The sequence below is a fragment of the Pseudomonas sp. KBN12P06040 genome (genome assembly GCF_037574965.1).
GTDB lineage: Bacteria > Pseudomonadota > Gammaproteobacteria > Pseudomonadales > Pseudomonadaceae > Pseudomonas > Pseudomonas aeruginosa.
In genome coordinates, this window is sequence record NZ_JBBELS010000001.1 from 842,935 (window position 1) to 956,767 (window position 113,833).

General features: G+C 68.2%; 97 protein-coding genes (2 of these 97 running past the window's edge). 29 read left to right on the plus strand and 68 right to left on the minus strand.

The annotated features are described in order from the left end of the window. On the plus strand, positions 1-769 hold the 3' portion of the coding sequence (locus VQ067_RS03985; RefSeq protein WP_023096430.1) for a D-alanine--D-alanine ligase. It extends 272 nt beyond the left edge of the window; only the last 769 of its 1,041 coding nucleotides appear in the window; its start codon lies off the left edge, out of view; it ends in the stop codon at positions 767-769. A gap of 39 nt (positions 770-808) precedes the next feature. On the opposite strand, the gene VQ067_RS03990 is transcribed toward VQ067_RS03985, so the two are convergent. The 3 genes from VQ067_RS03990 to VQ067_RS04000 form a co-directional block, all read right to left on the minus strand. After that, positions 809-1,675 (minus strand): MBL fold metallo-hydrolase, encoded by an 867-nt coding sequence (locus VQ067_RS03990; RefSeq protein ID WP_029610661.1) that lies wholly within the window; start codon positions 1,673-1,675, stop codon positions 809-811. Positions 1,676-1,882: 207 nt separating this feature from the next. Further along, complete coding sequence (locus VQ067_RS03995; RefSeq protein ID WP_023108258.1) at positions 1,883-3,664, minus strand: acyl-CoA dehydrogenase C-terminal domain-containing protein; 1,782 nt, start codon at positions 3,662-3,664, stop codon at positions 1,883-1,885. A gap of 117 nt (positions 3,665-3,781) precedes the next feature. Next, entirely contained in the window at positions 3,782-5,404 is a 1,623-nt protein-coding gene (locus VQ067_RS04000) for an acyl-CoA synthetase (protein ID WP_003137504.1), read from the minus strand. A gap of 245 nt (positions 5,405-5,649) precedes the next feature. Here VQ067_RS04000 and bfiS point away from each other — a divergent pair, with 245 nt between their 5' ends. Continuing rightward, positions 5,650-7,926: a two-component system sensor histidine kinase BfiS gene (gene bfiS, locus VQ067_RS04005; RefSeq protein ID WP_033937675.1), complete on the plus strand. Its 2,277-nt coding sequence runs from the start codon at positions 5,650-5,652 to the stop codon at positions 7,924-7,926. A 2-nt stretch (positions 7,927-7,928) separates the two neighbouring features. Next, the gene (gene bfiR / locus VQ067_RS04010) at positions 7,929-8,573 is read left to right on the plus strand and encodes a two-component system response regulator BfiR (protein ID WP_074241335.1); all 645 of its coding nucleotides are present in this window, start codon (positions 7,929-7,931) and stop codon (positions 8,571-8,573) included. Between the two features lie 4 nt (positions 8,574-8,577). On the opposite strand, the gene pqsL is transcribed toward bfiR, so the two are convergent. The 6 genes from pqsL to VQ067_RS04040 all read right to left on the minus strand — a co-directional run bounded on the left by pqsL (position 8,578) and on the right by VQ067_RS04040 (position 16,015). Further along, the gene (gene pqsL / locus VQ067_RS04015) at positions 8,578-9,783 is read right to left on the minus strand and encodes an FAD-dependent monooxygenase PqsL (RefSeq protein ID WP_033990650.1); all 1,206 of its coding nucleotides are present in this window, start codon (positions 9,781-9,783) and stop codon (positions 8,578-8,580) included. Positions 9,784-9,950: 167 nt separating this feature from the next. Then, positions 9,951-11,441, minus strand: coding sequence for an aldehyde dehydrogenase (locus VQ067_RS04020; RefSeq protein ID WP_003101377.1), 1,491 nt, complete (start codon positions 11,439-11,441; stop codon positions 9,951-9,953). Next, positions 11,434-12,345 (minus strand): dihydrodipicolinate synthase family protein, encoded by a 912-nt coding sequence (locus VQ067_RS04025; RefSeq protein ID WP_003093588.1) that lies wholly within the window; start codon positions 12,343-12,345, stop codon positions 11,434-11,436. Before VQ067_RS04025 ends, VQ067_RS04020 begins: the two co-directional genes overlap by 8 nt. Positions 12,346-12,409: 64 nt before the next feature. Continuing rightward, a complete protein-coding gene (locus VQ067_RS04030; RefSeq protein WP_033990649.1) occupies positions 12,410-13,738 on the minus strand; it encodes an MFS transporter in 1,329 nt (442 codons plus the stop codon). Positions 13,739-13,873: 135 nt separating this feature from the next. After that, positions 13,874-15,193, minus strand: a complete 1,320-nt coding sequence (locus VQ067_RS04035) for an NAD(P)/FAD-dependent oxidoreductase (protein WP_033990648.1) — start codon at positions 15,191-15,193, stop codon at positions 13,874-13,876. Between the two features lie 93 nt (positions 15,194-15,286). Further along, the gene (locus VQ067_RS04040; protein WP_003101372.1) at positions 15,287-16,015 is read right to left on the minus strand and encodes a GntR family transcriptional regulator; all 729 of its coding nucleotides are present in this window, start codon (positions 16,013-16,015) and stop codon (positions 15,287-15,289) included. A 307-nt stretch (positions 16,016-16,322) separates the two neighbouring features. Here VQ067_RS04040 and VQ067_RS04045 point away from each other — a divergent pair, with 307 nt between their 5' ends. Then, positions 16,323-17,345 carry a GlxA family transcriptional regulator gene (locus VQ067_RS04045; RefSeq protein WP_003129343.1) on the plus strand — a complete coding sequence of 341 codons (1,023 nt, stop codon included), beginning with the start codon at positions 16,323-16,325 and terminating at the stop codon, positions 17,343-17,345. A 25-nt stretch (positions 17,346-17,370) separates the two neighbouring features. Next, positions 17,371-17,838, plus strand: coding sequence for a VOC family protein (locus VQ067_RS04050; RefSeq protein ID WP_025921192.1), 468 nt, complete (start codon positions 17,371-17,373; stop codon positions 17,836-17,838). Positions 17,839-17,841: 3 nt separating this feature from the next. On the opposite strand, the gene VQ067_RS04055 is transcribed toward VQ067_RS04050, so the two are convergent. After that, positions 17,842-18,480, minus strand: a complete 639-nt coding sequence (locus tag VQ067_RS04055) for an FMN-binding negative transcriptional regulator (protein WP_003112977.1) — start codon at positions 18,478-18,480, stop codon at positions 17,842-17,844. A gap of 27 nt (positions 18,481-18,507) precedes the next feature. Beyond that, a complete protein-coding gene (locus VQ067_RS04060) occupies positions 18,508-19,227 on the minus strand; it encodes a B3/B4 domain-containing protein (protein ID WP_023096439.1) in 720 nt (239 codons plus the stop codon). A 283-nt stretch (positions 19,228-19,510) separates the two neighbouring features. On the opposite strand from VQ067_RS04060, the gene VQ067_RS04065 reads away from it, so the two are divergent. Further along, positions 19,511-21,154: an acetolactate synthase large subunit gene (locus VQ067_RS04065; RefSeq protein ID WP_003093568.1), complete on the plus strand. Its 1,644-nt coding sequence runs from the start codon at positions 19,511-19,513 to the stop codon at positions 21,152-21,154. A 42-nt stretch (positions 21,155-21,196) separates the two neighbouring features. Here the strand turns inward: VQ067_RS04065 and VQ067_RS04070 are convergent, their stop codons facing one another. The 3 genes from VQ067_RS04070 to VQ067_RS04080 form a co-directional block, all read right to left on the minus strand. Then, complete coding sequence (locus tag VQ067_RS04070; RefSeq protein WP_033990647.1) at positions 21,197-22,492, minus strand: OprD family porin; 1,296 nt, start codon at positions 22,490-22,492, stop codon at positions 21,197-21,199. A gap of 237 nt (positions 22,493-22,729) precedes the next feature. Continuing rightward, a complete protein-coding gene (gene eftM / locus VQ067_RS04075) occupies positions 22,730-23,473 on the minus strand; it encodes a class I SAM-dependent methyltransferase EftM (RefSeq protein WP_003093564.1) in 744 nt (247 codons plus the stop codon). Positions 23,474-23,572: 99 nt separating this feature from the next. Next, entirely contained in the window at positions 23,573-23,974 is a 402-nt protein-coding gene (locus tag VQ067_RS04080) for a GFA family protein (RefSeq protein WP_003129347.1), read from the minus strand. Positions 23,975-24,116: 142 nt separating this feature from the next. Here VQ067_RS04080 and VQ067_RS04085 point away from each other — a divergent pair, with 142 nt between their 5' ends. Next, complete coding sequence (locus VQ067_RS04085; protein ID WP_003093561.1) at positions 24,117-24,398, plus strand: peptidylprolyl isomerase; 282 nt, start codon at positions 24,117-24,119, stop codon at positions 24,396-24,398. Positions 24,399-24,718: 320 nt separating this feature from the next. On the opposite strand, the gene piv is transcribed toward VQ067_RS04085, so the two are convergent. Together piv and VQ067_RS04095 are read right to left on the minus strand one after the other, a co-directional pair. Continuing rightward, on the minus strand, positions 24,719-26,107 hold the full coding sequence (piv, locus tag VQ067_RS04090) for a protease IV (protein ID WP_003110541.1): 1,389 nt from the start codon (positions 26,105-26,107) through the stop codon (positions 24,719-24,721). Positions 26,108-26,639: 532 nt separating this feature from the next. Beyond that, the gene (locus tag VQ067_RS04095; protein WP_003137516.1) at positions 26,640-27,563 is read right to left on the minus strand and encodes a LysR family transcriptional regulator; all 924 of its coding nucleotides are present in this window, start codon (positions 27,561-27,563) and stop codon (positions 26,640-26,642) included. Positions 27,564-27,703: 140 nt separating this feature from the next. On the opposite strand from VQ067_RS04095, the gene VQ067_RS04100 reads away from it, so the two are divergent. Further along, the gene (locus tag VQ067_RS04100; RefSeq protein ID WP_003101334.1) at positions 27,704-28,102 is read left to right on the plus strand and encodes a RidA family protein; all 399 of its coding nucleotides are present in this window, start codon (positions 27,704-27,706) and stop codon (positions 28,100-28,102) included. Between the two features lie 31 nt (positions 28,103-28,133). Here the strand turns inward: VQ067_RS04100 and xth are convergent, their stop codons facing one another. The 3 genes from xth to VQ067_RS04115 form a co-directional block, all read right to left on the minus strand. Then, complete coding sequence (gene xth, locus VQ067_RS04105) at positions 28,134-28,934, minus strand: exodeoxyribonuclease III (protein ID WP_003137518.1); 801 nt, start codon at positions 28,932-28,934, stop codon at positions 28,134-28,136. 22 nt (positions 28,935-28,956) lie between these two features. After that, positions 28,957-29,520, minus strand: a complete 564-nt coding sequence (locus VQ067_RS04110) for a DJ-1/PfpI/YhbO family deglycase/protease (RefSeq protein ID WP_003110539.1) — start codon at positions 29,518-29,520, stop codon at positions 28,957-28,959. A gap of 135 nt (positions 29,521-29,655) precedes the next feature. After that, entirely contained in the window at positions 29,656-30,588 is a 933-nt protein-coding gene (locus tag VQ067_RS04115; protein WP_023443503.1) for an NAD(P)/FAD-dependent oxidoreductase, read from the minus strand. Positions 30,589-30,668: 80 nt separating this feature from the next. Here VQ067_RS04115 and VQ067_RS04120 point away from each other — a divergent pair, with 80 nt between their 5' ends. Continuing rightward, the gene (locus VQ067_RS04120; RefSeq protein ID WP_003101327.1) at positions 30,669-31,097 is read left to right on the plus strand and encodes an Rrf2 family transcriptional regulator; all 429 of its coding nucleotides are present in this window, start codon (positions 30,669-30,671) and stop codon (positions 31,095-31,097) included. Between the two features lie 64 nt (positions 31,098-31,161). Here the strand turns inward: VQ067_RS04120 and VQ067_RS04125 are convergent, their stop codons facing one another. After that, a complete protein-coding gene (locus tag VQ067_RS04125; RefSeq protein WP_003110536.1) occupies positions 31,162-33,570 on the minus strand; it encodes a TonB-dependent siderophore receptor in 2,409 nt (802 codons plus the stop codon). Between the two features lie 342 nt (positions 33,571-33,912). On the opposite strand from VQ067_RS04125, the gene dkgB reads away from it, so the two are divergent. Continuing rightward, a complete protein-coding gene (dkgB, locus tag VQ067_RS04130; protein WP_003137520.1) occupies positions 33,913-34,731 on the plus strand; it encodes a 2,5-didehydrogluconate reductase DkgB in 819 nt (272 codons plus the stop codon). Positions 34,732-34,780: 49 nt separating this feature from the next. On the opposite strand, the gene VQ067_RS04135 is transcribed toward dkgB, so the two are convergent. Then, positions 34,781-35,239 carry a GNAT family N-acetyltransferase gene (locus VQ067_RS04135; RefSeq protein WP_003110534.1) on the minus strand — a complete coding sequence of 153 codons (459 nt, stop codon included), beginning with the start codon at positions 35,237-35,239 and terminating at the stop codon, positions 34,781-34,783. 131 nt (positions 35,240-35,370) lie between these two features. On the opposite strand from VQ067_RS04135, the gene pdxR reads away from it, so the two are divergent. Then, positions 35,371-36,861: a MocR-like pyridoxine biosynthesis transcription factor PdxR gene (gene pdxR / locus VQ067_RS04140; RefSeq protein WP_003129375.1), complete on the plus strand. Its 1,491-nt coding sequence runs from the start codon at positions 35,371-35,373 to the stop codon at positions 36,859-36,861. Between the two features lie 15 nt (positions 36,862-36,876). Here pdxR and VQ067_RS04145 read toward each other — a convergent pair whose 3' ends face one another. The 5 genes from VQ067_RS04145 to fepB all read right to left on the minus strand — a co-directional run bounded on the left by VQ067_RS04145 (position 36,877) and on the right by fepB (position 42,161). Next, positions 36,877-37,203 (minus strand): gamma-glutamylcyclotransferase family protein, encoded by a 327-nt coding sequence (locus tag VQ067_RS04145; RefSeq protein ID WP_003093540.1) that lies wholly within the window; start codon positions 37,201-37,203, stop codon positions 36,877-36,879. A gap of 61 nt (positions 37,204-37,264) precedes the next feature. After that, the gene (locus tag VQ067_RS04150) at positions 37,265-38,974 is read right to left on the minus strand and encodes an amidase (RefSeq protein WP_003101313.1); all 1,710 of its coding nucleotides are present in this window, start codon (positions 38,972-38,974) and stop codon (positions 37,265-37,267) included. Positions 38,975-39,174: 200 nt separating this feature from the next. Continuing rightward, positions 39,175-40,206 carry a FecCD family ABC transporter permease gene (locus VQ067_RS04155; protein WP_003129378.1) on the minus strand — a complete coding sequence of 344 codons (1,032 nt, stop codon included), beginning with the start codon at positions 40,204-40,206 and terminating at the stop codon, positions 39,175-39,177. Further along, positions 40,203-41,225 carry a FecCD family ABC transporter permease gene (locus VQ067_RS04160; RefSeq protein ID WP_023094405.1) on the minus strand — a complete coding sequence of 341 codons (1,023 nt, stop codon included), beginning with the start codon at positions 41,223-41,225 and terminating at the stop codon, positions 40,203-40,205. The genes VQ067_RS04155 and VQ067_RS04160 overlap by 4 nt, the downstream gene beginning before the upstream one ends. Positions 41,226-41,255: 30 nt before the next feature. Further along, positions 41,256-42,161 (minus strand): Fe2+-enterobactin ABC transporter substrate-binding protein, encoded by a 906-nt coding sequence (gene fepB, locus VQ067_RS04165; protein ID WP_003093531.1) that lies wholly within the window; start codon positions 42,159-42,161, stop codon positions 41,256-41,258. Between the two features lie 126 nt (positions 42,162-42,287). Here fepB and VQ067_RS04170 point away from each other — a divergent pair, with 126 nt between their 5' ends. Then, entirely contained in the window at positions 42,288-43,085 is a 798-nt protein-coding gene (locus VQ067_RS04170) for an ABC transporter ATP-binding protein (RefSeq protein WP_003093530.1), read from the plus strand. A gap of 6 nt (positions 43,086-43,091) precedes the next feature. On the opposite strand, the gene VQ067_RS04175 is transcribed toward VQ067_RS04170, so the two are convergent. Beyond that, positions 43,092-43,880 carry an IclR family transcriptional regulator gene (locus tag VQ067_RS04175; protein WP_023657005.1) on the minus strand — a complete coding sequence of 263 codons (789 nt, stop codon included), beginning with the start codon at positions 43,878-43,880 and terminating at the stop codon, positions 43,092-43,094. A gap of 255 nt (positions 43,881-44,135) precedes the next feature. Between VQ067_RS04175 and VQ067_RS04180 the strand changes: the two genes are divergently transcribed. The 3 genes from VQ067_RS04180 to VQ067_RS04190 all read left to right on the plus strand — a co-directional run bounded on the left by VQ067_RS04180 (position 44,136) and on the right by VQ067_RS04190 (position 48,700). Next, positions 44,136-46,220, plus strand: coding sequence for a TonB-dependent receptor (locus VQ067_RS04180; RefSeq protein WP_021265300.1), 2,085 nt, complete (start codon positions 44,136-44,138; stop codon positions 46,218-46,220). Positions 46,221-46,287: 67 nt separating this feature from the next. Next, positions 46,288-47,595, plus strand: coding sequence for an NtaA/DmoA family FMN-dependent monooxygenase (locus tag VQ067_RS04185; protein ID WP_317951671.1), 1,308 nt, complete (start codon positions 46,288-46,290; stop codon positions 47,593-47,595). Between the two features lie 436 nt (positions 47,596-48,031). Beyond that, the gene (locus VQ067_RS04190; RefSeq protein WP_003104779.1) at positions 48,032-48,700 is read left to right on the plus strand and encodes a TIGR04211 family SH3 domain-containing protein; all 669 of its coding nucleotides are present in this window, start codon (positions 48,032-48,034) and stop codon (positions 48,698-48,700) included. A gap of 83 nt (positions 48,701-48,783) precedes the next feature. Here VQ067_RS04190 and VQ067_RS04195 read toward each other — a convergent pair whose 3' ends face one another. Genes VQ067_RS04195 through VQ067_RS04220 form a run of 6 tightly spaced genes read right to left on the minus strand, consistent with a single transcriptional unit; the run spans position 48,784 to position 54,884 of the window. Further along, positions 48,784-49,845 carry a 2,3-butanediol dehydrogenase gene (locus VQ067_RS04195; protein ID WP_003111357.1) on the minus strand — a complete coding sequence of 354 codons (1,062 nt, stop codon included), beginning with the start codon at positions 49,843-49,845 and terminating at the stop codon, positions 48,784-48,786. 43 nt (positions 49,846-49,888) lie between these two features. Then, positions 49,889-51,001 carry an acetoin dehydrogenase dihydrolipoyllysine-residue acetyltransferase subunit gene (locus VQ067_RS04200; RefSeq protein ID WP_003093511.1) on the minus strand — a complete coding sequence of 371 codons (1,113 nt, stop codon included), beginning with the start codon at positions 50,999-51,001 and terminating at the stop codon, positions 49,889-49,891. Continuing rightward, complete coding sequence (locus VQ067_RS04205; protein ID WP_003104786.1) at positions 50,998-52,017, minus strand: alpha-ketoacid dehydrogenase subunit beta; 1,020 nt, start codon at positions 52,015-52,017, stop codon at positions 50,998-51,000. Before VQ067_RS04205 ends, VQ067_RS04200 begins: the two co-directional genes overlap by 4 nt. Before the next feature lie 32 nt (positions 52,018-52,049). Beyond that, on the minus strand, positions 52,050-53,024 hold the full coding sequence (locus tag VQ067_RS04210; RefSeq protein WP_003093507.1) for a thiamine pyrophosphate-dependent dehydrogenase E1 component subunit alpha: 975 nt from the start codon (positions 53,022-53,024) through the stop codon (positions 52,050-52,052). A 22-nt stretch (positions 53,025-53,046) separates the two neighbouring features. Then, complete coding sequence (locus VQ067_RS04215; protein ID WP_003112999.1) at positions 53,047-54,087, minus strand: ATP-NAD kinase family protein; 1,041 nt, start codon at positions 54,085-54,087, stop codon at positions 53,047-53,049. Continuing rightward, positions 54,084-54,884, minus strand: coding sequence for an SDR family NAD(P)-dependent oxidoreductase (locus VQ067_RS04220; protein WP_003104791.1), 801 nt, complete (start codon positions 54,882-54,884; stop codon positions 54,084-54,086). Before VQ067_RS04220 ends, VQ067_RS04215 begins: the two co-directional genes overlap by 4 nt. Positions 54,885-55,215: 331 nt before the next feature. On the opposite strand from VQ067_RS04220, the gene VQ067_RS04225 reads away from it, so the two are divergent. Both VQ067_RS04225 and VQ067_RS04230 read left to right on the plus strand, forming a co-directional pair. Continuing rightward, positions 55,216-57,093: a sigma-54-dependent Fis family transcriptional regulator gene (locus VQ067_RS04225; protein ID WP_003104795.1), complete on the plus strand. Its 1,878-nt coding sequence runs from the start codon at positions 55,216-55,218 to the stop codon at positions 57,091-57,093. Between the two features lie 204 nt (positions 57,094-57,297). Next, entirely contained in the window at positions 57,298-57,909 is a 612-nt protein-coding gene (locus VQ067_RS04230) for a LysE family translocator (protein WP_033990646.1), read from the plus strand. Here VQ067_RS04230 and VQ067_RS04235 read toward each other — a convergent pair. The 7 genes from VQ067_RS04235 to VQ067_RS04265 form a co-directional block, all read right to left on the minus strand. Then, positions 57,896-58,786, minus strand: coding sequence for a LysR family transcriptional regulator (locus VQ067_RS04235; protein WP_003093500.1), 891 nt, complete (start codon positions 58,784-58,786; stop codon positions 57,896-57,898). The genes VQ067_RS04230 and VQ067_RS04235 overlap by 14 nt on opposite strands. 95 nt (positions 58,787-58,881) lie before the next feature. After that, positions 58,882-60,297 carry a TolC family protein gene (locus tag VQ067_RS04240; RefSeq protein WP_003118187.1) on the minus strand — a complete coding sequence of 472 codons (1,416 nt, stop codon included), beginning with the start codon at positions 60,295-60,297 and terminating at the stop codon, positions 58,882-58,884. Then, on the minus strand, positions 60,297-62,456 hold the full coding sequence (locus VQ067_RS04245; protein WP_003105688.1) for a peptidase domain-containing ABC transporter: 2,160 nt from the start codon (positions 62,454-62,456) through the stop codon (positions 60,297-60,299). Before VQ067_RS04245 ends, VQ067_RS04240 begins: the two co-directional genes overlap by 1 nt. A gap of 9 nt (positions 62,457-62,465) precedes the next feature. Continuing rightward, positions 62,466-63,722, minus strand: a complete 1,257-nt coding sequence (locus VQ067_RS04250) for an HlyD family secretion protein (protein WP_003093492.1) — start codon at positions 63,720-63,722, stop codon at positions 62,466-62,468. A 96-nt stretch (positions 63,723-63,818) separates the two neighbouring features. Beyond that, the gene (locus VQ067_RS04255) at positions 63,819-64,118 is read right to left on the minus strand and encodes a DUF5862 family protein (protein WP_003111247.1); all 300 of its coding nucleotides are present in this window, start codon (positions 64,116-64,118) and stop codon (positions 63,819-63,821) included. Positions 64,119-64,426: 308 nt separating this feature from the next. Then, entirely contained in the window at positions 64,427-66,220 is a 1,794-nt protein-coding gene (locus VQ067_RS04260; protein WP_003137548.1) for a cholesterol oxidase substrate-binding domain-containing protein, read from the minus strand. A gap of 131 nt (positions 66,221-66,351) precedes the next feature. Then, positions 66,352-66,651, minus strand: a complete 300-nt coding sequence (locus VQ067_RS04265) for a hypothetical protein (protein WP_003093477.1) — start codon at positions 66,649-66,651, stop codon at positions 66,352-66,354. Between the two features lie 758 nt (positions 66,652-67,409). On the opposite strand from VQ067_RS04265, the gene tyrS reads away from it, so the two are divergent. Further along, entirely contained in the window at positions 67,410-68,648 is a 1,239-nt protein-coding gene (tyrS, locus tag VQ067_RS04270) for a tyrosine--tRNA ligase (RefSeq protein WP_022580960.1), read from the plus strand. 28 nt (positions 68,649-68,676) lie between these two features. On the opposite strand, the gene VQ067_RS04275 is transcribed toward tyrS, so the two are convergent. Next, positions 68,677-69,933 (minus strand): OprD family porin, encoded by a 1,257-nt coding sequence (locus VQ067_RS04275; protein ID WP_033990643.1) that lies wholly within the window; start codon positions 69,931-69,933, stop codon positions 68,677-68,679. Positions 69,934-70,297: 364 nt separating this feature from the next. Between VQ067_RS04275 and VQ067_RS04280 the strand changes: the two genes are divergently transcribed. Beyond that, positions 70,298-71,506 carry a Bcr/CflA family multidrug efflux MFS transporter gene (locus VQ067_RS04280; RefSeq protein WP_023518034.1) on the plus strand — a complete coding sequence of 403 codons (1,209 nt, stop codon included), beginning with the start codon at positions 70,298-70,300 and terminating at the stop codon, positions 71,504-71,506. Between the two features lie 85 nt (positions 71,507-71,591). Further along, a complete protein-coding gene (gene hpaR, locus VQ067_RS04285) occupies positions 71,592-72,014 on the plus strand; it encodes a homoprotocatechuate degradation operon regulator HpaR (RefSeq protein WP_003093470.1) in 423 nt (140 codons plus the stop codon). Between the two features lie 15 nt (positions 72,015-72,029). On the opposite strand, the gene VQ067_RS04290 is transcribed toward hpaR, so the two are convergent. The 4 genes from VQ067_RS04290 to ccoG all read right to left on the minus strand — a co-directional run bounded on the left by VQ067_RS04290 (position 72,030) and on the right by ccoG (position 77,281). Beyond that, on the minus strand, positions 72,030-72,272 hold the full coding sequence (locus VQ067_RS04290) for a hypothetical protein (protein ID WP_003093468.1): 243 nt from the start codon (positions 72,270-72,272) through the stop codon (positions 72,030-72,032). Positions 72,273-72,355: 83 nt separating this feature from the next. Beyond that, the gene (gene ccoN / locus VQ067_RS04295) at positions 72,356-73,783 is read right to left on the minus strand and encodes a cytochrome-c oxidase, cbb3-type subunit I (protein ID WP_003093467.1); all 1,428 of its coding nucleotides are present in this window, start codon (positions 73,781-73,783) and stop codon (positions 72,356-72,358) included. A gap of 263 nt (positions 73,784-74,046) precedes the next feature. Then, positions 74,047-75,462 (minus strand): GntR family transcriptional regulator MpaR, encoded by a 1,416-nt coding sequence (gene mapR, locus VQ067_RS04300; RefSeq protein WP_003101248.1) that lies wholly within the window; start codon positions 75,460-75,462, stop codon positions 74,047-74,049. Between the two features lie 97 nt (positions 75,463-75,559). After that, positions 75,560-77,281 (minus strand): cytochrome c oxidase accessory protein CcoG, encoded by a 1,722-nt coding sequence (ccoG, locus tag VQ067_RS04305; RefSeq protein WP_074241042.1) that lies wholly within the window; start codon positions 77,279-77,281, stop codon positions 75,560-75,562. 105 nt (positions 77,282-77,386) lie between these two features. Between ccoG and VQ067_RS04310 the strand changes: the two genes are divergently transcribed. Both VQ067_RS04310 and VQ067_RS04315 read left to right on the plus strand, forming a co-directional pair. After that, positions 77,387-79,060: a nitrite/sulfite reductase gene (locus tag VQ067_RS04310; protein ID WP_003110124.1), complete on the plus strand. Its 1,674-nt coding sequence runs from the start codon at positions 77,387-77,389 to the stop codon at positions 79,058-79,060. Then, the gene (locus tag VQ067_RS04315; RefSeq protein ID WP_003093457.1) at positions 79,057-79,545 is read left to right on the plus strand and encodes a DUF934 domain-containing protein; all 489 of its coding nucleotides are present in this window, start codon (positions 79,057-79,059) and stop codon (positions 79,543-79,545) included. Before VQ067_RS04310 ends, VQ067_RS04315 begins: the two co-directional genes overlap by 4 nt. 81 nt (positions 79,546-79,626) lie before the next feature. Here the strand turns inward: VQ067_RS04315 and hpaI are convergent, their stop codons facing one another. From hpaI to VQ067_RS04355, 8 genes are all read right to left on the minus strand, one after another. Next, complete coding sequence (gene hpaI / locus VQ067_RS04320) at positions 79,627-80,433, minus strand: 4-hydroxy-2-oxoheptanedioate aldolase (protein ID WP_003110125.1); 807 nt, start codon at positions 80,431-80,433, stop codon at positions 79,627-79,629. A 12-nt stretch (positions 80,434-80,445) separates the two neighbouring features. Further along, a complete protein-coding gene (gene hpaH / locus VQ067_RS04325) occupies positions 80,446-81,249 on the minus strand; it encodes a 2-oxo-hept-4-ene-1,7-dioate hydratase (RefSeq protein WP_009313325.1) in 804 nt (267 codons plus the stop codon). A 17-nt stretch (positions 81,250-81,266) separates the two neighbouring features. Next, complete coding sequence (locus VQ067_RS04330) at positions 81,267-82,571, minus strand: MFS transporter (RefSeq protein WP_317951672.1); 1,305 nt, start codon at positions 82,569-82,571, stop codon at positions 81,267-81,269. A gap of 92 nt (positions 82,572-82,663) precedes the next feature. Continuing rightward, positions 82,664-83,056, minus strand: a complete 393-nt coding sequence (locus tag VQ067_RS04335) for a 5-carboxymethyl-2-hydroxymuconate Delta-isomerase (protein ID WP_003093450.1) — start codon at positions 83,054-83,056, stop codon at positions 82,664-82,666. Between the two features lie 10 nt (positions 83,057-83,066). Then, the gene (gene hpaD, locus VQ067_RS04340; RefSeq protein ID WP_003093449.1) at positions 83,067-83,990 is read right to left on the minus strand and encodes a 3,4-dihydroxyphenylacetate 2,3-dioxygenase; all 924 of its coding nucleotides are present in this window, start codon (positions 83,988-83,990) and stop codon (positions 83,067-83,069) included. A gap of 131 nt (positions 83,991-84,121) precedes the next feature. Next, a complete protein-coding gene (gene hpaE / locus VQ067_RS04345; RefSeq protein ID WP_003093448.1) occupies positions 84,122-85,582 on the minus strand; it encodes a 5-carboxymethyl-2-hydroxymuconate semialdehyde dehydrogenase in 1,461 nt (486 codons plus the stop codon). Then, positions 85,579-86,358 (minus strand): fumarylacetoacetate hydrolase family protein, encoded by a 780-nt coding sequence (locus VQ067_RS04350; protein WP_003110132.1) that lies wholly within the window; start codon positions 86,356-86,358, stop codon positions 85,579-85,581. Before VQ067_RS04350 ends, hpaE begins: the two co-directional genes overlap by 4 nt. 10 nt (positions 86,359-86,368) lie before the next feature. Continuing rightward, entirely contained in the window at positions 86,369-87,028 is a 660-nt protein-coding gene (locus VQ067_RS04355) for a fumarylacetoacetate hydrolase family protein (protein WP_033957069.1), read from the minus strand. A 219-nt stretch (positions 87,029-87,247) separates the two neighbouring features. Here VQ067_RS04355 and hpaA point away from each other — a divergent pair, with 219 nt between their 5' ends. Both hpaA and VQ067_RS04365 read left to right on the plus strand, forming a co-directional pair. After that, positions 87,248-88,159, plus strand: a complete 912-nt coding sequence (gene hpaA, locus VQ067_RS04360) for a 4-hydroxyphenylacetate catabolism regulatory protein HpaA (RefSeq protein WP_003093443.1) — start codon at positions 87,248-87,250, stop codon at positions 88,157-88,159. Between the two features lie 51 nt (positions 88,160-88,210). Next, positions 88,211-89,017: an aminoglycoside O-phosphotransferase APH(3')-IIb gene (locus tag VQ067_RS04365; protein ID WP_003113011.1), complete on the plus strand. Its 807-nt coding sequence runs from the start codon at positions 88,211-88,213 to the stop codon at positions 89,015-89,017. A 110-nt stretch (positions 89,018-89,127) separates the two neighbouring features. Here VQ067_RS04365 and VQ067_RS04370 read toward each other — a convergent pair whose 3' ends face one another. The 4 genes from VQ067_RS04370 to ppnN all read right to left on the minus strand — a co-directional run bounded on the left by VQ067_RS04370 (position 89,128) and on the right by ppnN (position 94,079). Beyond that, a complete protein-coding gene (locus VQ067_RS04370) occupies positions 89,128-89,697 on the minus strand; it encodes a COG3904 family protein (protein WP_003093439.1) in 570 nt (189 codons plus the stop codon). A 77-nt stretch (positions 89,698-89,774) separates the two neighbouring features. Next, positions 89,775-91,961 carry a bacteriophytochrome BphP gene (gene bphP / locus VQ067_RS04375; protein WP_033990642.1) on the minus strand — a complete coding sequence of 729 codons (2,187 nt, stop codon included), beginning with the start codon at positions 91,959-91,961 and terminating at the stop codon, positions 89,775-89,777. Between the two features lie 27 nt (positions 91,962-91,988). After that, on the minus strand, positions 91,989-92,576 hold the full coding sequence (locus tag VQ067_RS04380; protein ID WP_003132314.1) for a biliverdin-producing heme oxygenase: 588 nt from the start codon (positions 92,574-92,576) through the stop codon (positions 91,989-91,991). A 117-nt stretch (positions 92,577-92,693) separates the two neighbouring features. Next, positions 92,694-94,079 (minus strand): nucleotide 5'-monophosphate nucleosidase PpnN, encoded by a 1,386-nt coding sequence (gene ppnN, locus VQ067_RS04385; protein WP_003093432.1) that lies wholly within the window; start codon positions 94,077-94,079, stop codon positions 92,694-92,696. 419 nt (positions 94,080-94,498) lie between these two features. Here ppnN and VQ067_RS04390 point away from each other — a divergent pair, with 419 nt between their 5' ends. The 3 genes from VQ067_RS04390 (at position 94,499) to VQ067_RS04400 (ending at position 100,733) form a co-directional block, all read left to right on the plus strand. Next, a complete protein-coding gene (locus VQ067_RS04390; RefSeq protein WP_003118200.1) occupies positions 94,499-95,008 on the plus strand; it encodes a GNAT family N-acetyltransferase in 510 nt (169 codons plus the stop codon). A gap of 153 nt (positions 95,009-95,161) precedes the next feature. Beyond that, positions 95,162-96,352, plus strand: a complete 1,191-nt coding sequence (locus VQ067_RS04395) for a sugar transporter (RefSeq protein WP_033990641.1) — start codon at positions 95,162-95,164, stop codon at positions 96,350-96,352. A 127-nt stretch (positions 96,353-96,479) separates the two neighbouring features. Then, a complete protein-coding gene (locus VQ067_RS04400) occupies positions 96,480-100,733 on the plus strand; it encodes a PAS domain-containing hybrid sensor histidine kinase/response regulator (protein WP_033990639.1) in 4,254 nt (1,417 codons plus the stop codon). A gap of 163 nt (positions 100,734-100,896) precedes the next feature. Here the strand turns inward: VQ067_RS04400 and VQ067_RS04405 are convergent, their stop codons facing one another. Beyond that, positions 100,897-101,295, minus strand: a complete 399-nt coding sequence (locus VQ067_RS04405; RefSeq protein ID WP_003093424.1) for a hypothetical protein — start codon at positions 101,293-101,295, stop codon at positions 100,897-100,899. Positions 101,296-101,359: 64 nt separating this feature from the next. After that, a complete protein-coding gene (locus VQ067_RS04410; protein WP_033990638.1) occupies positions 101,360-102,553 on the minus strand; it encodes a class C beta-lactamase PDC-11 in 1,194 nt (397 codons plus the stop codon). A gap of 148 nt (positions 102,554-102,701) precedes the next feature. On the opposite strand from VQ067_RS04410, the gene ampR reads away from it, so the two are divergent. Further along, positions 102,702-103,592, plus strand: a complete 891-nt coding sequence (gene ampR, locus VQ067_RS04415) for a LysR family transcriptional regulator AmpR (RefSeq protein WP_033990637.1) — start codon at positions 102,702-102,704, stop codon at positions 103,590-103,592. Here ampR and VQ067_RS04420 read toward each other — a convergent pair. The 3 genes from VQ067_RS04420 to VQ067_RS04430 form a co-directional block, all read right to left on the minus strand. Further along, positions 103,543-103,995, minus strand: a complete 453-nt coding sequence (locus tag VQ067_RS04420) for a hypothetical protein (protein ID WP_169311252.1) — start codon at positions 103,993-103,995, stop codon at positions 103,543-103,545. The genes ampR and VQ067_RS04420 overlap by 50 nt on opposite strands. A gap of 155 nt (positions 103,996-104,150) precedes the next feature. Then, positions 104,151-105,395, minus strand: a complete 1,245-nt coding sequence (locus VQ067_RS04425) for a cyclic di-GMP phosphodiesterase (protein WP_033990636.1) — start codon at positions 105,393-105,395, stop codon at positions 104,151-104,153. Positions 105,396-105,677: 282 nt separating this feature from the next. Beyond that, complete coding sequence (locus tag VQ067_RS04430; RefSeq protein ID WP_003093413.1) at positions 105,678-106,553, minus strand: LysR family transcriptional regulator; 876 nt, start codon at positions 106,551-106,553, stop codon at positions 105,678-105,680. A gap of 158 nt (positions 106,554-106,711) precedes the next feature. On the opposite strand from VQ067_RS04430, the gene VQ067_RS04435 reads away from it, so the two are divergent. Continuing rightward, on the plus strand, positions 106,712-107,464 hold the full coding sequence (locus VQ067_RS04435) for an SDR family NAD(P)-dependent oxidoreductase (RefSeq protein WP_023874924.1): 753 nt from the start codon (positions 106,712-106,714) through the stop codon (positions 107,462-107,464). A gap of 16 nt (positions 107,465-107,480) precedes the next feature. Here VQ067_RS04435 and VQ067_RS04440 read toward each other — a convergent pair whose 3' ends face one another. The 6 genes from VQ067_RS04440 to VQ067_RS04465 form a co-directional block, all read right to left on the minus strand. Beyond that, positions 107,481-109,160, minus strand: a complete 1,680-nt coding sequence (locus VQ067_RS04440; protein ID WP_033989915.1) for a GMC family oxidoreductase — start codon at positions 109,158-109,160, stop codon at positions 107,481-107,483. Between the two features lie 154 nt (positions 109,161-109,314). Then, on the minus strand, positions 109,315-110,619 hold the full coding sequence (locus VQ067_RS04445) for a carbohydrate porin (protein WP_003093407.1): 1,305 nt from the start codon (positions 110,617-110,619) through the stop codon (positions 109,315-109,317). Positions 110,620-110,703: 84 nt separating this feature from the next. Further along, a complete protein-coding gene (locus VQ067_RS04450) occupies positions 110,704-111,429 on the minus strand; it encodes an SDR family NAD(P)-dependent oxidoreductase (protein WP_003093405.1) in 726 nt (241 codons plus the stop codon). Positions 111,430-111,443: 14 nt separating this feature from the next. Beyond that, on the minus strand, positions 111,444-112,502 hold the full coding sequence (locus tag VQ067_RS04455; protein ID WP_023105797.1) for a 2,3-butanediol dehydrogenase: 1,059 nt from the start codon (positions 112,500-112,502) through the stop codon (positions 111,444-111,446). Next, the gene (locus VQ067_RS04460) at positions 112,499-113,758 is read right to left on the minus strand and encodes an MFS transporter (protein WP_003132328.1); all 1,260 of its coding nucleotides are present in this window, start codon (positions 113,756-113,758) and stop codon (positions 112,499-112,501) included. Before VQ067_RS04460 ends, VQ067_RS04455 begins: the two co-directional genes overlap by 4 nt. 70 nt (positions 113,759-113,828) lie before the next feature. Then, positions 113,829-113,833 carry the final stretch of a 2,4'-dihydroxyacetophenone dioxygenase family protein gene (locus VQ067_RS04465; RefSeq protein WP_003093399.1) on the minus strand. The gene runs 529 nt beyond the window's last position, so 5 of the gene's 534 nt are visible here — the last part of the coding sequence; its start codon lies off the right edge, out of view; it ends in the stop codon at positions 113,829-113,831.

Consider the following 113,833-nt stretch of genomic DNA (forward strand, 5'->3'; position numbering starts at 1 on the left):
GGTCGACGTGTTCTTCCTCGCCCTGCACGGCGGCACCGGCGAGGACGGCACCCTGCAGGCGCTGCTGGATGCCGGTGGTTTCGCCTATACCGGCAGCGGCCACCTGGCCAGCGCCATGGCGATGGACAAGGACGTGGCCAAGCGCCTGTTCCTCGCCGCCGGGGTGGAGACCGCCAGTTGGCTGATGGCGCCGGCCTCGGAAGAGGCGGTGCGCGAGCAACTGGGCTTCCCCCTGGTGGTCAAGCCGAACAGCCAGGGCTCCACCGTGGGGCTGTCCATCGTGCATTCCCAGGCCGAATTGCAGCCGGCCATCGAGCTGGCCGGGCGCTATGGCGACCAGGTGATGCTGGAGCGCTTCGTCGCCGGCCGCGAGGTCACCGTCGGGGTGCTCGACGACCAGGCGCTGCCGGTGGGCGAGATTCTCCTCGGCGGCCAGGAGGTCTTCGACTACGAGCACAAGTACCAGGCCGGCGCGGTGCGCGAGGTGTTTCCCGCCGACCTGCCGCCGGCGATCGCCGCCGAGGCCCAGCGTCTGGCGCTGAAGGTACACCGGGCGCTGAAGCTGAGCGGCTACAGCCGCACCGACTTCCGCCTCGACGAACAGGGCCGGCTCTGGTGCCTGGAGGTCAATACCCTGCCGGGCATGACCGCCACCAGCCTGCTGCCGCAGGCCGCGGCGGCGGCCGGGATCGGTTTCGCCGAACTCTGCGAGCGGATCTGCCGGCTCGGCATCGAGCGCTGCAAGGGCGCGCGCAAGGCGCGTTCCTGATTCCCGCGGCCCGCCGCCGGGGCGGGCCGCGCCTTTCGCTCAGGCCTCGAGGTTCTCGACCCGCTCGAGGATGTCGTAGAGGCTGTAGCGCTCCTGTTCGTCGCGTCGCACCCGGCCCATGGCGACGCACGGATCATGGGTGAAGACCAGTCGGCCGTTGCGGGCGATGAGGCTGTCCAGCAGGCGTTCCTTTTCCTCGATCAGGCCTTCCGGGAAGCGGTCGTAGCCCATGGTCAGCGGTAGGTGTACCCAGGGTGCGCCGGGGATCAGGTCGCCGCTGAATACCACCGGGCCGTCGGGCATGGCGATCTCCGGGAGCATCTGGCCCGGGGTATGGCCTTCGCTGAAATGGAAACGCCAGCCCTCGCCCAGGTGCGCCGAGCGCTCGCCGTCGTCGAGCAGCTCCAGGCGTCCGCTGGCCTGCAGCAGGTCGAGCAGTTCCGGCACGAACGAGGCTCGGTCGCGCGGGTGCGGCTGGCGCGCGCGCTGCCAGTGGCGGCGGCCGCTGACGAAATGCGCGTTGGGGAACAGCAGGCGCGCCGGCTGGCCTTCTTCCCAGGCGGCGAGCAGGCCGCCGGCGTGGTCGAAGTGCAGGTGGGTGAGCAGCACCACGTCGATGTCGGCGTCGTCCAGGCCGACCGCGGCGAGGCTGTCGAGCAGTACGTGGCGCTCTTCCTGGACGCCGTAGCGCTGGCGCAGGGCGGGCGGGAAGAACGCGCCGATGCCGGCCTCCACCAGTACGTTGCGCTCGCCGTCGCGCACCAGCAGGGCACGGCAGCCGAGGTCGATGCGGTTCTCCGCATCGGGCTGCATCCAGCGTGACCAGAGCGCGCGCGGGGCATTGCCGAACATGGCGCCGCCGTCGAGTTTCTGGCTGTTGCCGAGGAGGGTGGTGAGGGTTCGCATGGATATGTCCTTGTTCCTGGTCTAGCGAATAACCGGCGGTTGCGTCGTTTTTCAGGAATGCCTGGCCGGCTTCCCGGGCGTCGTAGGGCGAATGACCGCTTCGCGGTTATCCGCCGTTATCGCGGGCTGTCGGCGGACAGCGCGTTGCATGCTGTCCTGGAAAAAACACGCGGCCCACGGGCCGCGCGACAACGCTCGACGGAAGCTTCAGAACTGTTCCGCCTCCAGGCCGTACAGGCTTTCGCTGCCGGCTTCGACGGCGGCGGCGAGGGAGTGCACGCGGGGCAGGAGGCGGGCGAAGTAGAAGCGCGCGGTGGCCAGCTTGCCGTCGTGGAACGCCGGGTCGGCCTCGCGCTGGCGCAGCGCGGCGGCGGCCATGCGCGCCCAGAGGTAGGCGTAGGCGGTATAGCCGAACAGATGCAGGTATTCCACCGAGGCTGCGCCGATCTCGCGCGGGTCGTTGCCGGCGCGGGCGACGATGCCCTGGGTGAGGTTGTCCAGCAGGTCCAGGGCGGTCAGCAGCGGGGTGACGAATTCCGCCAGTTCGGCGTTGGCGCCGGCGGCGAAGGCTCGCACCTCGCGGCTGAAGATGGAGAGGAACAGCCCGCCGTTGGCGACCACCTTGCGGCCCATCAGGTCGAGCGCCTGGATGCCGTTGGTGCCTTCGTAGATCTGCGCGATGCGTACGTCGCGCACCAGTTGCTCCTGGCCCCATTCGCGGATGTAGCCGTGGCCGCCGAACACCTGCTGGCCGAGCACGCAGCTCTCCAGGCCGGTATCGGTGAAGAAGGCCTTGGCCACCGGGGTCAACAGGGCCACCAGGGCTTCGGCCTGGCTGCGTTCTTCCTGGTCCTCGGCGTACTTGGCCAGGTCGAGCTGCTGCCCGACATAGGTGGAAAAGGCGCGGCCGCCCTCGGTCAGCGCCTTCATGGTGAGCAGCATGCGGCGCACGTCGGGGTGCACGATGATCGGGTCGGCGGCCTTGTCCCTGGCCACCGGGCCGGTCGGCGCGCGGCTTTGCAGGCGCTCGCGGGCGTAGGCGACGGCGCTCTGGTAGGACATCTCGGCGCAGCCGATGCCCTGGATGCCGATGGACAGGCGCTCGTAGTTCATCATGGTGAACATCGCCGCCAGGCCCTTGTTGACTTCGCCGACCAGCCAGCCACTGGCGCCGTCGAAGTTCATCACGCAGGTGGCCGAGGCCTTGATCCCCATCTTGTGCTCGATGGAGCCGCAGTGCACCGCGTTGCGTGCGCCGAGCGCGCCGTCGTCGCCGACCAGGAACTTCGGCACCAGGAACAGCGAGATGCCGCGCGAACCGGCCGGCGCGTCGGGCAGCTTGGCCAGCACCAGGTGAATGATGTTCTCGGTGAGGTCCTGTTCGCCGCCGGTGATGAAGATCTTCGTCCCGCTGATCCTGTAGGAACCGTCGGCCTGCGGCTCGGCCTTGGTGCGGATGATGCCCAGGTCGGTGCCGGCATGCGGTTCGGTCAGACACATGGAGCCGGCCCAGGTGCCGGCGTACATGTTCGGCAGGTACCTGTTCTTCAGTTCCTCGCTGCCGTGCGCATCGAGGGCCAGGCAGGCGCCGGCGGAAAGGGTCGAGTAGAGGCTGAAGCTGGCGTTGGCCGCGTACATCATCTCCTCGAACTGCACCGCCAGCATCTTCGGCATGCCCATGCCGCCATGGGCCGGATTGCCGGTGAGGCCGACCCAGCCGCCCTCGGCGTAGGTCGCGTAGGCCTCGCGGAAGCCGGCCGGGGTGCGCACGGCGCCGTCCTGCCACTGCGCGCCTTCTTCGTCGCCGCTGCGGTTGAGCGGCGCGAGCAGGCCGCCGGTGACCTTGGCCGCTTCCTCGAGGATGGCGTCGGCGGTGTCGGCGTCGATCCGCTCGGCCAGTCGCGGCAGGCGCTGCCACAGGGCGGGGGCGTCGAACACGTCGTTGAGCAGGAAGCGCATGTCGCGCAGCGGGGCGTTGTATTCAGGCATTGCACACCTCGTCGGTGAACGGCCGGCGGGACGGCCGCAGGTACAGGGTTGCCCGTGCGCATCCTGCCTACGGCCGCCGTGGCACGGCCGCTGCACGGGCAATTCGGCTGGCGGCGCTCAGAGGGCGGCGGCCCACTCGCGCAGCACGTATTTCTGGATCTTGCCGGTGGAGGTCTTCGGCAGTTCCGAGAACACCACGGTACGCGGAATCTTGAACGCGGCCAGGTGTTCGCGACAGAACGCGACGATCTCGCTCTCGGCGAGCCCCTGATGATCGCTCTTCAGGGTAATGAACGCACAGGGCGTTTCCCCCCACTTTTCGTCGGGCCGTGCCACCACCGCCGCCTCCAGCACCGCCGGGTGGCGGTAGAGCACGCCCTCCAGTTCGATGGTGGAGATGTTTTCGCCGCCGGAGATGATGATGTCCTTGAGCCGGTCGCGGATCTCGATGTAGCCGTCCGGATGGCAGACCGCCAGGTCGCCGGTATGGAACCAGCCGCCGGCGAAGGCTTCCTCGGTGGCGCTGGGGTTCTTCAGGTAGCCCTTCATCACGGTGTTGCCGCGCATGAAGATCTCGCCGATGGACTGGCCGTCGCGCGGCACCGGCTCGAGGGTCTTCGGGTCGGCCACCATCACCCCTTCGAGGGTCGGGTAGCGCACGCCCTGGCGCGACTTGATCGCGGCGCGCCGCTCCAGCGGCAGTTCGTCCCACTCGCCGTGCCAGGCGCAGACCGTGACCGGGCCGTAGACCTCGGTGAGGCCGTAGACATGGGTGACGCGGATGCCCATCTCTTCCACCGCGCCGATCACCTTGGCCGGTGGCGCGGCGCCGGCGACCATGGCATGCACCGGGTGGTCGATGGCGGCCTTGGCCGAGTCGGGCATGTTGATCAGGGCGTTGAGCACGATGGGTGCGCCGCACAGGTGGCTGACCTGGTGCTCGCGGATCAGGGTGAGGACCTTCTGCGGATCGACCCGCCGCAGGCAGACGTGGACGCCGGCCAGCGCGGTCACCGTCCACGGATAGCACCAGCCGTTGCAGTGGAACATCGGCAGGGTCCAGAGGTACACCGGGTGCTGGCCCATGGACCAGGTCATCTGGTTGCCCAGCGCGTTCAGGTAGGCGCCGCGGTGATGGTAGACCACGCCCTTGGGGTTGCCGGTGGTGCCCGAGGTGTAGTTCAGCGAGATCGCCTGCCACTCGTCCCGGGGCCATTCCCAGGCGAACTGCGGGTCGCCCTCGGCGAGCAGCGCCTCGTAGTCCAGTTCGCCAACCGGGCGGCCTTCGCCATACTCGGGGTCGTTGACGTCGACCACCAGCGGCGGGTGGTCGAGCATGCCGATGGCGGCATGGATCACCTCGTGGAATTCGTAGTCGGTGATCAGCACCTTGGCTTCGCCGTGTTGCAGCATGAAGGCGATGGCTTCGGCGTCGAGGCGTACGTTGAGGGTGTTCAGCACCGCGCCGATCATCGGCACGCCATAGTGCGCCTCGAGCATCTCGGGGATGTTCGGCAGCATCACCGCCACCGTGTCGCCCTGGCCGATGCCGCGCCCGGCCAGGGCCGAGGCCAGGCGTCGGCAGCGTTGGTAGGTCTGCGCCCAGTCGCGGCGGATGTTGCCGTGGATCACCGCGGGGTAGTGCGGATAGACGCTGGCGGTGCGCTCGATGAAGCTCAGCGGCGTCAGGGCGATGTGGTTGACGGCGGCGGGCGCGAGACCCTGTTCGAAGATCGACATGAAGAGTACCCCGTGGCTGATTGTTAGCTCTGTTCTGGGTAAGGGTCACGATCTGCCGCGCGCGGAGAGACTGCGTCGAAAACGGCTGGTTTCTCTGGCTCGGCAGATCGTGAACAGCTTCCAAGGACCAGGCGAAGCGCTCCTTGGGTTGGGGCGATTTATAGCAACGATGAAAAATATATGGAAGTTAAACCATAAGCTTATAGTATAAATACCATATAAGTTCCCAGGATCATCTTCCGCCCATGAGTCCGCTTCCCGCTTCGCCTGCCCTCAACAGCCTCCTGCGCCTGCTGCGCGAGGGCGCGCCGCTGGTCGAGCGGGTCGGTGCACTGCGCCGCTTGCTGCTCGAACATCCGGGCACGCGCCAGGCCTGGTACCTGGCCTGGCAGCCGCAGGCGCAGACCTATACCCCGGTGCCGCCGTCGCCGGCGCTGCCGCCGGGCGCCGGCGAGCCGAACCGGGCCAGCGACCTGGCGTTGCGCGAGCGCCTGGCGCGCGACGGCCGGCTGGCGCTGGACGAATTGCGGCGTTCCGCGTCCTGGCTCGGCGCGCGCTTGCGGCGTGCCGGCGTGGAGCATGGCATGGCCTTCGCCCTCGACCTGCAGGCCGGCGACGAAGGCCTGTTGCTGGTGGCCAGCGATACGCCGCAGAGCGCTGCGCTGGACTGGCTCGGCCTGCTCCTCGCACCGTTGCTCGCCGCCGCCCGTGGCGTCACCCGCGCTGCGCCGTTCCTCGCCGCCGACCCGCAGCCGGCGCTGCTGCTCGACGGCGAGGCGCAGGCGGTGGAATTCAACCAGGCCTTCCTTGCCTTGCTTGGCGAGCGGCCGCGCGAGGCCTGGCGCGCTTACCTCCCGGCCAACCATGGGCAACTGGTGCGCGCCAGCCTGGGGCAGGCGCGGGCCCTCGGCGAGGTGGAGGCGGAGTGCGACGGGCGCATCCTGCTCTGGCAGTTCATTCCCGACAGCGCCGAGGCCCGGGTGCTGGCGCGCTGCCGCGACGCCACCGCCAGCCTGCGCGGCGAGCGCGAGGCGGCGCGGGCCAGCCGGCTGTACCGGCTGATCACCGAGAACACCACCGACCTGATTTCCCGGCATACCCTCGACGGCATTTTCCTCGACGCCTCGCCGGCCTCCTGGACCCTGCTCGGCTACTGGCCGGAGGAACTGCGCGGGCGACCGGCGCAGGCGCTGTTCCACCCCCAGGACCGCGGCCAGGTGGCGCTGCGCGCGCGCGAAGCGCTGGAGCAGGACGGCTACCTGACCATCACCTACCGTATCCGCCACCGCGACGGCCGCTACCGCTGGTTCGAGACCGCCAGCCGGGCGATCCGCGAGACCTACACCGGGGCGGTGGTGGAGGTGGTCAGCGTGTCCCGCGATGTCACCCGGCGGGTCGAGGCGGAGGAGAACCGCCGGCGCCTGGCCGAAGTGGTCGAGGCGAACACCGACCTGGTGCTGTTCGTCGAGCATGGCGGCCGCGTCACCTACCTCAATCCTTCGGCACGCGCCGCCCTCGGCATCGCCGACGGGCAGGAGGCGCCGGCGCTGGAACACCTGCTGGCCGGCGACACTCCGGCGCGGCTGGCCGAAGAGGGTTGGCGACAGGCGCGCGATGGCGGCGTTTGGAGCCGCGAGGGGCGCCTGCAACCGCAGGACGGGCGTCCGTCGCTGCCAGTCTCGCTGGTGTTGCTGGCCCATCGCGGTCGCGGCGAGGAGCGCTATTACTCGCTGGTGGCCCGCGACATGACCGAACGCGAACTGCGCGAGGCCCAGCAGCGCCGTCACCAGGACGAACTGGCGCACACTGCGCGGCTGGTCACTCTCGGCGAACTGGCCTCGGGCATCGCCCACGAGATCAACCAGCCGCTGGCGGCGGTGATGAACTACGCCAGCGCCAGCCAGCGTTACCTGGCTGTCCTCGGCAGCCAGCCCGAGGCCGCCGGGCGGGTGGCCGAGGGGCTGGCGCGGATCGGCGAGCACGCCGGCCACGCGGCGGAGGTGATCAAGCGCCTGCGCGCCTTCCTGCGCAAGGGCCAGCGGCGCCTGCAGGCGCTCGACCTCAACCAGGTGGCACGCGAGGCCATCGGCCTCTGCGCGTGGGAAGCCGGGCACTGGCAAGTGGCGGTGGAAGAAGCGATGACCGACAATCCGCCGCCGCTGTATGCCGACCGCGTGCTGCTCGAACAGGTGTTCCTCAATCTGCTGCGCAACGCCATCGAAGCCAACCGCGAGGCGCATCCCGGCTCGCCGTCGCGGGTCGTCATCGGTAGCCGCGTCGAGCCCGGCGGGCTGCTCTGCCTGTGGGTTCGCGACCAGGGACCGGGAGTGCCGGCGGATCAGCTGGAACACATTTTCACGCCGTTCCACACCAGCAAGCCGGAAGGGCTGGGCCTGGGCCTGTCGATGAGCCGCAGCATCGTCGAGGGCTTCGGCGGCACCCTCGAAGCCGAGCTGCCGGCGGATGGCGGGTTGCTCATGAACTGCCGGCTGCCGCTCGCCGCCGGCGCCACGGGAGGTTAACGATGGCTATGCCTGACGAAGCGCTGGTCTACGTGGTCGACGACGACCAGGGCATGCTCGAATCGACGGTCTGGCTGCTGGAATCGGTCGGCCTCAAGGCACGGCCCTTCACCCAGGGCCGGGACTTCCTCGAAGCCTGCGAGGGCGGCCGCCATGCCTGCGTCCTGCTCGACGTGCGGATGCCCGGCATGGGCGGGCTGAACGTGCAGGACGAACTGCTGGCGCGCGGCATCGACCTGCCGGTGATCTTCGTCAGCGGCCATGCCGACGTGCCCATCGTGGTGCGCGCCTTCAAGGCCGGGGCGGTGGATTTCATCGAGAAACCCTACAACGAACAATTGCTGCTCGACAGCGTGCAGCAGGCCCTCGATCGCCACGCCCGTCGGCGCCGCCACCGCGATCTCGACGCCGGGTTGCGCGAACGCCTGGACAGCCTCACCCCGCGCGAGCGCGACGTGCTCTTGCCGCTGGTGCGCGGCTATACCAGCCGCGAGGTGGCCGAGCAACTGGAAGTCAGCGTGAAGACCGTCGACCTCTACCGCGCGCGGGTGATGAAGCGCATGCAGGCCCAGACCCTGCCGGAGCTGGTGGGCATGGCCATCGCCGCCGGGCTGGTGGACCCGCTGCGCTTGCGCGAGGACGCCTGAGGGCTCAGCCGCGCGGAGCCTCCAGGGACGGCGACCGCACCGGCTGATAGGAACGCTCGCCGCCCAGGGCTTCCGGCGTACGGCTGCTGCCCTGCAGGGCGGTGTCGAAGACCCCGGCGAAGCGCTGGCGATCCTCCAGGCTGGTGGCCAGCGCATGGCCATAGGAGACGATCGCCTGGTTCACCGGGAAGCGTTCGGCCTGGTAGCCGGCCAGGGCATCCTCCAGCGCGCAGGCGTCGCGCAAGGCCAGGTCGAGGGCGTCGGCCAGGGCGCTGGCGTCCTCGATGGCCAGGTTCATGCCCTGGCCGGTGATCGGATGCACGTTGTGGATGGCGTCGCCGAGCATCGCCACGTTGTCCGCCCAGTAACGATCCAGGTTCAGGTAGCCGATGGGGATGCCCTTGAAGCGCGAAGTGCCGGTGACGGCGGCGATCGCCTCGGCGCTCTCGTCGCCGACGAAGCGTTGCAAGCGCCGGCGCAGCGACTCGCCGCGGGTGTCGGCCATCAGCTCGCGCGACTCTTCCCTGGGGAAGCTCACCACCAGTCGCGCGCGGTCGAGACCGATCGGGTAGAAATAGGCCAGCCCGCCCTGCGCGTCCACGTACAGGCGGTTGCGCTCGGCCACGCAGGGCGCCAGGGCGAAGGTGCCGACCAGCATCGGCGACGGGTAGGGGCGGCGTTCCACCTCGATATCGAGCAGCCGGCGGCGCACGTAGGAGGCGATACCGTCGGCGCCCACCACCACCCGCGGACGCAGCACGCGGCCGTCGTTCAGGCGCACCTGGTCGATCGCGTGGCGCTCGTCGCGCTGCACCGCTTCGATGCGGGTCTCGAACAGCATCTCGACGGTCGCTTCGCCGTCGATCTTTTCCAGTACCAGGCGGCGCAGCGACTCGCAGGGCATGAGGATGAAATAGCCGCGCGCGTCGACGCTGGAATAGTTGAAATAGCGAAGCAGCTCGCCGTCGTGATAGACCTCCAGCTCATGGCGGACCCGCCCGCCGCGACGGGTCACCTCGGCCAACAACCCGGCCGCCTCGACCACCCGGATGCCGGCCGGCTTGAGCAGGTCGGCGCCGTTGATCGCGCGTTCGCGCCGTGCCTGCTCCACTACCACCACGCGGTGGCCCTGGCGGCCGAGCAGGTAGGCGAGCATCGCCCCGCCGATGCCGCAGCCGTTGATCAGTACATCGATATGGTTGTCCGTCATGGATGAGTCTCCGTGTCGTTCCTGGCGGAAAAGGGAAGGGTGGAGGCAGCAGCATAGCGACGGAACGTTATGCAGAATGGGTGTTGTCTGCACTTGGTCGCCTGTCCGGCCCGGTTGTCCGGTCTCGCCGCCAGGCGGGAGTGCCGGCCCTTGCGGGCCGGACAGCTTCAGGAAGCGTCGATCCAGATGGTCTTCAACTCTGTGTACTGGTCGTGTGCCCAGACCGACTTGTCGCGACCGCCGAAGCCTGACTCCTTGTAGCCGCCGAAGGGCGTCGAGGCGTCGCCCTCGCCGAAGCAGTTGACGGTGACGATCCCCGCGCGGATCTCCCGCGACAGGCGCAGTGCGTGGCGCAGGCTGCCGGTGTAGGCCGAGGCGGCGAGGCCGTAGACGGTGTCGTTGGCCAGGGCGATGGCTTCGTCGATGTCGTCGAAAGAGGTGACCGAGAGCAGCGGGCCGAAGATTTCCTCGCGGAACAGCCGGCTGTGCGGCGAGACGCCATCGACCACGGTCGGCTCGACGAAGATGCCAGCCTCGGTGGCGCCGCCGAAGCGCACCGCCAACCGCTCCGTCCTGGCCTGGTCGAGGTACGCGCGGACCTTCTCGAAGTGCGCCGGGCTGACCAGCGCGCCGAGGCGATTACGCGGATCCAGCGGGTCGCCCATGCGCCACTCGCGGAGCTGCGCGCCGATGCGTTCGAGCAGTGCCTCGCGGACCTCGGCGTGGACGATCAGCCGCGAGGACGCCGAGCAGTTCTCGCCCATGTTCCAGAACGCGCCGTTGACCACGTGTTGCGCCACCAGGTCGAGGTCCTCGACATCGTTCATCACCACCGCCGGGTTCTTGCCGCCGCACTCCAGTACCACCCGCTTGAGGTTGGACTCGGCGGCGTACTTGAGGAACAGGCGGCCGGTCGCGGTGGAGCCGGTGAAGCTGACCATCGCCACGTCCGGGTGGCGGCCCAGCGGTTCGCCGGCCTCGCGGCCGCCGCCGGGGACCACGTTGAACACCCCGGCGGGGATCCCCGCCTGGCTGGCCAGTTCGGCGACGCGCAGGGCGGTCAGGCTGGTCTCGGGGGCCGGCTTGACCACTACGGAGCAGCCTGCCGCCAGCGCCGGGCCGATCTTCCAGGCGAGCATCAGCAGCGGGAAGTTCCACGGCAGCACCAGGCCGACCACGCCGATCGGCTCGCGCACCACCATGGCCAGCGCCGCCGAACCGACCGGGGCGGTGCTGTCGTAGATCTTGTCGATCAGTTCGGCATGCCAGCGCAGGGTATTGATGGTTTCCGGCAGGTCGGTGTGCTGGCATTCGCGGATCGGCTTGCCGCTGTCGAGGCTCTCCATCACCGCCAGTTCCAGCAGGTGCTCTTCCAGCAGCTCGGCCAGGCGCAGCAGCGCCGCCTTGCGCTCGGCGGGCGTGCGCGAGCGCCAGCGGCCGTCCTCGAACGCCCGCCGCGCGCTGGCCACGGCGTGCCCGACGTCCTCCGCGTCGCAGGCGGCGACCTGCGCCAGCAGCTCGCCGGTGGCCGGGTTGGTCGAGGCGAAGGTGCGGCCGCCGCAGGCATCGCGGAACCCTCCGTCGATGAAGGCGCGCTGGGGAAGGTCCAGCGTCGCGGCGATGGCCGCGTATTCCTCCCGGCTCAGCAGCTCAGTCATGGCGGCCACCCTCGACGATCCGCGCGACCTCGCCCTTGAGCCTGGCGACGATCTCCGCCAGTGCCGCCTTGCCGGCCTCGTCCAGCGCCTTCAGCGGCGCACGTACGCCGCCGGCGCGCAGGCCGGCCAGCTCGCAGCCGTGCTTGATCGACTGGACGAAGTGACCGCTTTCGAGAAAGTCCATCAGCGGCATCATCGCCGCCATGATGCGCCGGCCCTTGGCGAAGTCGTTCTCGACCACGCAGGCCTGGTACAGGGCGAGGTGTTCGCCAGGGATGAAGTTGGAGCCGGCGCAGACCCAACTGCGCGCGCCCCAGGCGAAGAACTCCAGGGCCTGGTCGTCCCAGCCGCAGGACAAGGCGATCCGCGGGTGGCGGCAGGCCAGGCGGTGCAATTGCGCGGTGGAGCCGGAGCTTTCCTTGATCGCGACGATGTTGCGGCAGCCGGCGACGGCGGCGAAGAACGCCTCGTCCATCTCCACGCCCATCCGCGCCGGATAGTTGTAGAGCATGATCGGCAGGCCGGCGGCGCGGTCCACCGCCAGCACGTGCTCGGCGATCTCCCGCGAGGTCGGCAGCGCGTAGGGCGGCGAGCCGACCAGGATGGCGTCGGCGCCGATGGCGCGGGCGGCTTCGGCGTAGGCCAGCGAGTCCTCGGTGCGGATCGCGCCGGTTCCCACCACCAGCGGCAGGCGCCCGGCGATGACTTCGCTGGCGTGGGCGGCGAGGGCCAGGCGTTCCTCGGCGGTGTGCGCGTAGTACTCGCCGGTGGAGCCGCCGATCACGATGCCGTGCACCTTCGACTCGACGAGAAACTCCAGGACCTCGGCGAAGGCTTGGGTGTCGATGCTGCCGTCGGCGCTCAGCGGGGTGATGGCGGGGGTATAGATACCTTCGAATTTCACGGGGTTTCCTCCTGTGGGATGCTGGGCCGCGGCGCACCCGGCGGACGCTGCCGCGGCGGGTGGTTCAGGTGAGCGAAGCCGCCTGCTGCAGGTTCAGCGAACGGGTTTCCGGCGCCAGGGCCCAGGTCACGAGCAGCCCGAGCAGGGTCACCAGCGCGGCGGCGTACATGGTCTGGGCGGTACCCAGGGTTTCCAGGGAAAGCGGCACCAGGTAGGTGCCCACCGCGGCGCCGACGCGCGATAACGAGGTGCCGACGCCGACCGCGAAGGCGCGGATCTCGGTGGGGAACAGTTCGTTCGGGTAGACCAGTTGCAGCACCTGGGCGCCGCCGATGAACAGCGCGTAGGCACCGAACAGGCCGAGGATGGTCGCCTCCGAGCCGGCGTGGAAGACGCCCAGCCCGAGCAGCGCCAGGCCGGACCAGAGGAAGCTGTGCAGCAGCATGCAGCGCCGGCCGATGCGGTTGATCAGGCGGGTGGCGATGATGCAGCCGATGACGAACAGCAGGGTGATCGCCACCGAACCGTAGGAGGCCCAGTCGCCCTTCAGGTTCAGCGCCAGCAGCACCTTGGGCGCGAAGGCGTAGACGGCGAACACGGGGATCACCGAGCAGGTCCAGAACAGGGTGACGAAGAGCATGCGCTTGCCGTAGCCGGCGTAGAGCAGGTGCCAGATGGTGACCTTCCGTTCCAGCGCCTGTTCGGGCAGGTTCGCCAGCGAGAAGGCTTCGCCGTAGACCTGGCGGATGACCCGTTCTGCGTCCGCGTCGCGGCCCTTGCTCAGCAGCCAGCGCGGCGACTCGGGGGTGCCGATGCGTAGCAGGAACAGCACGGCGCCGATCGCCGCGGTGCTGGCCAGTACCAGGCGCCAGGCGTCCTCGCCGCCGCTGCGCAGGATCAGGTCGCCGACCAGGTAGGCGAAGGCGGCGCCGGCGAACCAGAGGATGGTCAGGGTGGCCAGGCGCGGTCCGCGATACTTCTTCGGCAGGAACTCCACCAGCAAGGCGGTGGCGACCGGGTACTCGATGCCCACCGCCACGCCGATCAGGAAGCGCAGGACGAACAGCGTCGCCGCCGAGTCGACCCCGTACTGCGCCAGGGAAGCGAGGACGAACAGGCTGGGGCCGACGAAGAACAGCCTGCGGCGGCCCAGGCGGTCGGTCAGCCAGCCGCCGAGGAAACCGCCGAAGAAGATGCCGACCAGCGCCGAGGCGGCGATCATGCCCTGCCAGAAACTGCTCAGTTGCAATGCCGCGGTCATCTGCAGCATCGCCACGCCGATGATGCTCAGCACGTAGCCGTCGACGAAGGAGCCGCCGCCGGAGCGCAGGGTCAACAGCCGGTGGAAGGCGTTGAGGGGTACGTCTTCGATCGAGGTCGTAGGATTTGTCATTATTGTCTCCTGGTTCTAACCGCTGCCGGTGAATTCGGGCCGAGCGAATCCGCGAGGCTGGAACGCTCTCCAGCTCCGGTCTTCAATGGCCGTCTGAATCGAAGTCGGCGCCCGTGGGCGCGTTACTAGGGATGCCTAGCTTTCTCTACCTGCTCGATACTGCCCCCACCTCAGGTTGAGGTTCACGCCAAGGGAAAGGAGTGGTTCGGGTGGATTGCCGCTGGGACCGGGCGCGCGCAGCAGGAAGTCGATCAGCTCGTTGCGTTCGCCCGCCAGCCAGTCGGCCAGCAGCTTCCCGGTGACGGTCCCGCGGGTTACCCCCAGGCCGTTGCAGCACAGGGCGCCATAGACGTTGGGCGCCAGCTCGCCGAAGTGCCCCATGTGATTCCTCGACAGCGCCAGCGAGCCGCCCCAGGTGTAGTCGAAGCCGACTTCCGGGAGCATCGGGAAGCGCTGGCGGAACGAGGCGCGATGGCGTACGGCGAAGCGCTCAAGGTACTTCCCGGCGCTGCGTCCGTCAGGGTTGAAACTGAAGCTGTTGCGGATCAGCAGGCGGTTGTCCGGGGTACGCCTCACCGTGGTGCCGTAAGGGTCGGCCGGGATCAGGCCCCAGTAGGGGCGCCCGCCGAGGCTGGCCTGCTCCTCGGCATCGAGCGGCCGGGTCAGGCTGGCGTAGGTGAAGATCGGCAGCATCCGCCCCTGGAGGAAGCCGAAGCTCATGCCGAAGGCGTTGTTGGCGAGGACCAGGCGGTCGGCCAGGATGCTGCCGTGGGGATGGCTCAGCAGGGACCTGTCGCCATATTCCACGGCGGTGATCGGTGTGTGTTCGTAGAGGCTGACGTTGCCCGGCAGGCTGTCGGCCAGGCCCTTGACCAGGGCCGAGGGCTGCACCAGCAGGGTACCGGGGGTGAACAGGGCCTTGCGATAGAAGGCGGTGCCGATGTGTCCCGGGAGGTCGTCCGCCTCGATCACCTCGTAGGCCTGGCCGAGCCGATCGAGGCCGCGCCGGTAGGCGTCGAGCACAGCCACGCCGCGCGCCTCGACGGCCGCCTGGTACTTGCCGCAGGCCTTCATCTGGCAGTCGATGGCATGGCGCTGCACCTGTTCGCGGAGCAGCGACTGGCCGGCGAGATTGAGCTTCAGGCCGATCCGGGCTGTCGCTATGTCGCCGATGTAGTCGTCGGCGCCGATGTCGTGGGGCAGGTCGATGGCGAAGCCGGCGTTGCGCCCGGCGGTACCGAAGCCGACTTCCTGGGCCTCGACCAGGACGATCTCCTCGTCCGGAAAATGCAGCGCCAGCTGGCGCGCGGCGGCGAGGCCGGTGAAGCCGGCGCCGACCACCACCCAGCGGGCGGCGCTCCTGCCGTAGTGGGCCGGCTTCGGCCGCCGCGGCGGGCTGAGGTGGTACCAGCCGCAGGAACGGTCGTCGGCCGGGAGGTGGGTTACTTTCGTCATCGCAGGGACCTGACTCTTGTTATTGGAACCCGGTAACCATCCCCTGCGTGACCGCCTCCGCTTCTCGGGCGGGGCCGTGGCGCGGGGGGCTCGCTAACCCTCGTAGACCAGCGCCACCTCCACTCCGGCCGGCGCCGCGTACTCGGCCATGCGCCGGCGCGACAGCTCGAAATGCGCACGGACGATGTCCGCCGCCGCATCCGGATCGCGCCGCTGGATGGCATCGACGATCTGGTCGTGCTGGTCGCAGGCGAGTTCCAGGTCGCGTTGCATGTCGTCGGTGGTCGGATGGCGGTAGAAGATCTTGCCCAGCCGCGCATGGTCGATCAGCAAGCGGCGCAGGCTGGGCATGAGGTAGTCGTTGTGGGCCATCCTGCCGATCTCCAGGTGGAAGGCGTCGTTGTGGATGACGCGGTTTTCCACATGCTTCTCTTCGATGGCCTTGCGGAAATCTTCCTGGATCGCCTTGAGCGTCTCGATCTCCGCTTCGCTGGCATGGGTGGCCGCCAGTTGCGTGGTGGCGATGTAGATCAGCGGCGCGGCGAGAAAGAAGGCGTGCAGCGAGTCGTGGCTCATGGCCGCGACGCGCGGCGCACGATTGGCTTCCAGTTCGATGTAGCCCTCGGCGGCGATCTGCCGCAGCAGTTCGCGCACCGGCGGGCGCGAGAGGCCGAACTCGTCGCACAGGGCGAGTTCGTCGACGACCGCGCCGGGCGCCAGTTCCATGCTCAGGATCCGCCGGCGCAGCGCATCGCCCAGCACCGCCTTGCGGTCGAAGGGGGCATCGGCGCTGTTCGAGTCGACGTCGGGTTGGGCTTTCATGGAGGCCTTTCTACTTGTCATGGGCTGTGTCTACAGTTTGTATAATGACTATAGGATTCTGTTAGACAATATGTCTACAGGTTTTTCGGGGCGTTTCCGTACCGTTCGTCCGCGCTGTTTCCGCTGACGCCGTGGCGTGCGAAAGGGGCAGCCCCCCGAGGGCGTATTTGAGCATATTCCCCCGGCGCGCCAGGAAGGCGCCAAGTCACATGGCTTGCGCATATGATGGAGCGCCCGGGGTTTTCGCCGCGACGGCAGGCGTCGCGGCCCGCTGGCCGGGAACAAGAAGAACAAGAGGCACGAATCGATGGAAAGAAGGCGTTTCAGCGCCGCCCTGCAAGGGCAGAACCTCAGGTTCACCGGGGCCGGGGAGGGGGGCTCGGCACGGGCACGGGTGGGCTTCCTGCTGCTCGAACACTTTTCCCTGCCGGCCTTCACCCAGGCGCTGGACACCCTGGTGACCGCCAACCTGATCCGCAGCGAGTCCTTCGCGGTGAGCAACTTCAGCCTGAGCGGCGAGCCGGTGACCAGCGACCTCGGGTTGCTGATCTGCCCGGACCTGGCGCTCGCCTCGGCGGCGCGGCAAGGACTCGACCTGCTGGTGGTCTGCGGCGGTTTGCGCACGCCCCTGCGCTCGTCCGCCGCGCTGCGGGAAGCGTTGCAGGACGTGGCGTCGCGCGGCGTCGCCCTGGCCGGGCTGTGGAACGGTGCCTGGTTCCTCGGCGACGCCGGCCTGCTGGATGGCTACCGCTGCTGCATCCATCCCGAGCACCGCGCCGCCCTCGCCGAGATCGCCCGCAACAGCCAGGTGACCAGCGACAGCTACATGGTCGACCGCGACCGCCTGACCGCGGCCAGCCCCACCGGCGCCTTCAACCTGGCGCTGGAGTGGATCGCCCGGCGCCACGGGCGCGACCTGGTGGAGGCGGTGGTGGATATCCTCGCCTTCGAGGAGTCGCGCTACCGACGGGTGCGCCCGGCCCTGCACGAGAAGATGAGCGAGCCGCTGCGCGAAGTGATCAACCTGATGGCGGCGAATATCGAGGAACCGCTCAGCCAGGAGCAGCTCGCCCACTACGTGGGGCGCTCGCGGCGGCAGATCGAGCGGCTGTTCCAGCAGCAGCTCGGAACCACGCCGGTGCGCTACTACCTGGAGTTGCGGATCACCGAGTGCCGGCGCCTGCTGCAACATTCCGACCTGACCATGCTGGAGGTCCTGGTCGCCTGCGGCTTCGTCTCGCCCAGCCACTTCAGCAAGTGCTACACCGCCTTCTACGGCTACCCGCCGTCGAAAGAAGTGCGCTACGGCAACGTCCGCTCGACGAAATGAGGGCGTTTCGCCGGACGCGGCCGGCATGCTAGAACGGACCTTTCGCCCTGACCTGCGGAGGTCCTGCGCCATGTCCCAGCCTTTTCTCTGGCGTCGCGTCAACGACTCGTCCGGTTTCGCCGAGCCGCGGGTGTTCATCCGTGTCTACCTGGAACCGGGCAGCATCGATGCGGCCATCGCTTTCTACGAAGACCTGCAGGGCGTCGCCCACGACATGCGCTTCGACTTTCCCGAGAAACGCCTGACACTCGCCGCAGTCGGCGCCTTCCTCCTGCTGGAGGGCAGCGACGAGGCGCTGGCGCCGTTCCGCAGCACCACTGGCACCCTGCTGGTGGACGACATCGAGCCCTATCACCGGCGCTTGCTGGCTGCCGGCGCGCAGATCATCTTCGGGCCGGCGCGCGCGCCCACCGGTGCCTGCTTCAATGCGCTGCTGCCGGACGGCACGGTGGTCGAGTTCGTCCACCACCGGCCGCAGCCGGGCGAGGCCTGAGCCTCAGCCGTCGCGCCGGGCGGCGCAATCGTCCATGGCCGCGCCGATCGCCTGTTCGCCGCGGGCCAGCAGCGCTGCGCTGGCGCCGCGGATATCGCGGGCTTCCTTGTTCTGGCTGAGCTTGAACTTGCCGACCAGGCGGGTGATCTCGATTTCGATGCCGACGATCAGCCGGAGCATCTCGTCGATGTAGTCGGCGGGGCCGTCGGTCATTTTCCAGGGCGTTTCCTGGGTCGCCTCGTGGGTGCGGGTCAGGCGCGCCACCAGTCCGCGCACATAGCGTTCGTCGTCGCGGATCCGCACCCGGCCGTGGGCGTGGACCACCCGGTAGTTCCAGGTCGGCACCTGGCGGTGGTGCTCCTGCTTGCTCGGGTACCACTGCGGCGAGATGTAGGCATCGCCGGCGCGGAACACCACCAGCACCTCGTCGCCGTCGCGCAGCTCGCTCCAAACCGGGTTGTTGCGCGCGACATGGGCTTCCAGGGTGCCTTGCGCGCCCTTTGCCGGGCTCAGCTCGAACGGCAGGTGGTTGGCGTCCAGGCCCGCTTCGCCGTGGCTGACCAGCAGGCCCAGCGGATAGTCCCGGATCAGCGCGTGCAGCGCCTGCGGGTCGGACTCTTCGAAATGCGAAGGCAGGTACATGTTCTGTTCTCCTCGGGGACTGGGTCCTTATACGCTGTCGGCGGGTACCGTCGCCACGCACAGCAGGCGCGAGTCGGCGCGCATGCCGGGCATCATCAGGCGCAATTCGTCGAGCAGCAGGCCGCCCGCTTCGTGCAGGGCCGCCAGCGGCATTTCCGGCAGGCTCTCGAGGATGAACCACATGCGCCGGGCGCTGGCATCCAGGCGGGTGCGCACGCCCTGGCGCCAGTTCCAGCGGCGGCAGGTGACGCCGAGGTCGTCGCGCCAGACCACCTCGCCGGGGTCGGGGGATTCGTCGACCGCCTCGCCGTTCTTCAGGGTGTCGAAGGTCTCGCTGCCGTCGGCGACCACCAGGCGCGGCGGGCCGGCATAGGCGGCGAGATTCTCGCCGCCTACCGGAATGGCGAATTGCACGCTGATGGCGTTGTACAGGTCCACCACCGGGTCGATGCTCGGCAGCCCGCCGTCGCGCAGCGCGCGTTTGCGCAGGGCTTCGGCGGAGCAGGGGGTACGCTGCGGCTTGGCGCCGAAGCGGCGGAACGCCTCGGCCCAGGCTGCCAGGTGCGCCTCGGCCCAGTCCGGTTCGCCACGCGCCAGCGCCTGGCAGGCGCGCTCCACGGCGCGGCCGGCGATTTCCGGACGAACGATCGGCGCCGCCTCGACGGTGAGGCTCAGGGCGCGGAAACCGGGGGCGAGGGCGGCCACCTCGGCGGCGATGACGGGGAGGATCGGGGCGTGCTCGGGCATGGTCGTCTTCAGGGTTCGGTGAGATGGAGGGGCGCGGCGCGTAAAGCGGTAGGTGGATTTCTACCATCCGGGCTCCGCCCTCACCATGAAATCAGCGAATGAATTATTAGCTGTGCTGATGATCGGGTGGTCGGGTTCAGCTGCGCTAATGGCGGGAGCGGCGTTCGCTTGCCGGCGAAGCCGGCGCCAGAGCCTTCCGCCGGCCGGTCGGGGCTGGACAGCGAGGCGCGAGGGGCGCAGTGTTCGAGCGGTCAGAACCGCCACCACCCGAGGTAGAACGCAGATGGCCAAGGCAGCCGATGTGGTTGTGCAATGCCTGGAAAACGAGGGCGTGCAGTACGTCTTCGGAATTCCCGGCGAGGAGAATCTCGACCTGCTGGAGTCCCTGCGCAAGTCGCAGATCCGGCTGGTGCTCACCCGTCACGAGCAGTCGGCCGGTTTCATGGCCGCCACCTACGGGCGCCTCACCGGCAAGACCGGGGTCAGCCTGTCGACCCTCGGCCCGGGCGCCACCAACCTGGTCACCGCCGGCGCCTACGCCTACCTGGGCGGCATGCCGATGCTGATGATCACCGGGCAGAAGCCGATCAAGAAGTCCAAGCAGGGCCGCTTCCAGATCCTCGACGTGGTCGGCATGATGCAGCCGCTGACCAAGTACACCCACCAACTGGCCTCCGCCGACAACATTCCCTCGCGGGTCCGCGAGGCGTTCCGCCTGGCCGAGGAAGAGAAGCCCGGCGCGGTGCACCTCGAGCTGCCGGAGGACATCGCCGCCGAGCAGACCGACAGCCTGCCCATCCCGCCGAGCCTGAGCCGCCGGCCGCTGGCGGAATACAAGGCGATCTGCGCCGCGGTGGAGAAGCTGCGCGCCGCGCGCAGCCCGATCCTGGTGATCGGCGCCGGGGCCAACCGCAAGATGACCGCCAAGGTCCTCAAGCAACTGATCGACAAGACCGGCATTCCCTTCGTCACCACCCAGATGGGCAAGGGCGTGGTCGACGAGCGTCACCCGCGCTTCCTCGGCAACGCCGCGCTGTCCGCCGGCGACTTCGTGCATCGCGCGGTGGAGGCGGCCGACCTGATCGTCAACGTCGGCCACGACGTGATCGAGAAGCCGCCGTTCTTCATGGTTCGCGGCGGTACCGAGGTGATCCACGTGAACTTCCGTTCCGCCGAGGTGGACCCGGTGTATTTCCCGCAGATCGAAGTGGTGGGCGACATCGCCAACGCCATCTGGCAGATCGGCGAGGCGCTGGACGATACCGCGCACTGGGACTTCACCCGCCTGCTGGCGATCCGCGAGGCCAACGAGGCGCAGGTCGCCGAAGGCGCCGACGACCCGCGCTTCCCGCTCTATCCGCAGCGCCTGGTGGCCGACGTGCGCCGGGCGTTGCCGTCGCAGGGCATAGTCGCCCTGGACAACGGCATGTACAAGATCTGGTTCGCCCGCAACTACAAGGCGCACATGCCCAACACCGTGCTGCTGGACAACGCCCTCGCCACCATGGGCGCCGGCCTGCCCTCGGCGATGGCCGCGCACCTGGTCTACCCGGACCGGCCGATCGTCGCGGTGTGCGGCGATGGCGGCTTCATGATGAACAGCCAGGAACTGGAAACCGCGGTGCGGCTGAAGATGAACCTGACGGTGATCATCCTGCGCGACAACGGCTACGGGATGATCCGCTGGAAGCAATCGAACATGGGCTTCGCCGACTTCGGGCTGGACTACGGCAACCCGGACTTCGTGCGCTATGCCGAGGCCTACGGCGCCCACGGCCACCGGGTCGACAGTGCCGAGGGCTTCCTGCCGTTGCTGGAGCGCTGCCTGGGCACGCCCGGGGTGCATGTGATCGATTGCCCGGTGGATTACTCGGAGAACGACCGCATCCTCAACGTCGAGCTGCGCGAACGCGCCCTGGCGGTCTGAACCGCCGGAGCGTCGCGCCGGCGTGCGTTCCGGCGCGACGGCTCAGAACAGCGACAGGTTGTAGCTGGCGATCAGGCGCACCTCGTCCACGTCGCGCGCCGAGCGCTCGAAGTCGGTGCGGTAGGTGGCGTTGCGCAGGCGCAGGCTGAGGTCCTTGAAGCGGCCGCTCTGCACCACGTACTTCAGCTCGATGTCGCGCTCCCATTCCTTGCCCTCGTCGCCGTTGGCCAGGCGGATATGGTCGCCGTTGACGTAGCGGGTCATGAAGCTCAGGCCGGGCACGCCGACGCTGCGCAGGTCGAAGTCGTAGCGCAGTTGCCAGGAGCGTTCCTCGGGGTTGGCGAAGTCGTTCACCTGCAGGTAGTTGGCCAGGTACGGATTGCTGCCGTCGAGGTAGGGCATCGAGCTGGCGCCGTTCATCCGCTGCCAGCCGGCGCTGAGCGTGTGGCCGCCCTGGGCGTAGGCGAGCAGCAGGCTGAGGGCGCGGTTGTCGATCTTGCCGGCGCGGGCCGCGCCGGCGTCCTCGCTGTCGAACCAGCGCAGGTCGGCGCTCAGCTTGCCGGAGCCGAGCTGCCGCTTGCCCACGGCACCGAGGTAGCGCTGGCGATAGACGTTGCGCAGGCCGCCCTGGGCGTATTGCAACAGCAGGCCGTCGTTGACCTGGTAGTCGAGTTGGTAGGCGTCGAAGCGGTTGCCGGTGGTGTCGCAGGCGTAGCGTTTGTTCTTGCAGTGCAGGCGGATGTCCTGGGCATCGCTGGAGTCCCGCGCGGTGTAGCGCTCCAGGCGGGTGGCGGAGAGCCTGAGCCCGGCGATCTCCTCGCTGGTCAGCTGGGCGCCGTGGAACAGGGTCGGCAGCAGGCGTCCGTCGTTGTATTTCAGCAACGGCATGTCCGGCAGCATCGCGCCGTATCTGAACTGTGTCTGCGAGAAGCGCATCTTGCCGGCGACGCCGGCCTTGGCGTACTGGTCGACCGAGCGACGCGGATCGTGGCCGCTGGAAGGCAGCAGGCCGCTGTTGCTGTCCGCGGGGCTGGAGTCGAGCTTGATCCCGAGCATCGCCAGGGTATCCACGCCGAAGCCCAGCGCGCCCTCGGTATAGCCCGAGCGCAGGTCGAGGATGAAGCCCTGCGCGGCTTCCTCGCGCTTGGAGGCGCCCTGCGGGTTGGCCGAGCTGCCGTCGCGGAAGTCGCGGTTGAAGTAGACGGTGCGCGCTTCCAGGCGCGCGCTGCCGTCCTCGAGGAAGGCGGCAGGGGCCGGGGCGACGAATCCGCCGCACAGGGCGAGGGCGCCCAGGCCGCGAAGGGTGCGGGGCGAACGGGGGGAAAACGGGGCGGACATGCGGTGACTCTCGACAGCGGGGGGTAAAAAAGCGCGCGAAGGTGTCACAGATGGTCGGCGGGGTCTTTGCGACCTTGGTCTAGCCGAGAAGGCGCGCACGGATCGTCGGCCAGGCAGGCCTCTAGCGGGTCGGACGCAGCGTGCCGAAAGCGACGAAGAATCCTCCGCAGCCCCCTGTGAAACGCTGCCCCGCCCGTGCCAGCCTGATCGTCACGTTTGCGCCAGGATATCCGGAGGCTAGCGCTTCACGCAGACGAACAGGGCATTCCCGGAGCTGCCGGCCCAGGGCGTGATCCGTTCGTAGTCGTGTTCGAAGACCTGCACCTCGAAATGCGTCTGCAACAGGTGCTGCAGCTCGGCGAAGCTGAGGGCGACCATGGGGTGTTCGTCCTCCCAGGTCTGGGTCGTTCCGTCCGTGGTTTTCTCGATACCGAGGCGCAGCGCCTGGCGCTCGCCCTCGCCGCTGTAGTACCAGCCGGAACCGAAGGTGAAGCGGCTGCCTCGATGCTCCACGGAATGGCGGACGAACGAGCGATTGTCGATCTGCCCCTTGTCCACCGTGTTGAAACAGAACACGCCGCCATCCGCCAGTGCGCCATGCACGCTGGCCAGGCATGCGCGCAAGCGCTCCAGCCCTGCGTTGTAGTGGATCGAATAGAGGAAACAGGTGATCAGGTCCAGCGGCTCGTCCACCTGGAAGCCGGCCATGTCCTGCCGGCTGAAGTGCGCTTCGGGGCAGCGCTGTCGGGCGAGGTCGAGCATCGGCTGGTTGATGTCCAGGCCGGCGCTGCGATAGCCGAAATCGAGGAAGTGCCTCACGTGAGGGCCGGTACCGCAGGCCAGGTCCAGGTGCCGCCGGCCCTGGTTGCCGAACAACTGGTGCAGGCGACGCACGCAGTGGCTCTGCGCCTGGTAGTCGATGTCGGCGCACATCAGGTCGTAATAGTGGGACAGGTCGGTGTACAGCGCAGTGGCGGACATGGGCGGCAAGGACCGGCGGCGAAGGGCGCGGCATGGTACCCCAGGCCCGGGCTTTGCCGGCGAAAAAACAGGCACCGGCCGGCGGATCGCGGGCGGACTTCAGTCGAACCGCGGCCAGTCGTCGGCTATCCGGTACCAGCAGGCCATCGACGCGACCTGGACATGCTTCTGTTTCTCCGATGGGAAGGGCGTGTCCAGGCTGCCGAGGGCGACCGATACCCAGTCGGCGAACTTGCCTTCGCTCCTTGACCAGAACAGCGGCGAGCCGCAGCGCGAGCAGAAGCGCCGGAGCACGGCGGGGGAGGAGCTGAACGCGGCGAGCAGGTCGGCGCCGCGGTCGATGTGCAGGTCCGCGACGGGGACGCTGCCATAACTGGCGAATGCCGCCCCATGGGCCTTGCGGCACTGGCTGCAATGACAGTGGGAGAGCGCCCGCGGGGGCGACGACAGGCGGTAGCGCAGCGCGCCGCACAGGCAACTGCCGTGGAAAGTCTGGCTCATCGGAAGGCGTTCCCGGATTCGCAAAGGCGGCGAGTCAAGCAGCCCGCGCCATGCTTGTCGAGTGCCTCCTCTGGTCGTGGGCTGTCGGTGCTGGCGTCGATGTCTGCTAGGCTCTGCCGTTTCACCCTAGGAGTATTTCCCCATGGCCCGAGCCACTGCCCGCCACATCCTGGTTTCCAGCGAAGCCAAGTGCAACGAACTGAAAACCGCCATCGAAGGTGGTGCGGATTTCGCCGAAGTCGCCCGCGAGCATTCCACCTGCCCCTCCGGCCGCGACGGCGGCAACCTGGGTTCGTTCGGTCCTGGCCAGATGGTCCGCGAGTTCGACCAGGTGGTCTTCAGCGCGCCGTTGAACGTGGTCCAGGGCCCGGTGAAGACCCAGTTCGGCTACCACCTGCTGGAAGTCACCAGCCGCCAGGACTGAACGTGCGGCGGCGCATAACGCCCCTCTTCCACGCGCCGATCCGGGCGTGGGGCGAATAACCGCTGCACGGGGTAAACGGCGGATAACGCCGTTGGCGTTATGCGCCCTACCTGTCCCGGACCGATGAAGGAAGCCGCACTTCCACGCGCCAATCCGGGTGTGGGGCGAATAACCGCTGCGCGGGATAAACGGCGGATAATGCCGTTGGCACCTGTTCCGGACCGATGAAAGAAGCTGCACTTTCACGCGCCGATCCAGGCGTAGGGCGAATAACCGCTGCGCGGTTATCCGCCGGTGCGTGATCGATAGCCTGGCTGGCCTCAGGGCGCGAAGTAGCGGGATATCTGCGAATAGACGCCGCTGAAATCGGAGAAGTAGTCATTGCGCTGTGAGGTGGGCGCGCCGCAGTACGAGGGGCCGCCGTACAGGCCACCGCGTAGCTGGTAGGAACCGTCGCCGGCGACGGTCAGCAGGCCCGAGCCGGACGAGCCGCCTTCGACCACCGCCGACGGCCAGTCGACGCGGGTCAGGGCGGTATGCCCGTCGTAGGTGACGCCCACTGCCGAGACGTTGCCCTGCGAGTATTTCTTGGCGTCGCCGCGCGGATGGTGGATGTCATGGCCGAGCGAGCCGTTGGCGATCGGCGTGGCGCTCCAGCCCTGGTAGAACACGCCGGCCGGCGGAGTACGCTTGAGTTCCAGCAGCAGGGTGTCGCGCTTCGCGTCGCGGTGCAGGATATTCGCCCCGCCGGTCAGCACGGTGACGCTCTGGTTGATGGTCGAGGCGTCGCCGTAGCACTGGGTGGTGTTGTAGAACCAGATGGTCTGCAGCGTCGCGGCGGTGGCCTGGTCCTCGATGCAGTGCGCGGCCGACCAGAACAGCTGGCGCTTGGGCGAGTTGCCGTTGTTCAGCAGGGTGCCGGTGCAGATGTAGCTGCCGCCGTCCGCCGAGCTGGTGAAGACCATCTTCGCCACCGCGGCGGTGGCGTTGTCGTAGGCCCGCGTGCCGCTCTGGGTCGCGCAGACCGCATCCACCTCGCAGCTGCCGCTGGCGCCGAAGCCGTCGCGGTAGCCGGCCTTGTACAGGGAGTCGGCGAAATACGATACCTGGGGTACCGACAGGCGCAGGTCGCCCGGTTGCAGGTTGGCCGGCAGCACCAGTTCGACGGTCAGGGTATCGCCCTCGATGACCGGGCTCCAGTAGGGACGGTTGAGCGAGAGGTCCTTGCCGCTGGCCTCGAAGATTTCCTTGCCGGCGCCGGCGAAGTGCAGCAGCACGTCGTCGGGCAGCGAGCCGCTGCGGGTTTCCAGGCGAATCGCGGCGCGTAGGCTGGCGGCCCCCGCGGCGCTGATCGGGAAGCGCGCGGTGTGGCGCCCGTCCGGGGTGTCGATCCATTCGAGGGTTGCCAGGTCGATTTCCGGAGTCGCCGTCTTCAGGCCCACGCCTACTTGCAGCGGCGTACCCGGTTTCGGCGCCAGCGGCGCGGCGCGGGCCACGCGGCGGGCGGGGGGCGCGGCGAAGTGAATGCCGGCCGCCGAGGTCGCCGCGTTGGGGTTGGCGAAGCGGGCGTGGCCGGTGCTCGCCGGAGAAGCCTGGAGCACGGCGACGTCGCCAGCCATTTCGCTCGCACCGGGCGCGGCCGAGGCCTGGCTCGCGCCCGCAGCCAGCGCGAGAACCAGGCATGCATTCAGGTACGTTCTCTTATGCATGAATCGACTCCTTCAGTTTGGGGAGGGCAACTTCCTTAATCGTTCGCGTGGCGAAAGATATGCAGGGGTGACGGAGTCGTTCAAATATTTTTTATATTCGTTTCTGCTAGCTATTAAATATGAAGAATCGTTTATGGATAGCAGAATAGATAGCTATTCCCCTCACTTGTCATTGATGTTGGAGTGCTCTCTCTACCAACTAAAGTTTGGTCTGGAGTGCCGCTATAGAGCCTTCGGCTTGCTTCATAGAGGTGCAGGGTGTAGTGCGCGAGTGCTTTGCTGGTGCATCTGTCGATGTGATCGGGTTAACGAAATCCGGATTTTCAAGTTATCCGGTTTGACCAGTCCTGAATATAAGGCTGAGTGAATCTTTCATTCATCGCTCGGAAACCGTTCCGATGTCGGCTTGGTTGAATTTCAGGATATCCGGCTTATGATCGTATCAGTCATCTTTATAATCGCGGGGCATATATAGAGCCCTGGCCGCTTACCATTACTCCAGGGTTTTCCAGGATACGCCTCCGTCTTTGTTTCAGAGCGGCGGATGCAACGGCGGCGCATGCCGCGCGATCAGTTCGGCGACCCACTCGATGAACACCCGCAGCTTGCCGCTGACGTGGCGGTTCGGCGGGAACGCCAGGTACAGCGGCATCGGCTCCAGGCTCCAGTCCTCGAACAGCGGCAGCAGCTCGCCGCGGGCGAGGGGCTCACGCGCCATGTAGTGCGGCAGCCAGAGGATGCCCAGGCCGGCCAGCCCGGCCGCCAGGTAGGCGTTGCCGTCGTCCACCGCCAGCACATGGCGGCCCGCCACCCGCAGGCTTTCCTCGCCTCTGTGCATGGCGTAGGGCAGGGCCTTGCCGGTGCGCGCCCAGAGGAAGCCGACGATGCGCTGGTGGCTGTCCTCCAGTTCGCGCGGGTGGCTCGGCACGCCGGCGCGCTGCAAGTAGGCCGGTGCCGCGTAGACCCCCAGTTGCAGGTCGCCGACCCGCCGCGCCATCAGCGACTGGTCGCGCAGTTCGCCGCCGCGGATGACGCAATCGACGTTCTCGTCGATCAGGTCGACGAGCCGATCGCTCACGCCCAGGTCGATCTGGATATCCGGATAGCGCGCATGGAACTCGGGCAACGCCGGGATCAGCAGCAGCCGCGCCAGCGGGCTCGGCACGTCGATCCGGAGACGCCCGCGGGGCGCCAGGGCGGCGCTGGAGAGGCTGGTCTCGGCATCGTCCAGTTCCGCCAGCAGGCGTACCACCCGCTCGTAGTAGGCGGCGCCGTCGGCGGTCAGGTTGAGCTTGCGCGTGGTGCGGTTGAGCAGGCGTACCCGCAGCCGCGCTTCCAGTTGCTGGACCAACTGGGTGACGCTGGTGCGGCTCATGTGCAGCGTCTCCGCCGCCTTGGTGAAGCTGCCGGTCTCCACCACACGGGCAAAGGCCTGCATCGCATCGAAACGGTCCATCGGGACTCCGGGTCGTGGAGGATTGTTTGGATTCTACAAACAGTCATGGCCAGGGTTGCGCGTTTATCCACGGCGCGCACGACCTTACCGTTCTTCCATCGACGATGACGGGGCCGGGAGCCCCAGGATGGAGGTATCGCATGACTGTACGCGACGTGGTTTTCCCCGCCGGCCGCCAGGCCCTCTACGAGCGCAACCGCTATTCCCCGGCGGTCCGCAGCGACGGCCTGCTGTTCGTCTCCGGCCAGGTCGGCAGCCGCGACGACGGCTCTCCCGAACCCGAGCTGGAGACCCAGGTCCGCCGCGCCTTCGACAATCTGAATGCGGTGCTCGCCGCGGCCGGTTGCGGGTTCGACGATGTGCTCGACGTCACCGTGTTCATGGTCGACGCCGAGGCCAACTTCGAGCGCATCTGGAAGATCGTCCCGGAGTACTGGGGCGAGGCGCCGTACCCCACGCTGACGGCGGTGGGGGTGAACTGGCTGTATGGCTTCAGCTTCGAGATCAAGGTGGTGGCGAGGTTGCCGGAGGGGCGGTGAGAGCCGATGCGCAGTGCCGGGGCCAGCTCGGCTAGCGCCGGGGCTCTGAGGGACGCCGCAGGCTTACCCAGGCCGGTGCGTGGTCGCTGGCGTGCTCCTCGCCGCGCACCCAGCGATCCACCCCGGCGTCTTCCAGGTGGTCCGCCAGGCTGGCGCTGAGCAGCAGGTGGTCGATGCGCAGCCCGGCGTCGCGTTGCCAGTGCTGGCGGAAGTAGTCCCAGAAGGTATAGATGCGCCGGTCGGGGAAACGCTGGCGTAGCGCGTCCACCCAGCCCTGCCGCAGGAGGCGCTCGAAGCACTCGCGGGACTCCGGCTGGAGCAGGGCGTCCTTTTTCCAGGAGCGGGTGTCGTAGATATCGAAGTCGCTGGGCACCACGTTGAAGTCGCCGGCCAGCACCACCGGATGGCCGCTCTCCATCAGCTCGGCGGCGTGGCGGATGAGGTGCTCGAACCAGGCCAGCTTGTAGTCGAACTTCGGTCCCGGCTGGGGATTGCCATTGGGCAGGTAAAGACTGGCCACCAGCAGGCCGTCGACGGCCGCTTCGAGGTAGCGGCTGTGGGGATCACTGGCGTTGCCCGGCAGGCCGCGGCGTACCTCCAGCGGCTGGCTGTCGCGGGCGAGGATGGCGACGCCGTTCCACGCCGACTGGCCCTGCCAGATCGCGCCGTATCCGGCCCTCTCCAGCGCCGCGGCGGGGAAGCGCGCGTCGGGCGTCTTCAGTTCCTGCAGGCAGACGATGTCCGGCGCTTCCCGCTCCAGCCAGGCCAGCAGCGCGGCCAGCCGGGTCTGGATGCCGTTGACGTTGAAGGTGGCGATCTTCAGGGTGTCCACCGCTTGTCTCCGCGAATGACGATCAGGCGGCCGCCTGCAGGGCTTCGCCGATGGCTTCGTTGAACGCCTGCAGGTCACCCGGGTTGCGCGAGGTGATCAGGGTCCAGCCGTTCGCCGGGCAGACTTTCACCCGCGTGTCGACCCAGTTCGCGCCGGCGTTGGTCAGGTCGATACGCACGCTGGAATAGGAGGTCAGGGTCTTGCCGCGGGCGACGCCGGCGTCGATCAGCAGCCAGGGGCCGTGGCAGATGGCGGCGACCGTCTTGCCTGCGTCGCTGAATTCCCTGACCAGGCGCCGGGCCTCGCTGTCCTGGCGCAGGGTGTCGGCATTCACCGTGCCGCCGGGGACCAGCAGCAAGTCGTAGTCCTCGGCGCGCAGGCCTTGCAGCCTGGCGTCGGAATTGACGATCAGGTCCTTCTCGCTGTCGTGTACCCAGGTCTGCGCTTCGCCGCCCTCGATGGTCGCGTGGGTGACCGTGGCGCCCTGTCGCTTCAGGGTCTTCAGCGGTTCGAGCAGCTCGTCGCGCTCGATGCCGGTGTTGGCGGTGATGACCAGGACGTTCTTGCCTTGCAGCTTCGCGCTCATGGTTTTCTCCTCTGCTGGGGCGCCCGTGGCGGGCGCCGTGGCGTGACATGCAGGAGAGTGGAAAGCCGGAACGCCGGGGAGTTCGAAAGATTTGCCGGGCGGTGGGCCGGATCCTTGGCCTGTCAGCCTCCGGCGTCAGCGGAACAGCAGCGAATGATGCGCCGCGCCACCGGTGCGCGCGCCGTCGCCCACCGCGATGGCGACGTTGCCGGCCGCCAGCGCCGCGTCGCCGCAGGCGAAGACGCCGGGAACGCTGGTTTCGCGCATGCCGTCGGTCCTGATGAACGGCCCGCTCGGCCCGTCCTCGAACTCGCAGCCGAGCAACGCCGCCAGCGGGCTGGCCATGCGCGTACGCGGCTGGGTGAACAACCCCGCGAGCGTAATCGTGCGGCCGCTGGCCAGGGTCACGTCGGCGCGCGCGCCGCCCAGCGCGACCACGGCTTCGCGCTCGATCGCCACGCCGCGCCGGTCCAGCCTGGACATTTGCTCGGCATCCGGTTCGAAGACGCCGTTGAGGAAGAAGGTGGTCGCTCCCCAGTCGGGCAACATCAGGGCGTGGTGGATGGCCAGCGGCGAGGCCGCCAGTACGCCAACCGGCCCGCCGTCCAGTTCGTAGCCGTGGCAATACGGGCAATGGAACACGTGCCGTCCCCAGCGCTCGGCAAGACCGGGGATCTCCGGCAGGTCGTCGGCGACCCCGCTGGCGAGGATCAGCCGGCGCGCGGTGAAGCGTTCTCCGTTGGCGGCCTTCACCACGAAACCGTCCGCCTCCTTCTTCGCCGCGACGGCGGCTTCGGACAGCCACTCGACGCTGGGATAGGCCAGCAACTGCGCGCGGGCGTCATCGGCGATGGCCGCCGGATCGCGGCCGTCCTGGCCGAGAAAGCCGTGGGAGGCCCGGGCGAAGCGGTTGCGTCGCAGTCCCGTATCCATCACCAGCACCCTGCGCCGCGCCCGCGCCAGTTGCATGCCCGCGGAGATGCCGGCGTAGCTGCCGCCCACGATGATCACGTCGAAAGTCATGGCGTATCTCCCATTCGGATAGTCACGCAACAACGTAAGTTTCATGAGATGCGCTTGTCAACGCTCTCGTAACTTTTTCTGTAGCGAGACATACTCATGGTCTTTCCGTCACGAGCCCGCCGTTCATGAGAAACGACACCCGCCTCTCGCGCATGCTCCATGTGCTGATCCATATGGCCCGCCACGAAGGGCCGGCGACTTCCGAAGCCATCGCGCAGATGCTCGGCACCAACCCGGTGGTGGTGCGACGGACCATGGCGCTGCTGAAGAACGAAGGCTACGTGAGTTCGGAGAAGGGCCATCGCGGCGGTTGGCGGCTGGCCAAGCCGCTGGCGGACATCACCTTGCTGGATATCCACCAGGCGCTGGGAGCGTCCTCGATCTTCGCCATCGGCCTGTCTACCGATCATCCGGAATGCCTGGTCGAGCAGGCGGTCAACGAAGCGCTCGGCGAGGCGTTCGAGGCGGCGCAGGCGTTGCTCCTGGAGCGCCTGGGGAGCGTCACGCTGGAGCAGTTGGCGAGCGAGTTCGAGCGCCGCTATCGGCCCTGCTGAGGCGCCTGGAAGGGCCGTTCGGACACCGCCGCCGCGCCTGCGGAGGCACGCCGGCGGTCCGGGATCAGAGCGAGTACTTCACCGTGAACATCAGGTTGCGCGGCTCGCCGTAGTTGAGGTTGCCGAAGTCGATGCCGCTGTAATAGTACTTGTCGAACAGGTTGTTGAAGTTCAGCCGTGTGTCGATCCGTTCGCTGACCTTGTAGCCGAGCATGGCGTTGACCACGGTGTAGCCGCCCTGCTGGAAACCGGTGCTGCTGTCCTCGGTCTTGCTCTGGGTGGCCAGGTCGCCGCCGACGCGCCATTTGTGCAGTTCGCCGGGCAGCGTGTAGCTGGTGGCGAGCTTGAACAGGTGGCGTGGCTTGGCCGCGTCGAATGGCTTGCCCTCGTTGGCCTTGTTGCTGTCGTGCTTGTACTTGGCGTCGACGTAGGTATAGCCGGCCATCATCTGCCAGTCGTCGCTCAGCGCACCGCTCAGCTCCAGGTCGACGCCCTGGCTGCGGACCTTGCCCGAAGCGCGCGAGCAATAGCGCGAGGTGGGGCTGAAGGGGCATGGCGAGGGGCCGCCGACGTCCTCGGTGGCGCGGTTTTCCTGGTCGATCTGGAACAGCGCGATCTGCGAATTGAGCGCGCCGCCGAAGTGTTCGCCCTTCAGGCCGATCTCGTAGTTCTTGCCGGTGATCGGGTCGAGCAGGCCGCCGCCGGCGTCGAAGTTGCTCTGCGGCTTGAAGATGTCGGTATAGCTGGCGTAGACCGAGTAGGTCTGGTTCAGGTCGTAGATCACCCCGGCATAGCGGGTGACGTTGCGGGTGACCTTGTAGCTGTCGGTATCGGCGTCGGCCTTGTACCAGTCCAGGCGCCCGCCGAGGATCACTTTCAGCGGGTCGGCGAGGTTCAACCGGGTGGTGAGGTAGGCGCCTTTCTGTTCCTGGTCGAGCTTCATGCCCCACAGGCTGGTGTTCAGCCTCGGCTTGAGGGTCGAACTCGGGTCCCACTGGGTCGGGTCCATCGGCCCGGTCGGGGTGCCGTCCTTGTTGAACAGGCTGCCCCAGCCGCCGTGGCCGTCGAAGCGTTCCTGGCGATAGCTGGCGCCGACCACCAGCTCGTGCTCGCGGCCGAGCAACTGGAAGGGACCGTTGGCATAGGCGTCATAGCTGTCGTGGTCGTCGGTGTAGCTGTAGTCGCCGGGGTTCTGGGTCATGCTGGCGCAGCCGGTGGTCGAGTAGTAGCAGTCGTTGTACAGCCCGAGCATGTTGATTCGCGCCCACAGCTTGTCGGCGGCCAGCTTCATCTGCCAACCGTTGGCGAAGCGGTGGGTCAGGTCGCTGAACAGGTGGGTGGTGTCGGTATCCCAGTAGGACCAGTCGGCGCCGTAGTAGGACGAGCGCTTGAGGTCCAGGTGGCGGCCGCCCAGCGGGCTGGGCAGGCCTACCCAGTTGTCGTTGCGGTTGTCGTTCTGGTTCGAGGCGCCGATGGCGAAGGTGGTGTCCGGGCTCAGGTCGGCTTCGGCGATCCCGTAGAACACGCCGCGTTCGCTGCTGACGTGGTCCTGGAAACTGTTGCCTTTCTGGTAGGCGACCACCGCGCGGCCGCGCAGGGTTCCTTCGCTGTTCAGCGGACCGGAAACGTCGGCCTCGCTGCGATAGCGGTCCCAGGTGCCGACGCTGCCTTGCAGGGAGGCGCGGAAGTCCTGGGTCGGACGCTTGCGCACCATGTTGATCGCCGCCGCCGGGTTGCCTGCGCCCTGCATCAGGCCGGTGGCACCGCGCACCACTTCGACGCGGTCGAACATGGCCAGGTCGGCGGCGGAAATGACGTCCTGGGTATAGGTGGAAATGCTCGTCGGCAGGCCGTCGTACATGATGTTGTCGACGTCGAAGCCGCGCGCCGCGTACTTCACCCGGGCCGGCCCGTACTGTTGCACGGTTAGGCCGGTGACGCCCTTCACCGCGTCGTTGAGGTCGCGCATGCCCTGGTCGTCCATGCGCTGGCGGGTGACCACGCTGACCGACTGAGGGGTCTCGCGGATCGACATTGCCAGCTTGGTCGAGGTGCGCATCGCCCGGGTGGTGTAGGAGCCGCTGTCTTCGGTGATGGCGGCGGTGGCCGGGTCCTGGGTGGCGACCACGCTGAGCGCGCCGAGGTCGACGCTGTCGCCGGGGGCGATGCCGGCACCTGTCGCCGCGGCCTCGACCCAGGCGTCGCCGCCCCGTACCTCCCCGCTCAGTCCGGAACCTGCGAGCAGACGCTGCAGTGCCTCGCTCGGCTCCAGCGTGCCGCGTAGGGCCGGTGCGCGCCGGTCGGCCACGGCCGCGCGGTCGAAACGGATGCGCAGGCCGCTGGCGCCCTGCAATTGCTCGAGGGATGCGGCCAGGGGCTGGGCGGGAAGGTCAAGGGCGATGGGAGCGGCCTGGGCGGCCAGGGAAAGCGAGGAGAGACCGAGCAATAACGCACTGGAAACGACGTGTTTCATCTGCAGTGTCCTGGATGGCGGCGCAGGCAGGCCGTTGGCGCGACCGGCTGCGTTTCTTGTTTATGTGGGAAACCGGCGTAGGAATTCGCGGCGGGGCAAGTGTATGTAAATGTAAAAATGGAGTAAATGATAGAGATTATCGTTATCAGTAGTATTCGCGAGAATCCGATGAGCTGCGTTCTGCCAGCGGCTGGCGGGAGTTTCCGCTGGATACCTCCCGTGAAGGCCGCCTGGATTCGTGATTACAACGCAAATGAATTTGCTCGATTCGGGCCTTAATCGAAGAGATGTAAGCCGCCACACTGCGCTTCCTTCGAGTCATCCCGCCCACGGAGCGCAGCCATGTCGTCCACCATCCACCCCCTCCCGTCCTTCGGTCTCGGCACCTTCCGCCTCACCGGCCAGGTCGTCGTCGACTCGGTGCGCAGCGCCCTCGAGCTGGGTTATCGCGCCATCGATACCGCGCAGATCTACGGCAACGAGGCGGATATCGGACGCGCGATCGCCGAGAGCGGCGTACCGCGTTCCGAGCTGTTCCTCACTACCAAGGTCTGGGTCGACAACTACGCCTGCGAAAAGCTGCTCGCCAGCCTGCGCGAGAGTCTGGAGAAACTGCGCACCGACCGGTTGGACCTGGTCCTGATCCATTGGCCGGCACCCGGCAACGGCGTCGAGCTGGCGGAGTACATGGCGGCGCTGGCGGAAGCCAAGTCCCTGGGCCTGACCCGGCGGATCGGCGTCTCCAACTTCAACATCGAGCTGACCCGCCAGGCCATCGCCGCGGTCGGTGCGGGCGAGATATCCACCAACCAGATCGAACTCAGCCCTTACTTGCAGAACCGCGCGCTGACCGCCTACCTCGAGGAGCAGGGCATCGCGGTCACCTCGTACATGACCCTGGCCTACGGCAAGGTGCTGAAGGACCCGGCGCTGGCCGGGATAGCCGCCAGGCACCGGGCCACGGTCGCCCAGGTGGCGCTGGCCTGGGCGATGCAACTGGGCTACGCGGTGATTCCGTCCTCGACCCGCCGCGAGAACCTCGCCAGCAACCTGCTGGCGCGCGACCTGCGCCTGGACGCCGAGGACATGGCGCGCATCGCCGGCCTCGAGCGTAACGGCCGCGAGGTCAGTCCGCAGGGCCTGGCGCCGGCCTGGGACTGAGAACCGCGTCGAGGGTCCGCCGCGCCGAGGCTCCGGTCGCGCGGTCGGTTCAGAGCTCGATGCGGTATTCGATCACGCCCGGCTTGTCCGCCACCCAGTCGTACAGGCGCTGCGCCCTGTGGTTGCTTTCCTGGGTATGCCAGTAGAGCCGCGCGCAGCGACGTTCCTCGGCCTGCCGGCGGACGTACTCGATCAACTGCTTGCCGATCTGCTGGCCGCGCACGTCGGGCGAGACATAGAGGTCTTCCAGGTAGCAGACGTCCTGTGCCGCCCAGGTCGAGCGGTGGTAGAGGAAGTTGACGATGCCATGCAGGCGGCGACCGTCGCTGGCCACCGCGCAGTGCATCGGTTCGCCCTCGTCGAAGAAGCGCCGCCAGGTGGCCTCGGTGGTCTGTGCCGAGAGTTCGACTTCATAGAACGCCTGGTAGGCCTTCCAGTGTTCGAGCCACTGTTCGAAGTCCTCGTGTGCCACGGGGCGTACCGATACCAGTGTGTGCAGGGATTGCATCCAGTGCTTCCTTCTTTGGCTTGATGGGGCGATCCGGCGGAGGCCGGGACCGAGGGTCTTGACCCGGGTGTTTTTATAGCCGCCTAATGGCTTGCCATATCCCACCAATTAGATGATCGAGGGCAGACCATTTGTTCAGGCAATCACTGCTCGAATCGGTCAAGGCGCGACTCCTCCATCCACAGCTCCAGGCCCTGCCGCTGCATGCGCGAATCCAGCGCGCGATCCGCCAACTGATCCTCGACGGTGCCCTGGCGCCGGGCAATCCGTTGCCGGCCTCGCGGGCGCTGGCGCAGTCGTTGGGGGTATCCCGCGACACCGTCGAAGCGGCCTATTCGCACCTGCATGCCGAGGGCTTCATCGAGCGTCGGGTCGGCAGCGGCAGCGTGGTGGCCGCGGCTACCCGGCTGTCCCCCGGCCGGCGCGGCGCGGGCGCTCCACGGCGGGTCGGCGGCGCGCCGCGACTGAGCCGCCGTGGCGAGGCGATGCAGGCTGGCGGCGGGGTTCGCGAGCAGCTCGTCCCGCGCCCCTTCGCTCCCGGCGTGCCGGAGACCCGCACCTTTCCCCTGGCGACCTGGGAGCGCCTGCAGCGCCAGGTCCTCAAGGAATATGGCGCGCGCGCCCTGACCCACGGCGACCCGCAGGGCGCCGAGCCGCTGCGCCAGGCGATCGCCGACTACGTCAACCTGGAGCGTGGCGCACGCGCCACGGCCGACCGGGTACTGGTGCTGACCAGTTCGCAACAGGCGCTGGGTCTTTGCGCCAGCGTGCTGCTCGACGCCGGCGAGCGGATATTCGTCGAGGACCCGGCCTACTACGGCGCGCGCAAGGCCTTCGAGGCCGCCGGCCTGGAGTGCCTGCCGGTCCCGGTCGACGAACAGGGCCTGCGGCCCGAGCCGATCCTCGCCCAGCCGCAGGCGGCGCGGGCGCTGTGCCTGACCCCGTCGCACCATTACCCGACCGGCGTGACCCTGTCGCTGGAGCGTCGCCTGGCGCTGATCGAATGGGCGCAGCGGCAGCAGGCATGGATCATCGAGGACGACTACGACAGCGAGTTCCACTACGCCGGCCGGCCCACCGCCTGCGTGCAAGGCCTGGACGTCCACGAGCGGACGCTCTACATCGGCACGTTCACCAAGTCGCTGTTTCCCGGCCTGCGCATCGGCTACATGGTCCTGCCGCCGGCGCTGGTGGCACCGATGACCGTCGCCCGCTCCCTGCAGGACGGGCACAACGCCTCGCTGGCGCAACTGACCCTGGCGCGCTTCATCGCCGGCGGCCACTTCGGCGCCTACGTGCGCGGCATGCGCAACCTCTACGGCGAGCGCCTGGGATTCCTCGCGGAGCGGGTAGGCAAGCGTCTGGGCGGCCTGGTCGAGCCGCGCGTGCCGGCCGGCGGGCTACAGATGCCCGGGCTGCTCTGCGCGGAAATCGACGAAACGCGCGCCATCGCGGCGGCATACCGCGCCGGTGTCGAGCTGGTCGGGCTCAGCGCCCTGCATCTCGCCGCGCCACCGCGAGCGGGTTTCCTGATGGGCTTCGCCGCCTACACCACGGACGAGCTGGAGGCGGCGGTCGGGGTCCTCGCGAAGACCCTGCGCGGTTTGCGTGCGAATCCCTAGGCCGCCGGCAAGCGCTCAGTCGCGCAGGGCGTAGACGTAGGCATCGACCTGGGCGCCGTCGGCCAGCGTTACCCGGGTCGCCACGCGCCGGTATTCGGTGCCTTCGAATTCATCCAGCGCGGGCCAGTGCTCGGCGAGGCGGTCGGAGACGAACACATGGCCGTGGATTTCCTCGCCGTCGGCGTCGATCGCCAGGCCCGGAAAGCCCATCCCGGCGCCCCAGCCCTTTTCCAGCAGGCGACCGCGGAGGCTGGCCGCCTGCCATTGCCCGCCGATCTTCTGCATCAGGTGTTCGTTGGGACGGCCGGGGCCGAGGCTGCCGTAGACGAAGAGTCGCTGCATCGATAACTCCCTTGAACGGAACAGCGTGGGCGCAAGACGTGAAGCCTTCCGCCCGCGCCTTTCACTTGCTTGCCAGCGGTGGAGTACGCGGCGGCACGATACGCCGCGAGCCGGTCGACTCGAAGGCCGCGGCGAAGCGCAGCAGCGCCGAGTCGTCGTAGGCGCGGCCGGCGAAGGTCAGGCCCACCGGCATGCCGATGTCGGCCATCACCCCCATCGGTACGGTGACCGTCGGCACGCCGAGGTGGCGGATGGCGAGGTTGCCGTTGGCGACCCAGACACCGTTGCTCCAGGCGATGTCGGCCGAGGCCGGGTTGACGTCGGCGTCCGCCGGGCCGACGTCGGCGACGGTGGGGAAGAGCACGGCGTCCAGGCGCAGGCGTCGCATCCACTCCTCGAGGTCGATCCGCCGGGTTTCCTCGAGGCCGCGCAGGCCATCGGGGAGGGTCGCGATCCGGTCCCAGGGCTTGATGCCGCGCTCGGCCATCCGCACGTATTCGTCCATGCCGGCGGCCAGGTCGCCCTCGCGGTTGGGCAGGGTGCCGGGGTCGTGGGGGAAGATCTGCGGGCCGTCGACATCCGCCAGGCGGTTCAGCTTCGGATCGCCATTGGCGCGCAGGAAGTCGTCGAAGCCCCAGGCCGAGAGTTCCCACAGCTCGTCGTGGAGGAATTCCTTCGACACCAGGCCGCGGTTGAACACGGTGGGCGCGCCGGGTCGGTCGCCCTCGCAGTTCGACACCAGCGGGAAGTCCACCTCGATCACTTCGGCGCCGGCGGCTTCCAGGGCCTTGCGCGCCTGTTCCCAGAGGGCGATGACCGAGGGCCGGGTATGGATGCGCTGGCCGGTCGGGCCGCCGATCCCGGGGGACTCGCTGGTGCCCGCATCGGGGTCGGCGTTGATGAACATGCGCGGCACGCCGAAGCGCTTGCCGGCCAGGGCCTCGGCGCCTGCGGCCAGGGCCGGGTAGCTCGCCGGGCGTACCTCGGAGGCCTTGGGGATCGGCACCCAGGGCTGCATGCGCCAGAGGTCGCCGCGGGTATCGGGATCGTCGGCGACCACTACGTCGAGGATTTCCAGCAGGTCGGCCATGCTCCGCGCATAGGGCACCACCACGTCCATGGTCGGCGTCAGCGGCCAGTTGCCGCGCACCGAGATCACCCCGCGCGAAGGGGTGTAGGCGCACAGGCCGTTGTTCGACGCCGGGCCGCGCCCGCTCGACCAGGTTTCCTCGGCCAGGCCGAAGGCGGCGAAGCTGGCCGCGGTGGCGGTGCCGGCGCCATTGGAGGACCCCGAGGCGAAGGGCGCGGTGAGGTAGGCGGCATTGTACGGGCTCTCCGCGCGGCCGTAGACGCCGCGCTGCATGCCGCCGTTGGCCATGGGCGGCATGTTGGTCTTGCCCAGGCAGATCGCCCCGGCGGCGCGCAGGCGCTCGACGGTGAAGGCATCGCGCTGGGCCACCAGGTCCTTGAACGCCGGGCTGCCGGAAGCCGCGGTGAGGCCCTTGACCAGGTAGCTGTCCTTGGCGGTGTAGGGAATGCCGTCCAGCGGACCGAGGGGCTCGCCACGCGCCCGGCGGGCGTCGGAGGCCTGCGCTTCGGCCAGCGCATCGGGATTGCGCACCACCACCGCGTTCAGCGCGGTGGGCGTGCCGGGTGCATCGTAGGCGTCGATCCGCGCCAGGTAGGCCTGGACCAGTTCGACCGCCGTGGTACGACCGGACTCGAGCGCGTCACGCAGCTCGGCGATGGAAACCTCGGTGACCTCGATCATGCTGTCACCGCCTGGCGAATGGAGACGGGGAGACCGTTAGCGACGCTCATCATCGTTCCTCTTGTTCTCTGCTTGCTGCGACGGGGGCCGCGAGGCGGCCGGGTCGATACAGGGGATGCAGTGTACATCCTGGCCGGCGTTCGCGGCTTCCCTGGCGGGGGCGCGGCAACGGCAGCCTGGGCGGTCGTTGAGGCCAGGGCTCAGATCCGGCGGCTGCGCAGCAGTAGCCAGAGCAGGTAGAAACCGCCGAGCAGGCCGGTCATCAGGCCGATCGGCAGGTTGGCGACGTATGCCAGGCGCTGGCCGAGCAGGTCGGCGGCCAGCAGCAGGACCGCGCCCATCAATGCGCCGGACAGCAACGGCACCCCGGCCGAGCGGGTCAGGCGCCGGGCCAGTTGCGGGCCGGCCAGGGCGATGAAGGCGATGGGGCCGGCCGCGGCGGTGGCGATGGCGGTCATGCCGACGGCGACCAGGACCATCTGCAAGCGCACGCGCTCCACCGCCACGCCGAGCTGGGCGGCGCTGGCATCGCCCAGCTCCAGCACCTCCAGGCGTCGACCGTGGTACAGCGCCAGCGGCACGCTGGCGAGCAGGCCCAGCGCTGCCGGGACGACGTGCGACCAGGTCCGGGTGTTCAGCGAGCCGGCCAGCCAGAGCTGGGCGTACATCGCCTGGTCGAGGTTGCCGGTGACCAGCAGCAGGCTGTTCAGGCCCGACAGGCTGGCGCCGACACCGATGCCCACCAGCACCAGGCGGTAGCCGCCGGCGGTGGCGCCCCGGCGCGCCAGCAGCACCACCGCCAGCGCCGTGCAGAGGCCGGCGGCCAGCGCCGCCAGCGAGGTGGCCAGCGGGCCGGCATCGAACAGGATGATCTGCACGATGGCGCCGCTGGCGGCGCCGGTGGTGAAACCGATGACGTCGGGCGAGCCCAGCGGATTGCGCGAGATCGACTGGAAGATCGCCCCGGCCATGCCCAGCGCGGCGCCGACCAGGCAGGCGGTGAGCACCCGTGGCAGGCGCACGCGCTGGACGATGCGCTGGGCGGTGGGGTCCTGGCCCTGGCCGAGTAGGCTGGCGAACACCTCTGCCGGGCCCAGCGCCAGGCTGCCGGTCCCCAGCAGGGCCGCCGCCAGCGCCAGCCCGATCCCCGCGAGGACCAGGCAGGCCAGCGCCGCCCGTGGCCGCCAACGCAGCGACAGGGAACCCAGGCGCAGGGCGTGGAGGCCGTTCACAGGCGACTCAGGCGGAAGCGCCTGACCAGGACGATGAAGGCCGGCCCGCCGAGCAGCAACGCGACGATTCCGGCGGCGATCTCCGCCGGCGACGCCAGCAGCCGCCCGAGGATGTCGGCGCCGAGCAGCAGGCCGGCGGCGATCAGCGCCGAGAAAGGCAGGATCCAGCGCTGGTCCGGCCCGGCCAGCAGCCGCGCGAGGTGCGGGGCGACCAGGCCGACGAAGGCGATCGGCCCGGCCAGGGCGGTGGCCGCGCCGGCCAGCAGCATCACCGCCAGGCAGGCGAGCAGCCAGGTCAGGCGCAGGTCGACGCCGAGCGCCTGGCCGATCTCCTGGCCCAGGGCCAGGGCATTGAGCCTGGCGGCGAGGGCGAAGGCGGCGGCCAGCCCGGCGCCGATGGCCAGGCCCGGCCATCCGAGCAGGGCGAAGCCGCTGCCGGAAAGCGAGCCGGCGGCCCAGTGGCGGAAGCGGTCGAAGACTTCCGGCGGGGCGTTCAGCACGATGATTCCGGTCAGCGAGGCGAGCATCACCGACAAGCCGGCACCCGCCAGCACCAGGCGCACCGGGTTGGTGCCGGTCTCGCGGGCCTGGCCGAGAAGGAATACGGCGATGCCTGCCAGGCCGGCGCCGAGGAAGGCGCAAACGAGGTACTGGCCCATGCTCGCCAGGTCGAACAGCGCGACCCCGACGATCACCGCCAGTGCCGCGCCGGCGTTGATTCCCAGCAGGCCGGGTTCGGCCAGCGGATTGCGCGTCAGCGCCTGCATCAGCGCGCCGGCCACTCCCAGTGCCGCACCGGCCAGCAGCGCCACCAGGGTGCGTGGCAGGCGCAGTTCGCGTACCACCAGGTGGCGATCATCGTGCGGATCGACGGCTTGCAGGGCATCCAGGGTGACCGCCAGGGGCACCGGCCGCGAGCCCAGCGCCAGGCTGGCCAGGGCCGCCAGCGCGAGCAGCAGCGCGCCGGCGAGCAGGCCCCAGGCGCGCAGGCGCCGGCGGCGCATCGGGGACGCCTGCATGAGCGGACTTCCGGCGAACGGGCGCATGGCTCAGCGGAAATGGCGGGCGACGTTGTCGATCATCTGCCGCCCCGAGTAGTAGTCGATGCGGAAGGAACTGGGGCCCAGGGCGTACACGCGCTTTTCGCGCACCGCCGACAGGTTGGCCAGCACCGGGTCGGCGAGGAACGCCTGCACGTCGTCGTCGCTGGCGCCGAGCAGGAACACGCTGTCGCCGGCGATCGCGGCGGGCAGGTTTTCCCGCGAGATGAACTGGAAGTCCGAGGCGCGCGTCACCTTGCCCGCCAGCGCCTCCGGCAGTTCCGCCACCTGGAAGCCGAGGGCTTCGAGCAGGCGTGCCTGGGGGCTGGCCTGGCGGCCGATGGAATAGCTGCCGGCGATGTTGTAGCCGACCACACTGACCGGGCCCTGCGGCGGCGCGATGGCCGCGGCGACTTCGGCGGTGTAGGCATCGAAGCGCTGGATGGCGGCCTGCGCCTGGCGTTCCAGGCCGGTGTGCCGGCCCAGCTCGGTAGCCAGTTCCTGCCAGCTGTGTTTCGAGTAGTCGACCACCAGCGTCGGTACGCCCTGCGCCTCCAGCTCCGCACGGTATGGCGCGGCGCTGTCGGCGCCGGTGGCGGAGGCGACCAGCAGGTCCGGATCCTGGGCGATCACCGCTTCGATGTCGAAGCGCAGGTTGCGGTAGAGCACCTCGACGCCACGTTGGTCGGCGACCTTCGCCCATTGCGAGAAGAAGCCCTTGGCGTCAGTCAGGCGACTTGGCGTGGTGGCGGCGCTGGCCACCAGCGGCGCGTCCATCGCCAGCAGGATGCCGGTGACGCTCGGGGTGGTGGAGACGATCCGCGCCGGCTTCGGCTCCCCGGCCGCGGCGAGGGTGGCGAACAGGCTCAGGGCGAGGGCGAGAAGCGGCAGGGCGGAGCGGCGGCGGGTCGGCATGAAGGCTGTTTTCGCTGTAGGGGAAGCCGGGCGGACGGATTCATATGATAATGCTTCTCATGCAGTCTATTCCATAATGTAGAATCGATTCCACATATTCGAGCCATTCTCATCCAGGAACCTCCCATGACCCATCGCCTGCACGCGGACGCCGTGACCTTGCGTCGCGACGCGCGGACCGTTTCGCGGAATCTCTCGCTGGCCATCCCCGAGGGTTCGTTCAGTGTGATCGTCGGGCCCAACGCCTGCGGCAAGTCGACCCTGCTGGCGGCATTGTCGCGCCTGTTGGCGCCGGCCGAGGGCCGGGTGGTGCTGGACGGTAGGGATATCCACAGCCTGCCGGGACGGGAAGTGGCGCGGCGTCTCGGCCTGCTGCCGCAGAGCGCGCTGGCGCCGGATGGCATCACGGTGGCCGAGCTGGTGGCGCGCGGGCGCTATCCGCACCAGTCGTTCCTGCGCCAGTGGTCGCCGGCGGATGAGCGCGCGGTAGCGGCGGCGCTACGCGCCACGCGGGTCGACGGCTTGGCCGAGCGACCGCTCGACGCGCTCTCCGGCGGCCAGCGGCAACGCGTGTGGATCGCCATGGTGCTGGCGCAGGAAACCCCGTTGCTGCTGCTCGACGAGCCGACCACCTACCTGGATATCGTCCACCAGATCGAATTGCTCGAACTGCTCGCCGAGCTGAATCGCCAGGGGCGCACCATCGTCGCCGTGCTGCACGACCTCAACCAGGCCTGCCGCTATGCCTCGCACCTGATCGCCATGCGTGACGGCGCGATCCTCGCCGAGGGCGCGCCGGCGCATATCTTCACCGAGCGTCTGGTGGAGGAGGTGTTCGGCTTGCGCTCGTTGATCATCGCCGACCCGGTCAGCGGCACGCCGCTGCTGGTGCCGCGCGGGATCGCCGCCGACGCGCCGGGCTGAGGTGGCTCAGCGCGGCGGCGGCCGCATGCCGGGATGGAGGACCAGGCCGCCGGTGGACTGGTTGACCTGCAGCGCCTCGTGGAACAGCGCGTCGCGGTCTTCCGCCGACTGCAACTGGCCGAGATCGGTCACCGTGGTCATCGCGCAGACGATCTCCTGCTGGGCGTCGAACACCGGCGCCGCCTGGCCGGTGACGTTCGACAGCAGGTGGCTGGTCAGTTCGGCCCAGCAGCGCTCGCGCACCTCGTCGAGCAGCGCGCGGCTCGGCGGGCTGCCGCGGAAGTGCGTCGGTTGCTGCTTGCGCGCGGCGTCGACCACGGCCTTCGGCAGGAAGGCCTGGAACACCAGGCCGCAGGCGGTGTTGTCGATGGGCAGGATATCGCCCAGGGCCAGCGGGTTGATCGAGAAATAGGCGCTGCGGTACCAGCGCACCAGGGTCGGGCCGCGCTCGGTCCAGATCGCCACCCCGCCGCTGGCGGCATGCCGTTGGGCCAGGGCCTTCATGTGGCGGGCGGCGATATCCACCGCGTCGATCCGCTTCAGCGCGCCTATGCCGATGCTCAGCGCCGCCGGCCCGAGGTCGTAGAGGCCGCTGAGCGGGTCCTGGCGGGCCAGGCCTTCCTTCACCAGGCTCTGCAGGTAGCGGTGCGCGGTGGAGCCGCCGGTGCCGGTGCGCCGGGCCACTTCGCCGAGGGCCAGCTCGCCTTCGGCGTTGGCCAGGGTCTTCAGGAAGCGCGCGGCGATGGACACCGACTGGATGGTGCCGGAGCGCTTTTCGCCCGGGGCGTCCGGCATCTCGTCCGCCGGGGGCTGCGAAGTATTCAACGGCTCGGTCTCCTCACCACGGTTGATCCATAGGCTTCGGTCCGCGCTGCGGTGGCGCGGGCGGCGCCCATGATACCGATTCCCCGGGGCGGTGGGGCGCCGCGGAAGGGACGGGCGTAGGAGATTTCATATTTCGCAATGAGGAATGTATTCCCCATTGAGGAATGATCTGGCGGCGTGATAGCCTGAATGGAAAAGAGAGTCATTCCCATTTGGAGAAGATCCTTGAACGCCCGCACGCACCGCACGCTCAACCGGGGAATCGGCGTCGTCACGCTGTCCACCCTGCTCGCCTCGCCATCGGCACTGGCCCGGGAAAACCCGCCCGCCGAGGACGAACCCGCCGCCCTCGAGGCGCTGGTCGTGACCGGCGAGAAACGTGAACGCTCGCTGAAGGACACGGCGTCCTCGGTATCGCTCACCAGCGCCCGCGACATCGACCGCAAGCAGACCGGCAACGCCTCGGTCGCCGAGGTGATCAATGGCAGTCCCAACGTGGTCTACACCGACTCGGTGGGCGCGCCGATCATCCGCGGCCAGGACACCCAGGGCCCGAACAACGGGCAGAACGTGTTCTGGGGCGGCACAGTGCCGCGGGCGACGATCAACCTCGATGGCCACTACCTGAACTACAACGAGATGTTCTTCGGCGCGACCTCGGTCTGGGACGTCGACAGCATCGAGGTGTTCCGCGGCCCGCAGACCACCTCCCAGGGCGCCAACGCCATCGCCGGGGCGATCATCGTCAACACCAAGGACCCGACCTTCAGCCCCGAGGCTGCCTACCAGGCGGAGATCGGCAGCTACCATTCGCGGCGCAGCTCGATCGCAGTGTCCGGCCCGCTGGCGCAGGACTTCGCCGGGCGCCTGGCGGTGGACTACGCGGGCCGCGACACCTTCATCGACTACGACAACCCGAAGTTCCAGGACAGCGGCACCGACCAGGACTTCCGCGCCCTCAACGCGCGCGCCAAGCTGCTCTGGCTGCCCAGCGGAATTCCGGGCCTGGAGAGCAAGTTCACCTTCTCCCACAACGACAGCAACCGCCCGACCCAGGAAGCGGCGACCCGCCCGTTCGACAAGCTCGACCATCGCTCGACCACCATGCCCAGCTGGGAGCAGGACACCAACACCAGCATCCTCGACGTCGCCTATGACCTCGACAACGGCATCCGCCTGTTCAACCAGGCGCAGTACTCGCTGTCCTCGGTGCACCGCACCACCGGCGCGGGCGGCGAGGGCGACGCCGACATCCGCCAGAAGAACGCCTCCAACGAATCGCGGATCAGCTTCGGCGAGCAGGAGGAACGGATCAGCGGCATGGGCGGGGTCTACTACGCCCGCACCCGCACCGACGAGACACTGCACCTGCGCGGGCTGTCGGCCTTCGACGACACGAAGAAGAACCTCGGTGTGTTCGGCGAGCTGAACTACCGCCTGAGCGACCGCTGGACCCTGACCACCGGCCTGCGCTACCAGGAGGATCGCATCGAGCGCAGCGGCAACTCGGTGCTGGCGCCGCGTCCGCTGGACTACCAGAAGACCTTCTCGGCCTTCCTGCCGAAAGTCTCCCTGGCCTTCGCCGCGACCCCGGACTGGACCGTCGGCGGCCTGGTCAGCCGCGGCTACAACCCCGGCGGCGTGTCGCTCAACCTGACTACCCGCAACTGGGCCTACTTCAAGGAAGAAACCATCTGGAACTACGAACTGTTCACCCGCGCCAGCCTGCTCGACGGCCGCCTGCTGCTGAACGGCAACCTGTTCTTCATGGATTTCAAGGACGCCCAGTACAACATCCCGGTGGTGGTTTCGCCGGGGGTGGCGCAGTCGTACACCATCAACGCCGAGAAGGCCCACGCCTACGGCATGGAGCTGGACCTCGACTACCGCCTGCGCGACGACCTGCGGCTGAAGGCCAGCGCCGGCGTGCTACGCACCCGGATCGACGAGATGTCCGGCAATACCGGCTACGAGCACAACGAGTTCGCCCGCTCGCCGGGCTATACCCTCAGCTTCGGACCGAGCTGGGACGTCACCGAGCGCCTCAACCTGAACGCCCAGGTGCGCTACCTGGACGGCTACTACTCGGACACCGCCAACACCAAGGCCTACTCGATCAAGGCCTACACCCTCACCGACGCCCGCGCCAGCTACCGCTTCAACGACCAGGTGCAGCTCTATGGCTACGTGAAGAACGTGTTCGACGACCGTTCGCCCACCTACATGCAGGAAAACCGGGGGATCGGTGGCATCGAGGCGAGCATGACGCAGCCGCGGACCCTCGGCATCGGCATCAAGGGCACCTTCTAGGCGCCCCGAGAAGCCGGCCCCGCGCAGGGCCGGCCCAGCCCCAGAGCCCATACAGGATATTGGCACGATGAGTACCCCGAAACGCCTGCACATCGGCATGTCGCTGGCCCCCACCTGGCTCAGCGTCGATGCCTGGCGGCGCCCCGACAGCAACATCGAAGGCATCTTCGGCAGCGATTTCGCCGTCGACATCGCCAGGCGCTCCGAAGCCGCCCACCTCGACTTCGTGTTTCGCCCGGACGTCAGCAGCCTGCCACTGGATGTGCTGGAGACCGGCTCCGGCTTCGCCAGCCTGGATCCCACCGTACTGCTTGCCGCGGTCGCCCGCGAAACCTCGCGGATCGGCCTGGTGTCGACGGTCTCCACTACGTTCTATCCGCCCTACGTGGTGGCCCGGCAGCTGCAATCGCTGCACTGGATCAGCAACGGCCGCGCCGGCTGGAACATCGTCACCGCGCTGCAGGGCCACGAGAACTTCGGCCTGGACGCGATGCCCGATGCGGAGCAGCGCTACGCGCGCGCCGCCGAGTTCACCCGGCTGGTGCACGACCTGTGGGACAGCTTCCCCCGCGAGGCACTCCTGGTCGACCGCGAGAGCGGCCGCTACGCCGACGTTTCCCGGGTGCGCCCGGTCGACCACGACGGCGAATTCCTCAAGGTCAAGGGACCGCTCAACCTGCCGGCCTTCGGCGAGGCGCGGATTCCCTTGGTGCAGGCCGGCGCCTCCGAGAGCGGGCGCGACTTCGCCGCCTCGGTGGCCGACCTGGTGTTCGCGCCGACCCCGGACAAGGAGGCTGCCCTGGAACTGCGCCGCGACCTTTCCCGCCGCGCCGAACGCCACGGTCGCTCGCCGCGCGACGTGCGCCTGCTGCCGGGCTTCAGCCTGTACCTGGCGGAGAGCCGCGAGGAGGCGCGGGAAATCTTCATGCAGACCCACGCGCGCCTGGACCGCGCGCGCAAGTTCGCCACGATCAGGCAGATGCTCGGCCTCGACCTCAGCGACTGGCCGCTGGACCGGCCGATTTCCGCGGCCGACCTGCCGCCGCCGGTGGCCAACCCTGGCAGCCGCACCCACACCGACCTGCTGCGGCGCCTGATCGAGCGCGAGACGTTACGCCTGGACCAGTTGCTGCTGCGCCCCGAGGTGGTTTCCGCGGCGCACTGGCAGGTCATCGGTACGGTGGACGATGCCGTCGAGCAGATCGTCGACTGGGCCGCCGCCGGCGCCATGGACGGTTTCATCGCCGCGCCGGGAGGCTCGGTCGGCTCGCTGCGGCTGTTCCTCGAACAGGTGGTGCCGCGCCTGGTGGAGAAGGGGCTGTTCCGCGAGCGCTACAGCGCCACTACCTTCGCCGGGCACCTGGCAGAGGAATGATGGAAAGGGCCGGCGACGGCCGCGACCTGGCGGCGATGGCGAGCGAGTGACCGCCTGCGGTTGGCCGCCTGACGGGCCCGCTGTATCGCAGCACGCCATCCGACCGGTGGGGCGTGGTACAGGCGAGGGAGCCTCTGCCTTGGCGTAGATACCGTCGTACCCCGGGGATCATCCGGACAGGTCGCAGCCTGGGCAGCGCTGGCCGTCGGCAGGCCTGGCATTCTGCTGTTACAACCATCCATCCATTCCTGCGGAAACGAGTGAACTCAATCGCCCCGAGCGCTGTCTGTCAGCCGTCGGCCCAACCGGGCCGGGCGCATGGCCCTTGGCCATGCGGTAGCCCCGCCCCGGTCGCGCGCTTGTCCATAACAATTCGACTGGCCGGCTTTTTCGCTCCCCTTTGCGGGTTTCGTTCTCTCGCCATGTGAAGATTGCCATGTCCCTATCCCGTCGCATCCCCGCCGCTCTTTCCCCGTTCCAGAACCGCGTCATCGGAGCCTGCCTGCTCGGCGGCCTGCTGGCGGCCGGCGCCCCGGCGCAGGCCGAGGAGGCGACCGGCAACGCGCGCTGGGTGAGCGACAGCCTGACCACTTTCGTGCGCAGCGGCCCCACCGATGGCTATCGTATCGTCGGCACCCTCACCTCCGGGCAGAAGGTCGAGCTGCTTGGCACCCAGGGCAACTACAGCCAGGTGCGCGGCGAGAACGGCAGCACCGTGTGGATTCCCAGCCGCGACTTGCAGGAGGTTCCCGGCCAGGCCGAGCGCCTGCCGCAACTGGAGCAGAAGGTGGCCGCCCTGACCGCCGAGCTGGACGGCATCAACGACACCTGGAAGACCCGCGTGCAGGGCATGCAGGAAACCCTCGACACGCGCAAGAAGTTGATCGACGAATTGCAGGCGGCGCGCAGCAACCTGGACGCCGAGCTCGGCAAGGCCCGCTCCGACCTGCGTGCGGTGCAGGCGCAACTGGGCGACGAGAACAAGCAGGTGCTGATGCGCTACATGGTCTACGGCGGCAGCATCGCCGGCGCCGGCCTGTTCGCCGGGCTGATCCTGCCGTCGCTGCTGAGGGTGCGGCGCAAGCGCAACGACAAGTGGTTCTGAGCCTCCGCCCGCGTCTCTGCGTTTCGTAAAGCAAGCCCCGCCGGCCGCGGGGCTGTGTCGCAAGCGCGACAAGGGCTGAAGCGTCAGCCGCCCGGCGAGACGATGATCTTCACGTTGTGCTCCTTGTTGTTCACCAACTCTTCGAAACCGCGCTCGACGATTTCTTCCAGGCCGATGCGACCGGTCACCAGCGGTGCGATGTCGAGGCGGCCGTCGGCTATGAAGGCGATCACGTCGGCGAACTCGCCGTTGTAGGCGAGGGCCCCGAGCAACTGCTTCTCGGTGGAAACCAGCTCGAAGAAATTGAATTCACTGGGCTCCTCGAAGATTCCTACAAGCACGCATTTGCCGGCCTTGCGGATGGCATCGATGGCCAGCTTGGCGGTGTGCTTGTTGCCGATGCATTCGAAGCTGACGTCGGCGCCAAGCCCGCCGGTGAGGGCGCGGATTTCGCCTAGGGCGTCGCACCGCGAGGGGTCGAGCACCTGGCTGGCGCCGACCTCCAGGGCCTTGGCCTTGCGCGCCGAGGACATCTCCAGGGCGATCACCTGTGCCGCGCCGGCGGCGCGCGCGCACATGATGGTGCACAGGCCGATGGTGCCGGCGCCGACCACCACCACGTTCTGCCCGAGCAGGCTGCCGGCCTTCTTCACCGCGTGCATGCCCACCGCCAGCGGCTCGATCAGCGCGCCGGCCTCGCTGGGAAATCCGGCCGGCAGGGCGTAGAGCAGGTTGGCCGGTACGTTGACGTATTCGGCGAAGGCGCCGTTGTTCATTAGCCCGGTGAAGGCCAGATTCTCGCAGATGTTGTACAGCCCATGCCGGCAGTAGTAGCAGGTGCCGCAATGCTGGCAGGCGTCTGCGGCGACCGCCTGGCCGACGGCGAAGCCGGTCACGCCGTTGCCGAGGCGGACGATTTCGCCGCTGAACTCGTGGCCGAGGATGCATTGGTCCTTGAGGCCGGTGAGCGGGTGCGGCGCCTCCACGGGGATGAATACCGGGCCGGCCAGGTATTCGTGCAGGTCGGAGCCGCAGATGCCGCACCAGTGCACGCGGATCTGCACCCAGCCGGGCGGCGGCTCGGCCGGGAGCGGCACGTCTTCCACGCGGATATCGTGGCGGCCGTGCCAGACGGCGGCGCGCATCGCCGCGTTGGCTTGCGGGGAACTGTTCATGTCGGTCGTCTCCTCAATGCTGGCGGAGGAAGTCGAGCAGCAGGCGGTTGACCTGCTCGGCGGCTTCCATCTGCACCATGTGCGCCTGTCCGGGAATGATCTCCACCTGGGCTGGCAGGCCCTCGGCATGCCGCGCCGGGATGATCGCGTCATCGCTGCCCCAGATCGCCAGGACCGGCTGGCGGCCCTCGCTCGCCACGGCACGCAGGTCGTTGCGCTGGCGACCGTCGGCGAACAGGTTGTCCAGCAACTGGCGCAGGGCCGCATCGACGCCTTCCAGGCGCTTGTAGCGGAGCATGTCCTCGAGCATCTGCCGGGTGACCAGCGCGGGGTCGGAGAACAACTGCACCAGTTGCGGCTTCAACGCGTTGCGGTTGGCCGCCTCGACGAAGCCGCGCAGGTAGTCGCCGTTGATCTCCTCGCCGAGGCCGGCGCTGCCGATCAGGCTCAGCGACAGCACCCGCTGCGGCGCCAGGCGCGCGCAGTTCAGCGCCACCGCTCCCCCCATGGAGTGACCGGCCAGGTGTACCTGTTCCAGGTCGAGGTGGTCGAGCAGGGCCAGCACGCTGCCGCTGAGTTCATCGAGGTCGCCGCGCACCAGGGCCTTGCCGGACTCGCCGTGGCCCGGCAGGTCTAGAGCGATCACCCGCCGCTCGGCGGCCAGCGCCTCGTGGTTGAACAACCAGTTGTTCAGGTCGCCACCGAAACCGTGGATCAGCAGTAGCGCCGGATCGCCCTCGCCGCGGTCGAAATAGCGCAGGAGGCGCCCGTCCAGCTCGACTTTCCGCGGTGCCGGTCCGCTATCCCCAGCGTCCTCGTCGGCGGGTACGAATTCGGCCTGGAAGCGTTGCACCAGTGCGTCGATCTCCTCGTCGCTCGCCTCGCCCTCGACCACCACGCCGAGCAGCGCGCCGACCGCCAGGGTCTCGTCCTCGCGCGCCACCTTGCGCCGCAGCACGCCCGAGAAGGGCGCCTCGACGCTGCTGGAGATCTTGTCGGTCTCCACGTCGAGCACCTCGTCGCCTTTCTCGATATGCGCGCCCTCTTCCTTGAGCCAGGCGTCCACCCGACCCTCGGTCATCGACAGGCCCCACTTGGGCATGGTCAGTGTATGGATCCGGCTCATGCCGCGTCCCTCCCTTCCAGGGCCTGGCGCACGGCTGCCTCGATCTTCGCCGCGTCGGGGATGTAGAGGTCTTCCAGGGCGTCGGAGAAAGGCACCGGCGTATGGGGCGCGGTGACCCGGCGGATCGGCGCGCGCAGCGCGGAGAAGGCCCGTTCGGCGACCAGCGCGGCGATGTCGGTGGCCATCGAGCAGCGTGGGTTGGCTTCGTCGACCACCACCAGGCGGCCGGTCTTTTCCACGCTTTCGAGAATGCTGTCCTCGTCCAGCGGGCTGGTGCTGCGCAGGTCCAGTACTTCGCAGGAGATGCCCTGGCGCGCCAGGCTGGCGGCGGCGTCCAGCGCCAGGTGGACCATGCGGCCGTAGGTCACCAGGGTGACGTCGTCGCCGTCGCGGAGGAAGTTCGCCTCGCCGAAGGGTACGCTGTACAGCTCCTCGGGTACCTCGCCCTGCATCGAATAGAGCAGCTTGTGCTCGCAGAAGATCACCGGGTCGTTGTCGCGGATCGCCTGGACCAGCAGGCCCTTGGCGTCGTAGGGCGACGACGGGCAGACCACCTTGAGGCCGGGGATGTGGGTCCATAGCGAAGTGAGCATCTGCGAATGTTGGGCGGCGGCGCGCAGGCCGGCGCCGACCATGGTACGGATCACCAGCGGGGTGACCGCCTTGCCGCCGAACATGTAGCGGAACTTGGCGGCCTGGTTGAGGATCTGGTCCAGGCAGCAACCGGCGAAGTCGACGAACATCAGTTCGCACACCGGGCGCATGCCGCGGGTGGCGGCGCCGACCGCGGCGCCGACATAGCCGATCTCTGACAACGGGGTATCCAGCACGCGGCCGGGGAACTGGTGGTAGAGGCCCTTGGTGACCCCCAGCACGCCGCCCCAGGCGTCGTCCTCGCCGGGCGCGCCGGCGCCGCCGGCATTGTCTTCGCCCATGATGAAGACGCTCGGGTCGCGGCGCATTTCCTGGGCCAGCGCCTCGTTGATGGCCTGCTGGTAGCTGATCTTTCTCGCCATGATGGTTCTCCTCGTTCTTGTTTTCGGGCGGCTCAGGGATAGGACACGTAGACGTCGCGCAGCAGGTCGTCCGGCTCCGGCTTGGGATCGTTCTTCGCGCGCTGCACGGCATCCTCGATGCGCGCCTCGACCTCGGCGTCGATGGCGTCCAGGTCGCTGGCGGAGAGCAGGCCGGCGTGGCAGGTGCGTTCGCGGAACTGCTTGAGGCAGTCGCGGGTTTCCCGGTAGTGCTTTACTTCGTCGGGATCGCGGTAGGTCTGTGCGTCGCCCTCGAAGTGTCCGTAGTAGCGGGTCAGCTTGACTTCGATCAGCGACGGCCCCTCGCCGGCGCGGGCGCGCTCGATGGCGGCGCCGGCAGCCTCGTGGACGGCGAAGAAGTCGAAGCCGTCGACGGTCACCCCGGGCATGCCGAAACCGGCGGCGCGGTCGGCGATGTGGTCGCAGGCCACCGACCAGTTGGCCGCGGTGGCCTCGGCATAGCCGTTGTTCTCGGCGACGAACAGGCACGGCAGGTTCCACACCGCGGCCAGGTTCATCGCCTCGAACACCGCGCCTTCGTTGGAGCCGCCATCGCCGAAGAAGGCCACCGCCACCGCATCGCTGCCTTTCAGCTTGGCCGCCAGCGCGGCGCCGGCGGCCAGCGGCGCGCCGGCGCCGACGATTCCGTTGGCGCCGAGCATGCCTTTCTCCAGGTCGGCGATATGCATGGAGCCGCCCTTGCCCTGGCAGACCCCGGTCTTCTTGCCATAGATTTCCGCCATCATGCCGTGCACGTCTACGCCCTTGGCGATGCAGTGGCCGTGGCCGCGATGGGTGGAGGCGATGCAGTCGTCGTCGCGCAGGTGCGCCATCACGCCGGCGGCGGAGGCTTCCTCGCCGGCGTAGAGGTGGACGAAGCCGGGTATCTCGCCCGTGGCGAACTCGACGTGCAGGCGTTCCTCGAAGGCGCGGATGGTGCGCATCACGCGGTAGGCATGGAGCAGTTGGTCGGTGCTCAGAGTGGACATCTTGTTGTTCTCCAGGTTGTCTTCACGGGGTCATCGGGGTTCGCTGGCCGGCCAGCAGGCGATGGCGGGCGGCGTAGGCGAGGGTGGCCGGCACATCGACGCTGAACGGGCCGGAAGGGTCGAGGGTGATGCTCGGGCGGTCGGTGGCGCTGAACTCGATCTCGCGCTCTCCGTCCAGCGCCAGGGTCCCGCTGGACAGGCTCGGCGCGTGGGCCACGCCGGGTTGCAGGTAGCCGGCGGCAGAGACCCCGCAGCCCACCAGCAGGCCCGGCGCCAGCGGCACCAGCAGGCTCTCGCGGGCGTCCGGATGCAGGCGCATCCAGGCGCCGTGGGGCTCCTCGCGGCTCACCGGCGACCACAGTCCGCAAAGCGCCGAAAGGCCGATGGCGTGGGGTTCGGCGAAGCTGACGAAGACTTCGGCGAGGTCTTCGGCGCGACTGATGGCGCGGGCGCCGATGAACGGCTGCGGCGACACCGCGACGTCCACCAGCGCCCACTCGCAGAGCCCGCGGCGCGGCTCGCGCACCAGCAGGCGCTTGTTGCGTCGCAGGCCGATCTCCGGCGGCACCCGGTTGCTGGCGCAGAGGCCGCCGGCGAGCCCCGCGCCGGTGGCTTCGCGCAGCTCCGGGAAGGCGTTGTTGGTCCCGGTGGACAGCGCCAGCAGGGGGACGTCGCCGACCTCGGCGGCCACTGCCTTGTGCGTGCCGTCGCCGCCGAGCACGGCGATCAGCGCCACGCCGCGCTCGACCATGCGCCGCGCCGCCAGGCGGGTATCCTCGACGCTCTGGCGCAGCGGCATGTCGAGGAACTCCAGGAACGGCCAGTGGCCGTCGCGGGCCTGGCGGGTCTGGCTGGCCCGGAGCACGGCGGCGGCGATGCCGGTCATGTCCGGCGGCAGCAACGCATGGCGGATGCCGGTGGCGCCGAAGGCGGCGAGCAGGCGTTGCACCACCGATGCCTTGTCGGTGCTGGAGTGCAGCCCGGCATGGGCGGTGAGGCGACGCAGGTCGCGACCGGAGGCCGGGTTGGCGATGATGCCGACGATCGGCGAGGGCGGGGTCATAGCGAGAATCCGCCGTCGACGGCGATGGCCTGGCCGGTGACGTGCGGCGCGCAGGCCAGGTAGACGACGAGCTGGCCCATGTCTTCGACGGTCTGCGCCTCGCCCTGGGGCAGCAGGCTGGCCTGGTGGCGTTCCCAGGACTGCGCCTCGCTTTCGCCGGCCTGCCGCCAGCGGCCCGACAAGCCGTCCTCGCCGCGCCACATTCCGGTGCCGACGATTCCCGGGCAGAGCGCGTTGACCGTCACCCCGTCGCGCGCGACCTCCTTGGCCAGGGCATTGCTGAAACCGATCACGGCAAACTTCGAGGCACAGTAGTGGGCGAGGTCTGGGAGACCGACCTTGCCGGCGATCGATGACAGGTTGACGATCCGCCCCCAGCGCTGCGCCTGCATCAGCGGCAGTTCGGCCTGGCAGCAGAGGAACACGCCGCGGGCGTTGACGTTCATCACCCGGTCCCAGTCGGCGAGGCTGAGTTCGGCGACCTTGCGGATGCTGATCACCCCGGCATTGTTCACCGCCACGTCGAGCCGGCCGAACTCCGTGGCGACCCGCTCGACCATCGCCCGGACGCTGTCGCCGTCGCTGACGTCGACCCCAAGGGCCAGGCTGCGGCGACCGAGGCTGCGGATCGCGGCGGCGGTTTCCTCGGCGACCTGCGGATCGAGGTCGGCCACCGCCACGTCGGCGCCGGCGCGCGCCAGGGCGAGGGCGATGCCCCGGCCGATGCCGCGTCCGGCGCCGGTCACCAGCGCGACCCGGGAAGAAAGGGAGAAATCGTCGGACGACGTAGCGTGCATGCTTCACCTCTGATTGTTCTTGTAGGTGTATGCGGCAGGGCGTTGGGAGGAGCGGACAGTCCGCCCTGCCGTCGCCGTGGCTGGAGCAAGGCCGATGCCAGGTTGCGGCGTGGCGGCCGGAAGGCCCGTCGTAGAGCGCCGGCATGGGAAGGCCGGCGACCGCCGGGGCGACGTCCGGCGAGACAACCCATGTCATCGCGCACGGGTTCCCGGCGAGACGCTGAGACGCTCCGTCTCAGTCGTCGGCTGTGGCGGCCCGGCGCTTGTCGAGGGTCGCCGATGGGCGCTTAATGGGCGGCACAACAACAAGATGCCGAGCAACGGAGGCCCCATGCTTTCCGCACACTCGAAGGACCATGTGGACTGTGTCAGCCGTGTCCTGAGGAACGCCGCGCGCCTGCCGCAGGCGCCGGTGCCGACGCCGATCCTCGACTCCTGGCGCCGCTCCATGGAGCAGCACCGTCTCGACCCGGGGTCCCTGCAAGGGCCGCGGATTCTCTCGCAGACCCTCCTCGACGAATGTCGCGAGCGTTCCGAACTGTTCCTGCGCATCGCCAGCGAAGAGGTGGCGCGACTGCATGGACGGGTGCGCGATGCCGACTACTGCGTACTGCTCACCGATGCCCAGGGGCGGACCATCGACTACCGTGTCGAGTCGACCATCCGCAACGACTGCCGCAAGGCCGGGCTGTACCTCGGCACCTGCTGGTCGGAAGGCGAGGAGGGCACCTGCGGGGTGGCCGCCGTACTCACCGACAGGACTGCGGTGACGGTGCACAAGCGCGATCACTTCCGCGCCGCCTTCATCGACCTGACCTGTTCCGCGGCGCCGGTCTTCGATCCGCAGGGCGAGTTGCTCGGTGTGCTCGACGTTTCCGCCGTGCAATCGCCGGACGACCGCCGTAGCCAGCATCTGATCCGGCAGATGGTGGCGCAGAGCGCGCGGGAGATCGAAAACGCCTTCTTCATGCACAGCGCCCAGGGCCATTGGGTGCTGCGCGCGCACCGTGCGCCGGGCTACGTCGACAGCCAGCCGGACTACCTGTTCGCCTGGGACGCCGATGGGCGCCTGCTGGCGTTGAACCCGGCGGCGCGGCACTACCTGCGGCAGCGCCTGGGGCAGGTGCCGAGCCACATCGGCGAGGTGTTCGACCTCGACGCCCTGCACGCCGCCGCCGACCAGGCGCCGTGCCTGCTGCGCGGCCAGGCCGGCGAGCTGCACGTGCGTCTCAGCGCGCCGCGGGCCAAGGCGCGGCGGCTGGAGCGCGAGGTGCCCGACGACGCTGCGCTCGACCCGCGCATCGCCGAAAGCCTGCGCCTGGCGGTGCGGGTCAAGGACCGCAACCTGCCGGTGCTGATCCAGGGCGAGACCGGCGCCGGCAAGGAGGTTTTCGCCCGCCAGTTGCACCAGGCCAGCGCCCGTCGCGACAAACCCTTCGTCGCGCTCAACTGCGCGGCGATTCCCGAAAGCCTGATCGAGAGCGAGCTGTTCGGCTACGTTGGCGGAGCCTTTACCGGCGCGGCGGCGAAAGGGATGCGCGGCCTGCTGCAGCAGGCCGATGGCGGTACCCTGTTCCTCGACGAGATCGGTGACATGCCGCTGGGCCTGCAGACCCGCCTGCTGCGCGTGCTGGCCGAGGGCGAGGTGGCGCCGCTGGGGGCTGCGCGCCGGCAGGCTGTGGATATCCAGGTGATCTGCGCCACCCACCGCGACCTGGCGGCGCTGGTGGCGGCCGGCGGCTTCCGCGAGGATCTCTACTTCCGCCTCGGCGGCGCCCGCTTCGAACTGCCGCCGCTACGCGAACGCAGCGACCGGCTGGCGCTGATCCGGCGCATCCTCGACGAGGAAACCGCGCACTGCGGCGTACGCATCGAACTCGGCGAGGCAGCCCTGGAATGCCTGCTCGGCTATCGCTGGCCGGGCAATGTCCGCCAGTTGCGGCATGTGTTGCGCTACGCCTGCGCGCTGTGCGGCGGCGCCACCCTGCAACTCGCCGACCTTCCGGCAGAGCTGCGTGGCGAAGGCCGGACACCGGCCAGTGCGTGCGAGAGCGGCGGCGGTCCGGAGCGCGACGCCCTGCTCGACGCCCTCGTGCGGCATCGCTGGAAACCCATGGCCGCGGCGCGGGAACTGGGTATCTCGCGAGCGACCCTGTATCGGCGGGTGCGCCGGCATGGCATCCGCATGCCGGGCCAGGCGGACGACTGAGGTGCGCCGGCGGCCGGCGCAGTCGTCAAGCGCGGAAAATCAAAACCAGCCTTGAGCCTTGCCCCGTTAATGCCGGTGGGCTTTCCCTGTAGCGTTCCGGGCAGCGGCGCAACCCGTTCGGTCGCGCCCCGCCAGGAGCCTACGGAGGAAACCCATGCCCGCCCCGCACCAGCCAGCCCGCAACCCGACCGGGGAGTTCGACCCATGCCGCTAGCCCTGCTGCTCGCCATGGGCGCGTTCTCCCTGAGCCTGTCGATTTCCCCCGGTCCGGTGAACCTGACCATCGTCGCTTCCGGCGCCAACCATGGTTTCCGCCGGACCCTGCCGTTCGTCACCGGCGCCACCCTCGGCTTCGTCCTGCTGCTGGCCTTCGTCGGCTTCTGGTTCGTCCGCGCGATCGAGGCCTACCCGCGCTTCTTCGACTACCTGGGGATGGCCGGCGCGGCGTTCATCGCTCATGTGGGCTACCGCATCGCCACCGCGGATCCACGCCTGGCCCTGGAGGAAAACGGGGTCCCCGGGTTCTTCCAGGGCGTGCTCCTGCAATGGCTCAATCCCAAGGCCTGGATCGCCTGCGCTTCCGGCGTGGCCTTGTTCGCCAGCCCGAGCACGCACGCGCCGCTACTGGTCTTCATGGCCATCTACCTGGTGGTCTGCTACCTCTCGCTGGCCGCCTGGGCGCTGCTCGGTGACCGCGTGGCGCTGCTGCTCGACAGCCCCTGGCGGGTGCGCCTGTTCAATCGGGCGATGGGCGGCACCCTGGTGCTGACCGCCGGCTACATGCTCTACCTGCAGCTCGCCGCTAGCCTGGATTGAAGGCCTCGTAGAGGCGATTGATGAGGGTATAGGCGATGCTGCTGGCGGGTACGTTGGGCGGCCACACCGCATACACCTTCAACGGCTCCAGGCGCCATTCCGGCAGCACCGCGCGCAACTCGCCGCGGCGGATCGGCTCGTCGCTCAGGTAGGTCGGCGGCGCGGCCAGGCCGACGCCGAGGCGGGCCAGGCGGCAGGAGGCTTCGACGCTGTCGACGCGCACCCGCGGGGTGTAGTCGACGCGTACCTCCTCGTCGTCCCGCGCATGACGGAATAGCCGGCTGTCGGGGCGCATGCCGAGCCCGATCCATTCCAGCCGCTGCAGGTCGCGCGGGTGTTCCAGCGGCGCGTGCCGGGCCAGGAATGCCGGCGCCGCCACTACCTGGCGCGGCAGCAGGAACAGGTGACGGGCCTTCAGCGAGCTGTCCGGCAGGTCGCCGATGCGGAAGGCGATGTCGATGCCGTCGCCGATGATGTCGTGGCGGCTGTCGTCGCAGGCGATGCCGAGGTCGAGGTCGGGATGCTCCTCGATGAAGGCTGCCAGGTGACGGGTGAAGTCGCCGTTGACGAACACCGCGGGCATCGAGATGCGCAGGCTGTTGCGGGTCGAGACGGCGCGCTGGCGGAACTCGATGAAGCCCTTCTCGTAGAGTTCCAGCATGGAGCGGGCGGTGTCCAGCAACTGCGTGCCGTCCTGGGTCAGCGACAGCTTGCGGCTGTTGCGGTAGAGCAGCGCACGGCCCAGGTTCCGTTCCAGCCTGGACAGGTGCAGGCTGGCGGTCGCGGCGCTCAGGCCCAGCGCCTCGGCGCCGCCGGAGACGGAGCCGGTCTCGGCGATCTTGGCGAATACGATCAGGTAGCGGATGTCGTCGATCATGCGGTCTCTCGTCGCGGGGGCTGGGTGCATCCTGCGCGATGGCGGCCAGCCGGACAAGCGCGAGAGGTAGAGGGCGGCGGCGCTTCCCGGGCTTTTCAGCGCAGGCTCCAGAAGCCCAGGCGACCGAGGCTGGCCGCCAGTCGCAGGCGCGAGGTCTGCCAGTTGCCGAGGGCGCGGATGTGCTGGTCCTCGGCGCTGGCGTAGGCGGTCAGGGCGTTGAGCAGCTCGATCATGCTGCCGACCCCTGAGCGGTAGCGGCCCTGCACCACCTCCAGGCTTTGCCGCGACTGTTCGACCAGTTCGCGGGTGCGCGCCAGGCTGCGGGTCTCGACGCTGAGCGACTGGTAGTTGTTCCACACCTCCAGCGAAACCTGCTGCTCGGTGTCGGCCAGCTCCGCTTCGCTGGCTTCGCGGCGGGCCAGGGCGTTGCGGACCTGGTAGGTGCGTTCGAAGCCTTCGAACAACGGGATGTTCAGTTGCAGGCCGATGCTGCGGTCGCGTTCGCGGGTATCGCCGTTGAAGGCCATCGCCTGGTCGCTATGGCTGCGTGCCAGGTTGGCGCTCAGCGCCAGGCTCGGCCGGCCGGCGGCGCGGCTTTCCTCCACCGAGGCGGCGGCGGCTTTCAGCCGCGCCTGGGCGGCGAGCAGCGCCGGATGCTCGCGGCGGGCTTCGGCGAGCATCTCGTCGATGGCCTTGACGAAGCCGGTGTCGGGTTGCGCCTCCAGCTCGCCGGAGAGGCGCAGCGGGGTATCCGGCGCCAGGCCCATGCGCAGGGCGATGACGCCGAGGGCGTTGCTCAGGGCGCCTTCGTCGCGGACCTGGGCGAGGCTCGCCTGGGACAGCGCGGTCTGCGCCTGCAGGCGATCGGAAAGGGCGGCGGCGCCGGCCCGGTACTTGGCGTCGGCGGCTTCCAGGTTCTGCGCCGCCAGCTCCGCGACCTGCCGCGAGGCGGCCAGGCTGCGCTGGGCGGCGAGGGCGTCGTAGTAGGCCTGGGCGGCGAGGGCGAAGGTGTTCTGCAGGGTCGCGTCCTGGCTGGCGTTGGCTGCCAGCAGCAACTGCTGGGCGTTGCGCAGGGCGGCGCTGCGGCGGCCGAAGTCGAACAGGACCCAGCTCAATTGGAGGCTGGCGCCGCGCCGGTGGCGATGGCCGTCGCCGGAGAGGTAGGGGGCATCGCGATAATCCATGTCGCTGTAGCCGCGACTGGCGTCGAGACGGCCGTCCAGGCGCGGCAGGTAGGCGGACTTGCCGATCCCGACCTGGGCCGCCTGGGCCTTGGCATTGGCCCAGGCGAGGCGGGTCTGCGGGTCGTGGCAGAGGATCCGCTCGATGGCTTCCTCCAGGCTCAGCTCGGTCGGTGGCGGCCCGCCGCGGCAGGGCAAACCGCTGCCGCCGAGGTCGTAGACCGCCTGGCCGGCGACCTGGCCGGCGGTGCCGAACACGTCCGGCTCGTAGGCGGCGGCGCCGGGAACCAGGCCGAGCAGGCCGCACAACAGGCCGGCGAGGGCACGCATCAGGCCTGCTCCCGCGCCGCGGCGGCCTGGCGTTCGGCCAGGCGCGCGGTGCTTTCGTCGAGGCTTACCTTGCCCTGGCCGAGGACTATCACGCGGTCCGCCGAGGCGATGGTCTCGGGCCGATGGGCGACCATGATGCGGGTGATGCGCAGCGCGCGAATGGCGGCGTTGACCCGCTGTTCGCAGTGTACGTCGAGGTGGCTGGTGGCTTCGTCGAGGAACAGGATGCGCGGCTTCTTGTACAGCGCCCGGGCCAGCATCACCCGCTGCTTCTGGCCGCCGGAGAGCACTGTGCCCATGTCGCCGACCAGGGTGTTGTAGCCCATCGGCATGGCCTGGATGTCATCGTGGATGGCAGCCATCTGCGCGCACTGCAGCAGCCAGGGCATGTCCGGCTGCGGGTCGAAGAAACTGATGTTGTCGCTGAGCGAACCGGCGAACAGCACGTCGTCCTGCAGCACCGTGCCGACCAGTTCGCGCAGGCCGTCCAGGCCCAGTTGCGCAAGGTCCAGGCCGGCCATGCGGATCTGTCCCTCCACTGGCGGGAGGATGCCCAGCAGGACGTTGAACAGGGTGCTCTTGCCGCAGCCCGAGGGGCCGACGATGGCCACCGACTCGCCGCCGGCGATGCGCAGGTCGAGGCCGTCGAGGACCCAGGGCTCCTGTTCCGCGTAGCGGTAGCGCAGGCCCTGGATCTCGATGCTCGCCTCGCGCTCGCGGAGGTTCTCCGGGAGGATGTCGCCGTGGCTGACCTCCGGGGCCTGGAGGACGATGTCGGCCAGGCGCTCGCCCTGCAACTGGAGCATGCGCAGCTCGAAGAACTTGTCGATCAGGCTGCCGACGCGGCTGTCGAACTGCGACTTGTAGGCGTTGAAGGCCATCAGGATGCCGACGCTGAACTGGCCGTCCATCACCATGGTCGCGCCGAGCCAGATCACCAGCAGGTTCTCCACGCCGAACAGCAGGCCGTTGAGCTGCTGGTAGAACAGTTGCAGCTTCTGCGTACGCAGGCCGGCGTTGATCTGTTCCACCAGCAGGCCGAGCCATACCGAGCGGCGCTCGTCCTGGCGCTGGAACAGCTTCAGCGGGCGGATGCCGCGCACCGTCTCGAGGAAGTGGCTCTGCTGGCGCGCGGCGTGGACGATCTGCTCCTCGGTGGCGTTGCGCAACGGCCGGTACCAGATCCAGCGGCCGAGGGCGTAGAGGCTCATGGCGGCGATGGCGATGGCCGCCAGTGGCGGACTGTAGAGCAGCATCATGCCGAGGGTGGCGACGGTCATCAGGCCGTCCAGCACCGCCGAGAGGAAGGCCGCGGTGAGGGTCTGCTGGATGCTGTTCACCGCGCCGAAGCGCGACACCACGTCGCCCAGGTGGCGCTTCTCGAAATACTGCGCGGGCAGCCGCAGCAGGTGACTGAAGACGTTGGCCTGCCACTGCACGCCGAGCAGGGTGCTCATGTGCATCATCACCCAGGCGCGCACCCCGCTGACCGCCTGCTGCATCAGCAGCAACAGGCCGAAGCCGATGGCTAGGGTGCTGAGCAGGTCACGGTCTTCGCTGACGATGACGTTGTCGATGGTCCATTGCAGGAAGAACGGACTGATCAGCGAGAACACTTCCAGCGCGCCGGCGAGCAGCAGCACCTGGGCCAGCGAGCGGTACAGCCCGGTGACCTTGCCGAGCATGCCCAGCAGCTTGATCCGCGGCGGCGCCTCCTGTTTCTCGAAGCCGCTCTCCGGCCAGAGTTCCAGGGCTACCCCGGTGAAGCTCCGCGAGACTTCCTCCAGGCCCAGCCGGCGCTGGCCGTGGGCGGGGTCGTGGAGCACCGCGCCGCGCCCGTCGACCGCCTTGAGCACGACGAAGTGGTTGAAGTTCCAGTGCAGCACGCAGGGCAGCTTGAGCTTGCCGAGGTCGCCGAGGTCGAGCTTCACCGCGCGGGTGCCCAGGCCGAGGCGGTGGGCGGTCTGGATCAGTTGCTTGAGGGAGATGCCCTTGAGCGATACGGAGAAGCGCCGGCGCAGTTCCATCAGGCCGGTATGGTGGCCGTGGTAGCCGGCGATCATCGCCAGGCAGGCCAGGCCGCATTCGGTGGCTTCGGTCTGCAGCACCAGCGGCAGGCGGCGGCCCAGGCGCAGGGCGAGAGCGTCGAGAAAGGCCATGGGTCGTTCCTAGAGTTTGCCGGTCAGGCTGTAGAGCGGTTCCAGCACCCATTCGTAGAGGCGCCGGGTGTCCTGGAGGATGTCGGCGTCCAGCAGCATGCCGCTCTGCAGCGGACGCGGCTGGCCGTAGGCGGTCACCGCCTGGTCGTCGAGGGTTACCCGCAGCCGGTACAGCTGCTCGCCATCCTGGCCGAGCCCCGGTACGCCGCCGACCATGCTGGAAAGCTCGGCATAGGAGACGCTGGCGCGGGAGATCGACTGCACCTTGCCGTGGTACTGGCCGAACTTCTGGTACGGATAGGCCTGGTAGCGGATCAGCACCGCGTCGCCCGGCCGGATGAAACCGATGGACTTGCTCGGCGCGTAGAGTTCGGCCTGCAACGGGGTGTCGGCGGGAACGATGCTCAGCAGCGGACGCGAGCTGTCGACGGTCTGCCCGGCTTCGGCGAGCACGGCGGTGGCGATGCCGCTCTCCGGCGCGGTGACCAGCAAGGTGCGCTTGGCTTCGCTTTCGGCCAGGTCCTGCTCCACCGCGCTGAGCTGGCGGCGGGTTTCAGCGAGCTGGTTGGCCTGGCGCGCGGAAAGCCCGGCGAGTTCGTTGCGGCGCTCGGTCAACTGCTGCCGCAGCGACGTGCGTTCGCGCTCCAGGCCTTGCAGGGTCTGGCGCTGGCCGAGCAGCTCGGCCTGGCGCTGCTGCAACTGGTCCATGGAGATGTAGCCCTTGTCCATCAGCCCCTGGTAGCGCGCGGCGGCGTCGCTGGCCAGCGCCAGCAGGCGTTGCTGGCTGTCGGTTTGGGCGGCGAGGGTGGTCAGTTCGCGCTGCAGGCTGGCGACCTTGCTGGTCAGGCTGTCGCGCTCGTCGTCTTGCAGGCGGCGAAGCTTTTCCAGTTCGTCGCGCAGGGAGTCGCGGCGTTGTTCCAGGCGCCTGCTGATACCGGCCTGCACCGGGCCGGCATCGCTGCCGTAGCGTTCGCTGGAAAGCACCATCAGGCGCTCGCCACGTCGTACCGCCTGGCCTTCCTGGACGAACTTGCGCAGCACGATGCCGGCCTGCGGCGCGTGCACCTTGACCTGGCCGCTGGCGGGAACCAATTGGCCGCTGACGGTGCTGCGCTTGGTGTAGCTGCCGAACAGGAAGAAGCCCACCACCAGCAGCGCCATCGCCGCGGCCAGCAGGGTGAGAAAAGTGAAGGAGACCGGGCGGATCAGCACGATCTCGCCCAGGCCGCCGGCATGCTGGGCGTCGAGGGCTTCCTGGCGAAACATGGTGGCTGGATCCTGGATTCGAATAATACTTGCATGACACTCCGACACCCTTGCGAAAGTTCAAACGCATGAAGTGCCGGAGTGCGACTTTTCTAATTAGATGGTGGTGCGGCCTACATCACCGGGACCGAAGTTTTCCCGGTATTGGCCCAAGTAACCGACAGCCGTCTCTGCATTGGTGAAGAGACCGACCGTGCCCCCGGCAATAGCGCCCATCGCGGTTGGCACGACCAGGCCGACCAACTGGGAAAGTGCGCCGAAGCCGAAGCCGCCGGCACCGCCCCATTTCCCGCCGATTGCCATGCCCGTCGCGGCGCCGTCGACGGCGCCTACGATCATGCCGGAAAGAGTTCCACCCGAAACGCAGGTGACTTCAATGTCATTGAGTTCTTTCATTTCATATATCTCCTTTAGGCTTCCCGTGAGTCTGGAAAGCCATTCGATGGTACTAATCCGAAAGAGTGGGATGAACTGCCAGGATTAGCGGTTTTTCATGGGCTCGATAATTCGTTTGACAATGAGTTTCAATATTCGGCGGATGAAGGTTTGCCACTCCGGGTAAACTTTGCGAATGATTAAGGCCGGTTCGTGCGACACCTCGATAAGACCTGTTGAACAAGTCAACGCCGTATCGAGGGCTCATTCATATCGGCTCCGGCCAACCGCTCTTCGTCCGAGTCAGTACGGCCTCGCATAGCGGCATTTCATGGCATCAGCCGGTCGAGCAGCGGCGAGCTGAACAGCCGATGCGGATCGGCTTCGTTCAACTGGCGCGCCGCGGCGTCCCAATCGTTGTCTGCGACCAGGCCCTGGCGTAGCGACTGCGCCACCAACTGGTCGACCACCGTCGGCTCGGCCCAGGCGGCGGTGGGGCTGTAGCCCCAGCCCTTGCTCCACTCCACCCGCAGCGAGGCGTAGTCGCCGCTGAAGTGGTCGAACAGCCAGGCCTCGAACTCGTGGTAGAAGGCGTTGGCCTGCGGAGTGCCGGGCAGGCTGAGGATGTCCAGCCAGATCGCCGTGTCCCACTCCGGCTGGTCGGGGCGCGGACGGATCGCCGACAGGCTGGGCACCTGGGCGCCGGGAACGATCGACTCGCCGGGCTGGTCGAGCCCGCTGACGCGAATCTCCACCGGGCCGTTCATGGGGTAGTGGCCGTTGGCGCGGTAGGCGGCGACCATCGTCTGGTACTGCAGGTAGAACTCGTTGATCACCCGCTGCACGTCGCGACGCCGGGTCAGCACCGCGTAGCCGTTGGCGGTGACGCGCAGGGTGCTGGGCTTGATGTACAGCAGCAGGTCCTTGCTCCACCCCCAAAGGTCGTAGCCCAGGGTCAGCGCCATGCCGCCCACTACCAGGTCGTACTGCAGCTTGCCGAGCAGCGGGGTGAGTTCCGGGTGGCCGGTATTGATCGCCGCCAGCAGGTCGGACAGCGCCTTGGGAATGTTGTCGGAGAAGGGGTAGTTGAACGGGCCGTTGACCGCGCGGGCACCGAACGGGCAGCGCGGGGTCGGCGTCCAGACCTTCAGCCAGGGCTTGTCGGTGAAGGGGAACCAGATGGCCTCGGCGCGTCCGCTCTTTTGCAGGAAGCTGTCGAAGGTCCTTCCGCCGCTGCCGGCCGCGGCGAACATCTCGCTCGCCGGGATGTTCACGTAGCTCTGGCAGCGCATGCGCTTGTTGACCCCGGCCTGGAGGGTCGCCTCGACGATGAAGGCGCGTCCGAGGTGGACGAGGAACGGCGCGCAGGCCGGATCGTCGCGGCGGAAGGTCTTCAGCACGTATTGTCCGGCGGCGCCGTCCCAGACCACCGCGGTCAGCGCCACGATGCTGTTGCTCAGGGAGCCGTAGCTCTGCCCCGGCAGGCGGCTTTCGCCCTGCGCCGGGATGCCGGTGCCGTGGCCGTCGATGGCGAGCACCCCGCCGAGGGTCAGGTCGCCCGGCGCCGGCGTGGCGACGAAGCCGAGCTTGACCCGCTCCAGCTGTTTCAGCAGGGCTTCCATGGTGACGCCGGTCTGCGCGCTGAACAGGCCGAACTCGCCCTGGGCGTCGATCCGTACGCGGGTCAGGTAACGGCTGGTTTCCACCAGCATGATGCGGCTCTCGCAGTTCTCGCCGCCTTTCAGCAGCAGCGGGGACCAGTTGTGACCCATGCCGCGCGGGCGCACCTTGAAGCCGTTCTGCCAGGCCCAGTTGACCACCGCGAGAACCTCTTCGTTGGTGCGCGGGGCGCAGCTCCAGAGGTCGTCGGCGGCGATTTCCCCCGACCAGTTGCGGAACGCCCGCCGATAAAGTTCGAGGCCGGCCGGAAAGCCTGCCGGCGCCGGACAGCTGCTGGCGGCGGCTTCGGCGGGCTGGATGACGAAGGCCGGGGTCCAGCCGGCCACCAGGCCGACCGCGCCGAGCGTGGCACTCTTGCCGAGGAAGCTGCGGCGCGACAGGCCGCCGGACTCCTGGTCGGGATCGTCGACGAAGGCGTCGGCTTGCTGGATGGGGTCGTGCATGGCGGTTCTCCTGATCGGGGCGCTGGTCGCCCCTTCCCGGTTGCCGGGTCCTTGGTCGCCGCCGGGGGCGCCCAGGCCTCCGGCGACGGGGGAGGCCCGCTCCGCGACGGGAGCGGGCCGAGGTCCTGGGATCAGGTCCACTCGGTGTCGTAGTGGTAATCGATACGGCTGGTATCGCCGCCGAGCAGGCCGCCGACCGCGGCGACGCCCTTGAACACGCCGTAGCCGAGGGTATCGGCCAGTTGATGGATGGGGGTCAGGCCGACGGCGTTGAACACCTTGCCGACCGAAGAGATGACCGACGTGTTGAGCAGGTCGTTGGACACCTTGACCACATCGACGATGGCATCGCCGACGAAGCTGAAGAGTCCGGCGCCCGATACCTGGTCGATTTCATCGAAGCTCAGTTCCTGAAGTGTGGCGAGTTGCATGGCGCTATTCCTTCATCAATCAAGTTTTGAGCGATAGCCGGCCCTCTCGCATAAACATCGGTTTGCGAAGATAGAGTGACTATCGGTTGCCAGCCGCTCTGGAAAAGTACTTTTCTGGCTGGTCGCTGAAAATTACTGATCTGCCGGCGAGAGTGTCAATCTGGGAAGTTGATAGGGTGAACTTGGAATATCCATGTTAGGCAAATGACGCCGATATTTTGTCAGTGGAATTGGTCGATGTTTTTTCGAATGCCGCGATAAGCATCTGGATATTGCTGATCCATTGATATTCGTGGGTGCTGGGAAGCGGTTCGCTATTTTTACGAGATGATGCGCCAATCCAGAAAAGTATCGAATTATTGCTTTCGGAAAAAATTCAACTGCCTTGCTGATAGGTTTCTTCCGGTCGAGTTGTTGAAGTACACGTCCGGTCGGGCGTTGTTTTTCAAAGTAGAGAAACCGGCGTCATAAATTTGTGCGGATAACTGGCGGGTAAACTTTCCCAGGCTGCGCTTCTGTTGCGAGGAAGTGCCTCGGTTCGTGTCGAGGCGCTTTCCAGCCTTGACAGCCCGGCACAGGCGCGTAGAGTGCCGCGCATGAATCGTGCAGCCCTGACCTTCAAGCGCTATTACGCCTATCTGCTCCCTCATTGAGGCGGTAGATGCGTCGCTGCATTCCCGAACCGCCCGAGGCGGCGGTCCGGTGAACTCCCTCCCAACCTGTCTCCTCGGGCATCCACCGTGCCAAAGGAGATACCCGTGTCCGTCCCGACCCATCAGCAAGACCTGATCGCCCTGCTCGAAGAGCGTGGTTTCGTCCACCAGTGCACCGACCGCGACGGCCTCGCCGCGCACCTGGCCGCCGGTCCGGCAACCGCCTACCTGGGCTTCGACGCCACCGCCGACAGCCTGCACGTCGGCCACCTGCAGGGCCTGATGCTGATGCGCTGGCTACAGAAGGCCGGGCACCGTCCGTTGCTGCTGATCGGTGGCGCGACCACCCGGATCGGCGATCCGAGCTTCCGCGATTCGAGCCGGCCGATCCTCACCGAGGCGCAGATCCAGGCCAACATCGACGGCATCGCCCGGGTCTTCTCGCGCTACGTCGAACTGCACGACGACAGCCTGGTGAACAACGCCGAATGGCTGGACGGCGTCGGCTACCTGGAGTTCCTCGACCGGGTCGGCCGGCACTTCTCGATCAACCGCTTGCTGACCTTCGACGCCATCAGGCAGCGCCTGGACCGCGAGCATTCGCTGTCGTTCCTCGAGTTCGGCTACACCCTGCTGCAGGCCTACGACTTCGTCGAACTGTCGCGCCGGCGCGGCTGCACCCTGCAACTCGGCGGCGCCGACCAGTGGGCGAACATCATCAACGGCGTGGAGCTGTCGCGACGCCAGGGCGGCGCCCAACTGTTCGGCCTGACCATGCCGCTGCTGGCCACCAGCGACGGGCGCAAGATGGGCAAGTCGGCGCAGGGTGCGGTATGGCTCAACGCCGAGCGCCTGGCGCCGTTCGACTTCTGGCAGTTCTGGCGCAACTGCGACGATCGCGACGTCGGTCGCTTCCTCGCCCTGTTCAGCGAACTGCCGATGGATGAGGTGCGCCGCCTGGGCGCCTTGCAGGGCGCCGAGCTGAACGAAGCGAAGGTGGTCCTGGCCAATGCCGCCACCGCCCTGGCGCACGGCGAGCACGCCGCGCGATCCGCCGCCGATGCCGCGCGCGGGGTGTTCGCCGACGGTACGCGGGACAGCGGCCTGCCGGTGATGAAGCTATCCCGCGCGCGCCTGGCGCAGGGACTGTCGCTGACCGACCTGCTGCTGGAACACGCGATCCAGCCCTCCCGCAGCGCGGTCCGCCGCCTCGCCGCCGGCGGCGGCCTGCGCCTGGACGGCTCGCCGGTCAGCGATCCGGACGCGCCGCTGGCGGGCGAGGTCGACGGGCTGCGCCTGAGCCTGGGCAAGAAGCAGCATTTGCAACTGCGACTCGAGGATTGAAGTGCCTGCGGCCCCAAGGGGCCGCGCTTCACCAGAGCTTCAGCGTGTAATTGACGATGAAGCGGTTCTCGTCCAGGTCCGCACCGTAGCGGCTGCGGTAGGTGATGTTGCGCCATTTCAAGGCGACGCTCTTCAGCGGTCCGCTCTGGATCACGTAGGACAGGTCGGTGTTGCGCTCCCATTCGCTGTCGTCGGCGCGGCCGGCGCCGCGGTCGATGTCGCGGCCCTGTACATAGCGGGTCATGAGGTTCAGGCCGGGCAGGCCGAGGCCGGCGAAGTCGTAGTCGTAGCGCAGTTGCCAGGATTTCTCCTGCGGTCGGGTGAAGGTCTGGTAGGCCATCAGGTTGGCCACGTAGGGCGTGGTGTAGCCGTTGAGCACCGGAAAGGCGTCGTTGCCGATCATCTTCTGGACACCGATGCCGAAGGCGTGGGCGCCGGCGCGCAGGGTGAGCATGGCGTTGAGGTTGCGATTGTCCACCGGCCCGGAGATCGCCGCGCCGTCTTCGCCGCTGTCGAAGTAGCGTAGGTCGCTGCGCAGCGACAGCCCTTCGCCCAGCGGCAGGGTGTGCAGCAGGCCGAGATAGTGCTGCTGGTAGATGTCCTTGAGCTGGCCGTAGTAATAGCTGGCGCTGAGCCGAGGGGTGAAGGCGTAGGTCGCGCCGGCGAGATTGAACTCGTCGCTGGCGTGGGCCTTGTCGCGGCCCATGATGTACATGTCGTCGCTGCCGGCCGACTCGCGGGTGCGCGACTTCCACAATTGCCCCGCGGTGAGGGTGAGACCCTCGATCTCGCTGGAGGTCAGCAGCGCGCCGTCGAAGGTCTGCGGCAACAGGCGCACGTCGTCGCGAAACGCCACCGGCAGTTGCGGCATGAGGATGCCGACCTGTAGCTGGGTCTGCGAATAGCGCAGCTTGGCGGTCAGGCCGAGGTGACTGTAGTCGTCCACCGGCTCCTTCGAATTCGCTCCGAACGGCAGCGTGCCATCGTTGCTACGCCCGCGTCCCGAGTCGAGCTTGACGCCGAGCAGCCCGGTAGCGTCCAGGCCGAAGCCGAGCGGGCCGTCGGTGAAACCGGATTGCAGGCGCAGGACGAAGCCCTGCGACCAGTTGCCGGCCTGCGATTGGGGCGCATCGTGCTGGCGGTAGTCGCGCAACTGGTAGAAGTTGCGGAGGTCGAGGTGGGCGCTGCTGTCCGCGAGGAATTCCGCTTGCGCGGCGAGGGGCAGGAGGCCGAGGCCAAGCGCATAGCAGCGCCAGGCGCACGGGCGGGGGCATGCCGTGATCATCGATTCTTCCCTTGGTTGTTGTTCTTGTAGGTATGGGTGACGCCGATTGCACGGTGAGTTTTAGCATATTGTTAACTTGTTAATGAAGTGTTGGCGATCCTCCCGGAAGCTTCGCTAGCCTCTGCCCCTTTCCATGCTCATCGAGCATTGACGGTAAGGCGCTGGAGAGCGAAGCCAGCCTGGAATCTTTCGCCTTCTGCGCATTTGGTTAATCTGTTAACGTTGTCGGCCCGCGAAAGGAGCCAGGCCCGCGCGCTGCCAGGGTGAACGAGGTCGCGGCGCGAGGATTTCCCGGACGGCGAACTTGCATCCGCGTGCACGGCGGTGTCGTCTGGACCGAAAGGCGAAGAAGAGGAGGGCGAGCGTGCCTGCGAGTGCATCGAGGATTCAGGTCGGAAGCGGCGAACGACGCCTGTTGCTGCTGTTGTCGGCGCTGGTGGCGTTCGGCCCGCTGTCGATCGACATGTACCTGCCGAGCCTGCCGGCGATCGCCGCCGATCTCGGCGCCAGCGATGCCCAGGTGCAGCGGAGCATCAGCGGCTTCCTGGTCGGCTTCTGCGTCGGCATGCTGTTCTACGGCCCCTTGTCCGACCGTTTCGGCCGGCGCCCGGTGCTGCTGGCCGGTATCGCCTTGTACCTGTTCAGCAGCCTGGCCTGCGCGCTGGCCGACAGCGCGGGGCAACTGGTCCTGCTGAGGGTGCTCCAGGCCCTCGGCGGCGGCGCCGCGTCGGTGCTGGCGCGGGCCATGGTGCGCGACCTCTATCCGTTGGGCGAGGCCGCCCGGATGCTGGCATTGATGCACATGGTGACTATGCTGGCACCGCTGGCCGCGCCGCTGCTCGGCGGCTACCTGATGCTCTGGGCCGGCTGGCGCGCGTTGTTCGTGGTCCTGGCGCTGTTCGCCGGGCTCTGCCTGCTGGCGGTCTGGCGGGTCGCCGAAAGCCACCCGCCGGAGCGCCGCGGCGGCAGCCTGGCCCAGGCCTTTCTCGCCTATGGGCGGCTGCTCGGCGACCGTCGCGCGCTGGGCTACGTGCTGTGCATGGGGCTGGCGTTCGCCGGGATGTTCGCCTACATCAGCGCCGCGCCCTTCGTGTTCATCGAGCATTTCGGCGTGCGCGCGGAGCGCTTCGGCTGGTTTTTCGGCCTGAACATCCTCGGCGTGATGCTCGCCACCTGGTGCAGCGCGCGCCTGGTGCGCCGCCACGGTTCGCGGCCGCTGCTGCGGGCCGGCAGCCTGCTGGCCTGCGTGTCCGGGCTGTTCCTCCTCGGCTATGCGGCGCTCGGCGAGCGGGGCGGGTTGTGGGCGCTGGTGCCCGGGCTGCTGTGCTTCGTCAGCGTCACCGGCCTGCTCGGCGCCAACTGCATCGCCAGCCTGCTGGCGTTGTATCCCGGTCAGGCCGGGGCGGCTTCGGCGGTGGCGGTGTCCGGGCAGTTCGGCCTCGGCTGCCTGGCCAGCCTGGCGGTCGGCTGGCTGGCGCTGCCCGGCGTGCTGCCGATGGCGCTGGTGATGGCCGTCTGCGGCGTCGGCAGCCTGCTCGCGCTGGGCTTGGCCCTGCACGGCGGAAACCGTTGATTTCCTTCTGCATACCCGCATGCAGCCTGTGTTTTTTCCGCTACTCTTCTGCACTTTCGAAACCAGTCATCCAAGCTCGGACCCTATGTCAACGCCAAGACCCTCCCTGACCCTGACCCTGTTGCAGGCTCGCGAAGCCGCGATGAGTTTCTTCCGCCCCTCCCTCAACCAGCACGGCCTCACCGAGCAGCAGTGGCGGGTGATCCGCATCCTGCGCCAGCAGGGCGAGATGGAGAGCTACCAGTTGGCCAACCAGGCCTGCATCCTGCGCCCGAGCATGACCGGCGTGCTGGCGCGCCTGGAGCGCGACGGCATCGTCCGGCGCTGGAAGGCGCCCAAGGACCAGCGGCGGGTCTACGTGAACCTGACGGAAAAGGGCCAGCAGTGCTTCGTCTCCATGAGCGGCGACATGGAGAAGAACTACCAGCGCATCCAGGAGCGGTTCGGCGAGGAAAAGCTCGCGCAGTTGCTGGAACTGCTCAACGAGCTGAAGAAGATAAAGCCCTGAAGCGACTGGCCGGCGTCATGCCGGCCAATTCTTGTCCCAGTGCCGGCAGTCGCCCTGGCAGCGACCGGGACAGCCGCAGCCGGTGCGGCTCCTGCCGGTTTCCCGCTCGACCCGGCGGGCCACCTCCTCGTCGTCGGCGAACGGCAGCATGCTCGCCTGGTCCAGGGTCTTGGCGTGGCGCAGGCTCCAATGCACGCCGAAGAACAGCACGGCGACCGCCAGCAGCTCCAGCAGGATCTCGCTCCAGCTGAATTCCATGATGATTCTCCTCGTCGGCTGTCGAGCCTTGCCCGCAGCGTGGCGGGCGAGGCTCGGGAAGGGAAGGGACGCGCTGTCGCGGCTCAGGCCATGCGGGCCGCCGCGAGGATTCCTTCCGGGCGCGCCTGGCGTACCGTGCGCCAGGTGTTGTAGCTCATCAGCAGCATGCCGGTGAGGAAGAACCCGCCACCGACCAGGCGCACGATGAAGCCCGGATGGCTGGCCACCAGCGACTCGACGAAGGAGTAGGTCAGCGTGCCGTCCTCGTTGACCGCGCGCCACATCAGGCCCTGGGTAATGCCGTTGACCCACAGCGAGGCGATGTACAGCACGGTGCCGATGGTGGCCAGCCAGAAGTGCGCATTGATCAGGCCGACGCTGTGCATCTTCTCGACCCCGTAGACCTTGGGAATCAGGTGGTAGAGCGAGCCGATGGTGATCATCGCGACCCAGCCGAGGGCGCCGGCGTGGACGTGGCCGATGGTCCAGTCGGTGTAGTGGGAGAGGGCGTTGACGGTCTTGATCGCCATCATCGGGCCTTCGAAGGTGGACATGCCGTAGAACGCCAGGGACACCACCAGGAAGCGCAGGATCGGGTCGTCGCGCAGCTTATGCCAGGCCCCGGAGAGGGTCATCATGCCGTTGATCATGCCGCCCCAGCTCGGCGCCAGGAGGATCAGCGACATCACCATGCCCAGCGACTGCGCCCAGTCCGGCAGCGCGGTGTAGTGCAGGTGGTGCGGGCCGGCCCAGATGTACAGGGTGATCAGCGCCCAGAAGTGGACGATGGACAGCCGGTAGGAGTAGACCGGGCGCCCGGCTTGCTTGGGCACGAAGTAGTACATCATGCCGAGGAAGCCGGTGGTCAGGAAGAAGCCTACGGCGTTGTGCCCGTACCACCACTGGACCATGGCATCGGTGGCGCCGGAGTACATCGAGTAGGACTTGAACCAGCTCACCGGCAGCGACATGTGGTTGACGATGTGCAGCATCGCGGTGGTCAGGATGAACGAGCCGAAGAACCAGTTGCCGACATAGATGTGCTTGACCTTGCGCTTGATCAGGGTGCCGAAGAACACCACCGCGTAGGCGACCCAGACGATCGCCAGCCAGATCGCGCCGGTGAACTCGATCTCGGCGTATTCCTTGGTGGTGGTGTTGCCCAGCGGCAGGCTGACCAGCAGGATCACCGCCACCGCCTGCCAGCCCCAGAAGGTGAAGGCGGCCAGGGTGTCGGAGAACAGGCGTACCTGGCAGGTGCGCTGCACCGTGTAGTAGCTGGTGGCGAACAGCGCGCAGCCGCCGAAGGCGAAGATCACCAGGTTGGTATGCAGCGGCCGCAGGCGGCCGAAGCTGGTCCAGGGCAGGTCGAAGTTCATCTGGGGCCAGACCAGTTGCGAGGCGATCAGTACGCCCAACCCCATGCCGATCACGCCCCATACCACGGTCATGATGGCGAACTGGCGAACCACCTTGTAGTTGTAGGCAGGTTCCGTCGTTGCTTTGTTCATCTGTACAGTCCCGAAAGAAATGAACAGCCGGCGACCGCCGTCGAGGGGGGAGACGGGGCGCCGGCCGGAGCCTGCAATCTAAGGGCTGGGGCGGGGGTAAAACAGCTTCAGGTCGATATGGAATTTGGGTATCAGATGGGGCGGGGGAAGGCGTTCGCGCAGGGCGGCGGCGCATACCGGGATGGGGGACGCGAGCCGATCATGGCGGATGACCGCGCGCGGTTATCCGCCCTACGCCGGGGTGGCTTTCCGTCTGCGGGGCGTCATCCCGCCAGCGACTGGGCGATCCGCCCGAGGGTCTCCATCGCCTTCTCCTGCCGCGCGCTCCACGGGTGCCCGTAGTTGAGCCGGGCGCAATGGGCGAAGCGGCGGGTGGCGGAGAAGATCGGCCCCGGGGCGAGGCTGATGCCCTGGGCCAGGGCCAGTTGGAACAGGCGCAGCGAGTCGACCGCCTCGGGCAACTCCAGCCAGAGGAAGTAGCCGCCGCTGGGACGGCTGACCCGGGTCTGCTCGGGGAAGTAACGCGCCACCGCCGCGAGCATGGCGTTCTGCTGGGTCTCCAGGGCGTAGCGCAGCTTGCGCAGGTGGCGGTCGTAGCCGCCGTGCTGGAGATAGTCGGCGATGGCCGCCTGGGCCGGGATCGACGCCGACAGGCTGGTCATCAGCTTCAGTCGCTCGATCTGCTCGGCGTAGCGTCCGCCGGCCACCCAGCCGACCCGGTAGCCCGGCGCCAGGCTCTTGGAGAAGGAACTGCAGTGCATCACCAGGCCTTCCTGGTCGTAGGCCTTGACCGGTTTCGGCGCCTGCTGGCCGAAGTACAGTTCGGCGTACACGTCGTCCTCGATCATCGGCACCTGGTGGCGCGCCAGCAGCTCGGCGAGGGCGCGTTTCTTCTCGTCGTCCATGCTCGCGCCCATCGGGTTCTGGAAGTTGCTCATGAACCAGCAGGCCTTGATCGGCAGGCGCTCCAGGCTGTCGGCGAGCACTTCCAGGTCGATGCCTTCGCGCGGATGCACGGGGATTTCCACCGCCTTCAGCTTCAACCGTTCCAGCACCTGCAGGGTGGCGTAGAACGCCGGCGCCTCGATGGCCACCAGGTCGCCGGGACGGGTGACCACCTGCAGGCAGAGGTTGAGTGCCTCCAGCGCGCCGTTGCTGATGACCAATTCTTCCACCGGCAGCAGCAGGCCGCCGACCATGTAGCGCAGGGCGATCTGCCGGCGCAGGCCATGGTTGCCCGGCGTCATGTCGGCGACCACCGACTGCGGGTCCATGTCGCGCACCGCGTGGGCCATCGAGCGCGCCAGGCGCGGCAGGGGAAACAGTTGCGGACTGGGGAACGCCGAGCCGAAGGGCACGGTGTCCGGGTCCTTGATCGAACTGAGTACGGAGAACACCAGCTCGCTGACGTCGACCTCGGTGGCGTCGGCCTGGCGCGGGCTGATCTCCGGCTCCGGCAGCGGCCGCTGCACGTGCTGGCAGACGAAGTAGCCGGAGCGTGCGCGGGCCATGATCAGCCCACGGCTTTCCAGCAGGTAGTAGGCCTGGAACACGGTTGAAGCGCTGACCCCGTAGGTACGGCTGGCGTGCCGTACCGAGGGCACCTTCTGCCCGGGGGCGAGGACGCCGGTGCGGATCAGCTCGGCAATCTCGTCGGCGAATTTCTCGTAGCGCTTCATCTTGTCCTGGCCGCTGTCCTGGCTGGCCGTGGGCACGGCCGCTGGCGCCCACTCTATGCGCGCCGGGACCGTGTTGTCATGCCTCATCGCGGCCTCCTCAGCGCGCCGGCGAAACGAAGGTGCTGGTGCTGCCGACCGCCAGGCTCGGGTCGTCGATGCCGCGCAGGCTGAACGCCAGCGGTTGCGAGCCGGCCCTGGCGCGTTCGGCGGTAGAGGCCACCGACACCGGGAAGTCGAGGATCTCGCCGGGCTTCAGGCTCAGGGTGTGCTCGCCCTGCAGGCGGAACTCCGGTGCGTCGTCGAGTTGCAGGCGATAGCGCTGCGGCTGCTGGGTCTTGTTGATGACCTTGAGGGTGTAGATGTTCTCGATCTGCCCGGCGGCGTTCTCGCGGAACAGCCCACGGTCGCGGGTCACGTCCAGCGAGGCCAGCGGGCGGGCATCCAGGGCGACGACGAAGGCGCCGATCATCGCCAGCATCACCGCCGCGTAGCCGACCAGGCGTGGACGCAGGAAACGGGTCTGGCCACCTTCCAGGGCGCGTTCCGAGGTGTAGCGCACCAGGCCGCGTTCATAGCCCATCTTGTCCATGATCGAGTCGCAGGCGTCGACGCAGGCGGCGCAGCCGATGCAGGCGATCTGCAGGCCGTCGCGGATGTCGATGCCGGTGGGGCAGACCTGCACGCACTGCTGGCAATCGATGCAGTCGCCGAGCCCCTGGGCGCGCGGATCGCTGCCTTTCTTGCGGGCGCCGCGGGATTCGCCGCGGGCGGCGTCGTAGGACACGATCAGGGTGTCCTTGTCGAACATCACGCTCTGGAAGCGTGAGTAGGGGCACATGTGGATGCACACCTGCTCGCGCAGCCAGCCGGCGTTGACATAGGTGGCGGCGGTGAAGAACAGCACCCAGAACAGGCTTTCCAGGTCCAGCTGGAAGCTGAACAGGTCGGCCACCAGCGGTCGTACCGGAGTGAAGTAGCCGATGAAGGTGACCGCCGTGACCAGGCTCACACCCAGCCACAGCGCGTGCTTGGCCGTTTTGCGCAAGAGCTTGGCGGCGCTCGCCGGACCCTGGTCGAGCTTGATCCGCGCGTTGCGGTCGCCCTCGGTGACCTTCTCGCACCACATGAACACCCAGGTCCATACGCTCTGCGGGCAGGTATAGCCGCACCAGACGCGGCCGGCGAACACGGTGATGAAGAACAGGCCGAAGGCGGCGATGATCAGCAGCGCCGAGAGCAGGATGAAGTCCTGCGGCCAGAAGGTCGCGCCGAAAATGTAGAACTTGCGCTCGGGCAGGTCCCAGAGCACCGCCTGGCGGCCGTTCCAGTTCAGCCACAGGGTGCCGAAGAACAGCAGGAACAGCAGGCCGCCGCCGAGGCGGCGGAAGTTGCGGAACAGACCGGTGAAGCTGCGGGTGTAGATCGGGCCGTTCACCGCCGACGGCAGCTTGCCGGGCGCGGGCGGCTGTTTCGACGGAGCGGCCGGTACGGCGGGCTCGACCTGGATCGCGGGAATTCTTTCGCTCATTTTTCGTAGGCCCATCAGGCTGGAGAGGCGGTTGCGACTATAGGAACCGGCTGATGGGCGAAACAGCGGCAGATTGAGCGGGAAAAACCATATCAGATGCCTCCGGAAAGCAGCGGCCCAGCATTGCCGCGGGTTACCGGGCGTCCTCCGGCAGTACAGATATGCACCCCGTGGCAACCGGTCGCAGGCGGCGCGAATTCGCCGTCGTCGGCCATCTGATGTGTTTTTTTCGGCGGAATCTGCCGCTGTTTCGCTGTCTGTACGCGGGCGATAGTGGGTGCCAGTGAACACCGGCCCATCCTGTCGCCAGAAACAGGGGCGCAGCCGGTCCCCGGTTTCTTCGCCACCCACCCTGCCCGTCATCGGTGGAGAAACCCTGTCGATGAGGGCTTTGCGATGTACCAGTACGATGAATACGACCAGGCGCTGGTGAGCGAGCGGGTGGCGCAGTTCCGCGACCAGATCGCCCGCCGCCTCGACGGCGAACTGAGCGAGGAGGAGTTCCTCCCGCTGCGCCTGCAGAACGGCCTGTACCTGCAGAAGCACGCCTACATGCTGCGCGTGGCGATTCCCTACGGCACCCTGTCGGCGCCGCAACTGCGCGCCTTGGCGCACGTCGCCCGGCACTACGACCGCGGCTACGGGCACTTCACCACGCGGCAGAACATCCAGTTCAACTGGATCGAACTGGAGCAGGTCGGCGATATCCTCGAACACCTCGCCGGCGCGCAGATGCACGCGATCCAGACCTCCGGCAACTGCGTGCGCAACATCACCACCGAAGCCTTCGCCGGGGTCGCCGCGGACGAATGGACCGACCCCCGGCCGCTGGCCGAGATCCTGCGCCAGTGGTCGACGGTGAACCCGGAGTTCCTGTTCCTCCCGCGCAAGTTCAAGATCGCCCTCAGTTCGGCGGTGGAAGACCGCGCCGCGGTGCAGATGCACGACATCGGCCTGTACCTTTACCGCCACCCCGACGCCGGCGGGTTGCGCCTGCGGGTCTTGGTCGGCGGTGGCCTGGGACGCACGCCGATGCTCGGCCAGGTGATCCGCGACGACCTGCCCTGGCAGCACCTGCTGTCCTACGTCGAGGCGATCCTGCGGGTCTACAACCGCCACGGCCGGCGCGACAACAAGTACAAGGCGCGGATCAAGATCCTGGTCAAGGCGCTGGGCATCGAGGCTTTCGCCCGCGAGGTGGAGGAAGAGTGGCAGCACCTGCGCGACGGCCCGGCACAACTGACTGCCGAGGAGTGCCAGCGGGTCGCCGAGCGCTTCGTATTGCCGCGCTACCTGCCGCCGGCCGGCGGCGAGCTGGCCTACGGCAGCGCCCGTGCGGTCGATCCGGCCTTCGCCCGCTGGGCCTCGCGCAACGTCCAGGCGCACAAGGTGCCGGGCTACGCCTCGGTGGTGCTGTCGACCAAGCCCGGCGCCAGCGCGCCGCCGGGCGACGTCACCGCGGAGCAGATGGAACGCGTCGCCGACTGGGCCGAGCGCTACGGTTTCGGCGAGATCCGCGTGGCCCACGAACAGAACCTGGTGCTCCCCGACGTGCGCCTGGAGAACCTCCACGCGCTGTGGCGCGAGGCCTGCGCAGCCGGCCTCGGCACGCCTAACCAGGGCCTGCTCAGCGACATCATCGCCTGTCCCGGCGGCGACTACTGCGCGCTGGCCAACGCCAAGTCGATCCCCATCGCCCAGGGCATCCAGCAGCGCTTCGAGGACCTCGACCACCTGCACGACATCGGCGAGCTGAGCCTGAACATCTCCGGCTGCATGAACGCCTGCGGCCACCACCACATCGGCAACATCGGCATCCTCGGCGTCGACAAGAACGGCAGCGAGTGGTACCAGGTCACCCTCGGCGGCGCCCAGGGCAAGGACAGCGCGCTGGGCAAGGTGATCGGGCCATCGTTCAGCGCCGCCGAGGTGCCGGCGGTGATCGAACGGATCGTCGAAACCTTCACCGACCTGCGGGTCGGCCCGGAACGTTTCATCGACACCTTCAACCGGGTCGGCCTGGAGCCGTTCAAGGCCCGGGTCTACGCCAGGATGGAGGAACCGGCATGAACAACCTGATCCGTTTGCGCGATGGCGTCGCCGAGGTCTGCCGCGACGATCCCTGGCAACTCCTGCGCGAGTTGCCCGACGCGTTGCCGCCGGGGCCGTTGCTGCTGCCTCTGGCGGCCTGGCTGGAGCGCCGCGGCGAGGCCGGAGCCGCCGCGCCCTGGCTGGCGCCGGACGATGAGGTGGAGGCCTTGCTGCCGCACTTCGCCGAGCTGCCGCTGATCGCCGTCGACTTCCCCAGCTTCCGCGATGGGCGTGGCTACAGCCTGGCCTACCTGCTGCGCGTGCGCCTGGGCTGGAGCGGCGAGTTGCGCGCAGTGGGCGACGTGTTGCGCGACCAGCTCAGCCATATGCGCCAGTGCGGCTTCGATGCCTTCGCGGTGCGCGAGGACAAGAACGTCGAGGACGCGCTCAAGGGGCTGGCGGGTTTGAGCGTGCTCTACGGCCGCTCGGCGATCGAGCCGCGACCGTTGTTCCGCCGACGCTAGGCATACGCCCCCGGACCGACGCCGATACCTGCCGCAACGCCGACCTGGCCCCTCTCCCGCAGCGGGAGCGAGGCGCGCCCCTCAGCCGTAGATCGAGGAACTGGCGGACGGCGCCGTCGCGCCGCCCTTGAAGCGCCCCGCCAGCTCGCGCAGCGAACGCATCAGCAGGCTGGTGTCCACGCCCACCGCGACGAACGCGCAGCCCAGCTCCAGGTAGCGCCGCGCCAGCGCCTCGTCGGCGGAGAGGATGCCGGCGGCCTTGCCGGCCGCGCGGATGCGGCGGATGGCGTCCTCGATGGCCGCCTGCACCTCGGGATGGCCGGGATTGCCGCGATGGCCCATGGCTGCGCTGAGGTCGGCCGGACCGATGAACACGCCGTCGACACCCTCGACAGCGGCGATCGCGTCGAGGTTGGCCAGGCCCTCCAGGTTTTCCACCTGGACCAGCAGGCACATCTGCTCGTCGGCGTGGTCCAGGTATTCCGCCACGCTGTTCCAGCGCGAAGCCCGGGCCAGCGCACTGCCGACCCCGCGCACGCCCGCCGGCGGATAGCGCACGGCGCGCACCAGGCCTTCGGCCTGGGCGGCGCTGTCGACCATCGGTACCAGCAGGGTCTGTGCGCCGATGTCGAGCAATTGCTTGATCAGCGCGGTGTCGCCCTGCACCGGGCGAATCACCGGCTGGCCGGGGTAGGGCGCCAGCGCCTGCAACTGGCCGAGCAGGCTGCGCAGGTCGTTGGGCGCGTGCTCGCCGTCCAGCAGCAGCCAGTCGAAGCCGGCGTTGGCGGCCAGCTCCGCGCAGTAGGGATCGGCCAGGCCGAGCCACAGGCCGATCTGCGCCTCGCCGCTGCGCAGGCGTTGCTTGAAGCGATTGACGGGCAGGTCCATGGAAATGCCTCCTCAGACGAAACGGCAGGAGATGCTGCCGAGCAGGTCGTAGTCGACGTGGAAGGTGTCCCCCGGCGCGGCCGCCACCGGGCGGGTGAAGGAGCCGCCGAGGATCACCTGGCCGGCCTCCAGGCAGACGCCGTAGGGCGCCAGCTTGTTGGCCAGCCAGGCGACGCCCTTGGCCGGGTGGTTGAGCACCGCGGCGGAGACGCCAGACTCCTCGATCACGCCATTGCGGTAGAGGATCGCCGGTACCCGCCGCAGGTCGATATCGCCTGGCCGCACGGCCCGGCCGCCCATCACCACGCCGGCGTTGGCGGCGTTGTCGGAGATGGTGTCGAAGACCTTGCGCGTGACTTTCGTTTGCGGGTCGACCTGCTGGATGCGCGCATCGATGATTTCCAGCGCCGGGATCACCCACTCGGTGGCCTCGAGCACGTCGAACAGGGTGCAGCCCGGTCCCTTCAGCGGCTTGCCGAGGATGAACGCCAGCTCCACCTCGACCCGCGGCACGATGAAGCGCTGGAAGGGGATGTCGCTGCCCTCCTCGAAGAACATGTCGTCGAGCAGCGAGCCGTAGTCCGGTTCGCTGATGTTCGACGAGACCTGCATGGCGCGCGAGGTCAGGCCGATCTTGTGGCCCTTGAGCACGCGCCCGTCGGCGATCTTGCGCTCGACCCAGGCGCGCTGGATGGCGTAGGCGTCCTCGATGGCGATGTCCGGGTAGTCGAGGGAGAACTGCCTTACCTGCTGGCGCGAGCGTTCGGCGGCGTCGAGGCGGTTGGCGGCTTCCTGGATCAGACGGGGATCGAGCATGGTCGGGGTCTCTCGGTTCAGCGTGGGTTGACCACGGCGGCGGGGGTCCGCAGGACCAGGCCGGCGCCGAGGGCGATGAGGATGGCCAGCAGGTACAGGGCCAGGCTGGCGCTCTGGGTGGTGTCGCGCATCCAGCCGATCAGGTAGGGCGCGAGGAAGGCGGCGATGCTGCCGAAGGAACTGATCAGGGCGATTCCGGCGGCCAGGGTGGTGCTGGAAAGGAAGGCCGGCGGCAGTTGCCAGAACATCGGCAGGGCGGCGCTGGCGCCCATCCCGGCGATCACCAGGCCGCCCATCACCAGCCAGGCGCTGGTCGGCGCCAGGGCCGCCAGGCTGAGCCCGGCGGCGGCCATCAGCAACGGAATGCCGAGGTGCCAGCGGCGCTCGCGCAGGCGGTCGGAGGAACGGCCGATGAAGATCATGAAGGCGCAGCCGGCGAGATAGGGCACCGCGCTGAGCATGCCGATGCGGCTGTCCTGGGCGATGCCGGCGCCGTGGATCAGGCTCGGCATCCAGAACGCGATGGTGTTCACCGCCAGCATCACCGCGAAATAGATCGCCACCAGCAGCCACACCTGCGGATTGCTGAAGATGCCGGAGAAGGAGGTGATGGTCTTGCGCTGCTCCTCGCCGGCCAGTTCCTCGCGCAGCAGGTGCTTCTGTTCGTCGCTGAGCCACGTCACCCGTTCGAAGCTTTCCGGCAGCGAGCACCAGACCACCACGCCGAGCAACACAACCGGCAGGCCTTCGATCAGGAACATCCACTGCCAGCCGCGCAGTCCGAGGGCGTCATGGAAGCCTTCTAGGATCCAGCCCGAAAGCGGTCCGCCGATCACCCCGGCCATGGGCACGGCGATGGCGAACAGGGCGGTGATCTGCCCGCGTCGGCGCGCCGGGAACCAACGGTTCAGGTAGACCAGGATACCGGGGAAGAAGCCGGCCTCGGCGACCCCCAGGAGAAAGCGCAGCAGGTAGAAGCCGCGCGCGGTCTCCACCAGCAGCATGGCGGTGGAGAGACAGCCCCAGACCAGCATCAGGCAGGCGATCCAGCGGCGCGGGCCGATCCGTTCCAGCATCAGGTTGCTGGGCAGGCCGAACAGCGCATAGGCGATGAAGAATAGCCCGGCGCCGAGACCGTAGACGGTGTCGCTGAAGTGCAGGTCGGCGCTCATCTGCAATTTGGCGAAACCGATGTTGATGCGCTCCAGATGGGCGAAGACGTAGCACACCAGCAGCAGCGGCATCAGCCGCCAGGTGACGCGGTCGTGGGTGCTGTCGCTGAGAGGCAGGGTGGTGCTGTTCAGGGTGCTGGCTGTGCTCATGATCTTGTACTTTTTGTGAGCGCCCGGACGTCCCGGCGATCTGTCGGTGGCCGGGAGGCGAGCTGGGTGAGTGCAGCGTTATGGCGGGCCGGTCAGTCCGCCGGGTTGTTCAGGAATTCATGCACGTTGTTGCGCTTGTAGTTCAGCTCCGCGTCCAGTTCGGTGAGTTCGAAGGACAGCGCCAGCAGGCGTCGCGCCTGGAGCTCGGCGAAGTGCGCGGTGATCACCTCGAAAAGTGCCTCGGCGACTTGCCGGCGAGTCTCCAGGTCGCGACCGGCGCCGACTTTCAGGGTCATGTGGACGAAGGCGTAGTCGTGCTTGCCGTCGGCCATGCGCCAGGTGTCCAGGCGCACGCCGCGGCTGCGGATGCCGCCGAGCGGGAACACGCCGCTGGCGCCAAGGCAGGCGTGGACCTTCTCGAACAGGCCGGGCAGGTCGGCTTCGGCTTCGATGTTGTCGGTGTATTCGGCGATGAAGTGCGGCATGGCGGCGTCCTCAGAGGCGGCTGGCGCAACTGGCGCCGGCCGGGTTGCCGGCTTGGGCGGCGGGGATCGCCGAGCCGTCCTGGGCGGTGACCGGGAATACCGCGTTGATCTGCCCGGTGCCGGAAGAGCCGAAGTAGGGCGTCACCACCTCCGCCTTGCCGTCGTAGGCCGACCAGCCGAGGGCGCCGAGGAGCATCGCGGTGTCGTGCATGAAGCCTTCGCCATGGCCCTTGGAGGCGTACTCCGGGAGCATCCCGCAGAATTCCGCCCAGCGGCCTTCCTGCCACATCTGCACGACTTCATGGTCGAGGACCTCAAGGAACGGGCTCCAGATGCGGTCGGAGAAGTCCGGCGCCTGGCCGTTCTGGGCGAAGCGGTGGGACAGCGAGCCGCTGGCGAGGAACGCCACCGTGCCGTCGTAGTGCTCTTCCACCGCCTTGCGCATGGCCCAGCCCAGGCGCGCGCTGTCGTTCAGGTAATGCACGGTGCACAGGGCGGAGACCGAGACCACCTTGAAGTGGCGGTCCTGGTTCATGTAGCGCATCGGTACCAGGGTGCCGTACTCCGGGCCGAGGGTAGTGGCGTCGTGGGCCAGGGTCTCCACGCCGAGCGCGTTGCAGCCTTCGGCGAGGATGCGGCCCAGCTCCGGGTTGCCGGGGAAGCCGTACTCCATGTTGGCGATGAAGTGCGGCAGCTCGTTGCTGGTGTAGAGCCCCTCGAAGTGCGGCGCGCAGTTGATGTGGTAGCCGGCGTTGACCAGCCAATGGGTGTCGAACACCACGATGGTGTCGACCCCCAGTTCGCGGCAGCGCCGGCCGATCTCGCGGTGCCCGTCGATCGCCGGCTGGCGGCAGCCGTGGCGCGGGCCGGGCAGCTCGGACAGGTACAGCGAGGGTACGTGGGTGATCTTGGCAGCCAGAGCGACTTTGCCCATGACGATTCTCCTGGTGGCCCGTTGGGCCTGGCAGCGGGCGCGGCCGCTGGCGGCTCGCCCGGATTCTTCTGATTGTGTCTGCACGCCGGCGCTGCTGGCGGCCTCGGGCGGCCGCTCTGCACGAGCGCGCCCTACACGCCCCAGCGGGGGATGTGATGGCTGCCCATGGATATACACACGTTCTTGATCTCGGCGAATACCTCGAAGCTGTATTCCCCGCCTTCGCGTCCGGTGCCCGAGGCCTTCACCCCGCCGAACGGCTGGCGCAGGTCGCGCACGTTCTGGCTGTTGATGAAGACCATCCCGGCCTCGATGCCGCGTGCCAGGCGATGGGCCTTGCCGATGTCCTGGGTCCAGATGTAGGAGGCCAGGCCGTATTCCACGTCGTTGGCCAGGCGCAGCGCCTCGGCTTCGTCCTTGAACGGGATTAGGCAGACCACCGGGCCGAAGATCTCCTCCTGGGCGATGCGCATGCGGTTGTCCACGTCGGCGAACACCGTGGGCTGGATGAACTGCCCCTTGCTCAGGTGCGCCGGCAGGCCGGTCGGACGCTCCAGGCCGCCGGCCACCAGGGTGGCGCCTTCCTCGAGGCCGATGCGGATGTAGCCGGTGACCTTGTCGTAGTGGGCCTGGGTGATCATCGAGCCGACCTGGGTCTTCGGGTCCTGCGGATCGCCGACGATCAGGCGCCTGGCGCGCGCGGCGAACTCGGCGACGAACTGCGGGTAGACGCTTTCCTGGACGAAGATGCGACTGCCGGCGGTGCAGCGCTCGCCGTTCAGCGAGAAGATGGTGAACAGCGCGGCGTCCAGCGCCCGCTCGAGGTCGGCGTCCTCGAAGACCAGCACCGGCGACTTGCCGCCCAGCTCCATCGAGTATTTCTTGATGCCGGCCGCCTCCATGATTCGTCGCCCGGTGGCGGTGCCGCCGGTGAAGGACACCGCGCGCACGTCGCGGTGGCGAACCAGCGCGTCGCCGGCGCTGGCGCCGTAGCCCTGGACCACGTTGAACACCCCCGGCGGAATGCCCGCCTCGTGCACCAGGCGGCCCAGCTCGTTGGCGGTCAGCGGCGACAGCTCGGACATCTTCAGCACCGCCGTGTTGCCCAGCGCCAGGCACGGCGCGGTCTTCCAGGTGGCGGTCATGAACGGTACGTTCCACGGCGAGACCAGGCCACAGACGCCCACCGGCTGGTACAGGGTGTAGTTGAGCATCTGGTCGTCGACCGGATAGCTGTGCCCGTTCATCCGCGTGCAGACTTCGGCGAAGAACTCGAAGTTGTGCGAGGCGCGCGGGATCAGCACGTTCTTCGTCTGGTGGATCGGCAGGCCGGTGTCGAGGGTCTCCAGTTCCGCCAGGTGCGGCACGTTCCGGTCGATCAGCTCGCCGAGCCGGCGCATCAGGCGCGCGCGCTCCTTGGCCGGGGTATTGGCCCATTTCGGGAAGGCTTCCCGGGCCGCCGCCACCGCCGCGTCGATTTCCGCCGCGCCGCCGCTGGCGACCTCGCCGATCAGCTCGCCGGTGGCCGGGTTGTAGTTCTCGAAGACGTCCTTGCTTTCGACCTCGCGGCCATTGATCCAGTGTTTGATCATTCTGCGTGCTCCTGTGCGCGGGCGCGGAAGAATTCGGCCTCGCTGACGATTCGGTTGACCAGGCGACCGACGCCTTCCACCTCCACCACCACTTCGTCGCCGGGGACCACGTCGGACAGGCCTTCCGGGGTGCCGGTGGCGATCATGTCGCCCGGCTGCAGGGTCATGAAGCTGGAGAAGTATTCGATCAGGTAGGGAATGTCGAAGATCATGTCCGCGGTGCTGCCTTCCTGGCGCAGCTCGCCGTTGACCCAGGTGCGCAGGGTCAGCCGGTTCGGCTCGGGAACCTCGGCCGCGTCGACGATCCACGGCCCCACCGGGGTGGTGGCGTCGCGGTTCTTCACCCGCAGGTTGGGCCGGTAGTAGTTCTCCAGGTAGTCGCGGATCGCGTAGTCGTTGCACACCGTGTAGCCGGCCAGGTAGCCGAGGGCGTCCTCGCGGCGGACGTTGCGCGCCGGCTTGCCGATCACCGCCACCAGTTCGCACTCGTAGTGCATGTAGTCGACGTTGTCCGGACGCCAGCTGACCTGGCGGTGGCCGGTGTAGGTGCCCGGCGACTTGATGAACGCCAGCGGTTCGCTGGGCGCCTTGAACGACAGTTCGGCGGCATGGTCGGCGTAGTTCAGGCCGAGGGCGAACATGCTCCCGGTGGCCGGCGGCAGCCACTCCACCCGGTCCTCGGCGAGCAGGGTGCCGTCGGCCAGGCGGACGGCGTTGGCGTCTTCCACGGTGACCTGGTGAACCCGGCCCTGGTAGCGGATGCGTGCGTGTTTCATGGTCGGTTCCTCATTCCGCGACGATGCTGTTGGCGAGGCGGCCGAGGCCGTCGATCTCGACCTCGACGCGGTCGCCGGGATGCACGTCGACGCGCCCTTCGGGGGTGCCGGTGATCAGCACGTCGCCGGCGTGCAGGGTCATGAACTCGCTGATCTCGGCGATCAGCCGCGGGATGTCGCGCACCAGGTTGGCGGTGTTGTTGCGTTGGCGCAGTTCGCCGTTGATGTACAGCTTCAGCTCCAGCGCATGGGGATCGGCGATCTCTTGCGCCGGCACCAGTTGCGGACCGAACGGGCAGAAGCCGTCGCGGCACTTGGCTTTCACCGCCGGACGGTAGTAGCTGTCTTCCGGCAGGCTGAACTCGTTGACGATCACGTAGCCGGCGACATGCGCCATGGCCTCTTCCTCCTTCACCCGGCTGGCGTCGCGAGCGATCACCACGCCCAGCGCCGGGCCCGGTTGCAGGCGCTCGACGCCGCGCGGGAAGAGCACCGGGGCGTCGTGCTCGTTGCGGGTATTCGGTGTCTTGATGAACAACACCGGCTTCACCGGCGGCTTCTGGTAGGGCGGCTGCTGGAACTCCGGCAGGCGGCTGTCGAGCAGGCCCTTGTAGTTCAGCGCGACGCCGAACAGGGTGCCGGCGGCGACGTCATTCAGTGCGCGGCTCATTGTGGTGGTGTCTCCTGGCGCGATAAGCGAACGGCGAGGGGGCCGTCCTGGCGAAAACTCGTTAATGTGTTAACGTTATATTTAACATGTTAATGATCGTCAACCCCGGCTGCTGCGCCATTCGTCCCGGGGAGGTGGCAAGAGGCGCCGTCTGCGGTATACGGATGCCCGCGACGGCTTGCGTGCGCAGCCGGGAAGAACAACAAAGAGAAGATCGCCATGCCAGAGCGCCAGCCGATCCCCAACATCAACATTGGGCAGGTCTACGACCAGCGCTATGCCGACGCCGAGGTGCACTACGATGCGCTGGGCAACCTGGCCGGATTCTTCGGCCGTAACATGCCGGCGCACCGGCACGACCGTTTCTTCCAGGTGCACTACGTGAAGAACGGCGCGGTGCGGGTCTATCTCGACGAGCGCCAGTACCTGGAGTCGGGGCCGATGTTCTTCCTCACCCCGCCGACCGTGCCGCACGCCTTCGTCACCGAGGCGGACGCCGATGGCCATGTGCTGACCGTGCGCCAGCAACTGGTGTGGAGCCTCACCGAGGCCGAGCCGGGCCTGGCGCCCGGCCCGCAGGTGGCGCCGGCCTGTGTGGCGCTGGGCAACCTGGAGGGCGGCGCGGCCGAGGAGGCGGCGCGCCTGGCGCTGCTCTTCGAGCAGTTGCGCAGCGAGTCGATGGCCAGCCGTCCCGGCCGCCAGCAGACGCTGCTGGCGCTGACCCGCCTGGTCATGATCAGCCTGCTGCGTCTCTCGGCCAATTCGGTGGCTGCGCGGCCGATGCGCCACGAAGACCTGCAGATCTTCCAGCGCTTCAACGCGCTGATCGAGGAGCGCTATGCCGAGCACTGGCCGCTGTCGCTCTACGCCAGCCGGATCGGCGTCACCGAGGCGCGCCTCAACGACGTCTGCCGGCGCATCGCCGACCTGCCGTCGAAGCGCCTGGTGTACGAACGGCTTATGCAGGAGTCCAAGCGCCTGCTGCTGTTCACCGGCGGCTCGGTGAACGAGATCTGCTACCAGCTCGGCTTCAAGGACCCGGCCTACTTCAGTCGTTTCTTCGTGCGTTACGCAGGGCTTACCCCCAGCGCTTACCGCCAGCGACAGGCCGACGGGGAGTCCCGTCGCTGAGCGGGTGGGCGGGTATACTCGCGCTCCCACTCGAACAGGAAGCGTTTCTCCATGCATGATGCAGCCACCTCCATGCCGCCGCAGGCTCCCTCAACCTGGGCCGACTACCTTGCCGGCTACCGCTGGCGAGGGCAGGGCGAAGGATGTTCCGCAGCCACGGTCCACCGCCTGGAGGCTGCGCGGCGGCCGACCCTGTTCGTCAAGCAGGAAGTGCTGTCCGCACATGCCGAGCTGCCCGCCGAAATCGCCCGCCTGCGCTGGCTGCACGGTGCCGGCATCGATTGCCCGCAGGTGCTGAACGAAACCCAGAGCGACGGCCGGCAATGGCTGCTGATGAGCGCAGTGCCGGGGGACACGCTGTCCGCGCTGGCGCAGCGCGGCGAGCTGGAGCCCGAGCGCCTGGTGCGCCTGGTGGCCGCCGCCCTGCGCCGGCTGCACGATCTCGATCCGGCCGCCTGTCCCTTCGACCATCGCCTGGAACGGCGTCTGGACACCGTGCGCCAGCGGGTCGAGGCCGGGCTGGTGGACGAGGCGGACTTCGACGACGACCATCGCGGTCGCAGCGCCACGGAGCTGTACCGCCTGCTGCTCGACCGGCGTCCGGCGGTCGAAGACCTGGTGGTCGCCCATGGCGACGCCTGCCTGCCAAATCTGCTGGCGGAGGGGCGGCGCTTCAGCGGCTTCATCGATTGCGGGCGGCTCGGCGTCGCCGACCGGCACCAGGACCTGGCCCTGGCCGCGCGGGACATCGAGGCCGAACTCGGCGCGGCCTGGGCCGAGGCCTTCCTCGTCGAATACGGCGGCGATATCGACGGCGAACGGCTGGCGTACTTCAGGCTATTGGACGAGTTCTTCTAGAGTAGGGCCGGTTCGGATCCGGTGCGGATTCGGCCTGTCTTTGCACGGAAACGGGGTACGACGGCACCCGCCATCGCGTCTTTTCTTGACTGCTCCGTAGAGTCGCCGGCTCAGTTCAGCCGGTACTGCGCCAGTTCCTTCGCCGAAAGCACGCGCATCCGTTTGGGATCGGTGCTTTGCATGGCCTGTACCAAGGTGCTGGGGATATCCATTTCGCGGAAGTAGGCGGCGGAGTCGTAGCGCATGCCGTTGGCCGAGCGCGAGTGCAGCGAGTCGCCGTGGGCGTAGTAGGGGCGGTGCAGGCCGACGTAGCCGCGTACGGTCTTGCGCTTGCCGGCTGCCAGCAGGTAGACGCAGGTGCCCTGGCAGACGCTGCTCGACGGCACCAGCGCGTCGAAGCCGGATTCGCGCAGCAGGCGGCCCATGCGGATCGCCTCCGGCACGCTGCCGCCGATGCTGTTCAGCAGGAGCAGCTTGCGCGAGTAGGTTCCCGGATTGTTGCGCAAACCCTTGAGCAGCGTTTCGTAGTCGCCCGGCGCGATCTCCTCCGAGACGCGGACCGTCAGCACCCGCCCCATGCTCTTGTGTTGCAGCGAATGCACTTCGACCCTGGCCAGTGCGGGAGTCGCGCAGAACACGGCGAGGCAGGCGAGGACGGTCCGGAGGCGGAGGCGGGGCATGGAACGGGGCGATCCTGTCAGACGGCGATGGCTGCCGAAGATACCTGCAAGCGTTGCATTGTGCACGGTCCTCGTCGTCAGGACGAGGAGCCGGTCTCCGCCTGGCGCACCGGCAGGCGCAGGCAGAAGGTGATGACGTCGTCGCGGCAGTCCACGTCGATACGCCCCTGGTGGGCCTGGGCGATGGCCTGGGAGATGTACAGGCCGATACCGAGGCCGTTGCGGTTGCGCTGGTTGTCCGCCGACTCGCGCTTGAACGGTTCGAACAGGTTGGCCAGCTGCGCTTCGGAGAGGCCGCTGGTTTCGTTGAGCACGCTCAGGCACACCTCGTCGCCCTGGCGGGTCAGGGTGACCAGCACCGGCCGGCCGGGCAGGCCGTGATGACGGGCGTTGCTCAGCAGGTTGGCAGCGACCTGGGCGTAGCGGTCCGGGTCGACCACGGCACGAACCCGCGGGTCGATGGCGATCTCGATCACCAGGCCGGGATAGGCGACGTCGGTTTCGCAGACGATCTGCTGCACCAGTTGCGAGACGTCGGTGTCGACCGGGTTCACGGTGAGGCCGATGCCCGATTGCAGGCGGCTCATGTCGAGGATCTGGCTGACCAGCCGTTCCATGCGGCTGCTGGACGCGGAAATGTGTTGGCGCAGTTCGGTGGTGCGGGTGTCGCTGGAGGACAGCAGGGCCGCCGCCATGGAGATCGACTGCAACGGGTTGCGCAGGTCGTGGCCGAGCACCGCGATCAGGCGCTGGCGCATGCGGTCGACCTCGGCCGCATGGTTGAGGCACAGTTCCATCAGGTCCAGGCGCAGCTTTTCGGCGATCGCCAGGTCGGTTTCGCTCCAGGGCGTGGAGTGGCCGCGGACCACTTCCTCCCAGGCCTCGAACGAGCCGCGCGGGGTCAGCCGCGGGCCGGAGGGGCCGATGGTCAACAGCTTTTCCGGCTTGCCGCCCCAGCGGATGCGGTGCACTTCCTCGTGGCGGAACCAGAAGATCCAGCCCGATTCCTGGCGGTGGAAACGGATCGCCAGCACACCGCAGCAGTCGCCGCCGTCCGGAGAGTCCTCGCTGGGCTGCGGCCAGTTGTCGGTGTGGTAGATGTCCCGTTCCGGGTCGCGCTGCAGGCGTTGCAGGACATTCCCGGCCTGGCGCTCGAAGTCGCCGCGGATGCTCAAGGTGCGGCCGCCGAGCATGACCAGGGCGCCGTCGCAGGGAATCAGTGCGGCGATGCCATCGTCCGGGTGGGCCAGTGCGCCGAACAGGTCGTCGGCGTCCCGCGCGCGGCGAGCCAGGGCCAGCCTGCGCTCGGTGGACACGCGCAGCAGTTCGGCGATACGCCCCTGCTCCAGGCGCTCGACGATGGCGCTGCAGACCTGGGAGAAGATCTGGAACGACATGCGCACCGGGTAGGGAATCAGTTTGGGCGACATGTGATGGCAGGAGAACAGTCCCCAGAGCTTGCCGCCGACCACGATGGAGATGCTCATCGAGGCGCGCACGCCCATGTTGGTCAGGTATTCGCAGTGGATCGGCGAAACGCTGCGCAGCACGCTGTAGCTGAGATCGAACGATTCGTTGGTCTCCGGGTTCAGCGCGGGAAACACGCGCATCGGCGTATAGGCCACGTCGGCGATCAGCCTGATCGGGTTCTGGATGTACAGGCGACGCGCCTGGGCCGGGATGTCCGAGGCCGGGTAGCGTTGCCCCAGGTAGCTTTCGAGGTCTTCGCGACGGCTCTCGGCGACCACCTCGCCGGAGTCGTCATGACGGAAACGGTAGGCCATCACCCGGTCGTAGCCGGTCATCCGGCGCAGTTCGTCGGTGACGTTGCTGAGCAGGCTGGCGGTGTCGTTGTGCAACTGGACCTGGGCGATGATGCGCTGGGCGTTGAGGGTGAAGGAGGTGATCGACAGCGTGTCCGCGGTGCGGATCTCGAACTCCAGGTAGAACACTTCCTTGTAGCTGTGGCCGATCACGTCGAACAGGTGTTCGCCGATCCGCGTCTCGACGCTGTTCGACCATGGGCCGTTGCCGGTCAGTCCCTCTTCGAGCATGCGCAGGACCTCCGGCCCCACCTGCTCCTGCGTCAGGTAGGAACCCGGCGAGGCGACGAAACCCAGTAGCGCCTGGATGTTCTCGCTTGCCGCGAGGACCATGCCGTCCGCGCGCAGGGCGATCAGCGCCCCGTGCGGCTGGATCGCGCCAGGCACGTGGATGGGTTCGTCCTCGCAGTTCGCCAGGGTAACCGGGGTGATGCTCGTCATCTATCGTCCAGCCTGGTCTCCAGGCAGTCAGGCTTCGTCGAGAACCCATCGACGAAACGAAAGGAATGTAGCCTGTGCCGCATCCTGCGCAAGGCCGATGGCTTCGGGGCTGTCGATCTGCCGGGCGAGCTGTTCGAGAAACTCCTGCCAGCGCACCCCGGTTGCCTGGCCGTAGCCCCGCAACCACTGTAGCGGCAGACCGGGCAGGCGTGGAGCTAGTCGTTTGTAGAGATACGCGCCGCCCAGCGTCGCGCCTTCCATCACGTAGGCCACCCCGAAGACCTCCGCGGCCCGTGTCGCATTCGGCAGGTCGGCGCAGCGCGGTAGCGCCTCCACCTGCGCGCGGCTCATGCCGCCGGCCAGCAGGTCGCTTTCCAGCCAGGCGCTCTTGACCAGCCGCGCGTCGGCCCGCAGCGCCGCCGGCCAGCCGCTGCGGTTGTCGCGCAGCGCGCGCTCCAGAGGCTCCAGCCAGCCAAGGATACGTCCGGCATGGTCGAGGTAGGCGCGGTCGTCGAGATCGTCGTCGCCCAACGGCGAACGGCGGTCCAGTTCTGCGTGCAGGTCACGGGTGGCGTCGCGGAGTGCGGCGAGGGCTGGCGATGGAGATGGGGACATGAGGTCAGGGCCAGCGATTCGAGGCATGAACGGAAAAGAGTAGCAGGAAGCCGTACGCCCGGCTCGGAATAAATGGGCATCCCCGCGCGTGGCGCAGGGATGCCGGAGCGGGCGCGCTCAGGCCGCCTCGGTCTGCACCACCCGGTAGCAGGGGACGTAGGCCGCGCCGCCGGGCAGCTTCATCCGGTGCTGCTTGACGAAGGCCTGCAGCAGGCGGTCCAGCGGCAGCATCACCGCCGGGTCGCCGTGGATCTCGTAGGGCCCGTATTGCTCGATCATGCGGATGCCGTTGTCCTTGACGTTGCCGGCGACGATCCCGGAAAACGCGCGGCGCAGGTTGGCCGCCAGTTCGTGGGGCGGCAGGCTGCGGCTGAGCTGGAGGCTGGCCATGTTCTCGTGGGTCGGCTCGAACGGGCGCTGGAAGCTTTCATCGATCTTCAGCATCCAGTTGAAGTGGAAGGCGTCGTTGCGCTCGCGGCGGAACTGCTTCACTTCCTTCAGGCCCTGGGCCATCTGCTTGGCCACCTCGGCCGGGTCGTCGATGACGATCCGGTAGTGGCGCTGCGCCGCATGGCCGAGGGTCGCCCCGACGAATTCATGGAGCTGCTGCAGGTAGGCTTCGGCGCTGCGGGGACCGGTGAGGATGACCGGGAAGGGCAGGTCCTGGTTGTCCGGGTGCATGAGGATGCCCAGCAGGTAGAGGAACTCCTCCGCGGTCCCGGCGCCGCCGGGGAAGATGATGACCCCGTGGCCGACGCGGACGAAGGCTTCCAGGCGCTTCTCGATGTCCGGCAGGATCACCAGTTCGTTGACGATCGGGTTCGGCGCCTCGGCGGCGATGATCCCCGGCTCGGTCAGGCCCAGGTAGCGGCCGCCGACGATGCGCTGCTTGGCGTGGCTGATGGTGGCGCCCTTCATCGGCCCCTTCATCACCCCCGGTCCGCAGCCGGTGCAGACATCCAGGCTGCGCAGGCCGAGTTCGTGGCCGACCCTCTTGGTGTACTTGTATTCCTCGCTGCTGATCGAGTGGCCGCCCCAGCACACGACGATCTTCGGCTCGACGCCGGGGCGCAGCGTACGGGCGTTGCGCAGCAGCTGGAAGACGTAGTCGGTGAGGCCCTGGGAGCTGTCCAGGTCGACGTGCTGGCTGTCCAGCCCGCTCTGGGTGTAGACGATGTCGCGCAGGGCGCTGAACAGCATCTCGCGGGTGCTGGCGATCATCTCGCCATCGACGAAGGCGTCGGCCGGCGCGTTGATCAGCTCCAGGCGCACGCCTCGGTCCTGCTGGTGGATACGCACCTCGAAGTCCTTGTAGGCGTCGAGGATGGTCTTGGCGTTGTCGCTGTGGGCGCCGGTATTGAGGATCGCCAGGGCGCACTGGCGGAACAGTTGGTAGGTCTTGCCGTTGGCGGTTTCGCTCAGTTGTTGCACTTCGCGTTGGGAGAGGGTTTCCAGCGTGCCTTTCGGACTGACCGAGGCGTTGATCACAGGGCGATGAGACATGTGCGATTCCATGCAGGGGATGCGGCGGCGTAGAAGAACCGCGGCATCCGGATAAGGGAGCGCCGGGCAGGTTGCGTGCCGGGGGAGAGGGCGATCAGCCGTCGGAGTGGGGCGACGAGGCAACCGTGCGCTGGGGCTTGGCTCCAGGGTCTTGGTTAAATGTAATAGCGAGAACCTGACTGATCTGACAAGGAAAATCTCGAATTTATCTGTCGCCGGCCTGGCAGCGGGGAAATCCTGCCACTAGCCGTGGACGAAAAGATCCGGCATCGGCTGGGATAATCGACTCTTCTCCTGATATCGTTGCGTTTCCGCCGGATGCTCGGCCAGTCAAAGGGAGGAACGAAGCATGTCGTATGAACAGTCCAGCAGCGTACCTAGCGACTTTCTTTCCTCCTTTTTCCAAGAGCCTGTCATCCATGATCGAACTCAGAACCATCACCCGCGACGACTGGGAAACCTGCATTGACCTGAAGGTCGCCCGCCACCAGGCGCACTTCGTCGCTTCCAACCTCTATTCGCTGGCCCAGAGCCGCTTCCTGCCGGGGTTCCGCGCGGTCGGCATCCACCACGGCGGGCGCATGGTCGGCTTCGCCCTCTACGGCCCCGACGCCGACGACGGCCACTACTGGCTCTACCGCCTGATGATCGACCGCCGCTACCAGGGCAAGGGGCATGGCCGCGCCGCCCTGCAACGGATCATCGCCAGCGTGCGCCGGACGAGGCGGCGCAGCGATCGCCTGATGGTCGCCTACGCCGTCGACAACGACGTGGCCCGCCAGCTTTATCGGGACGCCGGCTTCGTCGAACAGGGCCTCGCGCCCTGGGGCGAGACGATGGCCTGCCTGATGCTGCCGGAGCCGTCCCATCGCTCCGGGACGGTCGCCGGAGCGCCGGGCGGGCGTGCAGCGCACGGCGTCCCGGCGTAGAATCGCGGGATTCGGCAGTTCCCTCCAATACCTATAACGACCATCCAACGCACATCGCCGCCCCGGACCCTTGCGTCCGGGGCGTTTTCCGTCGTGCGTGGCGAGGGTCGCGGGACCTGCCCGTCCGCCCCCTGCTCCGGAACCGAACGCCCCATGGACAGCACCTCCGAAACCCGCAGCGGCAGCTGGCTGAGCGTGATCGCCCTGGCCCTGGCCGCCTTCATCTTCAACACCACGGAGTTCGTCCCGGTCGGCCTGCTCAGCGACATCGGCCACAGCTTCGAGATGCCCACCTCGCAGGTCGGCCTGATGTTGACCATCTATGCCTGGGTGGTGTCGCTGGCCTCGTTGCCGATGATGCTGCTGACCCGCAATATCGAGCGGCGCAAGCTGCTGGTCGGGGTATTCCTGCTGTTCATCGCCAGCCACGTGCTGTCCGGGCTGGCCTGGAGCTTCCAGGTGCTGATGCTCAGCCGGATCGGCATTGCCTTCGCCCACGCGGTGTTCTGGGCCATCACCGCTTCGCTGGCGGTGCGCGTGGCGCCGCCGGGACAGCAGGCCAAGGCGCTAGGGCTGCTGGCCACCGGCACCACCCTGGCGATGGTCCTGGGCATCCCGCTGGGGCGGGTGGTCGGCGAGGCCCTGGGCTGGCGTACCACCTTCATGGCCATCGCCGGACTCTCGGTGCTGACCCTGCTCTACCTGGCGCGCTCCCTGCCGCTGCTGCCAAGCCAGAACTCCGGTTCCCTGCGCAGCCTGCCGATGCTGTTCCGACGCCCGGCGCTGGTTTGCCTGTACGTGCTGACCGTGGTGGTGATCAGCGCCCAGTTCACCGCCTACAGCTACATCGAGCCCTTCGCCAAGCAGGTGGCGCGGATGAGCGGCGAGGCGACCACCCTGCTGCTGCTGTTGTTCGGCGGCGCCGGGATCTTCGGTTCGATCCTCTTCAGCCGCTACAGCGAGGCTTTCCCGCGAGGCTTCCTGCTGGCCGCGATCCTCGTCTTGGGCAGCAGCCTGGCGCTGCTGTTGCCGCTGTCCGCGCAGCCGACCTGGCTGATGGCGCTCAGCCTGCTCTGGGGCATGTCGATCATGTGCTTCGGCCTGGCCCAGCAGTCCCGCGTCCTGCGCCTCGCCTCGGACGCCACCGACGTGGCCATGGCGCTGTTCTCCGGCCTGTACAACGTCGGCATCGGCGCCGGCGCGCTGCTCGGCAGCGTGGTCAGCGAACGCATGGGCCTGGCCTCGATCGGCAACGTCGGCGCCGCGCTGGCACTGGCCGGCCTGCTGCTCGCCCTGTTCGCCGCACTGCGCTACGCGGAGGCGCTGAAAACCACGTCGTTGTGAGTGCTCATTCACTGGCCCGGATGATTCGGCGGAGGAATCCGCCCGCTTGATCTAGTCTTCTGTGACGAAAAGGCGCAGGGAGTGCGGGATTGCCCCGCGCCGGGCCGGCGCAGGGACGGAATATCGGGTGAACGTACAACAGAGCAAGTTCAGGCTGAGCCGCTGGGCGGGCGCGACACTGGCGCTCGGACTGCTGCTGTCCGGGCTGGGCGCCTGGGGGCTGGCGCTGGTCAACGAGCAACAGGCGCGGATGGCGCTGGAACGCGAGGCGGAACTGCTGGCCGAGGCGGTGACCCGCCGCGTGGAACTCTACCAGTATGGCTTGCGTGGGGTGCGCGGTGCCTTGCTGACGGCGGGCGAGGCGCACATCGACCGCGAACTGTTCCGCCGCTACAGCCTGACCCGCGACATCGACCGCGAGTTTCCCGGCGCCCGCGGCTTCGGCTTCATACGCCGGGTGGCGGCCGCCGACGAGGCCGGGTTCCTGCGCCAGGCGCGGGCCGACGGCCAGCCGGAGTTCCGCATCCAGCAACTGACTCCGCACGATGGCGAGCGCTACGTCATCCAGTACATCGAGCCGGTGGCGCGCAACGGCCAGGCGTTGGGCCTGGACATCGCCTCGGAAGCCAATCGCCGGGAGGCCGCCCGCGCCGCCCTGGAGACCGGGCAGGTGCGCCTGACGGGGCCGATCACCCTGGTCCAGGCCAGCGGCTTGCGCCAGCAATCGTTCCTCATCCTGATGCCGATCTACCGCAGCGGCATCACTCCACCGCCGGGGCCCCAGCGCGAACTCGAAGGCTTCGGCTGGAGCTATGCGCCGCTGCTGACCGGCGAGGTGCTGGCCGGGTTGCCCATCGACAATGCGGCGATCCACCTCGAACTCAGCGACGTCACCGGCGACGGCGCTGCCGTACCCTTCTTCGTCAACGGCGCCGCGGCGCCGGCTCAACGCCTGTTCGGCCACATGCTGCGGCGGGAGATCTACGGTCGGCACTGGCAGATGGCGTTCAGCGCACTGCCGCTGTTCGTCCAGCGCCTGCACCAGCCTTCGCCGCGCATCCTGTTCCTGGCCGGCAGCCTGGTCAGCCTGTTGCTGGCGGCGCTGGTCAACGCCAGCGCCCTCGGCCGCCAGCGCCGGCATCGGGAGGCGGCGACCCAGGCGCGGCTGGCGGCGATCGTCGGCAATTCGGCGGACGGCATCATCGGCGTCGGCCTCGACGGCGTCATCAGCGACTGGAATCGCGGGGCCGAGGCGTTGTTCGGCTACCGCGAGGAGCAGGCGGTCGGGCGGCGGGTGGTGGACCTGCTGGTGCCGCCATCCAAGGAGAACGAGGAACTCGACATCCTCGCCCGCATCGCCCGTAAAGAACAGGTGGTCAGCTTCGATACCGTGCGCCGGCACCAGGACGGCCACCTGCTCGACGTGGCGGTGACCGTCTCGCCGATCCTCGGTCCGGACGGCGGCGTGGTCGGCGCCTCGAAGACCGTACGCGACATCTCCGCGAAGAAGGCCGCCGAGGCCCGCATCCGCGAACTCAATACCGGCCTGGAGCACCAGATCGCCGAGCGTACCGCCGAACTGCGTCGGTTGAACGTACTGCTCGGCAGCGTGCTGCAGGCGGCGTCCGAGGTGTCGATCATCACCCTCGACCGCGACGGCATCATCAGCGGCTTCAATCTCGGTGCCGAGCGGATGCTCGGCTACCGCGCCGACGAGGTGGTCGGCAAGGCCTCGCCGACCCTGCTGCACAGCGAGCGGGAGTTGCTCGCCCGCGGCCAGGAGCTGGGCGAGGAGGGTTTCCGCGTGCTGGTGGCGCGGGCCGAACAGGAGGGCGCCGAGACCCGCGAATGGACCTATCTGCGCAAGGACGGCTCGCCGCTCAGCGTGACGCTTTCGGTTACCGTCCTGCGCGACGAGGCTGGGGCGATCAACGGCTACCTGGGCATCGCCGTCGATGTCACCGAATGGCGCAACGCCGAGCGCGAGATGGCCGCGGCGCGCGACCAGTTGCAAATGGCCGCCGACGTGGCGCGCTTGGGCATCTGGCGCTGGAACCTGGCCGACGACAGCCTGCAGTGGAACGAGCGCATGTGCGAGCTGTATGGCCAGCCGCTGGCGTTGCGCGACGGCGGCCTGGTCTACGAGCATTGGCGCAGCCGCCTGCATCCGGAAGACCTCGAGCGCACCGAGGCCAGCCTGCGCGCGGCGGTGGAGGGGCGCGGCAACTACGATGTGATCTTCCGCGTGGTGCTGCCCGACGGCGGCATCCGCTTCATCCAGGCCGGCGCGCAGGTCGAGCGCGACGCCGATGGCAACCCGCTGCAGGTCACCGGGATCAATATCGATATCACCAGCGACCAGCAACTGCAGGCGCGCCTGCGCGAGGCCAAGGAGCAGGCGGACGCCGCCAGCGCGGCGAAGTCGTCGTTCCTGGCGAACATGAGCCACGAGATCCGCACGCCGATGAATGCCGTGCTGGGCATGCTGCAACTGGCCCGGCAGACCGATCTCAACGAACGCCAGCGCGACTACCTGGACAAGGCCAGCTCGGCGGCCACCTCGTTGCTCGGCCTGCTCAACGACATCCTCGACTACTCGAAGATCGAGGCCGGCAAGCTGGTCCTGGAAATGCTCCCCTTCGAGCTGGAGCCGCTGATGCAGGACCTGGCCGTGGTGCTCTCCGGCAACCAGGGCGACAAGGACGTCGAGGTGATCTTCGACATCGATCCCGAGCTACCCAGCGCGGTGGTCGGCGACCGCCTGCGCCTGCAGCAGATCCTCATCAACCTGGCCGGCAACGCACTGAAGTTCACCGCCCGCGGGCACGTCCTGGTGAGCTTGCGGCGGCTGGCGCACGACGCCCACCTGGTGCGCCTGCGGGTGCTGGTGGCGGACACCGGCATCGGCATCAGCGCGGAACAGCAGCAGCGCATCTTCGAAGGTTTCACCCAGGCCGAGGCGTCCACCTCGCGACGCTTCGGCGGCACCGGCCTCGGCCTGTTCATCTGCAAGCGCCTGGTCGACCTGATGGGCGGCGAGTTGCGGGTCGAGAGCGCGCCGGGCAGCGGTAGCCGGTTCTGGTTCGACCTGGACCTCGACGTCGCCCACGACCAACCGCTGCGTGCGGCCTGCCCCGGGGCCGGCGAACCGCTGCGGCTGCTGGTGGCGGACGACAACCTGGTGGCCGGCGAGCTGCTCGAACGCACGGTCGGCGCCCTCGGCTGGCGCGCCGACTGCGTCGGCAGCGGCAGCGAGGCGGTGGCACGGGTCCAGGCGGCGATGGCCGAAGGCCGTCGCTACGACGTGGTGCTGATGGATTGGCGCATGCCCGATCTCGACGGCCTCAGCGCGGCGCAACTGATCCGCCAGTTGCAGGGCGACCTGCCGCCGCCCATGGTGATCATGATCACCGCCTATGGCCGCGAGGTGCTGGCCGATGCGCGCGACCACAGCGCGCCGCCCTTCGTCGATTTTCTCACCAAGCCGGTCACGCCCAAGCAACTGGCCGACTCGGTGCTGCATGCCCTGCACGGTGAACAGGGCGCCCCGGCCAACCCGCCGCCGCGCCCGGTGGAGCGCACCCAGCGCTTGCGGGGCGTGCGTCTGCTGGTGGTGGAGGACAACGCGCTGAACCGCCAGGTCGCCGCCGAACTGTTGAGCAGCGAAGGCGCCCGGGTGGCCCTCGCCGACGGCGGGCTGGCGGGCGTTCAGCAGGTGCTGGAGGCGAGCGTGCCGTTCGACGTGGTGTTGATGGACATGCAGATGCCGGATATCGATGGTCTCGAGGCGACCCGGAGAATCCGCGCCGACGGGCGCTTCGCCGGGCTGCCGATCCTGGCCATGACCGCCAACGCCTCGCTGGCCGACCGCGAAGCCTGCCTGGCGGCGGGCATGAACGACCATGTGGCGAAGCCGATCGACAAGGAGCGCCTGGTGCTTTGCCTGCTCGGTCATCTCGGCAGGAGCGGCGACAGGGGGGCGCCGGCAACGACAGCGGACGCGGGCGAACTGGTCGAGGCGCGGGGCGATATCGTCGGGCGTTTCGGCGGCAGCCTGGAGCTGATCGTCCAGGTGCTGCGGCGCTTCGTTCCGGATATGCAGGACCTCTTCGCCCAGCTCGAACGCCAGCTCGGCGAGGGCGATGTCCAGGGCAGCGCCGCGACCCTGCATACCATCAAGGGCAGCGCGTCCACCGTTGGCGCCAGCGCCCTGGCCGGCCGTGCCAGCGAGCTGGAGCAGGCCCTGCGCCGCGCCGATCCGCTGCGCGGTATGGAAATCCTCGCCGGCATCCGCCTCGACGAACTGCGCACCCTGTGCGATGCCTGCCTGCTCCGCCTGCAGGCGATGTTCGGCGACGTGCAGGCGGAGTCGGCGAGCTGAACCCCGGCGCGGTGGCCTGTCCCGCCAAGAATTCAGGCGGACCCGGGGCTCGCCTGCATCCGCTGCGGCCTGTAGGGCGAATAACGCCATGGGCGTTATCCGCCGATACTCCTGAAGCCCGCCCAGGTCTTGAGCGACATCCTCTTCCTGTCGTTCAGTGCCTTCAGGCGTCGCGCAGCAGGTCGTGGGCGTTGAGCAGGGCGTAGGCGACTTCCGGGCGCTTCTCCAGGCCGCGGCGGATGGCGGCGGGAATCGCCTGGCGGGTCTTGCGGCAGAGCCCCGGCTGCTCCTCGAAGCGCATGCGGATGCCGCGCATGCTGCGCACCTCGCCGAAGGCCGGGGCGATCCGCAGGCGGATGCCCAGTTGTTCCTCCATGCGCCGCAGCAGGTGTTCCAGGTCTTCCAGGCTGCGCAGGGCTTCCAGGCGAGCGGCCAGGCGCTGCTCTTCCTGGCGGGTCAGGAGGAGGATGCGACGGTCCGCGCCGGGCGCCTCCAGGCGCTCGCGTTCGCAGACGCAGGCGCCGGGCGGGCAGGGCTGGCGGAGGGGCGGGGAAGCGCTCATGGCACCATCATAGCCAGGACCGGCGTCCCGCGCCGCTACGCTCCGTCGCCCTCGCGAGCGCGCCTCAGCGCTTCAGCGGCACCTTGGCCTGCTGCTCCAGGCCGCTGAGGATGGCGTAGGCGATCTTCACCCGCTCGGCATTGGGATAGTTGCGGTTGGCCAGGATCACCAGGCCCAGGTCGCGGCCCGGGACGAACGCCACGTAGGCGCCGAAGCCGTTGGTGGAGCCGGTCTTGTTCAGCAGGCGCTGGCCCTCCAGCGCCTGTGGCGCGGGCAGCCTGGCGATCCTGTGTGGTTGCAGCGCCATCGGCGTCGAGTTGCCGGCCTGCAGGCGCTTCAGGGAGATCGGCCAGTCGTAGGCTTCCCAGCCCAGGCCCTGGGTCATGTCGCCGACCTTGTAGTAACCGCGATGGGTGGCATCGAGCGCCTGCGCCCAGGGCCTGTCCAGGCGCTCCGGATGCAGGTTGGCATCGACGAAGCGCAGCAGGTCGGCCGCGCTGGTCTTCACCCCGTAGCCTTCGGCATCCAGCGGGCCGGGACCGACCCGTAGCGGGCGGTCGTCCTTGCCGTAGCCCTGGGCGTACTGCGCCAGCGCCGCCTCGGGCACGTCGAGGTGGGTCTGTTCGAGGCCCAGTGCCGGGAACAATTGCTGCTCCATGAGCCGTTCGAACGGCTGGCCCAGGCTGCGCGCGGCGAGATAGCCGAACAGGCCGATGCTCGGGTTGGAATAGAGGCGCTGACTGCCCGGCGCGTAGGTCGGCTGCCACTGGCGGTAGTAGTCGCGGATCTGTGCCTGGTCCTTCTGCACCGAGTCGGGGAACTGCAGCGGCAAGCCGCCGGCGGTATAGGTCGCGAGGTCGAGCAGGCTGATGCCGTCGAAGCGGCTGCCCTGCAGCGCCGGCCAGTGCTGGCTGGCGCGGTCGTCGAGGCGCATCTTGTCCTGGGCCAGGGCATAGCCGGCGAGGGTGGCGGTGAAGGTCTTGCTCACCGAGCCGATCTCGAACAGGGTCTCCGGCGTCACCCGGCGGCCGTCCTCTTTCGAGGCCAGCCCATAGCTGAAGTAATGCGGTTCTCCTTTCAGGCTGATGGCTACGGCCAGGCCCGGAATGTCATTGGCCTTCATCACCGGTTGTACGGCGGCGTCGACCAGTGCCTTCAGGCGATCCGCCGGGGCCTCGCCGGCAATGGCCGGGGTGGTGGCGAACAGCAGTGTGGAAGCGGCGATGCCGCACAGGCAGGAGAATCTGGTATCGCGCATGAGGATTGGCGTCCTTTGTCGTTGGCTGCATGAGAAACCGCCCCGGGAGCGCTCCTTGATCGGCGGGCGGGGAAAATCTAGGCTTGCGCAGGATTTGCGGCAAACGACGAATACTCGCGGCAGCCATTAGAAAAATTTGGAGCAGAGATTGGTTCGACCCCATTTGCCGCTGAACGCCCTGCGCGCCTTCGAAGCTTCGGCCCGGCACCTGAGCTTCACCCGCGCGGCCATCGAGCTGTGCGTGACCCAGGCGGCGGTCAGCCACCAGGTGAAGAGCCTCGAGGAGCGTCTCGGCGTGGCCCTGTTCAAGCGTCTGCCGCGCGGCCTGATGCTGACCCACGAGGGCGAGAGCCTGCTGCCGGTGCTGTGTGACTCCTTCGACCGCATCGCCGGCCTGCTGGAACGCTTCGAGGGTGGCCACTACCGGGACGTGCTCACCGTCGGCGCGGTCGGAACCTTCACGGTCGGTTGGCTGCTGCCGCGGCTGGCGGACTTCCAGGCGCGCCATCCCTTCATCGATCTGCGCCTGTCCACCCACAACAACCGCGTCGACATCGCCGCCGAGGGGCTCGACTACGCGATCCGCTTCGGCGGCGGCGCCTGGCACGGCACCGAGGCGCTGGCGTTGTTCGAGGCGCCGCTGACGGTGCTCTGCTGCCCGGAGGTCGCCGCCCAGTTGCACACTCCCGCCGACCTGCTGCAGCACACCCTGCTGCGCTCCTACCGCGCCGACGAGTGGCCGCTGTGGTTCCAGGCGGCCGGACTGCCGGCGCACGCGCCGCTGACCCGGAGCATCGTCTTCGACACCTCGCTGGCCATGCTCGAGGCGGCCCGCCAGGGTGTCGGCGTGGCCCTGGCGCCGGCGGCGATGTTTGCCCGGCAACTGGCCAGCGAGAGCATCCGGCGTCCGTTCGCCACCGAAGTGAGTACCGGCAGCTACTGGCTGACGCGCTTGCAGTCGCGGGGGGAGACCAGCGCGATGCTGGCGTTCAGGGAGTGGTTGCTGGAGAGGGCTGCCGTTGAGGCGCGGGGGAGATAACGGTTATGCAGGCGATTGAAGTGTCGATGAAGAAGTAATCACCTTCCTCGCGCCTTTCTTTATACGCTCGGGCTCTCCCAAGGTTGATACGGTTTGAGGCGTTGGGGTTGTGATTGGAATTGCTGACGGCGTGGTGGATATGGACCGGCTCGTCGGCGTTGCTGATCGCTCCGCTAAGCGTCACTCCCAGGCTGGCGGCATAGGCCCGGCGTGCCGCAACGATCTCGCTCTCGAGCATGCCTGCTTTCCCTGCTGCGGCAACGACGGCAAGTTCGCATAGGCGGCCAGCCTTCCTCGGGGAAACCCTCAGGTCGGCGCCTGCGGACCACAGGGCAAGCAGCGCTTTGGATGGAGCACAGCCATTTCTGCTGCGCTCTTCGATTGTCTCCAGGAGCGGACTCATATGGCCTCTTGAAAACTGTCGGTGGATTGCCAGCAGTATCGACGATGGTGCGCTTAAAGCAATGCGGAGCAGGCGGAGATTGCGGCGAAACGGCGGATAACGCTTCGCGTTATGCGCCCTACGGGAGCGGTGCTCGGCTCGCCGGCGGAAGGCGTCTACGGCTTTCCGGTTCCCGCGTCGAAATACGACCCGCCGTTGCTCGGCAGTCCCGTCCACATCTCGTCGAGATTGCGGAAGTTCCAGGCTTCCGCCGGCTCGAAGCCGACGATCCGGTCGGTCTGTCCGGCCCTACCCAGGTCTATCACCTGCTGCGGGATCGGCACCTTCGAGCGGGCCGAGAAGAATACCTTGACCCGTGGCGTCAGCAGCGAGCGGCCGTGTTGCTCGAGGACCACGCCGAGGCGCCCGCTTTCCAGCCTGACCAGCGCGCCGACCGGGTAGATGCCCACTGCCTTGACGAAGGCGCGGAACACCTGCGGGTCGAAGTGCCCGTTCCATTCGGCCATGCGCCGGATCGCCTCGGCGGCGTTCCAGCCCTTCTTGTAGGGACGGTCGGAGGTGATCGCGTCGTAGACGTCGCACACCGTGCCCATCCGCGCCAACAGGCTGATCTGCTCCTGCGCCAGGCCGAAGGGGTAGCCGGTGCCGTCGATGCGCTCGTGGTGGTGCAGGCAGACATCCACCACCAGGGCGCTGACCTGGCGGCAATCGAGCAGCATCCGCGCACCGTTCTGCGGATGCCGGCGGACCAGGCCGAATTCCTGCTCGGTGAGCTTGCCGGGCTTGTTCAGGATCGGGTCGGGTACCGCCATCTTACCGATGTCGTGCAGCAGCCCGGCCAGCCCCGCCTCGTGTACCAGCGGGTCGGACAGTTCGAGCTGGCGGGCGAGGGCGATCATCAGCGCGCAGACCGCCACCGAATGCATGTAGGTGTATTCATCCGAGGTCTTCAGCCGTACCAGGCTGACCAGCGCGTTGGGATGGCGCAGCACCGAGGCGGAGATTTCGTCCACCAGGTCCGATGCATGCGCGGTGTCGATGGCCTGGCCCATGCGCGCGTCGTGGAACATGCTGACCACGGCGGCCTTGGCACGGCTGCAGAGCAGGGCGGCGTGGCGGATTTCCTCCTCCAGGGCGACCCGCGCCGGCGAAGGGCCGGCCGGCATGGTGACCGGCAGGACCGCAGCGGCCGAGACCGCCGCTTCCTCCGGGAGGTCGAGGCCCTTGCCGGCGTCGATCCAGACCTCCTTCACGGCGCTTTCGCGCAGGCGCTGCAGGTCGGACTGGTTGTCGAGCAGGAAGCCGCCCTTTTTCCAGAACGGGTGGTCCAGCCACGAGCCGCAAAGGCTCTGGACGAACATACCGAGGCGAAGCTGGGTTACCGGAATGCGTTTCAGCACGATGGGCTCGACCTCGAGACTGGGCCAGGTGGCTGTCTCCTAACGGTAGCCGAGATGGGCCGGCGGGAGTGAGAGATGCCCGTCAGTTCGTCGGCGTGACCTTCGCTTGGCTGCGTATCGTTCTGTATCCGCGTACTCCCGGCATACAAATCCCTCCGCCGACGGTACAGCCCCGATACATCGCCCTGGCGAAGTGGCCCTATCCAAACCGGCGCCAGCCAGGTCCTCGCGCTGGCGGAGACGGCGGTGGAAACCTACGGCGGCGATAGCACGGGCCAAATCTCAGTCGCGGCGCTCGACGAGCGCGTCCTGGTGTACAGCCATCAAGCGTTGCGCGTTGGGCGTGAGATGGCCGCTGTGCCAGATGAAATGGATCTCGGTGGTGCCATAGTCGCGCAACGGATGCGCGCGGACCTGGTGGTTGCCAGGTAGCGTCGCAAGCACGGAGCGCAGCACCCAGGCGGCACCCATGCCTGCGCTGACGCAGGCGAGCATGGTGTGGTAGGACTCGATTTCCAGCACTGGCAGTTGTTGCAGGCAGTCGGCTTCCTCCAGCCAGCGATCCATGCGGAAGCGGAACGAGCAGTCGTGACGGAACCCATACAGTTCGGCGCAACGCAGGTCGCGCGGACTGGTGATCGGTGGATGATCCAGCTCGGTAACCAGCACCATTTCGTCGACGAAGGCCAGGCTACTTTCCAGGGTCTGAGAGCGCACGGGACCATCGCTCAGGGCCAGGTCTAGCACTCCATCCGAGACCTGCTGCACCAAGGCTTCCGAGGCTTCGCTGCGGATGTCCAGTTCGATCGCGCGGTGGCGTTGGCGGAACCGCCCGATCAGGCATGGCATGAAGGCGACCAGAACCACGTCGAGGGCACCTACCACCAGGCGGCCGCCGCTCTCTTCGTTGCGCATCATGGCCCGGGTACTGTCGCTGAGATCGAGGATTCGCCGGGCATGCTCCAGCAGACGCCGACCGTCCGGCGACAGGCGCAGACGCTGGTGCTCGCGCAGGAACAGCTGGCAGCCGAGGTCTTCCTCAAGCTGGCGGATGCGTACGGAGAGACTCGACGGGACACGGTTCAGCGCCTTCGCCGCGGCGTTGATCGAGCCGGTGTGGGCCACGGCGCAGAAGGCGCGGAGCTGAGACAATTGCACCTGGGTATTCTCGCTTTGCGAATCGTTGGCTGAATATTTTTCGATTTCCAGAATACCTTGTCGTTCGCTACCGTTCGCCCGTCCTTACGTCCGGTGATCGGATCCCGGCGTTCCTTCCCGGCTTGCGGGCCCATCGCGTCCGCTCATGGAGAGATTACATGGATCTGCAACTCGCACAGCGCAGGGTGCTGGTTAGTGGCGGTTCGCGCGGTATCGGCCGCGCCATCGTCGAACATTTTCTCGCCGAAGGGGCCGAGGTGGCCTTCTGCGCCCGTGGTGAGGCGGGCGTGGCCGAAGCAGCGGATTGCTTCGGCGAGCGTGCCTTTGGCATGTCTGTGGACATCACCGACCCGCAGCAGGTGCGCGGTTGGGTAACGCGCTCGGCGCTGCACTTGGGCGGCATCGACATCGTTGTGCCCAACGTCAGCGCGCTGGCCGGTGGCGGAGACCTGGACACCTGGCGGCGCGCTTTCGAGACCGACCTGCTGGGTAGCGTGGGCATGGTCGCTGCCGCCCTGCCGTGGTTGAAACGCTCCGAGGCTGCCTCGGTGGTGCTGATCTCCAGTGTTTCCGGCCGCGAGGTGGACATGTTCGCTGAGCCCTATGGCGTGCTCAAGGCGGCCCTGGTCCACTACGGGAAGACGCTTGCCAGCCGCCATGCGGAGGACGGCATTCGGGTCAATACGGTGTCGCCGGGCAACGTCTATTTCGAAGATGGCGTATGGGGCGCGATCGAACGGGATAGCCCGGAAACCTTCGCCCGTTGTCTCGCCGCCAATCCCATGGGGCGCATGGCGCGACCCAACGAGGTGGCGCGGGCGGTGCTGTTCCTGGCCAGCCCGGCGGCCAGCTTCACCACCGGAACCAACCTGCTGGTGGACGGCGGGTTGACCCGGGGCGTGCAGTTCTGAGCAGAGAGCCGGAGGCTCAGGCCTCTACCAGCTCCGGCGCATCCCGCCGCTGTTCCGTCGGCGCATGGGGCGCCGGCTTGCCGAGGATCAGGTCGGCGGCCTTCTCGCCGATCATGATCGCCGGGGCGTTGGTATTGCCGGTGATCAGCGTCGGCATGATCGACGCATCGGCCACCCGCAGGCCTTGCAGGCCGTGCACGCGCAACTGGTCGTCGACCACCGCGAGCTGGTCGTGGCCCATCTTGCAGGTGCCCACCGGATGGAACACGGTGCCCAGGTTGGCGCGGATCCAGGCCTCGATCTGGCCGCGGCTGGAAACCTGCGAGCCCGGTACCAGCTCGCCCTTGAGGTGACGGGCGAAGCTGCGGCTGGCGGCCAGTTTGCGGACCAGTTGGAAACCCTGGACCAGGGTATCGAGGTCGGCAGGGTGGCTGAGGAAGTTGGCTTCGATCAGCGGCCGGTCGTGCGGGTCCGGCGAGTTCAGGCGGACCCGCCCGCGGCTCTGCGGGTGCATCACCGCGACGTGCAGGCTGACCCCGTGGCCGAAGGGGACCAGGCGCTGCGGCTGGTTCTTCAGCGCGGGGGCGACGATCAGACCCAGCTCCGGGGTCTCTGCCTGCGGGTCGAGGCGGAGGAAGCCACCGGACTCGACGGTGTTCGAGGTCAGCGCCCCGCGCCGGCCGAACAGGTACTGCCAGGGCGAGCGCAGCAGCGGCAGCCAGCCCTTCGGCGAGAAGCCCAGGCCGTAGCCGAGCTTGGCCTCGGTGCGGTACATCAGCACGATGTCCTGGTGGTCCTGCAGGTTCTCGCCGACCCCAGGCAACTCATGGCGCTGGACGATGCCGTGGCGCGCCAGTTCCGCCGCCGGGCCGATGCCGGAGAGCAACAGGAGCTGCGGCGAGTTGATCGAGCCGGCGCTGAGGATCACTTCGCGGCGTGCCTGCAATTGCACGACCTCGCCAGCCTGGCTGATCTCCACGCCGGTGGCGCGGGTACCTTCCAGCAGCACGCGCAGGGTCAGCGCCGAGCTGAGGACGGTGAGGTTGGGCCGCGCCAGGGCCGGGTGCAGGAAGGCGCGCGCCGCGCTACAGCGTTCGCCGTTGACCTGGGTGACGTGGAACGGGCCGATGCCTTCCTGGCGCTCGCCGTTGAAGTCGGCGTTGTACGGCCAGCCCATTTCCTCGGCGGCCTGGAAGAACACCTGGTTGATCGGCCCCGGGCTGCGCTGCGCGGCGACGTTCAACTCGCCGCCGCGCCCGTGCCAGGGCGATTCGCCCGGCTCGAAATGTTCCGAGCGGCGAAAGTAGGGGAGCAGCTCGTCGTAGCTCCAGCCACGGTTGCCGAGGGATGCCCAGCGGTCGTAGTCGTGGCGGTCGCCGCGGATGTAGATCATCCCGTTGATCGCGCTGGAGCCGCCCCAGACCTTGCCGCGCGGGCAGGCGATCGGCTGGTTGGCGGTGCCGGGCTGGGCGGCGAAGCGATGCATCCAGTTCCACTTCGGGTTGGCGATCAGGCGGATGATCCCGGCCGGCGTGCGGATGTAGGCGGCGGGGAGCGGCGTGCGGTCGCTGGGGCCGGCCTCGACCAGGCAGACCGAGACGGCGGGATCGGCGGAAAGCCGGTTGGCCAGGACGCAACCGGCGGAGCCGGCGCCGACCACGATGTAGTCGAACGAGCGGCGGGCAGTGGAAGTCATGTCGGCACCTTTCTGGGTGTGCTGCCGGGCCTCGCCCGGCGTTCTTTTTCGCCCCGCGCCCATGGGCGCGACGCTACTCCATTGGACGGGGAAGCGCGCCCGGCCGCTTGTCCCAGCCTGCCGGCGGGGTTGACCGAGGCTGCCAGGCGGCGCGCTACAGCCCCAGCAGCGAGCCCATGTCGACCATCAGTTGCAGGCCGACGACGAAACCGTCTCCGCTCAGTTCGCGAGCGCCGGGGTTGTAGTAGTTGTCCGGGTTGAAGATGTACTGCACCGACGGCTCCAGCGCGATGTGCGGGGTCAGTGCGATGTGCGCATTGGTTTCCAGGGCGTACACGTCGCGCTGGCCGAGTTTCGCATCGCCGCCAGCGGCGATCCGCGCCTGGCGCTGGAACTCCAACTGGTGATCGTTCAGGCGCAGGTAGCTGGCCTTGAGGTTGAGCTTGTCCCGCGTGCGGTCGAAGGGCGCATGGTAGGTCAGGCCCAGCTCGGCGAAATGACGGAACGGCTGCTTGTCGTCGGCCGAGACCGACAGCGAGCCGAACAGCCCCAGCGCCCTCGGCGAATCGAGGCGGCCGCCGTCGGCGCGCCAGAACAGCTGCTGGAACTTGAAGAAGCCGCCGGCGCTGCCGTGGTCGCTGGCGCCGGTGAGCGGGTCGACCTGGTTGGCGGTGTTCAGGTAGGCGTTGAGTTCATAGTGCGAGCGGTAGGGATCGAGGCTTTCCTCGCGCTTGTCGCCGATCCCCAGCAGCAGGCTGGTGCCGCTGGCGTCGTCGGTGCCGAAATCGAGGCCATGGCGCTTCTTCAGGTAATCCACCGGGTTGGACTCGAAGGCCCCGGCGTGCAGGTACAGGGTCGGGGTCGCCCGGTACTTCAGGTAGCCGCCCCAGGCGCCGTAGGGCGGCGGCAGGATGCCGGTGGAGGCGTCGATGATCGGGTCGTTGCAGGTGACCACGGTCTCGCAGTTGTAGATCAGGAAATAGCGCCGCGCATTGGTCCGTCCGAGATGGCTGTCGAGGCGTCCGCCCAGCCACTGCTGCTGCCAGGTGAGCAGGCTCAGCTGGTTGGCGCCGATGTCGTTGTGCAGCGGCGCGCCGCCGAAGTAGCTGCCCACCGCGCCCTGCCAGCTCGGCCCGGTGGGCTGACCGGTGCCGCGGTCGAGGATGAACAGGGTTTCCTCGATGTGCAGCGAGGCGCCGTCCAGGCCGGCGAGGGTGGCGAGGTCGAGGTCGGCGCCGAGGAACAGGTCGCCGCTGTTGCCGAAGCTGTGCTGGCGCGGGCCGGTGTCGAGGTTCTTCAGCGACAGGCTCCAGAACTGCGCGTGGGTCTTCACGCCGTGGCGCTGGAGTCGTTCGCCGAACCCGGCCAGCGGGCCGCTGCGGCTGTCTTCGGCGGCCTGCGCGGAGAGACCGAGGAAACCGGCGCAGAGCAGCGCCGGCAAGGTGCGGAGGGTTTTCATGGCAAGGCACTCGTCTTGTTGTTGTTCTGTCGTGCGAATCGCTGTCCGCCCCAAGCGGACAGGTGCATCCGGAGCGAAGGCGGCTCAGGCGCAGAGATAGCCGCCGTCCACCGCCAGCACGGCGCCGGTGACGAAGCTGGCGCCGGGACCGCAGAGGAAGGCCGCGGCGCTGGCCACCTCGGGCGCCTCGCCCCAGCGCGCCAGCGGCGTGCGCTGCATGATCCGGCGGGTGGCCTCGACGTCGGCCTTGAGCCCGGCGCCCAGCGGCGTGTCGATCCAGCCGGGGGCGATGGCGTTGACCCGGATGCGCTCGGCGGCGTACTCGCAGGCCAGGGAACGGGTCAGCTGGACGATGGCGCCCTTGCTGGCGCTGTAGGCCGGGCGGTCGGCGGAACCGAAGGTGCTGTACATCGAGGCGATGTTGAGGATGCTGCCGCCGCGCTGTGCCAGCAGCGGACGGGCCAGTTGGCTGGCGAGCATGGCGGCGCTCAGGTTGAGGCGCAGCACCCGTTCGAAGGTCGCCAGGTCGTATTCCTCGCGGTCGCGGCTGATGCCGGCGTTGTTCACCAGCACATCCAGGCGCGGCAGCGCTTCGAACAGCCGTTGCAGGCGCTGGCTGTCGGTGATGTCCAGTTCTTCCCGGCGAATCCGCGGATGACGCGGTGCGTGCACGCCGTCGGCGTCCAGGCCGAGGGCGACGACTTCGGCGCCGAGTTCGGCGAACTGCATGGCGATGGCCGCGCCGATGCCGGAGCTGCCGCCAGTGACCAGTACCTGCTGGCCGGCGTAGATATCGTGTTGGAAAACCATCGGTGATCGTTCCTTCAGGCGTCGGCCAGGGCCGGGTTGGGATTGACCAGCACCTTGAGCTGCGATTTGTCGCGCAGCAGGGCCTCGAAACCGTGCTCGACGGCCTGCTCCAGGGGCACGCTGCGGGTCACTGCGCGGGCCAGGTCGAGGCGGCCATCGGCGAGCAGGGCGATCAGCTCCGGGTAGGCGTCGCGGTAGCCGACGCTGCCGAGCAGGCGCAGTTCGCGGTTGACCAGGTCGAAGGCGTCCAGCCTGACCTCGCCCATCAGGCTCACCAGCACCAGCTCGCCCCCCTTGCGCAGGCTGGCCAGGGCGGCGTCGAGGCTGGCCTGGCTGCCGGCGGCCTCGAAGGCGCAATCGAGCGCGCCGCCTTCGCGCAGGCGCGCCGCCGTGTCGCCGTCACGGGCGTCGAGCGCCCGGCTGGCGCCGAATTCGCCGGCTAGGGCGAGGCGCTCGGGACTGACGTCGACCGCGGCGATGTCCTCGATTCCGCGCAGGCGGGCGAGCATCACCAGCAGCAGACCGATCGGGCCAAGCCCGAACACCGCGCAGCGCTGGCCTGGCGCCAGGCTGCTGCGGCGCAGCGCGTGCAGGGCCACGGCGGCCGGTTCGAGCACGGCGGCCTGGCGGAAGCCCACCGCGTCCGGCAGGCGGTGCAGCATGTAGGCCGGCACCCGCGCGCGCTCGGCGAAGCCGCCGTCGCCCATCAGGCCGATGAAGCCCATCGACTCGCAGAGGTTGTAGCGGCCTTCCCGGCAGTAGCGGCATTCGCCGCAGCGGTATTCCGGCTCCACCGCGACGCGGTCGCCGATGCGCAGTCCCTCCACGCCAGGGCCGAGCGCGGCGACCACGCCGCAGAACTCATGGCCGAGGGTCAGCGGCGCGCGGCAACCGGACAGCGGGTGCGCCTCGGCCTGGGGAATCGAGTGCGGGCCGCTCTGGTATTCGTGCAGGTCGCTGCCGCAGATGCCGCAGTAGGCGACTTCCAGTTCGACTTCGCCGGGCCGCGGCGCCTGGCGTTCCAGTTCGCTCAGGCGGAGGTCGCGGGCGGCGTGCCAGCGCAGTGCTTTCATGGTTGGTTTCCTTGCAGGACGGAGGTAGGCGCGCTGCGCTGGCGCGCCAGCACGGCGGGCGCGGTTTCGCGCAGGAACAGCGAGAGGAACGCGGCGAGCAGGGCGCCGCCGCAGGACATCCACATGACGATGGACAGGCCGAAGCGGTCGGCGGCGAAGCCGGCCACGGTCGGCGCGAGGAAACCGCCGACCAGTTCGCCGAGGCCCATGATCAGGCCGAGGGCGGTGGCGATGACGCTGCGCGAGACGGTCTCCGCCGGGATGGTCGCCATGAACAGGGTGAAGCAGCCGAGCCCGGTGTAGGTCAGCAGCAACAGCAGGCCGAGGCTGGTCGCGTTCGGCGCATAGAGCAGCGCCAGCGGGCAACACGCGGCGAGCAGGGAGAACGCCACCAGGGTCGGCCGACGGCCGATGCGATCGGATATCGCCGGTACGGCGAAGCCCCAGACCACCCAGGCGACGCCCAGGCAGCTCATCAGCCTGCCCATGGTCGCCGGGCTGAAGCCGCGGGCGTTGACCAGGAAGGTCGGGGTAAAGGAAATCAGCACGATGAACCAGGTGACGAATACGCAACTGATCAGGGTGCAGAGCAGGATGTTGCGGCTCTTCAGCAGTGCCAGGCGCTTGCCTTTCGCGTCCTCCGCGCGCGGCGCCGGGCGCTGCGCACGGGGCGGGTCGGGACGCACATGGCGCCAGATCAGCCAGGCGATCAGCAGGCCCGGCAGCAACGAGACGATGAAGGCGTGACGCCAGCCGAGGGCTTCGGCCAGGGCCACCAGCAGCGGCGGGCCGATCACTGCGCCGAGCAGGCCGGCCGCCGAGCCCTGTAGCAGGCCCATGTTGAGGCCGCGGCGATGCGGCGAGGAGGCCTCGACCATCAGTGATTGCGAGAGCGGCAGGATCGGCCCCTCGGCCAGGCCCATGATGCCGCGGAACAGCAGCAGGCTGAGGAAGCCGCCGACCAGCCCGGACAGCGCCGAGCACAGCGAGAACAGGATCACCGCCACGATCAGCAGCGGCTTGCGCTGCCCGCGGCGGTCGGACCAGGCGCCGACCAGCGCGCCGGATACCGCCCAGGCCAGGGCCAGCACCGAGGAGAGCATGCCCAGGTGGCTGTTGCTCAGTTGCAGCTCCTGTTCCATGAAGGGAAACAGGAAGGACAGCGCCAGGCGGTCGAAGAAGACGAAGCCGAAGGTCAGGAACAGCACGCAGAGCAGGACGTTTTCGTAACTGGCGGAATTGTTGTTATGCGCCATGTCGGTCTCCAGGCCGGGCGGGCCGGCCGGCGGGGAGGCGCGCATCCGCCGGGGCTGTGCGCGCCCGGGGTCAGC

Bases quoted from the DNA above. Each gene is read 5' to 3' on its own strand.
- VQ067_RS04350 (WP_003110132.1), bottom strand. From the start codon at position 86,358: ATGAAACACGCACGCATCCGCTACCAGGGCCGGGTTCACCAGGTCACC.
- hpaR (WP_003093470.1), top strand. From the start codon at position 71,592: ATGTCAACGCCAAGACCCTCCCTGACCCTGACCCTGTTGCAGGCTCGC.
- VQ067_RS04210 (WP_003093507.1), bottom strand. From the start codon at position 53,024: ATGTCCACTCTGAGCACCGACCAACTGCTCCATGCCTACCGCGTGATG.
- hpaA (WP_003093443.1), top strand. From the start codon at position 87,248: ATGCCAGAGCGCCAGCCGATCCCCAACATCAACATTGGGCAGGTCTAC.
- VQ067_RS04060 (WP_023096439.1), bottom strand. From the start codon at position 19,227: ATGCCCGAGCACGCCCCGATCCTCCCCGTCATCGCCGCCGAGGTGGCC.
- bfiS (WP_033937675.1), top strand. From the start codon at position 5,650: ATGAGTCCGCTTCCCGCTTCGCCTGCCCTCAACAGCCTCCTGCGCCTG.
- VQ067_RS04000 (WP_003137504.1), bottom strand. From the start codon at position 5,404: ATGTCGATCTTCGAACAGGGTCTCGCGCCCGCCGCCGTCAACCACATC.
- VQ067_RS04045 (WP_003129343.1), top strand. From the start codon at position 16,323: ATGGAAAGAAGGCGTTTCAGCGCCGCCCTGCAAGGGCAGAACCTCAGG.
- VQ067_RS04085 (WP_003093561.1), top strand. From the start codon at position 24,117: ATGGCCCGAGCCACTGCCCGCCACATCCTGGTTTCCAGCGAAGCCAAG.
- VQ067_RS04410 (WP_033990638.1), bottom strand. From the start codon at position 102,553: ATGCGCGATACCAGATTCTCCTGCCTGTGCGGCATCGCCGCTTCCACA.
- VQ067_RS03990 (WP_029610661.1), bottom strand. From the start codon at position 1,675: ATGCGAACCCTCACCACCCTCCTCGGCAACAGCCAGAAACTCGACGGC.
- VQ067_RS04330 (WP_317951672.1), bottom strand. From the start codon at position 82,571: ATGAGCACAGCCAGCACCCTGAACAGCACCACCCTGCCTCTCAGCGAC.
- VQ067_RS04215 (WP_003112999.1), bottom strand. From the start codon at position 54,087: ATGACCCCGCCCTCGCCGATCGTCGGCATCATCGCCAACCCGGCCTCC.
- VQ067_RS04255 (WP_003111247.1), bottom strand. From the start codon at position 64,118: ATGAAAGAACTCAATGACATTGAAGTCACCTGCGTTTCGGGTGGAACT.
- VQ067_RS04265 (WP_003093477.1), bottom strand. From the start codon at position 66,651: ATGCAACTCGCCACACTTCAGGAACTGAGCTTCGATGAAATCGACCAG.
- dkgB (WP_003137520.1), top strand. From the start codon at position 33,913: ATGTCGTCCACCATCCACCCCCTCCCGTCCTTCGGTCTCGGCACCTTC.
- VQ067_RS04135 (WP_003110534.1), bottom strand. From the start codon at position 35,239: ATGCAATCCCTGCACACACTGGTATCGGTACGCCCCGTGGCACACGAG.
- VQ067_RS04460 (WP_003132328.1), bottom strand. From the start codon at position 113,758: ATGGCGCATAACAACAATTCCGCCAGTTACGAAAACGTCCTGCTCTGC.
- VQ067_RS04080 (WP_003129347.1), bottom strand. From the start codon at position 23,974: ATGAGCCAGACTTTCCACGGCAGTTGCCTGTGCGGCGCGCTGCGCTAC.
- VQ067_RS04125 (WP_003110536.1), bottom strand. From the start codon at position 33,570: ATGAAACACGTCGTTTCCAGTGCGTTATTGCTCGGTCTCTCCTCGCTT.
- VQ067_RS04220 (WP_003104791.1), bottom strand. From the start codon at position 54,884: ATGCACGCTACGTCGTCCGACGATTTCTCCCTTTCTTCCCGGGTCGCG.
- VQ067_RS04095 (WP_003137516.1), bottom strand. From the start codon at position 27,563: ATGGACCGTTTCGATGCGATGCAGGCCTTTGCCCGTGTGGTGGAGACC.
- VQ067_RS04115 (WP_023443503.1), bottom strand. From the start codon at position 30,588: ATGAAACTTACGTTGTTGCGTGACTATCCGAATGGGAGATACGCCATG.
- VQ067_RS04205 (WP_003104786.1), bottom strand. From the start codon at position 52,017: ATGGCGAGAAAGATCAGCTACCAGCAGGCCATCAACGAGGCGCTGGCC.
- bphP (WP_033990642.1), bottom strand. From the start codon at position 91,961: ATGACGAGCATCACCCCGGTTACCCTGGCGAACTGCGAGGACGAACCC.
- VQ067_RS04020 (WP_003101377.1), bottom strand. From the start codon at position 11,441: ATGACTGAGCTGCTGAGCCGGGAGGAATACGCGGCCATCGCCGCGACG.
- VQ067_RS04390 (WP_003118200.1), top strand. From the start codon at position 94,499: ATGATCGAACTCAGAACCATCACCCGCGACGACTGGGAAACCTGCATT.
- VQ067_RS04185 (WP_317951671.1), top strand. From the start codon at position 46,288: ATGAGTACCCCGAAACGCCTGCACATCGGCATGTCGCTGGCCCCCACC.
- VQ067_RS04290 (WP_003093468.1), bottom strand. From the start codon at position 72,272: ATGGAATTCAGCTGGAGCGAGATCCTGCTGGAGCTGCTGGCGGTCGCC.
- VQ067_RS04405 (WP_003093424.1), bottom strand. From the start codon at position 101,295: ATGAGCGCTTCCCCGCCCCTCCGCCAGCCCTGCCCGCCCGGCGCCTGC.
- VQ067_RS04110 (WP_003110539.1), bottom strand. From the start codon at position 29,520: ATGAGCGCGAAGCTGCAAGGCAAGAACGTCCTGGTCATCACCGCCAAC.
- VQ067_RS04450 (WP_003093405.1), bottom strand. From the start codon at position 111,429: ATGGTTTTCCAACACGATATCTACGCCGGCCAGCAGGTACTGGTCACT.
- VQ067_RS04240 (WP_003118187.1), bottom strand. From the start codon at position 60,297: ATGCGTGCCCTCGCCGGCCTGTTGTGCGGCCTGCTCGGCCTGGTTCCC.
- VQ067_RS04420 (WP_169311252.1), bottom strand. From the start codon at position 103,995: ATGAGTCCGCTCCTGGAGACAATCGAAGAGCGCAGCAGAAATGGCTGT.
- VQ067_RS04200 (WP_003093511.1), bottom strand. From the start codon at position 51,001: ATGAGCCGGATCCATACACTGACCATGCCCAAGTGGGGCCTGTCGATG.
- VQ067_RS04365 (WP_003113011.1), top strand. From the start codon at position 88,211: ATGCATGATGCAGCCACCTCCATGCCGCCGCAGGCTCCCTCAACCTGG.
- VQ067_RS04150 (WP_003101313.1), bottom strand. From the start codon at position 38,974: ATGATCGAGGTCACCGAGGTTTCCATCGCCGAGCTGCGTGACGCGCTC.
- mapR (WP_003101248.1), bottom strand. From the start codon at position 75,462: ATGAAGCGCTACGAGAAATTCGCCGACGAGATTGCCGAGCTGATCCGC.
- VQ067_RS04440 (WP_033989915.1), bottom strand. From the start codon at position 109,160: ATGACTTCCACTGCCCGCCGCTCGTTCGACTACATCGTGGTCGGCGCC.
- VQ067_RS04435 (WP_023874924.1), top strand. From the start codon at position 106,712: ATGGATCTGCAACTCGCACAGCGCAGGGTGCTGGTTAGTGGCGGTTCG.
- ccoN (WP_003093467.1), bottom strand. From the start codon at position 73,783: ATGAACAAAGCAACGACGGAACCTGCCTACAACTACAAGGTGGTTCGC.
- pqsL (WP_033990650.1), bottom strand. From the start codon at position 9,783: ATGACGGACAACCATATCGATGTACTGATCAACGGCTGCGGCATCGGC.
- VQ067_RS04195 (WP_003111357.1), bottom strand. From the start codon at position 49,845: ATGCGCGCCGCCGTCTGGCACGGCCGCCACGATATCCGCGTGGAAGAC.
- VQ067_RS04355 (WP_033957069.1), bottom strand. From the start codon at position 87,028: ATGAGCCGCGCACTGAATGACGTCGCCGCCGGCACCCTGTTCGGCGTC.
- VQ067_RS04275 (WP_033990643.1), bottom strand. From the start codon at position 69,933: ATGATCACGGCATGCCCCCGCCCGTGCGCCTGGCGCTGCTATGCGCTT.
- VQ067_RS03995 (WP_023108258.1), bottom strand. From the start codon at position 3,664: ATGCCTGAATACAACGCCCCGCTGCGCGACATGCGCTTCCTGCTCAAC.
- fepB (WP_003093531.1), bottom strand. From the start codon at position 42,161: ATGCCGACCCGCCGCCGCTCCGCCCTGCCGCTTCTCGCCCTCGCCCTG.
- hpaE (WP_003093448.1), bottom strand. From the start codon at position 85,582: ATGATCAAACACTGGATCAATGGCCGCGAGGTCGAAAGCAAGGACGTC.
- VQ067_RS04225 (WP_003104795.1), top strand. From the start codon at position 55,216: ATGCTTTCCGCACACTCGAAGGACCATGTGGACTGTGTCAGCCGTGTC.
- VQ067_RS04335 (WP_003093450.1), bottom strand. From the start codon at position 83,056: ATGCCGCACTTCATCGCCGAATACACCGACAACATCGAAGCCGAAGCC.
- VQ067_RS04315 (WP_003093457.1), top strand. From the start codon at position 79,057: ATGAACAACCTGATCCGTTTGCGCGATGGCGTCGCCGAGGTCTGCCGC.
- VQ067_RS04445 (WP_003093407.1), bottom strand. From the start codon at position 110,619: ATGAAAACCCTCCGCACCTTGCCGGCGCTGCTCTGCGCCGGTTTCCTC.
- hpaH (WP_009313325.1), bottom strand. From the start codon at position 81,249: ATGCTCGATCCCCGTCTGATCCAGGAAGCCGCCAACCGCCTCGACGCC.
- VQ067_RS04160 (WP_023094405.1), bottom strand. From the start codon at position 41,225: ATGCAGGCGTCCCCGATGCGCCGCCGGCGCCTGCGCGCCTGGGGCCTG.
- VQ067_RS04310 (WP_003110124.1), top strand. From the start codon at position 77,387: ATGTACCAGTACGATGAATACGACCAGGCGCTGGTGAGCGAGCGGGTG.
- VQ067_RS04250 (WP_003093492.1), bottom strand. From the start codon at position 63,722: ATGTTTCGCCAGGAAGCCCTCGACGCCCAGCATGCCGGCGGCCTGGGC.
- VQ067_RS04370 (WP_003093439.1), bottom strand. From the start codon at position 89,697: ATGCCCCGCCTCCGCCTCCGGACCGTCCTCGCCTGCCTCGCCGTGTTC.
- VQ067_RS04040 (WP_003101372.1), bottom strand. From the start codon at position 16,015: ATGAAAGCCCAACCCGACGTCGACTCGAACAGCGCCGATGCCCCCTTC.
- VQ067_RS04455 (WP_023105797.1), bottom strand. From the start codon at position 112,502: ATGAAAGCACTGCGCTGGCACGCCGCCCGCGACCTCCGCCTGAGCGAA.
- VQ067_RS04050 (WP_025921192.1), top strand. From the start codon at position 17,371: ATGCTAGAACGGACCTTTCGCCCTGACCTGCGGAGGTCCTGCGCCATG.
- eftM (WP_003093564.1), bottom strand. From the start codon at position 23,473: ATGTCCGCCACTGCGCTGTACACCGACCTGTCCCACTATTACGACCTG.
- VQ067_RS04235 (WP_003093500.1), bottom strand. From the start codon at position 58,786: ATGATCGACGACATCCGCTACCTGATCGTATTCGCCAAGATCGCCGAG.
- VQ067_RS04170 (WP_003093530.1), top strand. From the start codon at position 42,288: ATGACCCATCGCCTGCACGCGGACGCCGTGACCTTGCGTCGCGACGCG.
- ppnN (WP_003093432.1), bottom strand. From the start codon at position 94,079: ATGTCTCATCGCCCTGTGATCAACGCCTCGGTCAGTCCGAAAGGCACG.
- VQ067_RS04395 (WP_033990641.1), top strand. From the start codon at position 95,162: ATGGACAGCACCTCCGAAACCCGCAGCGGCAGCTGGCTGAGCGTGATC.
- VQ067_RS04145 (WP_003093540.1), bottom strand. From the start codon at position 37,203: ATGCAGCGACTCTTCGTCTACGGCAGCCTCGGCCCCGGCCGTCCCAAC.
- piv (WP_003110541.1), bottom strand. From the start codon at position 26,107: ATGCATAAGAGAACGTACCTGAATGCATGCCTGGTTCTCGCGCTGGCT.
- VQ067_RS04260 (WP_003137548.1), bottom strand. From the start codon at position 66,220: ATGCACGACCCCATCCAGCAAGCCGACGCCTTCGTCGACGATCCCGAC.
- VQ067_RS04030 (WP_033990649.1), bottom strand. From the start codon at position 13,738: ATGACAAATCCTACGACCTCGATCGAAGACGTACCCCTCAACGCCTTC.
- VQ067_RS04100 (WP_003101334.1), top strand. From the start codon at position 27,704: ATGACTGTACGCGACGTGGTTTTCCCCGCCGGCCGCCAGGCCCTCTAC.
- VQ067_RS04190 (WP_003104779.1), top strand. From the start codon at position 48,032: ATGTCCCTATCCCGTCGCATCCCCGCCGCTCTTTCCCCGTTCCAGAAC.
- VQ067_RS04120 (WP_003101327.1), top strand. From the start codon at position 30,669: ATGAGAAACGACACCCGCCTCTCGCGCATGCTCCATGTGCTGATCCAT.
- VQ067_RS04055 (WP_003112977.1), bottom strand. From the start codon at position 18,480: ATGTACCTGCCTTCGCATTTCGAAGAGTCCGACCCGCAGGCGCTGCAC.
- VQ067_RS04065 (WP_003093568.1), top strand. From the start codon at position 19,511: ATGGCCAAGGCAGCCGATGTGGTTGTGCAATGCCTGGAAAACGAGGGC.
- VQ067_RS04035 (WP_033990648.1), bottom strand. From the start codon at position 15,193: ATGACGAAAGTAACCCACCTCCCGGCCGACGACCGTTCCTGCGGCTGG.
- VQ067_RS04175 (WP_023657005.1), bottom strand. From the start codon at position 43,880: ATGCCGGACGCCCCGGGCGAAAAGCGCTCCGGCACCATCCAGTCGGTG.
- VQ067_RS04245 (WP_003105688.1), bottom strand. From the start codon at position 62,456: ATGGCCTTTCTCGACGCTCTCGCCCTGCGCCTGGGCCGCCGCCTGCCG.
- VQ067_RS04380 (WP_003132314.1), bottom strand. From the start codon at position 92,576: ATGTCCCCATCTCCATCGCCAGCCCTCGCCGCACTCCGCGACGCCACC.
- hpaD (WP_003093449.1), bottom strand. From the start codon at position 83,990: ATGGGCAAAGTCGCTCTGGCTGCCAAGATCACCCACGTACCCTCGCTG.
- VQ067_RS04070 (WP_033990647.1), bottom strand. From the start codon at position 22,492: ATGTCCGCCCCGTTTTCCCCCCGTTCGCCCCGCACCCTTCGCGGCCTG.
- hpaI (WP_003110125.1), bottom strand. From the start codon at position 80,433: ATGGACCTGCCCGTCAATCGCTTCAAGCAACGCCTGCGCAGCGGCGAG.
- bfiR (WP_074241335.1), top strand. From the start codon at position 7,929: ATGGCTATGCCTGACGAAGCGCTGGTCTACGTGGTCGACGACGACCAG.
- VQ067_RS04230 (WP_033990646.1), top strand. From the start codon at position 57,298: ATGCCGCTAGCCCTGCTGCTCGCCATGGGCGCGTTCTCCCTGAGCCTG.